102 protein-coding genes and 4 tRNA genes (1 of these 106 only partly in view) are annotated in these 102619 nt (G+C 62.8%); 48 read left to right on the top strand and 58 right to left on the bottom strand.

Annotated elements, in window-relative coordinates; translation table 11 throughout:
• Nucleotides 1-53 precede the first annotated feature (53 nt).
• The 21 genes from IG122_RS03455 to IG122_RS03355 all read right to left on the bottom strand — a co-directional run bounded on the left by IG122_RS03455 (nt 54) and on the right by IG122_RS03355 (nt 19426).
• The gene (locus IG122_RS03455) at nt 54-491 is read right to left on the bottom strand and encodes a hypothetical protein (protein WP_193180390.1); all 438 of its coding nucleotides are present in this window, start codon (nt 489-491) and stop codon (nt 54-56) included.
• Between the two features lie 277 nt (nt 492-768).
• Entirely contained in the window at nt 769-1020 is a 252-nt protein-coding gene (locus IG122_RS03450) for a DUF1467 family protein (RefSeq protein ID WP_193180388.1), read from the bottom strand.
• A 10-nt stretch (nt 1021-1030) separates the two neighbouring features.
• Entirely contained in the window at nt 1031-1435 is a 405-nt protein-coding gene (gene mce / locus IG122_RS03445; protein ID WP_193180386.1) for a methylmalonyl-CoA epimerase, read from the bottom strand.
• 22 nt (nt 1436-1457) lie between these two features.
• Nucleotides 1458-3140 (bottom strand): ribonuclease J, encoded by a 1683-nt coding sequence (locus IG122_RS03440; RefSeq protein WP_193180384.1) that lies wholly within the window; start codon nt 3138-3140, stop codon nt 1458-1460.
• Nucleotides 3137-3940: a type III pantothenate kinase gene (locus IG122_RS03435; protein WP_193180383.1), complete on the bottom strand. Its 804-nt coding sequence runs from the start codon at nt 3938-3940 to the stop codon at nt 3137-3139. Before IG122_RS03435 ends, IG122_RS03440 begins: the two co-directional genes overlap by 4 nt.
• Nucleotides 3940-4692, bottom strand: a complete 753-nt coding sequence (locus tag IG122_RS03430) for a biotin--[acetyl-CoA-carboxylase] ligase (protein ID WP_193180381.1) — start codon at nt 4690-4692, stop codon at nt 3940-3942. The genes IG122_RS03435 and IG122_RS03430 overlap by 1 nt, the downstream gene beginning before the upstream one ends.
• Before the next feature lie 46 nt (nt 4693-4738).
• On the bottom strand, nt 4739-6199 hold the full coding sequence (gene nuoN, locus IG122_RS03425) for an NADH-quinone oxidoreductase subunit NuoN (protein WP_193180380.1): 1461 nt from the start codon (nt 6197-6199) through the stop codon (nt 4739-4741).
• A 16-nt stretch (nt 6200-6215) separates the two neighbouring features.
• Nucleotides 6216-7727 (bottom strand): NADH-quinone oxidoreductase subunit M, encoded by a 1512-nt coding sequence (locus IG122_RS03420; protein WP_193180379.1) that lies wholly within the window; start codon nt 7725-7727, stop codon nt 6216-6218.
• Between the two features lie 4 nt (nt 7728-7731).
• Nucleotides 7732-9663 (bottom strand): NADH-quinone oxidoreductase subunit L, encoded by a 1932-nt coding sequence (gene nuoL, locus IG122_RS03415; protein WP_193180378.1) that lies wholly within the window; start codon nt 9661-9663, stop codon nt 7732-7734.
• 6 nt (nt 9664-9669) lie between these two features.
• Nucleotides 9670-9978 (bottom strand): NADH-quinone oxidoreductase subunit NuoK, encoded by a 309-nt coding sequence (nuoK, locus tag IG122_RS03410; protein WP_193180509.1) that lies wholly within the window; start codon nt 9976-9978, stop codon nt 9670-9672.
• A gap of 5 nt (nt 9979-9983) precedes the next feature.
• The gene (locus IG122_RS03405) at nt 9984-10589 is read right to left on the bottom strand and encodes an NADH-quinone oxidoreductase subunit J (protein ID WP_193180377.1); all 606 of its coding nucleotides are present in this window, start codon (nt 10587-10589) and stop codon (nt 9984-9986) included.
• 98 nt (nt 10590-10687) lie between these two features.
• Nucleotides 10688-11176, bottom strand: a complete 489-nt coding sequence (nuoI, locus tag IG122_RS03400) for an NADH-quinone oxidoreductase subunit NuoI (RefSeq protein WP_193180376.1) — start codon at nt 11174-11176, stop codon at nt 10688-10690.
• Between the two features lie 62 nt (nt 11177-11238).
• Nucleotides 11239-12261 (bottom strand): NADH-quinone oxidoreductase subunit NuoH, encoded by a 1023-nt coding sequence (gene nuoH / locus IG122_RS03395; protein ID WP_193180508.1) that lies wholly within the window; start codon nt 12259-12261, stop codon nt 11239-11241.
• 13 nt (nt 12262-12274) lie between these two features.
• Complete coding sequence (nuoG, locus tag IG122_RS03390) at nt 12275-14371, bottom strand: NADH-quinone oxidoreductase subunit NuoG (RefSeq protein WP_193180373.1); 2097 nt, start codon at nt 14369-14371, stop codon at nt 12275-12277.
• Nucleotides 14372-14407: 36 nt separating this feature from the next.
• Nucleotides 14408-15703: an NADH-quinone oxidoreductase subunit NuoF gene (gene nuoF, locus IG122_RS03385; RefSeq protein WP_193180371.1), complete on the bottom strand. Its 1296-nt coding sequence runs from the start codon at nt 15701-15703 to the stop codon at nt 14408-14410.
• Nucleotides 15703-16365: an NADH-quinone oxidoreductase subunit NuoE gene (nuoE, locus tag IG122_RS03380; protein WP_193180369.1), complete on the bottom strand. Its 663-nt coding sequence runs from the start codon at nt 16363-16365 to the stop codon at nt 15703-15705. The genes nuoF and nuoE overlap by 1 nt, the downstream gene beginning before the upstream one ends.
• Nucleotides 16362-17540: an NADH-quinone oxidoreductase subunit D gene (locus tag IG122_RS03375; RefSeq protein WP_193180367.1), complete on the bottom strand. Its 1179-nt coding sequence runs from the start codon at nt 17538-17540 to the stop codon at nt 16362-16364. The genes nuoE and IG122_RS03375 overlap by 4 nt, the downstream gene beginning before the upstream one ends.
• Nucleotides 17540-18172, bottom strand: coding sequence for an NADH-quinone oxidoreductase subunit C (locus IG122_RS03370; RefSeq protein WP_193180366.1), 633 nt, complete (start codon nt 18170-18172; stop codon nt 17540-17542). The genes IG122_RS03375 and IG122_RS03370 overlap by 1 nt, the downstream gene beginning before the upstream one ends.
• A gap of 38 nt (nt 18173-18210) precedes the next feature.
• Nucleotides 18211-18768: a NuoB/complex I 20 kDa subunit family protein gene (locus IG122_RS03365; RefSeq protein ID WP_193180365.1), complete on the bottom strand. Its 558-nt coding sequence runs from the start codon at nt 18766-18768 to the stop codon at nt 18211-18213.
• Nucleotides 18759-19124: an NADH-quinone oxidoreductase subunit A gene (locus IG122_RS03360; protein WP_193180364.1), complete on the bottom strand. Its 366-nt coding sequence runs from the start codon at nt 19122-19124 to the stop codon at nt 18759-18761. Before IG122_RS03360 ends, IG122_RS03365 begins: the two co-directional genes overlap by 10 nt.
• A 225-nt stretch (nt 19125-19349) precedes the next feature.
• Nucleotides 19350-19426: transfer RNA gene (locus IG122_RS03355), tRNA-Asp, on the bottom strand.
• Between the two features lie 239 nt (nt 19427-19665).
• On the opposite strand from IG122_RS03355, the gene IG122_RS03350 reads away from it, so the two are divergent.
• Complete coding sequence (locus tag IG122_RS03350) at nt 19666-20073, top strand: hypothetical protein (protein ID WP_193180363.1); 408 nt, start codon at nt 19666-19668, stop codon at nt 20071-20073.
• Nucleotides 20074-20092: 19 nt separating this feature from the next.
• On the opposite strand, the gene IG122_RS03345 is transcribed toward IG122_RS03350, so the two are convergent.
• The 9 genes from IG122_RS03345 to IG122_RS03305 all read right to left on the bottom strand — a co-directional run bounded on the left by IG122_RS03345 (nt 20093) and on the right by IG122_RS03305 (nt 30183).
• Nucleotides 20093-20168: transfer RNA gene (locus IG122_RS03345), tRNA-Val, on the bottom strand.
• Between the two features lie 86 nt (nt 20169-20254).
• Nucleotides 20255-20527 (bottom strand): HU family DNA-binding protein, encoded by a 273-nt coding sequence (locus IG122_RS03340; RefSeq protein ID WP_193180362.1) that lies wholly within the window; start codon nt 20525-20527, stop codon nt 20255-20257.
• 267 nt (nt 20528-20794) lie between these two features.
• Nucleotides 20795-23194, bottom strand: a complete 2400-nt coding sequence (gene lon / locus IG122_RS03335; RefSeq protein ID WP_193180361.1) for an endopeptidase La — start codon at nt 23192-23194, stop codon at nt 20795-20797.
• 113 nt (nt 23195-23307) lie between these two features.
• Nucleotides 23308-24585, bottom strand: a complete 1278-nt coding sequence (clpX, locus tag IG122_RS03330) for an ATP-dependent Clp protease ATP-binding subunit ClpX (RefSeq protein ID WP_193180359.1) — start codon at nt 24583-24585, stop codon at nt 23308-23310.
• A 176-nt stretch (nt 24586-24761) separates the two neighbouring features.
• A complete protein-coding gene (gene clpP, locus IG122_RS03325; RefSeq protein ID WP_319024801.1) occupies nt 24762-25403 on the bottom strand; it encodes an ATP-dependent Clp endopeptidase proteolytic subunit ClpP in 642 nt (213 codons plus the stop codon).
• A gap of 79 nt (nt 25404-25482) precedes the next feature.
• A complete protein-coding gene (gene tig, locus IG122_RS03320) occupies nt 25483-26994 on the bottom strand; it encodes a trigger factor (RefSeq protein ID WP_193180357.1) in 1512 nt (503 codons plus the stop codon).
• A gap of 61 nt (nt 26995-27055) precedes the next feature.
• Nucleotides 27056-27140 (bottom strand) — tRNA-Leu (locus tag IG122_RS03315).
• An 86-nt stretch (nt 27141-27226) separates the two neighbouring features.
• Entirely contained in the window at nt 27227-28645 is a 1419-nt protein-coding gene (locus IG122_RS03310; protein ID WP_193180355.1) for a malonyl-CoA decarboxylase, read from the bottom strand.
• Nucleotides 28646-28704: 59 nt separating this feature from the next.
• Nucleotides 28705-30183: an NAD(P)H-hydrate dehydratase gene (locus IG122_RS03305; RefSeq protein WP_319024800.1), complete on the bottom strand. Its 1479-nt coding sequence runs from the start codon at nt 30181-30183 to the stop codon at nt 28705-28707.
• A 137-nt stretch (nt 30184-30320) separates the two neighbouring features.
• On the opposite strand from IG122_RS03305, the gene IG122_RS03300 reads away from it, so the two are divergent.
• Complete coding sequence (locus tag IG122_RS03300; RefSeq protein WP_226893279.1) at nt 30321-30701, top strand: DUF423 domain-containing protein; 381 nt, start codon at nt 30321-30323, stop codon at nt 30699-30701.
• Between the two features lie 14 nt (nt 30702-30715).
• Here IG122_RS03300 and IG122_RS03295 read toward each other — a convergent pair.
• Together IG122_RS03295 and IG122_RS03290 are read right to left on the bottom strand one after the other, a co-directional pair.
• A tRNA-His gene (locus IG122_RS03295) sits at nt 30716-30792 on the bottom strand.
• Nucleotides 30793-30885: 93 nt separating this feature from the next.
• Nucleotides 30886-32049: an aminotransferase gene (locus tag IG122_RS03290; RefSeq protein WP_193180351.1), complete on the bottom strand. Its 1164-nt coding sequence runs from the start codon at nt 32047-32049 to the stop codon at nt 30886-30888.
• Nucleotides 32050-32231: 182 nt separating this feature from the next.
• On the opposite strand from IG122_RS03290, the gene IG122_RS03285 reads away from it, so the two are divergent.
• The 4 genes from IG122_RS03285 to glnA all read left to right on the top strand — a co-directional run bounded on the left by IG122_RS03285 (nt 32232) and on the right by glnA (nt 36356).
• The gene (locus tag IG122_RS03285; RefSeq protein ID WP_193180348.1) at nt 32232-33398 is read left to right on the top strand and encodes a pyridoxal phosphate-dependent aminotransferase; all 1167 of its coding nucleotides are present in this window, start codon (nt 32232-32234) and stop codon (nt 33396-33398) included.
• Nucleotides 33399-33420: 22 nt separating this feature from the next.
• On the top strand, nt 33421-34176 hold the full coding sequence (locus IG122_RS03280; protein ID WP_226893278.1) for an MBL fold metallo-hydrolase: 756 nt from the start codon (nt 33421-33423) through the stop codon (nt 34174-34176).
• A 227-nt stretch (nt 34177-34403) separates the two neighbouring features.
• Entirely contained in the window at nt 34404-34742 is a 339-nt protein-coding gene (locus IG122_RS03275) for a P-II family nitrogen regulator (RefSeq protein WP_193180346.1), read from the top strand.
• Nucleotides 34743-34946: 204 nt separating this feature from the next.
• Nucleotides 34947-36356, top strand: a complete 1410-nt coding sequence (gene glnA / locus IG122_RS03270; RefSeq protein ID WP_193180344.1) for a type I glutamate--ammonia ligase — start codon at nt 34947-34949, stop codon at nt 36354-36356.
• Between the two features lie 133 nt (nt 36357-36489).
• On the opposite strand, the gene IG122_RS03265 is transcribed toward glnA, so the two are convergent.
• The 4 genes from IG122_RS03265 to IG122_RS03250 form a co-directional block, all read right to left on the bottom strand.
• Nucleotides 36490-37362, bottom strand: coding sequence for a DMT family transporter (locus IG122_RS03265; RefSeq protein ID WP_193180342.1), 873 nt, complete (start codon nt 37360-37362; stop codon nt 36490-36492).
• A gap of 108 nt (nt 37363-37470) precedes the next feature.
• Complete coding sequence (locus IG122_RS03260; protein ID WP_193180340.1) at nt 37471-38106, bottom strand: ParA family protein; 636 nt, start codon at nt 38104-38106, stop codon at nt 37471-37473.
• 54 nt (nt 38107-38160) lie between these two features.
• Nucleotides 38161-38562, bottom strand: a complete 402-nt coding sequence (locus tag IG122_RS03255; protein ID WP_193180338.1) for a hypothetical protein — start codon at nt 38560-38562, stop codon at nt 38161-38163.
• A 54-nt stretch (nt 38563-38616) separates the two neighbouring features.
• Nucleotides 38617-39012 (bottom strand): acyl-CoA thioesterase, encoded by a 396-nt coding sequence (locus IG122_RS03250; RefSeq protein WP_193180336.1) that lies wholly within the window; start codon nt 39010-39012, stop codon nt 38617-38619.
• Nucleotides 39013-39116: 104 nt separating this feature from the next.
• Between IG122_RS03250 and parE the strand changes: the two genes are divergently transcribed.
• The 3 genes from parE (at nt 39117) to IG122_RS03235 (ending at nt 43105) form a co-directional block, all read left to right on the top strand.
• Nucleotides 39117-41123, top strand: coding sequence for a DNA topoisomerase IV subunit B (parE, locus tag IG122_RS03245; protein WP_193180334.1), 2007 nt, complete (start codon nt 39117-39119; stop codon nt 41121-41123).
• Nucleotides 41124-41356: 233 nt separating this feature from the next.
• The gene (locus tag IG122_RS03240; RefSeq protein WP_193180332.1) at nt 41357-42772 is read left to right on the top strand and encodes a DEAD/DEAH box helicase; all 1416 of its coding nucleotides are present in this window, start codon (nt 41357-41359) and stop codon (nt 42770-42772) included.
• Nucleotides 42773-42862: 90 nt separating this feature from the next.
• Entirely contained in the window at nt 42863-43105 is a 243-nt protein-coding gene (locus IG122_RS03235) for an Lrp/AsnC ligand binding domain-containing protein (protein ID WP_193180330.1), read from the top strand.
• A gap of 8 nt (nt 43106-43113) precedes the next feature.
• Here IG122_RS03235 and IG122_RS03230 read toward each other — a convergent pair whose 3' ends face one another.
• The 5 genes from IG122_RS03230 to IG122_RS03210 form a co-directional block, all read right to left on the bottom strand.
• Nucleotides 43114-44352: a pentapeptide repeat-containing protein gene (locus IG122_RS03230; protein ID WP_226893277.1), complete on the bottom strand. Its 1239-nt coding sequence runs from the start codon at nt 44350-44352 to the stop codon at nt 43114-43116.
• Between the two features lie 126 nt (nt 44353-44478).
• Complete coding sequence (locus tag IG122_RS03225; RefSeq protein WP_193180326.1) at nt 44479-45141, bottom strand: aspartate/glutamate racemase family protein; 663 nt, start codon at nt 45139-45141, stop codon at nt 44479-44481.
• 4 nt (nt 45142-45145) lie between these two features.
• A complete protein-coding gene (gene pepN / locus IG122_RS03220; RefSeq protein WP_193180324.1) occupies nt 45146-47815 on the bottom strand; it encodes an aminopeptidase N in 2670 nt (889 codons plus the stop codon).
• A gap of 37 nt (nt 47816-47852) precedes the next feature.
• Nucleotides 47853-48623: an SDR family NAD(P)-dependent oxidoreductase gene (locus IG122_RS03215; protein WP_193180321.1), complete on the bottom strand. Its 771-nt coding sequence runs from the start codon at nt 48621-48623 to the stop codon at nt 47853-47855.
• A 216-nt stretch (nt 48624-48839) separates the two neighbouring features.
• On the bottom strand, nt 48840-49223 hold the full coding sequence (locus tag IG122_RS03210; RefSeq protein ID WP_193180319.1) for a GcrA family cell cycle regulator: 384 nt from the start codon (nt 49221-49223) through the stop codon (nt 48840-48842).
• A 309-nt stretch (nt 49224-49532) separates the two neighbouring features.
• On the opposite strand from IG122_RS03210, the gene IG122_RS03205 reads away from it, so the two are divergent.
• On the top strand, nt 49533-50477 hold the full coding sequence (locus IG122_RS03205) for a UDP-glucuronic acid decarboxylase family protein (RefSeq protein WP_193180318.1): 945 nt from the start codon (nt 49533-49535) through the stop codon (nt 50475-50477).
• A 17-nt stretch (nt 50478-50494) separates the two neighbouring features.
• Here the strand turns inward: IG122_RS03205 and IG122_RS03200 are convergent, their stop codons facing one another.
• From IG122_RS03200 to IG122_RS03190, 3 genes are all read right to left on the bottom strand, one after another.
• Nucleotides 50495-52207, bottom strand: coding sequence for an AAA family ATPase (locus IG122_RS03200; protein WP_193180316.1), 1713 nt, complete (start codon nt 52205-52207; stop codon nt 50495-50497).
• A gap of 100 nt (nt 52208-52307) precedes the next feature.
• A complete protein-coding gene (locus tag IG122_RS03195; protein WP_193180314.1) occupies nt 52308-53468 on the bottom strand; it encodes an acyl-CoA dehydrogenase family protein in 1161 nt (386 codons plus the stop codon).
• Between the two features lie 42 nt (nt 53469-53510).
• On the bottom strand, nt 53511-54221 hold the full coding sequence (locus IG122_RS03190) for a nitroreductase (protein WP_319024799.1): 711 nt from the start codon (nt 54219-54221) through the stop codon (nt 53511-53513).
• 28 nt (nt 54222-54249) lie between these two features.
• On the opposite strand from IG122_RS03190, the gene IG122_RS03185 reads away from it, so the two are divergent.
• The 7 genes from IG122_RS03185 to IG122_RS03155 all read left to right on the top strand — a co-directional run bounded on the left by IG122_RS03185 (nt 54250) and on the right by IG122_RS03155 (nt 60960).
• Complete coding sequence (locus IG122_RS03185; RefSeq protein WP_193180312.1) at nt 54250-55461, top strand: CaiB/BaiF CoA transferase family protein; 1212 nt, start codon at nt 54250-54252, stop codon at nt 55459-55461.
• Nucleotides 55462-55538: 77 nt separating this feature from the next.
• Entirely contained in the window at nt 55539-56456 is a 918-nt protein-coding gene (locus IG122_RS03180) for an AAA family ATPase (protein ID WP_193180310.1), read from the top strand.
• A 5-nt stretch (nt 56457-56461) separates the two neighbouring features.
• Nucleotides 56462-57781 carry a vWA domain-containing protein gene (locus tag IG122_RS03175; RefSeq protein WP_193180308.1) on the top strand — a complete coding sequence of 440 codons (1320 nt, stop codon included), beginning with the start codon at nt 56462-56464 and terminating at the stop codon, nt 57779-57781.
• A 36-nt stretch (nt 57782-57817) separates the two neighbouring features.
• A complete protein-coding gene (locus IG122_RS03170) occupies nt 57818-58159 on the top strand; it encodes an XdhC family protein (RefSeq protein ID WP_193180306.1) in 342 nt (113 codons plus the stop codon).
• 1 nt (nt 58160) lies between these two features.
• Entirely contained in the window at nt 58161-58868 is a 708-nt protein-coding gene (locus IG122_RS03165; RefSeq protein ID WP_193180304.1) for an XdhC family protein, read from the top strand.
• 9 nt (nt 58869-58877) lie between these two features.
• Nucleotides 58878-60524 (top strand): NTP transferase domain-containing protein, encoded by a 1647-nt coding sequence (locus IG122_RS03160; protein WP_193180302.1) that lies wholly within the window; start codon nt 58878-58880, stop codon nt 60522-60524.
• A gap of 1 nt (nt 60525) precedes the next feature.
• On the top strand, nt 60526-60960 hold the full coding sequence (locus IG122_RS03155; RefSeq protein WP_193180300.1) for an iron-sulfur cluster assembly scaffold protein: 435 nt from the start codon (nt 60526-60528) through the stop codon (nt 60958-60960).
• Nucleotides 60961-60968: 8 nt separating this feature from the next.
• Here IG122_RS03155 and IG122_RS03150 read toward each other — a convergent pair whose 3' ends face one another.
• Nucleotides 60969-61406 (bottom strand): flagellar basal body rod protein FlgC, encoded by a 438-nt coding sequence (locus tag IG122_RS03150; protein WP_193180298.1) that lies wholly within the window; start codon nt 61404-61406, stop codon nt 60969-60971.
• A 215-nt stretch (nt 61407-61621) separates the two neighbouring features.
• Between IG122_RS03150 and IG122_RS03145 the strand changes: the two genes are divergently transcribed.
• On the top strand, nt 61622-62341 hold the full coding sequence (locus tag IG122_RS03145) for a hypothetical protein (RefSeq protein ID WP_193180296.1): 720 nt from the start codon (nt 61622-61624) through the stop codon (nt 62339-62341).
• An 8-nt stretch (nt 62342-62349) separates the two neighbouring features.
• On the opposite strand, the gene IG122_RS03140 is transcribed toward IG122_RS03145, so the two are convergent.
• Nucleotides 62350-63453 carry a putative metalloprotease CJM1_0395 family protein gene (locus IG122_RS03140; protein WP_193180294.1) on the bottom strand — a complete coding sequence of 368 codons (1104 nt, stop codon included), beginning with the start codon at nt 63451-63453 and terminating at the stop codon, nt 62350-62352.
• 217 nt (nt 63454-63670) lie between these two features.
• Between IG122_RS03140 and IG122_RS03135 the strand changes: the two genes are divergently transcribed.
• Nucleotides 63671-64894: a multidrug effflux MFS transporter gene (locus IG122_RS03135; RefSeq protein ID WP_193180293.1), complete on the top strand. Its 1224-nt coding sequence runs from the start codon at nt 63671-63673 to the stop codon at nt 64892-64894.
• On the top strand, nt 64887-65471 hold the full coding sequence (locus IG122_RS03130; RefSeq protein WP_193180292.1) for a pyridoxamine 5'-phosphate oxidase family protein: 585 nt from the start codon (nt 64887-64889) through the stop codon (nt 65469-65471). Before IG122_RS03135 ends, IG122_RS03130 begins: the two co-directional genes overlap by 8 nt.
• Before the next feature lie 16 nt (nt 65472-65487).
• On the opposite strand, the gene IG122_RS03125 is transcribed toward IG122_RS03130, so the two are convergent.
• Nucleotides 65488-65832: a DOPA 4,5-dioxygenase family protein gene (locus IG122_RS03125; RefSeq protein ID WP_193180291.1), complete on the bottom strand. Its 345-nt coding sequence runs from the start codon at nt 65830-65832 to the stop codon at nt 65488-65490.
• 36 nt (nt 65833-65868) lie between these two features.
• Here IG122_RS03125 and IG122_RS03120 point away from each other — a divergent pair, with 36 nt between their 5' ends.
• Nucleotides 65869-66054 (top strand): hypothetical protein, encoded by a 186-nt coding sequence (locus IG122_RS03120; RefSeq protein ID WP_193180290.1) that lies wholly within the window; start codon nt 65869-65871, stop codon nt 66052-66054.
• A gap of 10 nt (nt 66055-66064) precedes the next feature.
• Nucleotides 66065-66619, top strand: coding sequence for a PAS domain-containing protein (locus IG122_RS03115; RefSeq protein ID WP_193180289.1), 555 nt, complete (start codon nt 66065-66067; stop codon nt 66617-66619).
• Between the two features lie 5 nt (nt 66620-66624).
• Here the strand turns inward: IG122_RS03115 and IG122_RS03110 are convergent, their stop codons facing one another.
• Nucleotides 66625-67959, bottom strand: coding sequence for a sodium-dependent transporter (locus IG122_RS03110; RefSeq protein WP_193180288.1), 1335 nt, complete (start codon nt 67957-67959; stop codon nt 66625-66627).
• Nucleotides 67959-68873 (bottom strand): transcriptional regulator GcvA, encoded by a 915-nt coding sequence (locus IG122_RS03105; RefSeq protein WP_193180287.1) that lies wholly within the window; start codon nt 68871-68873, stop codon nt 67959-67961. Before IG122_RS03105 ends, IG122_RS03110 begins: the two co-directional genes overlap by 1 nt.
• Nucleotides 68874-68998: 125 nt before the next feature.
• On the opposite strand from IG122_RS03105, the gene IG122_RS03100 reads away from it, so the two are divergent.
• Nucleotides 68999-69247 (top strand): DUF1127 domain-containing protein, encoded by a 249-nt coding sequence (locus IG122_RS03100; protein ID WP_193180285.1) that lies wholly within the window; start codon nt 68999-69001, stop codon nt 69245-69247.
• Nucleotides 69248-69287: 40 nt separating this feature from the next.
• Here the strand turns inward: IG122_RS03100 and paaE are convergent, their stop codons facing one another.
• The 5 genes from paaE to paaA are packed head-to-tail and all read right to left on the bottom strand — an operon-like array spanning nt 69288 to nt 73000.
• The gene (gene paaE, locus IG122_RS03095; RefSeq protein WP_193180283.1) at nt 69288-70385 is read right to left on the bottom strand and encodes a 1,2-phenylacetyl-CoA epoxidase subunit PaaE; all 1098 of its coding nucleotides are present in this window, start codon (nt 70383-70385) and stop codon (nt 69288-69290) included.
• Nucleotides 70386-70398: 13 nt separating this feature from the next.
• Nucleotides 70399-70905, bottom strand: coding sequence for a 1,2-phenylacetyl-CoA epoxidase subunit PaaD (gene paaD / locus IG122_RS03090; protein WP_193180281.1), 507 nt, complete (start codon nt 70903-70905; stop codon nt 70399-70401).
• A gap of 9 nt (nt 70906-70914) precedes the next feature.
• Entirely contained in the window at nt 70915-71682 is a 768-nt protein-coding gene (gene paaC / locus IG122_RS03085; protein WP_193180279.1) for a 1,2-phenylacetyl-CoA epoxidase subunit PaaC, read from the bottom strand.
• A 24-nt stretch (nt 71683-71706) separates the two neighbouring features.
• Nucleotides 71707-71997 (bottom strand): 1,2-phenylacetyl-CoA epoxidase subunit PaaB, encoded by a 291-nt coding sequence (paaB, locus tag IG122_RS03080; RefSeq protein ID WP_193180277.1) that lies wholly within the window; start codon nt 71995-71997, stop codon nt 71707-71709.
• Between the two features lie 19 nt (nt 71998-72016).
• On the bottom strand, nt 72017-73000 hold the full coding sequence (gene paaA / locus IG122_RS03075; protein WP_193180276.1) for a 1,2-phenylacetyl-CoA epoxidase subunit PaaA: 984 nt from the start codon (nt 72998-73000) through the stop codon (nt 72017-72019).
• Between the two features lie 110 nt (nt 73001-73110).
• On the opposite strand from paaA, the gene paaI reads away from it, so the two are divergent.
• The 7 genes from paaI to IG122_RS03040 all read left to right on the top strand — a co-directional run bounded on the left by paaI (nt 73111) and on the right by IG122_RS03040 (nt 80498).
• Nucleotides 73111-73581 (top strand): hydroxyphenylacetyl-CoA thioesterase PaaI, encoded by a 471-nt coding sequence (paaI, locus tag IG122_RS03070; protein WP_193180274.1) that lies wholly within the window; start codon nt 73111-73113, stop codon nt 73579-73581.
• On the top strand, nt 73578-74528 hold the full coding sequence (locus IG122_RS03065; RefSeq protein WP_193180272.1) for a PaaX family transcriptional regulator: 951 nt from the start codon (nt 73578-73580) through the stop codon (nt 74526-74528). Before paaI ends, IG122_RS03065 begins: the two co-directional genes overlap by 4 nt.
• A 205-nt stretch (nt 74529-74733) precedes the next feature.
• Nucleotides 74734-74931 carry a hypothetical protein gene (locus tag IG122_RS03060; RefSeq protein WP_193180270.1) on the top strand — a complete coding sequence of 66 codons (198 nt, stop codon included), beginning with the start codon at nt 74734-74736 and terminating at the stop codon, nt 74929-74931.
• 93 nt (nt 74932-75024) lie between these two features.
• On the top strand, nt 75025-77115 hold the full coding sequence (locus IG122_RS03055; protein WP_193180268.1) for a hydantoinase/oxoprolinase family protein: 2091 nt from the start codon (nt 75025-75027) through the stop codon (nt 77113-77115).
• Between the two features lie 12 nt (nt 77116-77127).
• Nucleotides 77128-78852, top strand: a complete 1725-nt coding sequence (locus IG122_RS03050; protein ID WP_193180266.1) for a hydantoinase B/oxoprolinase family protein — start codon at nt 77128-77130, stop codon at nt 78850-78852.
• Nucleotides 78853-78866: 14 nt separating this feature from the next.
• Nucleotides 78867-79652 carry an ABC transporter ATP-binding protein gene (locus tag IG122_RS03045; protein ID WP_193180264.1) on the top strand — a complete coding sequence of 262 codons (786 nt, stop codon included), beginning with the start codon at nt 78867-78869 and terminating at the stop codon, nt 79650-79652.
• A gap of 324 nt (nt 79653-79976) precedes the next feature.
• A complete protein-coding gene (locus tag IG122_RS03040; protein ID WP_193180262.1) occupies nt 79977-80498 on the top strand; it encodes a Crp/Fnr family transcriptional regulator in 522 nt (173 codons plus the stop codon).
• Nucleotides 80499-80504: 6 nt separating this feature from the next.
• On the opposite strand, the gene IG122_RS03035 is transcribed toward IG122_RS03040, so the two are convergent.
• Nucleotides 80505-81884: an MmgE/PrpD family protein gene (locus tag IG122_RS03035; protein WP_193180260.1), complete on the bottom strand. Its 1380-nt coding sequence runs from the start codon at nt 81882-81884 to the stop codon at nt 80505-80507.
• 115 nt (nt 81885-81999) lie between these two features.
• Here IG122_RS03035 and IG122_RS03030 point away from each other — a divergent pair, with 115 nt between their 5' ends.
• From IG122_RS03030 to IG122_RS02975, 12 genes are all read left to right on the top strand, one after another.
• The gene (locus IG122_RS03030) at nt 82000-83559 is read left to right on the top strand and encodes a bifunctional aminoglycoside phosphotransferase/ATP-binding protein (protein ID WP_193180258.1); all 1560 of its coding nucleotides are present in this window, start codon (nt 82000-82002) and stop codon (nt 83557-83559) included.
• Nucleotides 83560-83631: 72 nt separating this feature from the next.
• Nucleotides 83632-84231 (top strand): hemerythrin domain-containing protein, encoded by a 600-nt coding sequence (locus tag IG122_RS03025; RefSeq protein ID WP_193180256.1) that lies wholly within the window; start codon nt 83632-83634, stop codon nt 84229-84231.
• Between the two features lie 36 nt (nt 84232-84267).
• Entirely contained in the window at nt 84268-85656 is a 1389-nt protein-coding gene (gene hemN / locus IG122_RS03020; RefSeq protein ID WP_226893276.1) for an oxygen-independent coproporphyrinogen III oxidase, read from the top strand.
• A gap of 466 nt (nt 85657-86122) precedes the next feature.
• Complete coding sequence (ccoN, locus tag IG122_RS03015) at nt 86123-87559, top strand: cytochrome-c oxidase, cbb3-type subunit I (RefSeq protein ID WP_226893307.1); 1437 nt, start codon at nt 86123-86125, stop codon at nt 87557-87559.
• A gap of 3 nt (nt 87560-87562) precedes the next feature.
• Nucleotides 87563-88297 (top strand): cytochrome-c oxidase, cbb3-type subunit II, encoded by a 735-nt coding sequence (gene ccoO, locus IG122_RS03010; RefSeq protein ID WP_193180247.1) that lies wholly within the window; start codon nt 87563-87565, stop codon nt 88295-88297.
• A 9-nt stretch (nt 88298-88306) separates the two neighbouring features.
• Entirely contained in the window at nt 88307-88456 is a 150-nt protein-coding gene (locus IG122_RS03005) for a cbb3-type cytochrome c oxidase subunit 3 (protein ID WP_193180245.1), read from the top strand.
• A 2-nt stretch (nt 88457-88458) separates the two neighbouring features.
• Complete coding sequence (gene ccoP, locus IG122_RS03000) at nt 88459-89328, top strand: cytochrome-c oxidase, cbb3-type subunit III (protein WP_193180243.1); 870 nt, start codon at nt 88459-88461, stop codon at nt 89326-89328.
• Nucleotides 89329-89428: 100 nt separating this feature from the next.
• Nucleotides 89429-90919 (top strand): cytochrome c oxidase accessory protein CcoG, encoded by a 1491-nt coding sequence (gene ccoG / locus IG122_RS02995; protein ID WP_193180241.1) that lies wholly within the window; start codon nt 89429-89431, stop codon nt 90917-90919.
• The gene (locus tag IG122_RS02990) at nt 90916-91431 is read left to right on the top strand and encodes a FixH family protein (RefSeq protein WP_193180240.1); all 516 of its coding nucleotides are present in this window, start codon (nt 90916-90918) and stop codon (nt 91429-91431) included. Before ccoG ends, IG122_RS02990 begins: the two co-directional genes overlap by 4 nt.
• An 8-nt stretch (nt 91432-91439) precedes the next feature.
• Nucleotides 91440-93734, top strand: a complete 2295-nt coding sequence (locus IG122_RS02985) for a heavy metal translocating P-type ATPase (protein WP_226893275.1) — start codon at nt 91440-91442, stop codon at nt 93732-93734.
• The gene (gene ccoS / locus IG122_RS02980) at nt 93731-93868 is read left to right on the top strand and encodes a cbb3-type cytochrome oxidase assembly protein CcoS (protein ID WP_193180239.1); all 138 of its coding nucleotides are present in this window, start codon (nt 93731-93733) and stop codon (nt 93866-93868) included. Before IG122_RS02985 ends, ccoS begins: the two co-directional genes overlap by 4 nt.
• Before the next feature lie 74 nt (nt 93869-93942).
• On the top strand, nt 93943-94785 hold the full coding sequence (locus IG122_RS02975) for an alpha/beta hydrolase family esterase (RefSeq protein ID WP_193180238.1): 843 nt from the start codon (nt 93943-93945) through the stop codon (nt 94783-94785).
• Between the two features lie 13 nt (nt 94786-94798).
• Here the strand turns inward: IG122_RS02975 and IG122_RS02970 are convergent, their stop codons facing one another.
• The gene (locus IG122_RS02970) at nt 94799-95578 is read right to left on the bottom strand and encodes a DUF2189 domain-containing protein (RefSeq protein WP_226893274.1); all 780 of its coding nucleotides are present in this window, start codon (nt 95576-95578) and stop codon (nt 94799-94801) included.
• Nucleotides 95579-95776: 198 nt separating this feature from the next.
• On the opposite strand from IG122_RS02970, the gene IG122_RS02965 reads away from it, so the two are divergent.
• The 5 genes from IG122_RS02965 to IG122_RS02945 all read left to right on the top strand — a co-directional run bounded on the left by IG122_RS02965 (nt 95777) and on the right by IG122_RS02945 (nt 100281).
• Nucleotides 95777-96076: a hypothetical protein gene (locus IG122_RS02965; RefSeq protein WP_193180235.1), complete on the top strand. Its 300-nt coding sequence runs from the start codon at nt 95777-95779 to the stop codon at nt 96074-96076.
• Between the two features lie 112 nt (nt 96077-96188).
• Nucleotides 96189-97664, top strand: coding sequence for an ABC transporter substrate-binding protein (locus tag IG122_RS02960; RefSeq protein WP_193180234.1), 1476 nt, complete (start codon nt 96189-96191; stop codon nt 97662-97664).
• A gap of 25 nt (nt 97665-97689) precedes the next feature.
• Entirely contained in the window at nt 97690-98646 is a 957-nt protein-coding gene (locus IG122_RS02955; RefSeq protein ID WP_193180233.1) for an ABC transporter permease, read from the top strand.
• Nucleotides 98639-99532 (top strand): ABC transporter permease, encoded by an 894-nt coding sequence (locus tag IG122_RS02950; RefSeq protein WP_193180232.1) that lies wholly within the window; start codon nt 98639-98641, stop codon nt 99530-99532. Before IG122_RS02955 ends, IG122_RS02950 begins: the two co-directional genes overlap by 8 nt.
• 122 nt (nt 99533-99654) lie before the next feature.
• Nucleotides 99655-100281 (top strand): class I SAM-dependent methyltransferase, encoded by a 627-nt coding sequence (locus IG122_RS02945; protein WP_193180231.1) that lies wholly within the window; start codon nt 99655-99657, stop codon nt 100279-100281.
• 15 nt (nt 100282-100296) lie between these two features.
• Here IG122_RS02945 and hspQ read toward each other — a convergent pair whose 3' ends face one another.
• Entirely contained in the window at nt 100297-100626 is a 330-nt protein-coding gene (gene hspQ / locus IG122_RS02940; protein ID WP_292879494.1) for a heat shock protein HspQ, read from the bottom strand.
• 213 nt (nt 100627-100839) lie between these two features.
• On the opposite strand from hspQ, the gene IG122_RS02935 reads away from it, so the two are divergent.
• On the top strand, nt 100840-102135 hold the full coding sequence (locus IG122_RS02935) for an MFS transporter (RefSeq protein WP_193180230.1): 1296 nt from the start codon (nt 100840-100842) through the stop codon (nt 102133-102135).
• 10 nt (nt 102136-102145) lie between these two features.
• On the opposite strand, the gene IG122_RS02930 is transcribed toward IG122_RS02935, so the two are convergent.
• On the bottom strand, nt 102146-102619 hold the 3' portion of the coding sequence (locus tag IG122_RS02930; RefSeq protein ID WP_193180229.1) for a sensor histidine kinase. It continues 1098 nt past the right edge of the window; 474 of the gene's 1572 nt are visible here — the last part of the coding sequence; the start codon falls outside the window, past its right edge; it ends in the stop codon at nt 102146-102148.

Genomic DNA, 102619 nt, shown 5'->3' with positions numbered 1-102619 from the left:
CGCCCCAAAAAAAGGACCGCGGGGGGGGCGGCCCCAGGGGGCCGCCTCCGTTTTTATTTCTTCATCTTGGCGCAGGCCGCAGCGATGGCGGCCATCTGCGGGTCGGTCAGCGGCTGGCCGTTGTACTCAAGGCGTCCGGAACCGATATCGTATTTCACGGTGCCAATTCCGGCCTCCGCCGAGGTGCCGCCGGGCAGCGCGAACAGCTCCGCCAGCTCGAGCGTCAGGGGAATGGTGATTGATTTCGGCGCCTCGATGATCACCGAGCCCGGAAGATCGGCGCCCGCGACCGCATTACCCCGCGCATCGACCCCAGGCTTGTACTCGACGTCGGCCGAGGGCTGGTAGGCAATCACCCGCTGACAGTCGCGCTTGGAGACCTTTATTCCGGCAGGATCGTCCTCCGCTGCCGGAGCGATTCCGGGAAGCGAGACCAGAAGCGTCGCCAATCCGGCGATGCCTACGAGCTTCAATTTCTTGGAAAAGTTCATTTCATGTCTCCCGACGCCCCGGAGCGGACTTTTGATAACAAAATCCGTATGAGAATCGTTATCATTTAACCTTACTGCAAAAAAATGGATGACGCCCCGGACAACATGTCATATGGTCGCATCCTAATAATTAAAAACAAGTCCGAGCCGCGAATTTGGCCCGAGTTTAGGGAGGAAGCGAACCCTGCCGATTTGTCGTCAGGGTCGAATCATAAAAAAAATTCGCCGGCAAGATCCCTGGGGTCTTGCCGTTTTTTCTTTGGTTCAGACGCTTCCGCTACCAGTTCTTGATCGCATCGCGAAACGAGAACAGATCCGCCCCGATGACATAATCGACCAGAAGCGTGCCGAGGATCGCCGCCACGGTAGCACCAGCTGCCTTCTTCCAAAGATGCGGGCGCCGCGGCGCACTCGCCGCATGTCCCTCCTCGGCTTCGTCCGGGACGCGCACGCCGATCGGCAAGGCCATCAGAAAGAACCACCACCAGAGCAGCAGAAAGACGACGACGACGGAAACCGGGTCCTGCATGCTGTGGTACTCAGGCCTGCTCGAGTTCGACGAGAGTGCCTGCGAAATCCTTCGGATGCAGGAACAACACCGGTTTGCCGTGTGCGCCGATCTTCGGCTCCCCGTCTCCGAGCACCCGAGCGCCTTCCGACTTCAAACGGTCCCGCGCAGCGAGTATATCCTCGACCTCATAGCAGACATGATGCATGCCGCCGGACGGATTCTTCTCGAGAAAAGCCGTAATCGGCGACGCGTCACCGAACGGATGCAACAGTTCGATCTTGGTATTCGGAAGCTCGACAAAGACGACCGTCACGCCGTGCTCCGGCAAGTCCTCCGGTGCGCTGACCTTGGCGCCAAGCGCACCGCGATAGGTCGAACAGGCGGCATCGAGATCCGGCACCGCAATCGCGACATGGTTCAAACGGCCGATCATCGCACCCTTCCCTTCTCTGTTCTCAAACTCTCAGCACATGCACCGTGGTCACCGGGCGCTTGCCGTATTCCGCTTTCACGACCCGACGGACAGCCCGCCGCACCGCTTCACCGACCTCGTCGTCATTGCCTCGCGCCTTCTTCCCCAGCGCCTCGACCGCTTCCCATATGAGGTCCTTCGCGGTCTCGCTCAATGCGGCAATTTCGCCCTCGTCCGCGATCCCGTTGAAGGTCACGACCGGATCGCCGTGCAGATGGCCCTTGCCTTCAAGCAGGACCGTGACTGAGACGGCCCCGTTGAAGAGCATCTTCTTCCGGTCGCCGAACACGCTCGACTCAAGCGGCCTCAGCCGGCCGCCATCCATGGTGAAGGCCCCCGTCGGCACCCAGCCGACAATCTCCGCCGCGCCTTCCTTGAGTCGGATCATGCTTCCGTTCCCGGGCACGACAGCCTCCGGAACCTGGCACTGACGGGCAAGCCGCGCATGGGCCTCGAGGTGCCGCGGGGTACCGTGAACCGGAACCGCGATTTTGGGCCGGATGTACTGGTACATCTCGACCAGCTCCTCCCGCGCCGGATGACCCGAGACGTGGACATGATGTTCGCGTTCGGTCACGACCTCGATGCCGCGGGAGACGAGCTTGCTCTGGATCCGGCCGATCGCCGCTTCGTTGCCCGGGATCTCACGGGAGGAGAAGATCACGACGTCACCGCGCTCAAGAACGATCTCCTGGTGCGCATTGTCGGCGATCCGCGCAAGAGCGGCGCGCGGCTCTCCCTGCGAGCCGGTGCAGATCAGCACCAGCTTGTCGCGCGGGATGAACCCCGCATCCTTCTCCGAGACGAATTCGGGAATGTCCCGCAGGTAACCGTTCTGCAGCGCCGCCTCGTACATTTTCCAGAGGGAACGCCCGACCAGCGCAACGTTACGTCCCGCAGCCTTTGCCGCCGCCGAGATCGTCGCCAGACGGCCGACATTGGAGGCGAAGCAGGTGATGGCGATCCGGTGCTTGTCGTATTTCCGGAACAGCACGGCGAGCGAGTCCGTCAGGCTCGCCTCGGAGCCTGAGCGGCCGGGATCGAGGACGTTGGTCGAATCCCCGATCATCGCCAGCACGCCCTCGTCGCCGAGCGCACGGAGCGCCTTGATGTCGCTGACCTCGCCGATGACCGGTTCCGGATCGAACTTCCAGTCGCCCGAATGCATCACCGTCCCGCCGCCACAGCGGATTACCAGAGCATTCGGCTCCGGGATCGAGTGCGTCAGGGTGATGAGCTCGATCTCGAACGGACCGATCACGAAATTCGCCGAGAGATCGATCTCGATCAGTTCGACCTGCTCCAGGATCCCCTCGTCCGCCAGCTTCCGCCGCACCAGCGTGGCGGTGAACGGCGTCGCATAGATCGGGCAGCGCAGCTTGGGCCAGAGATAGGGGATCGCCCCGATATGATCCTCGTGCCCGTGCGTGACCACGAGCCCGACCAGATCATGCCGCCGCTGCTCGATGAATTCCGGGTCCGGAAGGATGATGTCGATCCCCGGCATGGTATCGTCGCCGAAGGAGATCCCGAGATCGACCATCAGCCACTTACCGCCATAGTGGTAGAGGTTGAGGTTCATGCCGATCTCGTCGCTCCCGCCGAGCGGCAGGAAGATGAAATCGTCCTCGTCTATGTTCAGGTCGGCCTTCTTCTTGGCGCTCATCGCGCTTTGTTCCGTTCGTGTATCAGAAGCAGGCCGCGCAATGTAATCTCCTCGTCCACATGTTCAATGGCGGGCGTGCAATTGGCGAAGATCGCCGCCAACCCGCCGGTGCCGATAACCGTCATGTCGGTTCCGTATTCCTGCTTGATCCGCGAGACGAGCCCTTCGATCAGCCCGATATAGCCCCAGAATATTCCGGAATGCATGGCGCTGACGGTCGATTTCCCGATGACCTTGACCGGGCTGTTGGTCCCCTCTTCCGGCATCTCGGGCGGCCGGATCGCGATCCGTGGCAATTGCGCCGCGGCCCGGTAGAGCGCATCGAGCGAGAGATTGATGCCCGGCGCGATGATGCCGCCGGCATAGCCGCCGTCCGGTTCCACCACGTCGAAGGTCGTCGCGGTGCCGAAATCGATCACGATGAGCGCACCGTCATAGACCGCATGCGCCGCGACGGCGTTCACTAGCCGGTCAGCCCCGACCTGTTCCGGACGGTCGATCCGGATGTCGAGGCCGAGGTCGACGCCTTTCCTGCCGACCACCATCGGCTCGATCTTGAAATATTTCCGGCACAGCGTCTCGAGATTGAACATGACCTCCGGGACAACGGTCGCGATGATCACGTCCGTCACGTCGCTGAGGGTCATGCTCTCGAGCGCCATCAGCTGCGTCAGCCAGACCGCATATTCGTCCGCGGTCCGCGCGACGTTCGTCGAGGTCCGCCAGGAGCCCTGCTTTTCCTTTCCTGCAAAGACGGCGAAGACCGTGTTGGTGTTGCCGCAATCGATCGTCAGAAGCATCAGCTTTCCTCCGCCAGACGCACATCGCCCGCCGCGATTTTCTCCTGCCGGCCGTCGTCGAGACGAAGGAGCATCGTTCCGTCGGCATCGATCCCTTCATAGCATCCGGATTTGCGTTCGGGGCCGTTTTCGACGATCACCTGCCGGCCGATCCATCGTGCCCGCACGATCCAGGCATCCCGGATGGTCTCGAAACCGTCACGCCGCCATTCCCCGTAGCGGACGGACAGAGCCGCCAGATAGCGCTCCAGGAAATTCTCGACCGTCGGAGGCGCCGCAAGATGCTCCCGGATCGATGTCGCCGGATAGCGCGTTTCACCTGGAGCGTGTCCGAGATTGATCCCCACGCCGAGCAGCGCGACATAGCGGCCGTCCCGCGGCAGTGTCTCCGTCAGGATGCCCGAGAGCTTTGCCCCTTCGAGAAGGACGTCGTTCGGCCATTTAAGTTTGAGATCGGCTCCGGGCAACAGTCCGGCGACGGCATCGTGCACGGCCAGCGACGCGACGAAGGAGAGTTCCTGCAGACGGCCGAGGGGCAGCTCCGGATCGAGGATTGCCGTGGTGTAGAGATTGCCTTCCGGAGAGGACCAGGGCCGCCCGAGCCGGCCGCGTCCGGCGGTCTGGCTCCGTGCCCAGACCAGCGTGCGGTCCGGCGCCCCATCCCGGGCAAGCCGTTCCGCCTCGTCGCTGGTACTGGTGACGGCGTCGAAGCGGTGGATGGCGAAGCCGTGACTCTGGCGGTTCTGGTCCAATTGACCCGATCCTTCCGGGGTCAGAGCATCCTGTCAGGCGTTCGGATTAGCCGGCGAACAAAGCGGAGGCGGCGGCCTTGGCGCTGCTCACGAGCGGCGCCGGGACGATGAAGAACAGCAGCGTCACGGCGGCCATCACCGTCATGATTACCTTCAGATCGCCCGGAACGGCACTGTCGAGCGGCTCCTCCGCCTCGTCGAAATACATGATCTTGACGATGCGCAGGTAATAGAAGGCGCCGATCACGCTGGCGAGCACGCCGAGCACCGCGAGGGTGATCAGCCCGGACTCGACCGCAGCCATGAAGACGAACCACTTGCCGAAGAAGCCAGCGAGCGGCGGGATGCCCGCCATCGAGAACATGAAGATCAGGATCATCGCCGCCATGCCCGGATGGGTCTTGGAGAGCCCGGCGAGATCATTGATACCCTCGACCGCCCTTCCCTGCCGGCGCATCGCGAGGATGCAGGCGAAGGTCCCGACATTCATGAAGAGATAGATCGCGAGATAGACGAGGATCCCGGCGACGCCCGCCTCGTTCGCGGCGGCGAGACCGACCAACGCATAGCCCATATGGCCGATCGAGCTGTAGGCCATCAGGCGCTTGATGTTGGTCTGAACCAACGCTCCGACCGCGCCGAGTGCCATGGAGAGCACCGCGATCAGCGAGATGATTTGCTGCCACTCGCCGACGAGCGCACCGAACGGCTCGAGCAGGACGCGGAGGAACAGCGCCAGAGCCGCCACCTTCGGAGCCACGGCGAAAAGCGCGGTGACCGGGGTCGGGGCGCCCTCGTAGACGTCCGGCGTCCACATGTGGAACGGCACGGCGGAAACCTTGAAGGCGAGACCGCAGATCACGAAGACCAGGCCGACAATCAGGCCGACGGAGGGTTCGGTTCCGGCGAGACCGGTAAAGACCCGGGCCAGCGCGTCGAATTCGGTGGTGCCGGCGAAGCCGTACACCATCGAGGAACCGTAGAGCAACATCCCGGAGGAGAGCGCGCCGAGCACGAAATACTTCAGGCCGGCTTCGGTTGAGCGGAGCGTGTCGCGCCGGATCGAAGCGATGACATAGAGCGCGAGGCTCTGGGTCTCGAGGCCGACATAGAGCGCGATCATGTCGTTGGCCGAGACCATCATCAGCATGCCGACGGTCGAGAGCACGATCAGCACGGGGAATTCGAAACGCTCGAAACTGTCGCGGCGGAAGGTGCTGCGCGACATGATGATCGCGAGGATCGAGCCCGCGAGGATCAGGATCTTGGCGAACTGGGCGAAAGGTCCGGAGGAGAACATGCCGAAGAAGGCGGGAGTCGTGTCCCCGCCGTAAGTGACGACCAGGCCGCCGGCGATCACCATGACGGCAACCGCGAGCCAGGAGGTCGCCTCCTGTGCCTTGCCGCCCTTGAAGACGCCGAACATGAGCAGCGCCATGGCCGCGGCCGCGAGGAAGATCTCGGCGGCCGCCGGGCTCATCACGGGAAGCGTTGTGATCGCATCCATGGGTCTAACTCCTGCCTTACCGGGCGGCCACGGCCACGCTCGCATCGCCGAGCGCAACCTTGTAATTGCTGATCAGGTGATCGACCGACACCGACATCATGTCGAGGAAAGTCGAGGGATAGATCCCCATCCAGAACACCAGAATGATGAGCGGGGCGAAGACGGCGATCTCGCGCGGCGAGAGGTCGAGCATCTTCTTCAGCGCCTCCTTGTCGAGCGTGCCGAAGATGATCCGACGGTAGAGATAGAGCATGTAGGCCGCGCCCAGGATGAGTCCGGTGGCGGCGAGCGCCGCGAGCCAGGTGCTCTTCTCGAAGGCGCCCATCAGGATCAGGAACTCGCCGACGAAACCGCTCGTCGCCGGAAGGCCGACCGAGCCCATGGTGAAGATCATGAAGACCAGCGCGTAGCGCGGCATCCGTTCGACCAGACCGCCATAGGCCGAGATCTCGCGGGTATGCATCCGGTCATAGACCACCCCGACGCAAAGGAAGAGCGCGCCGGACACAATGCCGTGACTCAGCATCTGGAAGATCGAGCCTTCGACACCCTGCGTCGTCATGGTGAACATGCCAATGGTCACGAAGCCCATATGCGCGATCGAGGAATAGGCGATCAGCTTCTTCATGTCCTCCTGCACCAGCGCGACCAGCGAGGTGTAGATCACCGCGACGATGCTGAGCGCATAGACCAGCGGCGTGAAGAACTCGGTCGCTTCCGGGAACATCGGGATCGAGAAACGGAGGAAACCGTAGCCGCCCATCTTCAGGAGCACACCGGCCAGAATCACCGAGCCCGCGGTCGGCGCCTCGACGTGCGCGTCAGGCAGCCAGGTATGAACCGGCCACATAGGTACCTTCACCGCGAAGGAGGCGAAGAAGGCGAGCCAGAGCCAGGTCTGCAGCTCGGCCGGGAAGCCGGCCTGCATCAGCGCCGGAATGTCGGTCGTGCCGGCCTGCAGATACATCGCCAGGATGGCGATCAGCATCAGAACGGAGCCGAGCAGCGTGTAGAGGAAGAACTTGAACGCCGCATAGACCCGACGCGCGCCGCCCCAGACGCCGATGATCAGGAACATCGGGATCAGCACGCCTTCGAAGAAGATGTAGAAGACGAGGATGTCGAGCGCGCAGAACATGCCGACCATGAGGGTCTCGAGCACGAGGAAGGCGATCATGTATTCCTTCACGCGCTTCTGCACCGCCTCCCAGCTCGCCAGGATGCAGATCGGCGTCAGCAGGGTCGAGAGCAGAACGAACCACATGGAGATGCCGTCGACACCCATGTGATAGCCGATGCCCCAGTCGGGCAGCCAGTCGCGCTTCTCGACGAACTGGAAGTCCGCCGTGGTCGGATCGAACCCGGCCCAGATCAGCAGCGAGATGACGAAGGTGATCAGCGAGGTCCAGAGCGCCACGTAGCGTGCGTTCCGCGCGACCTGTGCCTCCTCGCCGCGGGTCAGCGCCACGAAGAGCGCGCCCGCGAGCGGCAGGAACGTAACCAGTGAGAGTAGCGGCCAATCGCTCATGGTCTTAGTTCCCGCTCGTCAGCATGTACCAGGAGATGATGGCGACGACGCCGATCATCATCACGAAGGCGTAGTGGTAGACGTAGCCCGACTGCATCTTGCCGGCCCGGACCGCCGCGAGGCGCGTCACCAGGCTGACGCCGTCCGGCCCGAAGCCGTCGATGATCGCCCCGTCGCCGTTCTTCCAGAAGATGCGGCCGATCTTCATTGCCGGACGCACGAAGAGGAAGTCGTAGAGCTCGTCGAAGTACCACTTGTTCAGGAGGAACAGGTAGACCGGACGGAAGCTGCTGGCGAGTTTGGCCGGCAGGCCGGGCATGAACATGTACATCAGGTAGGCGAGCCCGATGCCGCCGACCGTGACGACGATCGGGATGATCTTCACCCAGGCCGGGACGTGATGCGCCGCCTCGATCGTGTCGTTGCCCTCGGCAACGAAGAGCGCCGCGCCCCAGAACTCCGCACGCATCTCGCCGCCGAAATACTGGTAGCCGAGCCAGCCGGAGAGCACCGCGCCGGCCGCGAGCACCATCAGCGGAATGGTCATCACGCTCGGAGATTCGTGGATGTGGCTCATCACCTCCTGGCTCGCCCGCGGCTTGCCGTGGAAGGTCATGATTAGCAGGCGCCAGCTGTAGAAGGCGGTCATGAAGGCGGCGCCGACACCGAGCCAGAAGGCGTAATCGCCGACCCCGGTGTGTTTCGCATAGGCCACCTCAATGATCAGGTCCTTGGAGAAGAACCCGGCGAAGGGCGGGAGGCCGACCAGCGCCCAGCTGCCGATCCACATCATGATGTAGGTGAGTTTGATGTGCTTCCAGATGCCGCCCATGTTGCGCATGTCCTGCTCGTCCGACATGGCGTGGATCACGGAACCCGCGCCGAGGAACAACAGCGCCTTGAAGAAGGCATGCGTCATCAGGTGGAAGATGGCGGCGGAATAGGCCGACACACCGCAGGCGAAGAACATGTAGCCGAGCTGGCTACAGGTCGAATAGGCGATCACCCGCTTGATGTCGTTCTGGCAGAGGCCGACGGTCGCGGCGAAGAAGGCCGTGGTCGCCCCGACGATGGTGATCACCATCAGCGCGGTCTCGGAGAATTCCATCATCGGCGACAGGCGCGCGACCATGAATACGCCGGCCGTCACCATGGTGGCGGCATGGATGAGGGCGGAGACCGGGGTCGGACCTTCCATCGCGTCCGGGAGCCAGGTGTGCAGGCCGAGCTGCGCCGACTTGCCCATGGCGCCGATGAAGAGCAGCAGGCAGAGCACCGTCATGGCATGCCACTCGTAGCCGAGGAACTCCATGGTCACGGCGGCTTTTTCCGGCACGGCGGCGAAGATGTCGTCCAGCACGACGGTATCGAACAGCAGGTAGGTGCCGAAGATGCCGAGCGCGAAGCCGAAATCGCCGACGCGGTTGACGATGAAGGCCTTCATCGCGGCGGCGTTGGCGGACGGCTTGTGGAACCAGAACCCGATCAGCAGATAGGAAGCGAGACCGACGCCCTCCCAGCCGAAGAAGAGCTGCACCAGGTTGTCGGCCGTCACCAGCATCAGCATCGCGAAGGTGAAGAGGCTGAGATACGACATGAAGCGCGGCTTCGAATGGTCGTGGCTCATGTAGCCGACGGAATAGACGTGCACCATGGTCGAGACGCCGGTGACCACGATCAGCATGACCGCCGTCAGGGTATCGAACTTGAGCGACCAGGCCGCTTCCATGGAGCCGGACGCGATCCAGGTGAAGAGCTCGATCGTGACCGGGTTGCCGCCCAGCGCGACGTCGAAAAAGGCGATGATCGAAAGGGCGAGCGAGCCGAACATGGCTCCGCAGGTGACCAGCTGGGCCGGGCGGTCGCCGATGGCCCGGTTTCCGAGGCCCGCGACGAGACTGCCGAGCAGCGGCAGGAAGACGATTGCGGCGTACATCCGGCCTTACCCTTTCATCAGGTTGATGTCTTCGACAGCGATGCTGCCGCGGTTGCGGAAGTACACAACCAGGATGGCGAGGCCGATGGCCGCCTCCGCGGCGGCGACGGTCAGCACGAAGAGCGCAAAGACCTGGCCGACGAGATCGTTCAGGAAGACCGAGAACGAGACCAGGTTGATGTTCACCGAGAGCAGGATCAGCTCGATCGACATCAGGATGATGATCACGTTCTTCCGGTTGAGGAAGATCCCGAACATGCCGAGCGTGAAGAGCACGGCGGCGACGGTCAGGTAATGGGCGAGACCGATTTCCAGCATGATCAGGCTCCTCCCCCGCGGGGGACTTCGACGACTTCGACGGTCTCTTCCGTGGTCCGGGCGAGCTGCGCGGAAATCCGCTGGCGCTTGACACCCGGGCGGCTGCGCAGCGTCAGCACGATGGCGCCGATCATGGCGATCAGCAGGATCAGGCCGGCCGCCTGGAAGAGATAGACATAGCGGGTGTAGAGCAGAGCGCCGAGTGCATGGGTGTTGCTCACCTGCGCGGCATCGGGTGCCGGTGCCGCAGTGATCAGATCAGGCGCAATGACCCAGCTTGTCACAACGAAGAACAGCTCGACGAAGATCACCAGGCCGATCAGCATTCCGATCGGCAGATACTTCATGAAACCCTGCCGCAGCTCGACGAAGTTGATGTCGAGCATCATGACGACGAAGAGGAAGAGCACCGCGACCGCGCCGACATAGACGACGACAAGGATCATGGCGATGAACTCGGCACCGAGCAGGACGAAGAGCCCTGCGGCATTGAAGAAGGCCAGGATCAGGAACAGGACCGAATGGACCGGGTTCCGGGAAGAGACCACCATGACGCCGGAGGCGATGGTGATCGCGGCAAAAACATAGAAAATGAGTGCCTGGATCATCGGCGCCCCCCTCCCGCCGCCGTGACGGCGGGCGATTTCTGAGTCAACTCAGCCATTTCGCCGGCTTTCTTCATGTTCCCCTCGCCCCCCGAGCGCCATCAACGATACGGCGCTTCGACGGTCAGATTGTGCGCGATCTCGCGCTCCCAGCGGTCCCCGTTCGCGAGCAGCTTGTCCTTGTTGTAGAACAGCTCCTCGCGGGTTTCCGTGGCGAATTCGAAGTTCGGTCCCTCGACGATCGCATCGACCGGGCAGGCTTCCTGGCAGAAGCCGCAATAGATGCATTTCGTCATGTCGATGTCGTAGCGCGTGGTCCGGCGGCTGCCATCCTCGCGCGGTTCGGCCTCGATGGTGATCGCCTGAGCCGGGCAGATGGCCTCGCAGAGCTTGCAGGCGATGCAGCGCTCCTCGCCGTTCGGATAGCGGCGCAGCGCGTGCTCGCCGCGGAAGCGGCTGCTGATCGGCCCCTTCTCGAAGGGATAGTTGATCGTGACCTTCGGCTTGAAGAAATACTTCAGCGTCAGATACATCCCGGACAGCAGCTCGGTCAGCAGAAGCCCGCGTGCACTCTGTTGCAGCATGCTCATGGCTCAGCCTCTCTCCGTCGTGCGTTTGTGGGTCGCGTTCGGCGTCATTATCGTGTCAATCCTCATCCCAGCACCGGATCCGGCACCCAGCCGAAGGCGACGAGCACGCCGGCGGTGATGACGACCCAGAGCAGCGAGAACGGCAGGAAGACCTTCCACCCGAGGCGCATCAGCTGGTCGTAGCGGTAGCGCGGGAAGGTCGCCCGGACCCAGAGGAAGAAGAACAGGACGAAACAGATCTTCAGCGCGAGCCAGATCGGCCCCGGGATCCAGTTGAACGGCGCGATGTCGAAGATCGGCAGCCAGCCGCCGAGGAACAGGATCGAGGTGATCCCGCTCATCAGGATCATGTTCGCGTATTCGCCGAGGAAGAACAGGGCGAAGGTCATTGAGGAATACTCGACGAAATAACCCGCGACCAGTTCCGACTCGCCTTCCGGAAGGTCGAACGGCGCGCGGTTGGTTTCCGCCAGTGCCGAGACGAAGAAGATCACGAACATCGGCAGCAGCGGAATGGCGAACCAGACCGTCTTCTGCGCCTCGACGATCGCCGAGAGGTTCAGCGAGCCGACGCAGAGCAGCACGGTGATCATCACGAAGCCGATGGAGACCTCGTAGGACACCATCTGCGCGGCGGAACGCAGCGCACCGAGAAAGGCGTATTTCGAGTTCGAGGCCCAGCCGGCCATGATCACGCCATAAACGCCGAGCGAGGAGATCGCGAAGAGATAAAGCACCCCGACATTGATGTCGGCCAGCACCATGCCCTCGTCGAACGGGATCACCGCCCAGGCGATCATCGCCAGGATGAAGGTCAGCATCGGCGCCATCGCGAACATCAGCTTGTTCGCACCGGCCGGCAGGATGGTTTCCTTGGCAAAGAGCTTCACGCCGTCCGCGAGCGGCTGCAGCAGACCGAACGGGCCGACCACATTCGGGCCCTTCCGCATCTGCATCGCGCCGATCACCTTGCGCTCGAAATAGGTCAGATACGCGACGGCCACAAGCAGCGGCACCACGATGGCGAGGATCTGCGCCAGGATAATCGCGGTCGGGATCACGTAGGTGTCGAGGATCGCATTCATATCCATCGGACTCTTACCCCTCGGTCCCGGTCCGGCCCTGCTTCGGCAGGACGAACACCTCGGTACATTCGGCCATGGTCTTGGAGGCCCGGCTGATCGGATCGGTCATATAGAAATTCTCGACCGTGGTGCCGAAACCGGTATCGCTCATCGCGCCTTCGGTTCCGAACGGTCCCCATTCGGCGACCGGCGCGACGTCGATCTCGGTGAAGATCTCGTTCTCGCTGCGCAGCTTGGCGCGGAGCTGGTCGAGGCTGTCATAGGGCAGCGCCTGACCGAGATGGCCCGACAGCGCCCTCAGGATCGCCCAGTCCTCGCGGGCTTCGCCAGGCGGGAAGCTGGCGCGGAGGCCCATCTGGACCCGGCCCTCGGTATTCACGTAGAGGGCGTCCTTCTCCGTATAGGCCGCGCCCGGCAGGATCACGTCGGCGCGATGCGCGCCGCGGTCGCCGTGATGGCCTTGGTAGATCACGAAGGCGTCGCCCAACCGCTGGGTGTCGATCTCGTCGGCCCCGAGCAGGTAGACCGCCTTGATCTTGCCTTTCGAGGCGCCCTCGAGAATGCCCGAGACATCCGCGCCGCCCTTGCCCGGCAGGAAGCCGAGATCGAGGCCGCCGACGCGGGCGGCCGCGGTGTGCAGCACGTTGAAGCCGTTCCAGGCCGGGGTCTCGTTGCCGTCCGCGTCCTTCGAGGCCGCGACCAGCATGCCGGTGCTCTCCGCGATCTTGCGCGCTGTCGCGAGAACGGCGGCGCCATCCTCACGGGCAAGCGCGCCCATGCCGAGGATGATCATCGGCCGCTTGGCGTCCTTCAGCACGGAGGCGAAGGCGTTTTTCCCGTCGGCAACCTCGGTCAGGGTCTGCGGACCCGCGCCGAGATGCTCGTATTCGTAGGTCAGCTCGACCGGCGCGCCAATCAGGCCGACCTTCAGGCCGCCTGCGAGCCAGCGCTTGCGGATCCGCGCGTTCAGCACGGCGGCGTCCCAGCGCGGGTTCGCGCCGACGATCAGAATCGCGTCCGCGTCCTCGATCCCGGCAATGGTCGAATTGAAGAGATAGCCGGCACGTGTGGTCGCATCGAGCTTGGCACCGTCCTGGCGGCAGTCGAGGTTCGGCGAGCCGAGCGCGGTCATCAGCCCTTTCAAGGCATACATGGACTCGACGTCGACGGTATCGCCCGCGACAGCGGCAATCTCCGCCCCCTTCAGGCCCTTCAGCTTCGCCGCGATGGCCGCGAAAGCCTCGTCCCAGGAGACCGGAGAAAGCTTACCGTTCTTGCGCAGATAGGGACGGTCGAGACGCTGGCGCTTCAGCCCGTCGCAGGCATAACGCGTCTTGTCGGAGATCCACTCCTCGTTCACGTCCTCATGCAGGCGCGGCAGCACCCGCATGACCTCGGAGCCGCGCGCGTCGACACGGATGTTGGAACCGACCGCGTCCATCACGTCGATGCTCTCGGTCTTGCGCAGCTCCCAGGGGCGCGCAACGAAGGCATAGGGCTTCGAAGTCAGCGCACCGACCGGGCAGAGGTCGATGACGTTGGCCGACATCTCGCTGTCGATGGCTTTCTCGAGATAGGTCGTGATCTCCGCGTTCTCTCCGCGGCCGAGCAGTCCCATGTCGGTCACACCGGCGACTTCGGTCGAGAAGCGGACGCAGCGGGTGCAGTGGATGCAGCGGGTCATGATGGTCTTGACCAGCGGGCCCATATACTTGTCTTCGACCGCGCGCTTGTTCTCGTCGTAGCGGCTGTCGTTCTGACCGAAGGCCATTGCCTGATCCTGCAGGTCGCATTCGCCGCCCTGGTCGCAGATCGGGCAGTCGAGCGGGTGGTTGATGAGCAGGAACTCCATCACCCCTTCCCGCGCCTTCTTCACCAGATCGGTGTCGGTGCGGATCACCATGCCGTCGCCGGCCGGCATCGCGCAGGATGCGACAGGCTTCGGAGAACGTTCCATCTCCACAAGGCACATACGGCAGTTGCCGGCAATCGACAGACGCTCGTGATAGCAGAAGCGCGGCACTTCGACGCCGGCTTCCTCGCAGGCCTGGAGCACGGACGCGCCGGCGGGTACTTCGACCTCGACCCCGTTGACCGTCAATTTAGGCATTGCGCTCTCCCCCGAGGCACTTCGTCGTCACGCGCATCATTCCGCGGCCTCCATGATCGGCTGTCCGGCCTTGCGGGCGGCGATCCGGCGCTCGACCTCCGGCCGGAAATGCCGGAGCAGACCCTGGATCGGCCAGGCCGCCGCATCGCCGAGGGCGCAGATCGTATGGCCCTCGACCTGTTTGGTGACCTCGTAGAGGGCGTCGATCTCCTCGACCTCGGCCTCGCCGCGCACCAGACGGTCCATGACCCGGTACATCCAGCCGGTGCCCTCGCGGCACGGCGTGCACTGGCCGCAGCTCTCGTGCTTGTAGAAATAGGAGAGACGCGCAATGGCCCGGACGATGTCCGTCTGCTTGTTCATGACGATGACCGCGGCGGTGCCGAGACCGGAGCCGACGCCGCGCAGGGTATCGAAATCCATGATCACGTCGTCGCAGACCGATTTCGGCATCATCGGCACGGAAGATCCGCCCGGGATGACGGCCAGCAGGTTGTCCCAGCCGCCGATCACGCCGCCACAATGCTTCTCGAGGAGTTCCTTGAGCGGAATGCCCATCTCTTCCTCGACATTGCACGGGTTCTCGACATGGCCGGAGATGCAGAACAGCTTGGTGCCTGAATTCTTCGGCGTGCCGAGATCGGCGAACCAGCTCGCGCCGCGGCGCAGGATTTCCGGAACGACGGCGATGCTCTCGACATTGTTCACCGTGGTCGGGCAGCCATAGAGGCCAACACCCGCCGGGAACGGCGGCTTGAGGCGCGGCTGGCCCTTCTTGCCCTCCAGGCTTTCGAGCAGCGCGGTTTCTTCACCGCAGATATAGGCGCCAGCGCCGCGATGCAGGATGACGTCGAAATCGTACCCTGTACCGCACGCGTTATTGCCGATCAGACCGGCCTCGTAGGCCTGGTCGATTGCCGCCTGAAGGCGCATCGCCTCGTTGTAGAATTCGCCGCGGATGTAGATGAAGGCCGCTTTCGCCCGCATCGCATAGCCGCCGATAAGACACCCTTCGACGAGCTTGTGCGGGTCGTTGCGGATGATCTCGCGGTCCTTGCAGGTGCCGGGCTCGGACTCGTCCGCATTGACCACCAGATAATGCGGCTTGTCCTTCACTTCCTTCGGCATGAAGGACCACTTAACACCGGTCGGGAAGCCTGCGCCTCCGCGGCCGCGCAGGCCGGACGCCTTCACGTCCTCGACAATGTCTTCCGGGCTGCGGCTCAGGATCTGCTTCGTGGTGCTCCAGTCGCCGCGCTTGCGGGCGCCCTCAAGACCCCAGTCATGCCAACCGTAGAGGTTCGTGAAGATGCGGTCCTCGTCCCTCAACATCACTTCTCTCCCGTTTCGCCGGCACTGATCTTCGGATCGTAAGTCCGGGCCGCGCCGTTGTCCTTGTAAGACAGCAGCGTCTTCGCACCCGCCTCCGGCTCCGAGACGTTCCGTCCGGAAAGCGAGCCCGGTGCCGGAACCTCGCCCTTCTTCAGGGCATCCAGCAGCTTGGCCGTGCTCTCGTAATCGGCGTCCTCGTAGAAATCGTCGTTCACCTGCAGGATCGGCGCGTTGGCGCAGGCGCCAAGGCACTCGACCTCAAGCAGCGTGAACATGCCGTCCTCGCTGGTCTGGTGGTTCTCCAGGCCCAGCTTGTCCTTGATGCATTTCATGACCTGATCGGAACCGCGCAGCCAGCACGGCGTCGTGGTGCAGGCCTGCAGGAAGTACTTCCCGACCGGCTTCAGGTTGTACATCGTGTAGAAGGTCGCGACCTCAAGCACCCGCATCTTCGGCATCTTCAGCTTCTCGGAGATGACGTCGATCGCGGCGAGCGGGATCCAGTTGTCATGCTGACGCTGGGCCAGATCGAGCAGCGGCATCACCGCGCTGGCCTGCCGGCCTTCCGGATACTTGGAGATAATCGCTTCCGCCTTCGCCTCGTTCTCGGGCGTGAAGGCAAAACTCTCCGGCTGATTTTCGGCGATGTCGATACCGCTCACCGGTCAATCTCCCCGAACACGATGTCAAGCGAGCCGATGATGGCGACGGTGTCGGCCAGCATGTGCCCCTTGGACAGGAAATCCATAGCCGCCAGGAAGGAGAATCCGGGCGCCCTGATCTTGCAGCGATAAGGTTTGTTGGTGCCGTCGGACACCAGGAAGACGGCGAACTCGCCCTTCGGCGCCTCAACCGCGGTGTAGGTCTCGCCCGCGGGAACATGATAGCCCTCGGTATAGAGCTTGAAGTGATGGATCAGCGCTTCCATCGAATGCTTCATCTCTCCGCGGCTCGGCGGTGCGACCTTGCGGTCCTCGGTCTTGACCGGACCTTCCGGCATGTTTTCAGCAGCTTGCCGGATGATCTTCAAGCTTTCCCTGATCTCCTTGATGCGCACCAGATAGCGCGCATAGCAGTCGCCGGTCTTGCCGATCGGGATGTTGAAGTCCATCTCGTTATAGGCGTCGTAAGGCTGCGACTTGCGCAGGTCCCATGCGAGCCCCGAAGCCCGGATGCACGGACCGCTGAACCCGATCGCCTGCGCTTCCTCGGCCGAAACGACGCCGATATCGACGGTGCGCTGCTTGAAGATCCGGTTTTCGGTCAGCAGGCTCTCGATATCGTCCATCAGCGCCGGGAAAGTCTCGGTCCAGGCCAGGATGTCGTCTAGGATGCCGGCCGGCAGATCCATCGCGACCCCGCCCGGCCGGAAATAGGCCGCATGCAGGCGCGCGCCGCAGGCCCGCTCGTAGAACTCCATGAGCTTTTCGCGCTCTTCGAAGCCCCAGAGAAGCGGCGTCATGGCGCCAACGTCGATGGCGAAGGTCGTGATATTCAGAAGGTGGTTCAGGATCCGCGAGATCTCGGCATACATCACCCGGATATACTGGGCACGCTTCGGGACCTCGATCCCGAGCAGCTTCTCGACCGCGAGCGCGTAGGCATGTTCCTGCGACATCGGCGCGACATAATCGAGCCGGTCGAAATACGGCACCGCCTGCAGGTAGGTCTTGTACTCGATCAGCTTCTCGGTGCCGCGATGCAACAGGCCGATATGCGGATCGGCACGCTCGACGATCTCGCCGTCCATCTCCAGCACAAGGCGCAACACGCCGTGGGCGGCCGGGTGCTGCGGGCCGAAATTCAGCGTAAGCGGCTTGATCTGCGCTTCAGCCATCAGGAGGCTCCCTCTTCGGCCTGATCGGCGGCCTTTTCGTCACCCGGAAGCAGCGAACGGGCGCCTTCCCACGGGCTCAGGAAGTCGAAGCTGCGGAAGTCCTGCACGAGCTTCACCGGCTCATAGACCACGCGCTTCTGTTCGTCGTCGTAGCGCACCTCGACATGTCCCGTTAGCGGAAAGTCCTTGCGCAGCGGATGGCCTTCGAAACCGTAATCGGTCAGGAGACGGCGCAGATCGGGGTGATCGGAGAAGAACACGCCATACATGTCCCAGGTTTCCCGCTCGAACCAGTTGGCCGATGGGAACACCGCCGTCGCGGATGGAACAGGCGTCTGCTCGTCGGTCGCGACCTTGACGCGGATCCGGTTGTTCTGCTGCACGCTGAGCAGGTTGTAGACCACGTCGAAACGCAGCTCGCGTTCGGGATAGTCGGTGCCGCAGATATCGACCAGAATACGAAACTGGCACTGCGAATCGTCGCGAAGGAAGGTCAGGACCTTGCTGATATGCTGCGGACGGGTCCGAAGCACCAGCTCGTCAAGCACGAAGCCGGCCTCGACCAGTTCGGTCGAGAGCTGGTTCCTCAGATAGTCCGCCAGCTCTTTCTGCGTTTCAGTTGGTGATGCCATGCTGTCGTCTGCCTTTGCCTGGCGTTAACTCGCGTCCCTTAGCGGGCGATGGTCGAAGTGCGCTTGATCTTCTTCTGCAGCTGGAGGAGCCCGTAGAGAAGCGCTTCGGCCGTCGGCGGGCACCCGGGGACGTAGACATCGACCGGAACGATCCGGTCGCAGCCGCGGACCACGGAATAGGAATAGTGATAGTAGCCGCCGCCATTGGCGCAGGAGCCCATGGAAAGCACCCAGCGCGGCTCGGCCATCTGGTCGTAAACCTTACGCAGCGCCGGTGCCATCTTGTTGGTCAGCGTGCCGGCAACGATCATGACGTCGGATTGACGCGGGCTCGGCCGGAACACCATTCCGAAGCGGTCCATGTCGTAGCGGCTGGCCGCGGTGTGCATCATCTCGACGGCACAGCAGGCGAGACCGAAGGTCATCGGCCAGAGCGAGCCACTGCGGGCCCAGTTGAACAGCTTGTCAGCCTGGGCGACCACGAAGCCCTTTTCGTTCAGCTCGTCCCCGACTGCCTTCAGGATCGCATCCTGGTCGGCGCCGGGAGGAATCGGGCGGAGATCCTGCGAGGTCTGCATGGTGGCTCTTACTCCCATTCCAGGGCGCCTTTGCGCCACTCGTAGACGAAGCCGATGGTCAGCACGCCGAGGAAGACGATCATCGACCAGAAGCCGAACAGTCCGATTCCGCCGAGCGAGATCGCCCATGGGAAAAGGAAGGCTACTTCGAGATCGAAGATGATGAAGAGGATGGCAACGAGATAGAAGCGGACATCGAACTGGCCGCGAGAATCGTTGAAGGCCTCGAAGCCGCACTCATAGGCAGATACCTTCTCTGAGTCCGGACGCTGCTTCACAACCAGCAGCGAGCCGATCACCATCGCGAGGCACAGGCCGATCGCGACCACGAGAAATATCAGGATAGGCAAATATTCCCGGAGAATATCGCTCATATCGTCAGCTCTCTCTCATTCCCGGCGTTTTCTGGGGACTCCGACGGAGCGCCCGACACCTTGTCAACGGGCGCACTATAGTTCCATCGGACGGCCAAGAAAAGCCTGTGTCGTGACTAGATTTCCGAAAGAAGCCTTTAAATTCCGGCGCTTGCAACGCGTTTTTCGGCGCCGGTCAAAGACCGCGCCGTTATGGTGCAAGAACGGGGATTAAAAAGAGGTAGGTGGCGGGAGTGACGGGACTCGAACCCGCGGCCTCCGGCGTGACAGGCCGGCGCTCTAACCAACTGAGCTACACCCCCATATCCGGGCCGCGGTGCCGTTTGTTTGGCGGCGCCCCCGACGAGGAGGCGCTTATGTACTTTGGGCCCTATGGAGTGTCAAGCGCGATGGGTCGGAAAAATGACTCTTTTTTTGACCGCCCTCTCCCAACCCTCTGAAACGCCCGAATTTCGGAAGAAAATTCTTTGTTCAACCGTGCTTGGGGCCGCGCGTATGCTGTCGGCCAAGGCGAATTCTAACCGAGTGGAACCGTCCGCCCATGATGACCGAACGCGATTATCAGCGACTCAGCAAACTGGTCGCGATGCTTGCCAGCGACAATGATGGCGAAGTCCTGAACGCAGTCGATGCTATCAGCAACATCCTGAACGAATATGGCCTCGTCTGGACCGATCTCCTGCTGCCGCGCAAGTTCCTCAAAGTCCGCAACGCGCAGGTGGACGACCTTAAGGCGGAGCCGGCGGAAAGCGGCCCCTTGGACCCGACACAGGCGACTCCGAAGCAGATGTATGACGCGTTGATGCAGAGCCCGCGGGTCTCGATCGAAACCAAGCGCGACATCCGCGACTACACGAAGGAGATATCGGAGAATCGGGTCAGCCCGAAGACCCGCGCGGACCTGCAGGCCATGTATCGCTACGCGATCATGCAGGGACGGCATATCTAAGGAGATTTACGGGTCGGGATGGTGGGCGCTGACGGGATCGAACCGCCGACCCTCTCGGTGTAAACGAGATGCTCTCCCAGCTGAGCTAAGCGCCCGACCGATGCCAGGAACAGGCCCTGACGAAAACGCCGCCCCTTCTAACAGGGACGGCGTGTCGCGAAAAGAAAAGAAATCTATTCGATCAATTCAGTGCGTCTTTGAGGCCTTTGCCAGCCTTGAACTTCGGCTGCTTGGACGCGGCGATCTTGATCTTCTCGCCGGTCCGGGGATTGCGGCCTTCGCTCGCGGCACGGGATGCCACGCTGAAAGTGCCGAAACCGACAAGCCGAACCTCTCCGCCAGACTTGAGCGCGGATGTAATGGAGTCGAGGACAGCGTCGACGGCCGAAGCCGCATCGGCCTTGGTCAGATCCGCAGACTCGGCAACTGCCGCGACGAGCTCATTCTTATTCACGTTATAGCCCCCCTATAAGAAGAAAAATCACCCAGAAATTGGCCGAATCTTCGGCCCAATCAGTGCGTCACTGTAAATCGCGGGAAATGCGGGCGTCAATCACGCAACCGGCGGATTTCCGCAGATCTGCGGGGATTCTCACTATTAACCAATCGTTTACGAATAAAATCAAGATAAATCATAAGAATATAAGAAGAGAAACCCCGGCACGATGACCGGGGTTTCAACAGGCAAATCAAGCGCGAAAGCGCGGTTTTCGTATAGATATCAGTGAGTCGTCAGCGACTTCTCACCTTTGTCGTCAGCTTTCGCGACGGGCTCGATGACGATGTCCTCCGGATCGATCGGAACCAGCGGCTTTGTCAGCGCCGTCGCCAGCACTTCGTCGACCGAGGACACCGGAATGATCTCGAGACCTTCCTTCACATTGTCCGGAATCTCCGTCAGGTCCTTCTCGTTGTCCTTCGGGATGAGCACGACTTTGAGACCGCCCCGGAGCGCCGCGAGAAGCTTCTCCTTGAGGCCGCCGATCGGCAGAACGCGACCGCGCAGCGTCACCTCTCCGGTCATCGCGACGTCGCGCCGGACCGGAATGCCGGTCAGCACCGACACGATCGAGGTGACCATGCCGACGCCCGCCGACGGGCCGTCCTTCGGCGTCGCGCCTTCCGGAACGTGGACGTGGATATCCTTGTTCTCGAGGCTCTTCGGCGAGATCCCGTAAATCAGGGAGCGGGATTTCACGAAGCTTTCCGCCGCCTGGATCGATTCGCGCATCACGTCGCCGAGCTTGCCGGTGGAAATCACCTTGCCCTTGCCCGGAACGGTCACGGATTCGATGGACAGCAGCTCGCCGCCGACCTCGGTCCAGGCGAGACCCGTGGTGACGCCGACCAGATCGGATTCCTCGACCTCGCCGTAGCGATACTTCCGGACGCCCGCGAACTTCTCGAGATTCTCCGGCGTGACCTCGACCTTCTTGAGACCCTCCATGAGGATCTCCTTGACCGCCTTGCGCGCCAGGTTGGCGAGTTCTCGCTCCAGATTCCGCACTCCCGCCTCGCGGGTATAATAGCGGATCAGGTCACGCAATCCGTGGTCGGTGATCGACCATTCGCCCTTTTTCAGGCCGTGCTGCTCGACCTGCTTGCTGATCAGATGGCGTTTGCAGATCTCGATCTTCTCGTCCTCAGTGTAACCGGAGATCCTGAGAACCTCCATACGGTCCAGCAGCGGCTGCGGCATCCGCAGGGTGTTCGCCGTGGTGACGAACATGACGTCGGAAAGATCGTAATCGACCTCGAGATAGTGATCCTGGAAAGTCGAGTTCTGCTCCGGGTCCAGCACTTCGAGAAGCGCCGAAGACGGATCGCCCCGGTAGTCGTTCCCCAGCTTGTCGATCTCGTCGAGCAGGAACAGCGGGTTTGAAGATTTCGCCTTCTTCATCCCCTGGATCACCTTGCCTGGCAGGGAGCCGATATAGGTCCGCCGGTGGCCCCGGATTTCCGCCTCGTCGCGCACGCCGCCAAGCGAGATGCGGACGAAATTGCGGCCGGTAGCCTCGGCGATCGACTTGCCGAGCGAGGTCTTGCCGACACCCGGAGGGCCGACGAGGCAGAGAATCGGGCCCTTCACCTTGCCTGTGCGCTGCTGCACGGCGAGATATTCGAGGATCCGTTCCTTCACCTTCTCAAGCCCGTAGTGATCCCGATCGAGAACCGATTCCGCGAGCTTGATGTCTTTCTTGATCCGCGAGCGCTTCTTCCACGGAATCGACAGCATCCAGTCGAGATAATTGCGCACGACCGTGGCTTCCGCCGACATCTGGCTCATGTTGCGGAGCTTCTTCAGTTCCGCATCGGCCTTCTCGCGCGCTTCCTTGCTGAGTTTCGTCTTGCGGATCCGCTCCTCAAGCTCGACCAGTTCGTCGCGGCTGTCGTCGGTCTCGCCGAGTTCCTTCTGAATGGCCTTCATCTGCTCGTTCAGATAGTACTCGCGCTGGGTCTTCTCCATCTGCCGCTTGACGCGGTTGCGGATGCGCTTCTCGACCTGCAGAACGCCGATCTCGCCTTCCATGAAGCCGTAGACCCGCTCCAGCCGGTCGATCACGGTCTCGCTCTCGAGCAGTTCCTGCTTCTCGGCGATCTTGAGCGCCAGGTGGGAGGCGATCGTGTCGGTCAGCTTCGCCGGATCCTCGATCTGGTTCACCGAAACCAGGACTTCCGGCGGGATCTTTTTGTTGAGCTTGATGTATTGCTCGAACTGCGAGACCACGGCGCGGGCAAGCGCCTCCTTCTCGGGTTCGTCGCTGTCCGCGTCGGTCATGACCTCGGCATAGGCTTCGAAGAAGTCCTCGTTGTCCTTGAAATCGGTGATGCGCGCGCGCTGCACACCCTCGACCAGGACCTTCACGGTCCCGTCGGGGAGCTTGAGCAGCTGCAGCACGGTACCGATGGTGCCGACAGTGTAGATTTCATCCGGCGAGGGATCGTCGTCGGCCGCATTCTTCTGCGTCACCAGGAGGATCTGCTTGTCATCCTTCATGACGTCTTCGAGGGCGCGCACGGATTTGTCGCGGCCGACGAAGAGCGGCACGATCATATGCGGAAAGACAACGATGTCGCGCAGCGGAAGGACGGGATAGCTCGCGGTGCCTGTCTCTTTCATCAGTCTTTCAACTCGCTCCCCTTTTCAGAGCGGCTGACCGGATGGGGAAAGAGTCCGGGCCAGCCCTTGCAGTTAAGTGGCGCTAGCTTCGGCCCGGTTCAAGGCTGGTCGGCTCAAGCACTCGATCCGACATCTCCGCGCCGGTCCGCATGGACCATGATCGGCAGCGCGCCGTTCTCGACGACCTCGCCGTTGATGATGATCTCCTCGACATCTTCCATGCCGGGCAGATCGAACATCGGGTCGAGCAGGATACCTTCCATGATCGAACGCAGACCGCGAGCGCCGGTCTTGCGCTCGATCGCCTTCTGGGCGATCGCCTGCAGAGCCTCCTCGCGGAACTCGAGATTGACGTTCTCCATCTCGAACAGCCGCTGATACTGCTTCACCAGCGCGTTCTTCGGTTTGGTCAGGATATCGACCAGAGCGTCGTTATCGAGATCCTCAAGCGTCGCGACGACCGGCAGACGGCCGACGAATTCCGGAATCAGGCCGAATTTCAGCAGATCCTCCGGCTCGACTTCGCGCAGAATCTCGCCGGTCCGGCGATCGTCCGGCGATTTCACGTCGGCGCCGAAGCCGATGGAGGAGCCTTTCGAGCGATTCGAGATGATCTTTTCGAGCCCCGCAAACGCACCGCCGCAGATGAACAAGATATTGGTCGTGTCCACCTGCAGGAATTCCTGCTGCGGGTGCTTGCGGCCGCCCTGCGGCGGAACCGAGGCGACCGTGCCTTCCATGATCTTTAGCAGTGCCTGCTGCACCCCCTCACCCGAGACGTCGCGGGTGATCGACGGGTTGTCGGACTTGCGGCTGATCTTGTCGACCTCGTCGATATAGACGATGCCGCGCTGCGCGCGCTCGACATTGTAGTCGGCGGCCTGCAGCAGCTTCAGAATGATGTTCTCGACATCCTCGCCGACATAGCCGGCCTCGGTCAGGGTCGTCGCATCCGCCATGGTGAAGGGGACGTCGATGATCCGCGCCAGGGTCTGCGCCAGCAGCGTCTTGCCGCAACCGGTCGGACCGACAAGCAGAATGTTGGATTTCGCCAGCTCGACATCGTTGTTCTTGCTGGAGTGCGAGAGCCGCTTGTAGTGGTTATGCACAGCAACGGAGAGAATCCGCTTCGCATACGGCTGGCCGATCACATAGTCGTTCAGCACTTCCATGATATCGCGCGGCGTCGGAACCCCGTCGCGCGATTTGACCAGCGTGGTCTTATGCTCTTCACGGATGATGTCCATGCAGAGCTCGACGCACTCGTCGCAGATGAAGACCGTGGGGCCTGCAATCAGTTTGCGGACCTCGTGCTGGCTCTTGCCGCAGAACGAGCAGTACAAGGTGTTCTTCGAATCACCACCGTTCGTGCTTCCGCCGGATTTGCTCATCTTACCCACATTCGTTACGGGACGGCTGATTGGTCATGTTAGCCAAAGGCGGCGAAGCGGCACAATGCGAAAAAATCACATAGCAACTGGCGACGCGGCACTCCTCTGGCGGATGCGGACCGCAGGACGTCCCCGTCAGCCGTCATCGACGGGGACCGATCCACACTCCAGAATGCTTAGCTCTTGCCGGACTCGTCTTTGCTGTCGACCGGCCGCTTGTAGACGACTTCGTCGATCAGGCCGAACTTCTTGGCATCTTCCGGCACCATGAAATTGTCGCGTTCCATCGCGGTTTCAATCTCATCCAACTTGCGGCCGGTATGCTTCACGTAGATTTCGTTCAGGCGCGCACGGGTCGCCAGGATTTCGCGGGCGTGAATCTCGATATCCGTCGCCTGTCCCTGGAAACCGCCGGACGGCTGGTGAATCATCACTTTCGCGTGCGGCAGGCAATAGCGTTTGCCCTTTGCGCCGGCGGTAAGCAGCAGCGAGCCCATCGACGCGGCCTGTCCGATACACACGGTGGAGACATCCGGGCGGATGTATTCCATCGTGTCGTACATCGCGAGACCGGACGAAACGACTCCGCCCGGAGAGTTGATGTACATCGAGATGTCCTTGGTCGGATTCTCGGCTTCGAGGAACAGCAACTGCGCGCAGACGACGCTGGAGATCGCGTCGTTGATCGGGCCGACCACAAAGATGATCCGCTCCTTCAGCAGGCGGGAGTAGATATCATAGGCCCGCTCCCCGCGGTTGGTCTGCTCGACCACCATGGGGACCAAGGAGTTCATATAGATCTCTGCGGGATCATGCATTTCAGTCGGCCTTCTTGGGTTACGTCGCGTTCAGGTCAGTGAAGATCATATGGGGCTTTTCGCCCCATACAACACCCCCTTATGCGTCGTCGGAGTCCTTCTTCGCGGCGGTCTTCTTCGCGGGAGCCTTTTTTGCCGGCGCTTTCTTCTTCTCGGCAGGCTTCTTGGCAGCCGCTTTCTTGGCCGGCTTCTTCTCCGCGCTCTCGTCCTCTTCCTCTTCCTTGAAGAGGTCTTCCGCGCTCACCGTCTTGTCGGTGACCTTGGCCATCTCGACGATGAAGTCGACGATCTTGTCCTCAAGCAGCGGCGCGCGGATGTTGGCCTGGGCCTGCGCGTTCTGCTGGTAGAACTGCACCACCTGCTGTTCCTGCCCCGGGTATTTCGTGGCTTCCTGATAGATCGCCCGCGCCACTTCCTCGTCGGTGATGGCAATGTTGTTCAAGCGGCCGACTTCCTGCAGCAGCAGACCGAGACGGACCCGGCGCTCGGCGATGCCGCGATATTCGGCCTTCTCCTCGTCGCTCAGCCCTTCATCGACCGCATGCTCGTGGTGGTGATGATCATGGTCGTGATCATGGTCATGGTCATGGTCATGGTCGTGGTCGTGATCATGGTCGTGATCGTGCGCCTGCGGCTTCACCGCGTTGCAGATCGCCTGGTATTCGGCATCGACCATGCCTTCCGGCACGCCGAAATCATGGCTGCTCTCGAGGGCGTCGAGCAGCGTCCGCTTCAACTTCGCGCGCGCGGCACCGGCGTATTCCTGCGACAGCTGGCCCTTGATCGCTTCCTTGAGCGTGTCGAGATCGTCCATGCCGAACAGCTTCGCGAACTCGTCGTCGATCACCGGGTCGGTGGTCTCGCGGATCTCGGTGACCTCGGTCTCGAACACCGCGTCCTTGCCGGCGAGCGTTTCCTGGCCGTAATTCTCCGGGAAGGTCACTTTCACGTCGACCTTGTCGCCCGCATTCACGCCGACGAGCTGGTCCTCGAAGCCCGGAATGAAGCTGCCGGAGCCGAGTTCCAGATGATGCCCTTCGGCCGCTCCGCCGTCGAACGCGACGCCGTCGACGGTGCCCTTGAAGTTGATGACGACGATATCGCCTTCCTTGGACTTCCGCTTGCGCGTCAGCGGCTCGGAGGTCTTGTGCTGCGAGGCCAGCTTGCCGATCGCCTCGTCGAGCTCCTTGTCGCTCGGCTCGGCAGTCAGCCGTTCGATCTCAAGGGTCGAGAAATCGACCGGGGTGATCTCCGGCATGATGTCGACGCTGAGATTGAACTCCAGATCGCCACCTTCCTCGAAAGAGGTGATTTCGATCTGCGGTTGCGTGGCGGCGCGCAGCTCACGCTCTTCCAGAGTCTTCTGGGAGGTCTCGTTGACCGTTTTTTCCAGGACTTCGCCCATCACGGACGGGCCATAACGCTTCTTGAGAAGCGCGACCGGCACCTTGCCCGGACGGAAGCCCGGCATGCGGATGGTCGGGGCGAGCTGCGTCAGGCGCGCATCGACCTCGCCATTGATCGTCTCGGCGGGAATCACGACCTTGAATTCGCGCTTCAGGCCTTCGGAGGAAGTTTCGGTAACCTGCATTGGTTTTGCTCAATCTGCTTCGTCTGCGTACGCCCACGATCTCGCGCCATTGCCAGCCCGGTGGTGCGGGTGAAGGGACTTGAACCCCCACGGCTTTCGCCACCAGAACCTAAATCTGGCGTGTCTACCAATTCCACCACACCCGCGGACCGCTGACGTCCATATAGGCGCCATGTCGTATTGGACCGGCATGGCTATCCGAACCGGGGGAGCGCGTCAACACTTATGGGTTTCAGTCGCGAACGAGCGGTTTCACCGACGAAGAAACAGCGATTTTCCCGGATGCGGAATAGGCCCCGCTGTTGGTCTCTATATCGGACAGGCGGTAGAGATAATTGATCATCATCCCGTGGGCCTGCGCGAGCCCCTTCTTCGAGGTGTCGCCGAGCCAGTTCAGACGCTCCATGCGAGCCCCGTTCGAGAGATGGAAATGGGCCACCGGGTCCTTCGCCTTGCCGTCCGGACGGCGATCGCCATAGAGATACCGCGCCGCCAGCCTGGTAACGGGCCCCTTCAGCGCCGCCGCCAGATGCTCGTCCTCGAACCATTTCGTCCGGCCGAGTGCTTCGCTGAGCATCGCTCCATCGGTCTCGCCTTCGACGATCTGCGCGAGCGCCTTGCGTTCCGCGTTGGTCAGCTCGAAACCGTCTTCCTCGAAGGTCTTCGCGCTCCATCTCGAGAGCCCTGGAATCGGCGAGAGCGTGGCGAATTTCTTCAGGTTCGGGAAATCGTGCTGCAGCACCTCGACCACCCGCTTGATCAGGAAATTTCCGAAGCTGATCCCGACCAGCCCCTTCTGCGCGTTGGAGATCGAGTAGAAGATCGCCGTCGTGGCGGCCGATACGTCGCCTTTCGGCGCATCCGCGTCCAGAATGTCGTGCACATTCGCCGCCATTTCCGGCAACAGCGCCACTTCGACGAAAATCAGCGGCTCGTCCGGCATCGCCGGGTGGAAATAGGCGAAACACCGCCGGTCGGAATCCAAGCGGTTCTTCAGGTCGTCCCAGGAGCGGATCTCGTGCACGGCCTCGTAGGCGATCAGCTTTTCAAGGATCGCCGCCGGGCTTTCCCACGTGATCTGCTTCAGCTCGAGCAGCCCGACATCGAACCAGGCCGAGAGCATGTCCTGAAGATCGTCCGAAAGCGCCCTGATCGCGGGCTCGCTGCGCGCATGTTCCAGCATGACGACGCGCATATCGACGAGGAACTTCACGCCTTCCGGAAGCGTGGTGAAGCGCTTCAACAGGCGGCGCCAGCGCGGTTCCAGCGTCCGGCGGAGCTTCGCTTCGGCCTTTCGGCGCGCATCATCGTCCTTTGCCGAGCGGACCGCGTCCATCGCCTGGTCGACCGCCTCGCGGTCGACACTGTAATTCTCTGCCAGAAGCTTCAGGAAACGGAGTTGTCCCGTGGGATCGAGGGCGAGATAGGTCCGTCCGAGACCCGCGGCGCGCGCCCGCGCGGAAACCTCGTCCGAACGGACCGTAAGGCAATCCTCCATCTGCTGGTGGACGCGCTCAAGATCCTCCTCGGGGAGTTCCGGGCGCGGCAGCCCGGTGATCATGTAACGGGTAGAATCAGACAATCCCGACCACGCCTGGCGCAGGTTGGAGAGGGTCCGGTCGATAAAGCTGGTCGGTTGATCGTTTGGCATGACTTAAAGATGGCCCAGCTCTGCAATGCCTTCAATGATCTCTTGATGACTCCTTGGTGTCATCTCGTCGCAGAAAGGAGTGAAGCCAGGATCGAGGGGAACTTTTCCGGCAGATCCTCAGCGATCAGGCCGGGCCCGAAACGCTCCGCTGCGGCACCGTTGATCCAGACCGCCGCAGCAGCCGCCTCGAACGGTGGCATGCCCTGGGCCAGCAATCCGAGAATCGTGCCGGCAAGAACGTCGCCCGTGCCTCCCGTCGCAAGCCAGGGCGGCGCGTTTCCGTTGATCGCGCCCCGCCCGTCGGGAGCAGCGATCACCGTATCCGGTCCCTTGAGCACGAGCACGGCACCCGTATGCAGCGCCGCAGCCCTTGCTCTTTCGAGCTTGCTGCCTTCCAGCGCCGGGAAGAGACGCCGGAATTCACCTTCATGCGGCGTCAGCACGACCGGCCCCTTGATCAGAAGGGCCAGCCCTGCCGCGTTCTCCGACCAGACAGTCAAAGCGTCGGCGTCGAGGACGACCGCCTTTCCCGCTCTCAGCGCGGCGGCGGAAAACGCCCGCGTCCGTCCTGTCACGCCATGCCCGGGTCCGACCAAAACGGCATTCTTCCGTGGGTCAGAGAGCATCGCCTCGAATTCCGGCAGCCCCTCGGCAGACAGCACAATGGCACCGGGGGCATCCGCGGCGAAAAGACCGCACTGCTCCGGCTCGGCGACGACACTCAGCAGCCCCGCTCCAACCCTTCGGGCCGCGCGCGCCGCGAGGCGCCCTGCCCCGGTCATCGGCCCGCCGCTGACGACGGCATGGCCGCGGGTGTATTTGTGGCTGTCGGCATCTGGCATCGGGAACCGGCCCTGCCAGAGTGACGGGGCGTTCTCGACGCATTTCGGCGCGATCGCCGTCAGCACCTGCGGCGCGATCCCGATATCGGTCACCAGAAGCTCCCTCGAGAGCGACCGGCCCGGCTGAAGAAGATGGCCCGGCTTCTTTCGGAAAAACGTCACCGTCAGGGCGGCGGGCACGGCGATGCCTCTGACCGCGCCGGTATCGCCGTCTACGCCGCTCGGCATGTCGACGGCGACAGACGCAAGCTTTCCGGCAGCGACGCGGTCCCTCGCTGCTGTCAAAAAGCGCAGGGCGACACCTTCGATATCGCGCGCAAGTCCGGCGCCGAAAAGAGCGTCCACAAGCAGTTCGGCTTTTTCGAGAAGAGAGATTTCGAGATCCGCCACGGCGCCGTCCCAGGCGGCGCCCGCCTGGGCGGCGTCGCCCTTGAGGTCCGCCGGCCGACCGAGCTGAGCGAGATCGACCTCCCAGCCCGCCGCGCGCAGCAATCGCGCGACGACGAAACCGTCGCCGCCGTTATTTCCCGGGCCGCAGGCGACCAGAGTCCGCCGGGGCGAAAACCGGGCCATGATTGCATCCGCAACGGACTTGCCGGCCGCCTCCATCAGATCGATGCCGGGTACCCCGCCCTCGATCGTTCCCCGGTCCGCCTCTGCCATTTCAGAGACGGTGAGCAGCGCCAGCTCGTCCACGTCAGCTCTCCCCATCCAGTCCCGGCCCGGCAATTCGCCGCAGCCGCAAACTCTTGTCATCACCGAAGGATATGTCGAGAGTTCGCCCCTTGGAATGCGCTTATCCGCCTCAACCGCGACCGGCACCGGACCTGTAGATGTTTATTCTGACAAGATTTCTCTGGCTCACCCTCGGCCTGCTCGGTCTTTCGGCGGTAGCGCTCGGGGCCTACGGGGCGCATGCAGCGGGTTTCGATCAGGTCGCCCATGACCGCTTCGAGGCCGCCCTGCTCTATCACCTGGTCCATCTCGCGGGTCTGGCGGCGTCACTGCTGCTCGCCGGGTGTGCACCAGCACGGCTGCCGCTCGGCGCCGCTGTGCTTTTCATTGCCGGAACCGCGTTCTTTTCCGGATCGCTCTATGCAAGCGCCTTCAGCGGCGGCGCAACGACGACTGCGCTCGCACCGTTCGGAGGCGCCTGCTTCATGGCCGGATGGCTCGCCCTCGGCATTGCCGGCGCGCGTTCTGTCGGAAAATGATCCTGAGGAGAAAATGGGGCGAGTGATGGGTCTTGAACCCACGACCTCCAGATCCACAATCTGGCGCTCTAACCAGCTGAGCTACACCCGCCACATGTTCGCTCGCGTCACCGCGAGGGCCGATTACCTACTGTAACACGGTTGGCCCGTCAACCGATTTACCGAGCGATTTGACCTCTATTTTCTAGCCGCCGAAATGGGCCGCGAGCCGTGCGACCGCGTCGTCCAGAATGACGTCCTTCTTGGCGAAACAGAAACGAATGAAGTTCTTCGGCGCTTCACCGTGGAAGAAGGCGCTGACCGGCACGGCCGTCACCCCCGCCTCGGTGGTGATGTGGCGGCAGAAGGCGACATCGTCGCCGTCGAAGCCGAGCCCAGAAATGTCGACGAACTGGAAGTAAGTGCCTTCGCATTCAACGCAGTCGATGCCGCTGATCTTGCTGAGGCCTTCCGCGAGCCGGTCCCTCTTCGCCTGCATGGAGTCGCGCAACCCGTTAAAATAACTGTCATCCTGTTCGAGCCCGAAGGCGACAGCGCGCTGCAGGTTAGGCGCGGTGGTGAAGACGAGGAACTGATGCGCCTTGGCTATCGGCTGCAACAGTTCCGCCGGCGCGGTCAGGTAGCCGACCTTCCAGCCCGTCAGCGAGAAGGTCTTGCCGGCCGAGCCAATCCGCACGGTACGCTCGCGCATGCCCGGAAGCGCCATCAGCGGATGGTGGCGGCGGCCGTCAAAGGCCATGTGCTCGTAGACCTCGTCACAGACCGCGTAGCAATCATGCGCGATCACGGTCTCGGCGATCGCTTTCAACTCTTCCCCGGTGAAGACCTTCGAGGCCGGGTTCATCGGCGAGTTCAGCACCAGCAGCTTGGTTTTCTCGCTGAACGCCGCCTTCAACGCGGCGACATCGAGTTTCCATTCCGGAGGACGCAGGGTGACGACGCGCGGAATACCGCCCGCACGGCGGATAATCGGCAGATAGCAGTCATAGGTCGGCTCGATCAGCACGACCTCGTCGCCGGGCTCGATCAGGCCGAAGAAACAGGCCGCGAGACCTTCTGTCGCACCCGTGCTGACCATGACTTCCGTCTGCCAGTCCACATCCAGCCCGTAGAACCGCTTGTTATGCTTGGCGACGGCCTGACGGAGCTCGGGAACACCGAGCATCGGCGGATACTGGTTCGGGCGGTCGAAGAGGAAGTCGGAGGCCTTCTTCAGCACCGGATCCGGGCCGAGATCGTCCGGAAAACCCTGCCCCAGGTTGATCGATCCGTGCTCGATCGCCAACCGCGACATGACCTCGAATACGGTGGTTCCGTAAGAGGAAAGCAGACTGTTGGCAGGCTTCATCGGGGTCACTCCGGCAAGGGCCCAGGCAAAAGAGAGCGATGGCGATTAGCCCAAGGCCAAGCCCTTGGCAAGGTTTCCCGCTTCCACGCGGCGAAACGGCAGATTGTGAGTGTCCGGACTCGCCGTTATAAGGTCGCCGGAGAAAACAATAATTCGCCGATAAATTCGGAAGGAACAGGGATATGACGAAGCTGGCGGAACGGCTCAACCATCTCGGGACGGAAACGGCCTTCTCAGTGCTGGCGCGCGCCAACCAGCTCGCGGCTGAGGGCAAGAGCATCATCAATCTCGGCATCGGCCAGCCCGATTTCCGGACGCCCGACAATATCGTCGAGGCCGCGGTCAAGGCGCTGCATGACGGTCATCACGGCTATACCCCAGCCAACGGTATCCCGGCCCTGCGGGAAGCGGTCGCCGCCAATCTCGAGCGGCGGCACGGCGTCGCGGTCGATCCGGGGCGCGTGCTGGTGGTTCCCGGCGGCAAGGTCACCATGTTCCTCGCGATGATGATCTTCGGCGAGGAAGGCGCGGAAATCATGTTCCCGGATCCCGGCTTCCCGATCTACAAGTCGGCGATCGAATTCTCCGGCGCGAAGGCGGTCTCGATCCCGCTGCGCGAAGAGAACGGCTTCGCATTCTCCGCCGAAGAAGTGCTCGCCGGGATCACCAGCCGGACCCGGCTGATCATCGTCAACAGCCCGGCCAACCCGACCGGCGGCGTCGTCCCGCGGGAAGAGTTCGACAAACTGGTCGCCGGCCTGCAGGCCTGGCCCGACGTCGCGATCATGAGCGACGAGATCTACAGCGAGATGCTCTACGACGACCGCGAGCATGTCAGCCTCCTGCAATATCCCGAGATCGCAGACCGTCTGATCCTGCTCGACGGCTGGTCAAAGACCTATGCCATGACCGGGTGGCGGCTCGGCTACAGCGTCTGGCCGAAGGACGTCTTCCCCCACGCCGAGAAGCTCTGCGTAAACATTCACTCCTGCGTCAACGCGGCCGCTCAATATGCCGGCCTTGAGGCCCTCACCGGCCCGCAGGACCCGGTCGGAGAGATGCTCAAGGCGTTCGACGAGCGGCGCAAGGTCATCGTCCGCGAACTGAACCAGGTGCCGGGTTTCCGTTGCATCGAGCCGGGCGGCGCTTTCTATGCATTCCCGAACATCGAAGGCACCGGCATGAAGGCGCAGGCGCTGCAGGAGAAGCTGCTCGAGCAGGCTGGCGTCGCCGTCATCGCAGGCACCAGCTTCGGCGGCCACGGCGAGGGCTATCTGCGCTTCTCCTACGCGAATTCGACGGAGAATATCATCGAAGCGATCAAGCGCATCAAAGCCTGCCTCGCCTGACCTGCGCCTGAGGGACCCTGGAATGGACGCAGCTGGCGACATCTTGCTCACGTTTGTCGGCTGCGGCGACGCGTTCGGCAGTGGCGGGTGTTTCAATACCTGCTTTCATGTCGAAACACCCAAGACCCGGTTTCTGATCGATTGCGGGGCGAGTTCGTTGATCGCGATGAAAGCACTCGGGATCGACCGCAACCGGATCCAGACGATCCTGATCACCCATTTCCACGGCGATCATTTCGGCGGCATCCCCTTCTTCATGCTGGATGCCCAATTCTTCTCGAAGCGGACCGATCCACTGACCATTGTCGGCCCGAAAGGGCTGCAGGAGTGGATCGGACGAGCAATGGAAACCGCCTTTCCCGGCTCCTCCCGGACACGTCAGAAATTCCCTCTGGAACTGTTCGAAATAGAAGCGGAAGACAGCGTGACTGTCGGCGATCTGGAAATTCTGGCGCAGCAGGTTGTGCACGGCCCGCCCGACGGCCCTTTCCTCGCCTATCGCGTCTCCACATCCGGCAAGGTGATCGCCTATACCGGCGACACCGAATGGACCGAGAGTCTAATTCCGATCGGACGCGAAGCGGACCTCTTGATTGCCGAAGCCTATTTCTACGACAAGAAGGTCCCGTTCCATCTGGATCTTGCAACGTTGCGGGAAAAGCTTCCGGAAATCGAACCGAAGCGTCTGATATTGACGCATATGAACGACGATATGCTGTCCCGGAAGAAGACACTGGAATTCGAAACCGCCGAGGACGGATTGGTGGTGAAGGTCTGAGATGAACGTCGCCGGGCGGGACGAAATCCGATACGCACAAAACTTGGCGCCCAAAAAATAGGCAGGCGCTCAGAAAATACGCAGGAGAACAACTTGAAACTCGAAGCCCGGTTCAACTAGCGTTGTTTTTTCAATGAGTTACGGAATCGAAAACGCTTGGCACAGAGTGTGCTATTACGGGTTCCGTGACCCGTGCGACGGGACATCAACAGAAGAGCACTGAAGCAATGAAAAAAGTCGAAGCCATCATCAAGCCCTTCAAGCTCGACGAAGTGAAGGAAGCGCTGCATGAGGTTGGCATCCAGGGAATCACGGTAACCGAAGCCAAGGGGTTCGGACGCCAAAAGGGGCATACCGAACTTTACCGAGGAGCCGAGTACGTCGTCGATTTTCTCCCGAAGGTGAAAATCGAGGTCGTGATGGAGGACTCCCTGGTCGAGCGTGCGGTGGACGCTATCCAGTCCGCAGCCCGCACCGGCCGCATCGGCGACGGAAAGATCTTCGTTTCCGGGGTCGATGATGTCATCCGTATCCGAACCGGAGAATCCGGGGGCGATGCCCTTTAATTAGGGCTATGAACCCGTTCCGCCTTTACCGGAGGAACGAAACGCCCGCTCTGACGTCAGGCGGGTAAACAAATGGCTGGACCGCCCGGGGAGAGGGCACCGCCGAAACAGGGAAGCGATGCCGGCGGCATTCGGTCAACCAGGCACAGGTTGTCCAAGCGCCGACAAGGCAACGGCCCGTTTAAGTAGTCAGGAAGGAAGACTATGTCTGATGTGAATGCCGTTATGAGCATGATCAAGGAACATGATTGCAAGTTCGTTGACCTGCGCTTCACAGATCCGCGCGGCAAGATGCAGCACGTGACCCAGGCCATTGAGACGATCGACGAGGAAAGCCTCACCGAAGGCTTCATGTTCGACGGCTCCTCCATCGCCGGCTGGAAGGCGATCAACGAGTCCGACATGGGCCTGAAGCCGGACCTCTCGACCGCTCGCGTCGATCCGTTCTTCGCGCAGCCGACCCTGATGCTGTTCTGCGACATCCTGGATCCGATCACCGGCCAGCCCTACGAGCGCGACCCGCGTTCGACCGCCAAGGCCGCGATCAACTACCTGAACAGCCTCGGCATCGGCGACACCGCCTTCTTCGGCCCGGAAGCCGAGTTCTTCGTGTTCGAGGACGTGAAGATCAAAACCAGCAGCAACGTCGGGTACTACGAACTCGATCACCCGGAACTCCCGGCCAACTCCGCCCGCGCCTACGAAGAGGGCAACATGGGTCACCGTCCGGGCGTCAAGGGCGGCTACTTCCCGGTCCCGCCGGTTGACAGCGAACAGGACCTGCGCAGCGAAATGCTGGCGGTCATGGGCGAAATGGGCGTGCCGATCGAAAAGCACCACCACGAAGTCGCCCCGGGCCAGCACGAGCTCGGCATGAAGTTCGGCACCCTGCTGGAAACCGCCGACGCCCTGCAGCTCTACAAGTACGTCGTGCACAATGTCGCGCACGCCTATGGCAAGACCGCGACCTTCATGCCGAAGCCGATCGCCGGCGACAACGGCTCGGGCATGCACGTGCACCAGTCGATCTGGAAGGACGGCAAGCCGCTCTTCGCGGGTAACGGCTATGCCGATCTCTCCGAGATGTGCCTCTACTATATCGGCGGCATCATCAAGCACGCCAAGGCCATCAACGCGTTCGCGAACTCCACGACCAACAGCTACAAGCGTCTGGTCCCGGGCTTCGAGGCGCCGGTGCTGCTGGCCTACTCCTCGCGTAACCGTTCGGCCTCCTGCCGTATCCCGTTCGTGAACAGCCCGAAGGGCAAGCGCGTCGAGGTCCGGTTCCCGGATGCCGCCGGCAACCCGTACCTGATCTTCTCCGCCATGCTGATGGCCGGTCTCGACGGTATCCAGAACAAGATCCATCCGGGCGACCCGATGGACAAGGACCTCTATGACCTGCCGCCGGAGGAACTCGCCGAAGTTCCGACGGTCGCCGGCAGCCTCCGCGAGGCTCTGGAATGCCTCGATGCGGACCGTTCGTTCCTGACCCAGGGCGATGTCTTCACCGACGACCAGATCGATGCCTATATCGAGCTGAAGATGGAAGAAGTCATCAAGTTCGAACAGACCCCGCATCCGATCGAGTTCCAGATGTACTATTCCTCCTAAGACGGCCCGGGGCCGGTTCGCCGGCCCCATCGTCTCAGGTGACTGCAAGTCCTCCCGCCGGTGCGCTTATGGCCGGCGGGCGGCTTCCTCCCAAAACTCGGGCCGCCTCGCGCGGCCCGTTCTTTTTTTGGGGTCAGGGTGACCGGGGACGAACAAGCGCGATCGCGAGACCGCTCGCGACGATCATTCCGCCGCCTGTCAGGAGATGCAGCCCCGGCACCTCGCCGAAGAAAAGCAAGCCGAACAGCGCGGCATAGAGCAGCGTGCTGTAATAGAACGGCGCGATGAAATTCGCCTCGCCGACCGCGGCCGCCTTCAGAAAAAGCAGCTGGCCGCAGACCATGATGGAGCCGACTCCGACGAGGTACGGCATTTGCTCCGATGTCGGTATCTGGAGAAATGGCAGAGCCGCCAGCCCCGAAATAATCAGGCCTGCCAGATTGTTGATCGCCAGGATGGTTAGCGGTCGATCCGTCTGCGCCAGGATGCGGATCGTCACCACTTCTGCGCCGACGAGAACGGCGGACAGAAGTGCGATCAGGGCGCCCGGCTGAAGCACGCCTGCCCCCGGCCGGGTCATCACGACAACGCCCGCGAGCCCGACGGCCGCACCCAGCCAGCGCAGCGGGACGAGTTTCTCTTTCAGCACCAGAATAGCGAATCCCATCGCAAAGATCGGGCTCGTCCAGGCGATGGCGAGGGCATCGGCAAGCGGCATCATGCCGACAGCGGCGAACGACGCGGCGACGCCGGCAGCACCGAACGCAACCCGTATGCCGTGCTTCACCGGAATACGCGTTCGGAACACACTTCTGCCTCGTCCGAAAACGAAGGGCAACAGGGTGAGAAACCCGAACAGGAAGCGCGAGAAGGCAATCTGGACCGGATGCAGGGCGGGTCCGCCTTCCAGCAACTGGACGCCCTTCGCGCAGGCATTGGCCGCGGCGAAGAAGGCGCAGGAGACGACGACAAGAAACGCCGTCTTCAGTGCAGATCCGGTGTTCATGTTCCCGTCCCGGTCACTCCTGAAATCCGGCGGATAATCCGCATTCCCAAGAGACCGGGCAACGAACAACGCGGATGCGGACACGTGCAAAAATGTTCAGCGTCCGGTTCAGCCGCCGAGACGTGTTTCCTCAATGAAGTCGATCAATGGCTGCAGGTCCATGACATGCTCGTAGGCCCGGCGGCTGGGCAGTTCCATGATCGATTTTCCTTCCGCCGCCGCCTGGGCAAAGAGTTGCGTGTCCCGCAAGGTCGCGACTTTCGGAAATCCAAGGTCCTCAAGGAACGCCTCGAGGCGATCCGCAGCCTTCGTCCGCAGCCGGACGCGGTTCCCGACAAAGGCCACGGCGCGCTTGTTCTTCCGGATCGGTTTGAGGCCTGCGAGCTGATCCATGAAATGCCGGGTGCCATCCTCGTCGAAAGCGGAGGGAAGAACAGGGATCACGATCACGTCGGCCTGTTTCACGACGTCCTTCACTACGTCCCTACTCATGGCCGCGACGCAGTCCACCACAAGAATCTCGGTTTTCTTACGCGGCTTGGCACCCTCCGCCTCGAGATCGACTCCGCGGATCTTCGGCAAGTCCGCCGGCCGGCGCCGCAGCCAGGAGAGCGAACTCTGCTGTGTATCGAGATCTCCAAGCGCGGTGTCCAGGCCGCGTGCGGCATAGTGCGCGGCCAAGGTCGTCGCGAGCGTCGTCTTTCCGGCTCCGCCCTTGGTATTCGCGACGGCAATGGTGAACATCGTTCCTCCGTACTTTCGTCCCGGCGCAGAGCCGGGAACCTGCTTCGGCAGAGATTACGGAAGATCGACTTCGAAATCCCGGCCGCCCTCGCCATGCTGACTGTCACGTGCCTTGACCAACACCCGGGTCACTCCGGATGGAATGGAAACGCCGGAGAGCGACCGTGTGAACGGTTGTTCGTCGACATGCGGGTGATAAAGCACCCGCTCGCCGAGCAAAGTCCCGTCCGGTGCATGCACCGTCCAGGCATTGGCATAGTGGTCCCATCCGGTATCGGCGTGACGCACGGTCACATGGAACGTGTAGGTCCCGCCCGAGGCACGCTCGACACGGACATCTTCGACATCCGCCTCGCCGGCGCGAACGACACCCGCTCCAGGGAGCAGAAACAGCAACAGGACTAAGGCGGCAATCCGGAACGGACCGCACCGACGCAACGTAAACTCAGCGATCATCTCGCCCTCATGTGCGCACAAAGTACGCCTTTGAAAGGCCGGATGCAACCGGCCTCAGGCGCTTTCCAGCTTCCGCTTCCGGCCATTCGCGTCAAGGGCGACGAAGGTGAAATGTCCCTCGGTCACGAGAACTTCATCGAGATGATATTCCCCGGAGCGGATCGCCCAGGCCTCGATCTTGTAGGTCAGCGAGGTCGTCCCCTGCTTTTCGAAACTGGCGTAGCAGCAAAGGATGTCGCCAACTTTCACCGGCTTGTGGAAGGTCATCGCCTCGACGCCGACCGTGGCGACCCGTCCCTTTGCACGTTGCGCCGCGGCCGTACCCCCGGCTATATCCATCTGGCTGAGCACCCAGCCGCCGAAGATATCGCCGCTCGGGTTCGTGTCCGCGGGCATGGCGATGGTACGGACCTGCAGAGTCCCGACCGGCTGTCTCTCGTCTTGCGCCATGACCACTCCTGATTGCTTGGCGAGCACGGACCATATCTTGTAGTATTTGTCCGAGCGACTACAGGATAAATGCATTATCTGACCTTCAAGGACCTATTCGCCACATGTCGGACCTGTTCCAGAGCAACGCTGCCCGTAGCGACGACGACTATTCCGCCAAGGATATCGAGGTTCTCGAGGGCCTCGAGCCGGTACGGCGGCGGCCGGGCATGTATATCGGCGGCACGGACGAACGGGCGATGCACCATCTGGTCGCGGAAGTGCTCGACAACTCGATGGACGAAGCCGTCGCCGGATTCGCCAGCAGGATCGAGATCGACCTGTCGTCCGACATGACCGTGACGATCCGGGACAATGGCCGCGGCATCCCGGTGGACCCGCACCCCAAATTCAAGGACAAGTCGGCTCTGGAAGTGATCCTGACCACACTGCATGCCGGCGGGAAATTCTCAGATAAGGTCTACAGCACCTCGGGCGGCCTGCATGGCGTCGGCATCTCCGTCGTCAACGCGCTTTCCGACGACATGGAAGTCGAGGTCGCACGCGACAAGCAGCTCTTCGCACAGCGCTTCAGCCGCGGCTTTCCGCAAGGCGGGCTTGAGAGCCGCGGTGCGGTGCAGAACCGGCGCGGCACCGCGGTCCGCTTCCATCCCGACGCGGAGATCTTCGGGCGCGCCCGTTTCCGGCCGGCGCAGCTCTACCGGATGGCCCGTTCCAAGGCCTATCTGTTCAAGGGCGTGGAAATCCGCTGGTCCTGCGACACCGCCCTGATCGGCGAGGGCGACGACACGCCGGCAGCGGCCACTCTGCATTATCCGGGCGGTCTTTCCGACTTCCTCACCAGCACGCTCGGCGACCGCGCTTTGATCGGCGAGGCCTTCGCCGGCGACAAGGACGACAGCGAAACGCGCGAGCGGGTCGAATGGGCGGTGACCTGGCCGGATGACAATGACGACGGCTTCATGCACGCCTATTGCAACACCATCCCGACACCGAGCGGCGGAACGCACGAGGCCGGCCTCCGGACCGCCCTGCTCCGCGGGATCCGCGCCTATGCCGAGATGGTCGGCGGACAGAAAAAGGCGGCACAGATCACCGCCGAGGATGTCATGAGCGGTGCCTGCATCATGCTCTCCGTCTTCGTGAGGGACCCCCAGTTTCAGGGACAGACCAAGGAAAGATTGGTCAGCGCCCACGCGACCAAGCTGGTCGAGCAGTCGGTGAAGGACCGTTTCGACCATTGGCTCTCCGCCACTCCCGAGACCTCCAACCAGCTGCTCGAGCGCATTCTCGAACGTGCCGAGGACCGTCAGCGACGGCGCCAGCAGAAGGAAGTCTCGCGCAAGACGGCGACCCGCAAACTCCGCCTGCCGGGCAAGCTTGCGGACTGCTCCAGCTCCGATACCGAAACGACCGAAATCTTCCTGGTCGAGGGCGACAGCGCCGGTGGCTCCGCCAAGCAGGCGCGCAACCGCAAGACTCAGGCGATCTTACCGCTGCGCGGCAAGATCCTGAACGTGGCCAGCGCGTCGTCCGAGAAGCTGCGCGCGAACCAGGAGCTTTCCGATATCTCGCTCGCACTCGGCTGCGGTTCGGGCAGCAGCTACAGCTCGGAGAACCTGCGCTACGGCAAGGTCATCATCATGACCGACGCCGACGTCGACGGCGCCCATATCGCCTCTCTGCTGATGACCTACTTCTTCCGCGAGATGCCGAAACTGGTGGAGGAAGGTCATCTCTATCTGGCCCTGCCGCCGCTCTACCGCCTGACCCAGGGCACGAAGTCGGTCTATGCCCGCGACGATGCGCACCGCGAGGAGCTGATCCGGACCGAACTGACCGGTCGCGCGAAGATCGAGGTCTCCCGCTTCAAGGGTCTGGGCGAAATGCCGCCGGCGCAGCTAAAGGAAACGACGATGGATCCGGAAAAACGCATCCTGCTGCGGGTGTCCGTGCCGCCGTCACTGAAAAATTCAGATCCCGCCAGCGACGATGCGGAGGCACGCCGCGTTCTGGAAGAGACGGTTGAAACGCTGATGGGCCGCAAGCCGGAACTTCGGTTCCAATTTATTCAGGAAAATGCGAAGTTCGTCACCGACCTCGACGTTTGAGGCTGCGGCGCTCTACTTTTTCGGAAAACGAAGTCCCGAAATAGTTTCACAAATATTACCGGGACATTGTTTTGATACTACAGTGGCAGCGAAAACATGGCTGCAATGCGCGTTTTCGGCCATCTCTTTGTTGACAGCGCGCGCCTTGCACCTAATATCCGCGTCATCTTCGCGCCAGGCACGGATACAATGAACAGTGCCTCTTCAGACAACGCGATAAAATAGGCGGTACCTTGACGTTTTCAGACCTTGGACTTAGCGACGCGGTCGTTTCCGCGGTAACCGATGCCGGTTACACCACCCCTACTCCGATCCAGGAACAGGCAATTCCGCACGTCCTCATGGGACGGGACATTCTCGGCTGCGCGCAGACGGGGACCGGAAAGACCGCATCCTTCACCCTGCCGATGATCGATATTCTCGCGGCCGGCCGAGCGAAGGCGCGTATGCCGCGCTCACTGATCCTCTGCCCGACCCGCGAACTTGCGGCGCAGGTTTCTGAAAATTTCGTCAAGTACGGCAAGCACAACCAGCTCAACATGGCGCTGCTGATCGGCGGCGTCGCCTTCTCCGAACAGGAACAGAAGCTCGATCGCGGCGTCGACGTGCTGATCGCCACGCCGGGCCGCCTGCTCGACCATTTCGAGCGCGGCCGCATCCTGCTGACCGACGTCAAGGTGCTGGTGATCGACGAAGCCGACCGGATGCTCGATATGGGCTTCATCCCGGATGTCGAGCGCATCGTCAGTCTGCTGCCCCGGATCCGTCAGACCCTGTTCTTCTCGGCCACGATCTCCAAGGAGATCCGCAAACTCGCCGACGCCTTCCTGATCAATCCGAAGGAAATCACCGTCGCTGCCGCCTCCTCGGCCGCGGAAACCGTGAAACAGGCGCGGGTCAAGGTCGCGGTCAAGGACAAGCGCGCGGCGTTGCGCAGTCTGATCGACAGCGAGAAACCGACCAACGCGATCATCTTCTGCAACCGCAAACGCGATGTCGGCGTCGTGCACCGCTCATTGAAGCGCCACGGATATAATGCCGTCGAACTCCACGGCGACATGTCTCAGCCGGATCGGATGAAGACTCTGCAGCGCTTTAAGGACGGCGACGCGGATCTGCTCTGCGCCAGCGACGTCGCGGCGCGCGGACTGGACATTGCCGGCCTCAGCCATGTCTTTAATTTCGATGTCCCGACCCATGCCGAGGATTACGTGCACCGCATCGGCCGCACCGGCCGGGCCGGGCGCGACGGCCGCGCCTTCACCCTGACCACGTCCGAGGAGGAGAAATACCTCCAGGCGATCATCAAACTGATCGGCAAGGACATCCCGGTCCATGAAATCGCCAATCTGTCGGTCGACGGACACGATGGCGACGCGGACGAGGAACAGCGGGACGAGAAGCGCGACCGGAACGGACGCCGGAGCTCCCGTTCCCGCGGTGGACGGGATCGTGGCGGCCGGGATCGCGGCCCGCGCTCCGAAGAAAAATCACCGGCGCAGACGTCGAAGGAAAAAGACAACGTGACCGAGTTTCCGGCCAAGGAAGCGCGCCCGGCGAAACGTCGCCGCACGCGCGACGAGGATGCCGATCTGGAACCTGTCGTCGGGCTGGGCGATCACGTCCCGGCGTTTCTCCTCCGCAAATAGCACGGCGGCGCTCAATATTGCACGCCGCTTGATTTCTCCGCTCTTTTCGGAAACGATCAGGGCCTATCCGTTCTCAGCTCCGGGCCTCCGATGCAGACGATCTTCGTTCAGGTTAAGTGTGAATTGGGCGAGGCCTACAACGTGGCAGATTCCGCGATCATGGATTTCGAGGAAATCTCCGAAGTCCATTCGACGTCGGGCCAGTATGATCTGATGATGAAATGCTACCTGCAGGACGACACGGACATCGGCCGGTTCGTCACCGAGAAAATTCAGAAGATCAAGGGCGTGAAAGACACCTTCACGATCATCACCTTCAAGGCGTTCAGCTAGAGCCGTCTTCAGGTTCGCTGCGGAACTGCGTCCAGAGCCAACGCGTCCTCGTCGGAGTCGCTATCGCCGGCAGCGAATACGGCGCCATCCGTAATAGAGCTCTCGAACGATACCCCGTCCAGGCGCGCGCCGTCGAAATTGGTATTCGAACAGATCGTCTTCTCGAAAATCGCGCCATTGAGAGTCGCCGGGAAGCGCACGACGCGCCGATCGCCGCGGGTACTGAGCACGTTCACATATCCGAGATCGGCACTCGCGATGTTTGCCATCGACAAGTCGGCGTTCATCAGGATGGCGCCGCGCATGTCGGCATTCATGAAGTTGGTGTTCTTCAGATTGGCACCCGTGAAGTCCGCCATGGTGAGAAACGAGCTGCCGAAATTGCATTTCTCGAGATTTGCTCCGGTGAATTTGGCGACGCTCAGATCCGCGTTGCGGAAATCGAGCCCGACCATGTTGGCACCCGAGAAATCAGCCTGCTCGCCTTCCTTGCCGTCGGTCGCCAGCCACTTCATGTGTTTCTGAACTTTGATCTTGAGGCCGTCTTCCAGATCACGGATCCCGAGGAACACACGACAATTGTCGAGCCGGGCACCTTTCATGTCGCAAACTGAAACATCGACATTGCGCAACACAGCGCCTTCGAGGTCCGCGCCCCTGAGACTGGCCCCCTTCAGGTTGGTGCCAGCCATGACCGCATTCTTCATGCGCGCCAGTTCAAGATTGGCACCTTCGAGATCCGCGCCGGAGAAGTTGACCGCGACGAGTTCCGCCTCGGACATGTTGCTGTTCCGGAGCGACGCGCCTTCCATGTTGGCTTCGGTCAGGTTCGACCGCGAGAAGTTCGACTTGTCGAGTACCGCGTCGGACATGTCGACGCTTTGCGTCCGTTTCATTCCGGCATCGCGGATGTCGCCCGGGCGCATATCGGCTTCTCGGAAGTCGGAACCGCCAAGACGGGCCCCCGTAAACTTGGCGCCGCGGAGATCGGCGCGGAAAAAATTCGAGCCCGCGAGATTGGCCCGGCGCATCACGGCGCCGAACAGATCCGCACCGGAAAAATCGCCGCGCACGAAGGCGGCACCCGTCATGTCGACCCCGGAGAGCAGCGCGTTATGTAACTTGGCGTTAGGCGAGCGCAGTCCTTTCAGACTTGCGTTTCGTAAATCCGCACGCTTGCAACCTGGCACACCATCAAGGTAGCCCCGATGGAGGACGATTATTTCTTTAAGTGCTGCTTCATCCATCGAGTTAAAGTTCCAGCATGGCCCCAAGTAAATCTATACCAGAGGGTTATTGAGCGTTCATTTTCCCAATTTATCAAGCACTAAAGATTACAATAGCGCTCTCATTTAAATCGAATTGTATTGATTTCATGAGGATTTTATCAGCGTATTGGTTAACGCATTGCTAACCGCTGCCTGAGTCGGATCAATAACTGGTATCGAGAGCTCTTCTTCGAGTGCCTGGCGGTAACGCGCCATTCCGGCGCATCCGAGCACCACGGCCTGGGCCCCGTCCTTGTCCCTGAGATCCCTCCCCGTCTCGACGAGGCGCGCATATGCCCTGTCCTCGTCCGAGAGTTCGACGACGCCGAGGCCGAGCGCTCGTTCACCGGCCAACCGGGACTCAAACCCAAGGGCCCGGATGTAACGCATGTGCCTCGGGATCGAACGATCGAGAATGGCGATCACGCCGAACTTCTCGCGGATGCTCATGGCCCGGAGCATCCCGGACTCGGCAATCCCGAATACCGGCTTGTCCGTCGCCTCCCGTGCGGCATGGATCCCAGGATCGGAATAACAGGCAATGACGAAGGCCGAGGCACTGTTCGCCCGGCGAGCGACGATCTCGCGGACCTGGACAGCCGCCAGATCCGCATCCGCCTGGCTTTCGACGCCTGGAGGGCCGTCCGGATTGGTCAGGCATTCGATCTCCGGGCCACCCGGAACACGGAGCCCGTCGAGTGCGTCGCTCATCGATTTGGTGACGGCTTCGGTGCTGTTCGGATTGATGACGACGATCGGATCGCTCATGAAATTACCCTTCTTCCCCAAGGCCTTTGGCTACGAGTTCGGTGACGTCGGGCGACAGGCCCGGATGGCGCCGGATGCGCGCGAGACATTCCCGCATCATGCGCTGGCGCGCTTCGTCATAGCGTTTCCATCGGGTCAGCGGCGCCACGAGCCGTGCCGCGATCTGCGGATTGAGTGCGTCGAGCCGGACGATCTGGTCCGCGAGGAAGCTATAGCCGGAGCCGTCCGCCGCATGGAAATGCACCGGGTTGCCGGTCGCGAAAGCGCCGATGACGGCGCGCACCCTGTTCGGCGTGCCCAAATCGAACTTCGGATGCTCCAGTAGCTCCTTCACGATTTCGAGCGTGCCCGGCAACGCACTCGTCGCAGAGAGCGTGAACCACTTGTCGAGCACGAGGGGCGTGCCGGTCCAACGGTCATGGAAGGCGGCCATCGCCGCCTCGCGCTCGGGGCACTCGACATTGTTCAAGGCCTGCAGCGCGGCCATGGACTCCGTCATCGTCGTGGCCCCGGCGGCCTGTTCTGCGGCGAGCGTGCGCGCGGCACTCTCTCCGCTTGCCACGAGATAGCCGAGCGCAACCGCCTTCAGGGCGCGCCTACCCATGGCTTCGGTCGACATATCGTCCGGGGCATAGGCACCCGAGAGCCGGTCGTAGATCGTCCGGAAGAGTGCCGTGTGACGGAGCCCGATTTCCCGGCGTGCCGCATCGCGCGCCGCGTGAATGGCATCCGGATCCGCCGGAAGCATGGCGTCGGCCAAGACCGTCTCGCCCGGCAGCGTCAGGAGTTCGGCGGCAAAAGCCGGCTCAATCGCGGGATCGTTCAGAATTTCTCCGACCGCATCGAGGAAATCGTCGTCGAGCACCGCTTCGCCGCCGCCGCCGCTCTGCGCCGCAGCGATTATGGCCCGGGTAAGGTAGCTCTGCCCGGCATCCCAGCGCGCGAACGGATCGTCGTCGTGACGGAAAAGAAAGCAGTCCTCGGCGGCATTGCGGCTCGTGCGCAGCCTTACAGGGGCGGAGAACCCGCGCAGCAAAGACGGGACCGACCGCTCGGCGACATTCTCGAAGACAAACTCCTGCTCTTCGGCGCTGACGGAGAGAACGCGCGCAGCCGGCGCCGCAGCGCTATTGTCGCCACGCAGTTCCAGCGGCAGCGCCCTTCCATCCCCCCCGAGCAGAGCCATCGAAAGCGGGATCAGCATCGGTTTTTTGTTCGGCTGGCCCGGCGTCGGCGGCAGAATCTGGCGCACCTTGAGGCGCGCGGTCCTGGTGGCAACGTCATGCTCCAGGTCGACCTCCAGTTCGGGCGTCCCGGACTGGCTGTACCACAGCCGGAACTGGCCGAGATCCACGCCGCTCGCATCTTCCATCGCGGCGACGAAATCCTCGCAGCGGACCGCCTCACCGTCATGACGCTCGAAATAGAGATCCATGCCCTTGCGGAAGGCATCCGACCCAAGCAGTTCGTGGATCATCCGAATGACCTCGGCGCCCTTCTCGTAGATCGTCACCGTGTAGAAGTTGTTGATCTCGAGATAGCTCTCGGGACGGACCGGATGGGCGGTCGGCCCCGCATCCTCGGGGAACTGGACGGTACGCAGCAGACGCGCATCGGCGACGCGCTTCACGCCGCGGGAATGGGTATCGGACGTGAATTCCTGGTCGCGGAAGACCGTCAGGCCTTCCTTCAGGCTGAGCTGGAACCAGTCGCGGCAGGTCACCCGGTTGCCGGTCCAATTGTGGAAATATTCATGCGCGACGATGCCTTCAAGGCGCTCGTAATCGGCATCCGTCGCGGTCTCGGGATCTGCCAGCACGAACTTGCTGTTGAAGATGTTCAGCCCCTTGTTCTCCATCGCCCCCATGTTGAAATGGCTGACGGCGACGATCATGAAGAGGTCCAGATCGTATTCGAGGCCGAACCGTTCCTCGTCCCACTTCATCGAGCGCTTCAGGCTGTCCATCGTATGGCCGGTCAGACGTTCGTTGCCGTGCTCCACATAGATCCGAAGCTCGACATCGCGGCCGGACATGGTCCGGAAACTGTCGCTCACGCAGGCGAGGTCTCCCGCGACAGCGGCGAAAAGGTAGGACGGTTTCGGGAACGGGTCGTTCCAGACCGCGAAATGCCGTCCGCCGTCGAGCGAACCGGCCTCGACGAGATTGCCGTTGGAAAGCAGAACCGGAAAACGCGCCGCATCCGCTTCGAGGCGTGTCGTATAGACCGCCATCACGTCGGGACGGTCCGGGAAATAGGTGATCCGCCGGAACCCCTCGGCCTCACATTGGGTGCAGTACATGCCTTCCGACATATAGAGCCCTTCGAGCGCGGTGTTCTTCTCCGGCTCGATCGCGGTGGTGATTTCGAGCGAGAAGCTGTCGGGAACGCCCGAGAGATAGAGCTTGTCGCCATCGATCCGGTAATCCGCTTCCGAGACAACGTCGCCGTTGAGCACGATGGACAGAACCCGCAACTCCTGACCGTCCAGTTCGAGCACGTCGGACGGATCCTTCGAGGCCGGGTTCCGCCGCCCGACGAGCGTGCTGCTTACCTTTGTTTCGCCGTCGCGCAGATCGAAATCGAGCGCGACCGTGTCGATCAGAAAGATCGGCGGGGCGTAGTCGGAAAGGCGTTTCACTTGAGGTCCGGCGGCGTTCTCGACGCGTGTCATGTCAGCTCCAGGTGCTTCGGATTTTCGGTCGGGCGGATCAGTTGGCCATCCAGCCGCCGTCGACCATCAGGTTCTCTCCGGTAATATAGGTCGCCTCATCGCTCGCGAGAAACAGCACCGCGTTGGCCACGTCGAGCGGCCGTCCGAGGCGCGGCCAGGGCGTGCGGGCCTCGGAATAGGCAAGGATATCGGAATCGACGGCCCGGCCGGTCTTGCCGGTGAGAATCTTGCCCGGAGCGACTGCGTTGCAGACGATCCCCTCGGCGGCGTAATCGCCCGCGATCTGCCGCGTCATGTAGACGACGGCAGCCTTTCCGGTGCCGTAGGCGAGGTCGTTCGGCGACCGGACCATGCCATGCTGCGACGAGATGTTGACGATACGGCCCCTCACCCCATCACGCGCCGGCTGCGTCAGCATCTGTTGTACGGCCCGCTTGCAGCCGAAAAAGACACCCTTCGCATTGACGCTCATCACCCGGTCCCAATCTTCCTCGCTGGTTTCCAGCAGAGGCTTGCCGACGCCGATCGCCGCGTTGTTCACCATGATGTCGAGCGCTCCATAGGTGGAAACCACCGCTCCGACCGTAGCGTCGACGGACGCCCAGTCGGCGACATCCATTTCCGCGAATTCGGCGCTGCCCCCGGCGGCCAGGATGAGATCCAGTGTCTTCTCCCCACCCTCGCGCGGCGCGTCGGTGCGATCGGCCACGATCACGTTCGCGCCTTCTTCCGCGAAACGGATCGCGATCGCCTTGCCGATACCGGACGCGGCACCGGTGACGATGGCGGTTCTGTCTTTCAGTCGCATCTGTTGCTCCGGAAGGTCATGCGCCGGGAACCGGCAGGAGGGGGTGCTGAATTGGGGCGGATGCCCTCCGCCAATCGAACAATAGAGAGGGGGCCGGATTTGGCAATACACGCCCTATGGCCTGTCGCGCGCGGATCCGGGGCGACGCCGGAAACGGCGGAGGGGCGCCGCGGCTTCCCGCGGCACCCCTCCGGAGTTCGAGAGTAGCCGGCCCGATCAGGCGGCCGCGGTATCCCGCATGTTGGTGTAGGCAACCGCACAGTGGGTCGTGCAATAGGGACGGCCCTGCACCACGCTGTCGCCGCAGAACTTGAAATCCGGAGATTTCGGGTCACCGATGGGCCAGGAGCACTTGTTCCGGTCCCATTCCTGCGCCGCGAGCGGCGAAACCTTGCGCTTCTTCGGCTCGACAGGCTTGTCGGAGCGCACGATCGGCGACTGCCGCTTGGGTAACCCCATCCGGTGCACCTTGCCGACGACGGCATTCCGCGAAACCCCGAGCTCGTTCCCGATCTGCGTGATCGACAATCCGTCGGCCCAGAGCTGCTTGAGCTGTTCCAGACGGTCCTCGGTCCACGCGCTGACTGCGCTTTCGGCCATTCTGCCCTCCAAGTCTGACATAATGCCGGCACTCTTCCCGGTTGAACCGGCGCGTCTCCCGGTTGAAAAGAGACGCAATATGTTGTGCCGACTTGAGATGAGCCTACTCCTTGTTGTGGTTTCGATTCAAGCGCCTTGCGAGAAAACTTAACGATTCGCGCCGATTCAAGGGGTTACGGCAAAGCGCTCTCAGCCAACTCCAGCTCAAGCCGGCCGCGCCTCTCCGCACAGCCCCATTTGCACCCGGTTCCGGATGAGGTATGCAGAATTTCGAGAGAATGTTGGCACTGAAGGATCGGCGGCCATCCCATGAAGACAGTTCCAAAACGCGTCCTGGTTACCGGAGGTGCCGGCTTTCTCGGCTCTCACCTCTGCGAGCGGCTGCTGGAGCGCGGCGACGACGTTCTCTGCGTCGACAATTTTTACACCGGCATGCGGCGCAACGTGGCCCACCTGCTCGATCACTCGAATTTCGAGCTGATGCGGCACGACATCACCTTCCCGCTCTATGTCGAGGTCGACGAGATCTACAATCTCGCCTGCCCGGCCTCGCCGATCCATTACCAGCGCGATCCGGTACAGACGACAAAGACCAGCGTGATCGGCGCCATCAACGTCCTCGGGCTCGCCAAGCGGGTGAAGGCGAAGGTGCTGCAGGCCTCGACCTCGGAGGTCTATGGCGACCCGACGGTGCATCCGCAGACCGAGGAATACTGGGGCAACGTCAACACAACCGGCATCCGGGCCTGCTACGACGAAGGCAAGCGCTGCGCCGAGACCCTGTTCTTCGACTATCTGCGCCAGCACCGGCTGCGCATCAAGGTCGCGCGGATCTTCAACACCTACGGCCCGCGCATGCACCCGAACGACGGCCGCGTGGTCTCAAACTTCGTCCTCTCGGCCCTGCGCGGCGAGGACCTGACGCTCTACGGCGACGGCAGCCAGACGCGATCCTTCTGCTTTGTCGACGATCTGGTCGACGGCCTGATGAAGCTGATGGACAGCGAGGACTCCGTGGTCGGCCCGATCAATCTTGGAAACCCGACCGAGATGACGGTGAAGGAACTGGCGGAAAGCGTGACCGAACTGGTCGGAGGGAAGAACGGAATCTCCTACCATCCGCTGCCGCAGGACGACCCGATGCAGCGCCAGCCGAACATCGACAAGGCCAGAAACCTCCTCGGCTGGGAGCCGAAAGTTCCCCTGCGCACCGGCCTCGAGAAAACGATCGCCTATTTCCGCGACTTCGTCTGAGGGGGCGTCCGACCCCGTCAAGGGGTGCCGGACTTCAGAATATCTTTCAGCTTTTCCTCGAAAGGGAATGGCAATGGCGGTTCGACCAGCGAGCCGGTCGCCGGGACCGCGCGGCCGTCGGACCAGCGCCTCAGACCGGTGATCTCTTCCGCCCGTGTGACCGACAGAGGTTTGGTTTCAAGGATCGCAGCCTCGAGGTGTCGCTGCTCGAGGGTCGGAAATTTTTTGGCATCCGTCGCCTCTGAAAAAGCCGAGATCAGCGCTTCCCGCACGACCGCCTCGATTTCGGCGCCGCTGAAACCGCCCTCTCCCGTCGCCTCGTCGGTGCCGGTAATTTCGGTCAGGGCGTCGAGATCGAAACTTTCCGGCACGTGACCGACCCGGCCGATATGAATCCGGAAGATCTCCTTCCGCTCCTCCGCATTGGGGAGATCGATGAAGAAGATCTCGTCGAACCGCCCCTTGCGCAGGATTTCCGGCGGCAGCAGCACCGTCTCGTTGGCCGTGGCAATGACGAAGACCGGCGCCGTCTTCTCCTGCAGCCAGGTCAGGAATGTCGCCAACACCCGCAGGGAAACGCCGCTATCGCCGACATGGCCTTGGTTACGCGGCAGTCCCTTCTCAATCTCGTCGATCCAGAGCACGCAGGGCGCAACTGCCTCGCAGATCGAGATAGCATCACGGATATGCTGCTCCGACGCGCCGACGAGCGAGGCATAGACACGTCCCATGTCCAGCTTGATCAGCGGAATGCCCCAGGAGGTCGATGTGCATTTCGCCGCAAGCGACTTGCCGCAGCCGGGAACGCCCGTGAGGAGAACACCTTTCGGCGGAGTGATCCCGAAGGCGAGCCCCTTATCGGTCGAGGCCAGGGCGCGCTTGCGGAGCCATTCTTTCAGGTTATCGAGCCCCCCGACATCGTCCATCGACCATTCGCTGGTGTCGATATATTCGAGGATCCCGCTCTTCTTCACGACATCCTGCTTGAGCCGGTAGATCTCCCGGACATCCTCCCGCGACAATTGCTTGTCCTCGATCAGGGCATCCGAGAGCGCATTGCGGATCTCGTACATTGTGAGGCCGCTCGCCGCGTTCACAACCGCCTCTTTCAGGAAGTCCACATCCTCGTCGACCTTGACTGCGGAAGTTGCCTTGAGCCGCTCTAGAATGTCGTCCACCCAGCCCTTGATCTCGTCTTTCGTCGGAAGGGGAAACTCGAGCCGCAGGATCTCCTTCTCGAGTTCCGGAGTGAGTTCACCGTCGGACGAGACCAGGAGAATTGCACCGTTCTTGGTCGAGAGCCGGCTCTGCAAGGCGAAATCGCGCAGCCGCCTGCGGTGGGCCGGATTGTTGTGGCGCTCGACGAGAAAGGGCGACGCGTCGAGCAGGACGAGGAAGGTTTTCCGGCGTTCCGAACTCTTCTTCTCGCGCTCTCTTTCAAGTTTGCGCTCGAAGGCTTCGATCGCAGTCATGACGTCCGCGTTCTGGCCGGATTTGACGAGGTTGTCCGGTGCCTTGTCGGCTTGGCTCAGCAGCGAGCCGATCCGCTTCATGTGAATGCCCCGCGTGCAGGACCAGAAAATGATGTCGCATTTCTCCTTGATCGCCACGCGTTCGATGCTGTCGATCACCCGGTTTTCTTCGAACGAGTGAATGGCGATTAACGGATGGAGCGACGATACCGCGAGCGTCAGGGCGCGCTCGAAATCCTTTTGGGTCCTGATCTTCAAGGCACTCTTCCTCCTGCACGCAAAGTGTCACGCCTGGACGAGAGTAAAGCGCACACTTTGCAAATCTAACAGTACAGAATCATGCAGGAATTGACCTGGATCAGGCCCTCTGGTTGAACCGACGCCCCACCAGGGCCGCGGCGATATTCACCTTCTGGATGTCGATCGCCCCGCCTGCGATGCCCCAGCCCCAACCGTCGCGCAGACGCTGTTCCATGCCGTAGGACTTGGAATAGCCATAGGCGCCCATCACCTGCAGCGCGGCACCGGTCACGTCGCGGACGATCTCGTTGGCGAAGCATTTCGCCAGGCTGGAATCCAGCACCGACGGCAGACCGTCCTCGGCATTCTTCGCCGCGCGAAAGATCAGCAGGCGCGAGGCCTCGACCCGCATCGCCATTTCGGCGAGCTTCATCTGCACCGCCTGGAATTCGACCAGTTCCTTGCCGAACGCCTTGCGCTCCTGGGTATAGGCGAGCGCCGTCTCGAAGGCGGCCGATGCGATGCCGAGACACATGGTGGCATTGCCGCAGCGCTCCAGATCGAAAGCCTCCATCAGCTGGCGGAAGCCGCCGGCCGGCACGATCACGTTCTCTTTCGGGATTTCGACATTGTCGAAGAAGATGTCGGCGCTCGGGATACCGCGGAAGCCCATCAGCCGCTCGCGTTCGCCGAAGCTGACACCCTTCATGCCTTTCTCGACATAAACTGCGCCGATCCCCTTGGCGCCCGGTGCGTCCGACATCTTGCTATAGACCACATAGGCCTCGGCATGACCGCCGCCGGAGCACCAGCGCTTCTGTCCGTTCAGGATCAGATTGCCGCCCTCCTCCGTCACCCGGGTCTTGAGATCGGTCAGGGCCGAGCCGGCATCCGGCTCGGACATCGCGACGGCGACCGTCAGCTCGCCGGCACAGACCTGCGGCAAGACCTTCTTCGCCAGCTCGGACGAGGCGAAATGTTCGACCGCGCGGCAGGGGCCGACGGAGGACTCGAAAATCGGAAACGCGATGGCCGGCGAGACCTTGGCGAACTCCTCGAGCACGATCAGCGCCTCGAGGTTGCCGAGACCGAGCCCGCCATATTCCTCCGCCACATTGATCCCGAGGAAGCCCATCTCGGCATAACGCCGTATATGTTCGCGGGACGGCGCCTCGTCCTTTTCCTCCAGCTCGCGCGCGACATCCGCCATCTCCTGGGTCGCGAAAGCGCGCGCCGTTTCCTGCAGGCTGCGCTGCTCTTCGGTCAGCTGGAAGTCCATCTCGTTTCCTCCGGGTATTTTATCGTTTCAATTGAAATGATCTTAGCCGCGATGGAACCGGACGTAATCCTCCAGCGCCATGCGTTCCGTAATAAGAGTGTTCTCGATCTTCGACCAATCGGCCTTGCCGAGCGCCATGCCGGCAACGACCACATCCTCCTCGGCGAGGTCCAGATGGGCTCGGATGATCTTGTGATAGGTCGCGAAAGCGGCCTGCGGGCAGGTCTCCAGTCCGTGGCTGCGGGCCAGCACCATGACGTTTTCCATGAACATGCCGAAATCGAGCCAGCTGCCGATCTCGAGGCCGCGATGGATGGTGAAGATCAGCCCGACCGGCGCGTCGAAGAAGGTGAAGTTCCGCGCATGCTGCGCCTTGGTCTTCTCGAAATCGCCCTTTGTGATCTCGAGCAGGCCGTAGAGCGCCCAGCCGACCGTGCGGCGGCGCGACTTGAAAGGCTCGAAGAACTCTTTCGGGTAATACTGGTACTCGCCGCTGTGGTTCGCGCCTTCGTGGTGCGCTTCAACGATATCGGTGCACAGTCTTTCGCGCGCCGCGCCGGTCACCACATGCACCTTCCAGGGCTGCATGTTGGTTCCGCTCGGCGCCCTGCCGGCGAGATAGAGTATACGGGCAATGGTCTCATCCGGCACCGGGTCCGGCAGGAAGGCCCGGACGGAGCGCCGCTGCGAGACCGCCTCCTCGACAGGGTTCAGGTTTTCGTAGCCGGTCTCTATGATCGGTGCGTCTGTCACGGTTCTTTTCTCGGGATATCTGATCGAAATGGCGGGTGAAGCTGCGACCGGTCCCCTTGCGGGGATCCGGGTACTGGATCTGACCTCGGTTCTGCTCGGACCCTACGCGACCCAGATCATGGGCGACATGGGCGCCGATGTCATCAAGGTCGAATCCCTCGACGGCGATGTCACGCGCAACGTCACACCGTTCAGAAACCCTGGAATGGGCACGGTTTTCCTCAATGTGAACCGCAACAAGCGCTCGCTTTCGATGGACCTGAAAAACACCGGTGCCCGTGACGCACTGTTGTCGCTAGCACGAAGCGCCGACGTCTTCGTGAGCTCCGTCCGACCGGCCGCGATGCGCCGCCTCGGCCTCGGTTACGAGGACCTGAAGGTGATCAATCCGAAGCTGATCTATTGCGGCGCCTACGGGTTCAGCGAGCAGGGTCCCTATGCGGGCCGCCCAGCCTATGACGACATCATCCAGGCCGCCTGCGGCCTCGCCGACTATCACAACCGGGCCGACGGAGCTCCGGCCTACAGCCGCACGGTTATCGCGGACAAGGTGACAGGTCTCATGTGCCTCTCCGCGATCTCCATGGCGCTGGTGGCCCGGGAGCGTTCCGGAATTGGCCAGTTCATCGAAGTGCCGATGTTCGAAAGCCTCGTCGCCTTCCTGCATCCGGAGCATCTCCAGGGCGCCACCTTCCCCGACGGCGACAGCAAGACGGGATACGACCGGGTCCTCGCCCCGCACCGCAAGCCCTACCGGACCAAGGACGGGCATGTCGCCCTGCTGCCCTATACCGCCCGGCAATGGAGCGATTACCTGCGCGCAATCGGTCGCGAGGATATCGCAGCGGCATCCTGGGTGACCGATCCGGCGGAGCGCTCGCGCAATATCGGCCGGCTCTACCAGATCGTCGCGGAGGCGACGCCGGCGCGCACGTCAGCTGAGTGGCTCGCGCTCTTCGCCGAAATCGACGTACCCGCCATGCCGGTCATGGGGACCGAGGACCTGCTGCAAGACCCGCATCTCGACGAGATCGGTTTCTGGCCGCTGTTCCGGCATAGGAGCGAAGGAGAGATCCGGATGGTCGGTCAGCCGATCCGCTACGGCAGCACGCCCGCCTCCTACCGGCTCGGCGCGCCGCGGCTGGGGGAACATAGCCGGGAAATCCTCGCCGAGGGCGGCCTTGCCGGAGCGGAGATCGACGCGCTGCTGGCCGCTGGTGTGGTCTTCCAGGCTCCCTGATCCGGCTCGCTCCCCTTTAAACCGCTCCGCCCGCGTGCTATCTGACCATTGATCCCGCTGGAAATCTGGACGCCCCCATGCCGACTTCGCTTCCCGCTACCGTCGAAGACACGCTCGCCCTGCTCGGCAAAGGCCAGTATGTCGCCGATACGCCGCTCGCGACCGCCCTGCACCTTGCCCTTCAGCTCAAGCGGCCGCTGTTCCTCGAAGGCGAGGCCGGCGTCGGCAAGACCGAGATCGCCAAGGTCCTGTCCGAAACCCTCGGCCGCAAACTGATCCGCCTGCAATGCTACGAGGGGCTCGACGTTTCCTCGGCGGTCTATGAATGGAACTATTCCCGCCAGATGTTGGAGATCCGGATGGCCGAGGCGGCCGGCGGTGCGGACCGCAAGGCGCTCGCGGCGGATCTCTTCTCCGACGAGTTCCTGATCAAGCGCCCGATCCTGCAGGCCCTGGAGCCGACCGAAGGCGGCGCTCCGGTGCTGCTGATCGACGAACTGGACCGCACAGACGAGCCGTTCGAGGCCTTCCTGCTTGAGGTGCTCTCCGACTACCAGGTCACCATTCCGGAAATCGGCCCCTTCAAGGCCGAGGAGCCGCCGATCGTCATCATCACCTCGAACCGGACGCGCGAGATCCACGACGCGCTGAAGCGGCGCTGCTTCTACTACTGGGTCGATTACCCGAGCGCCGAGCGCGAGCTCGAGATCCTCCGTAAAAAGGCACCGACGGCGCCGGAAGATCTCAGCCGGCAGGTCGTCGCCTTCGTGCACCAGCTCCGCAAGATGGACCTCTTCAAGCAGCCGGGTGTCGCCGAGACCATCGACTGGACCCACGCGCTGGTGCAGCTCGACTATCTCGCGCTCGATCCGCGCGCCGTCGACAACACGCTCGGCGTACTGCTGAAGTACCAGGACGACATCCAGAAGATCCAGGGCAGCGAGGCCAACCGCATTCTGACCCAGGTCCGCAGCGAACTGGCGATGGCCGGCTGAGCATCATGACCCCGCTCGACGACCGCACCCCGCCCCCGGGCGAAAAGCCGGAGCTCCCGGCCACGCCGGAGGGCGGTGGCGGACGTCTGGTCGAGAACATCCTGCATTTTGCCCGCGTCCTCCGGGCCGCCGGCCTGCCTGTCGGTCCCGGCAAGGTCATGGACGCCATCGAGGCGGTCAGGACCGTCGGGATCACCGACCGGGAGGTCTTCTACTGGACGCTGCACGCCGTCTTCGTGAACCGGCGCGACCAGCGCGAGATCTTCGACCAGGCATTCCACATCTTCTGGCGCAATCCCCGCATCCTCGAAAAGATGATGCAGATGGTGCTGCCGGAGATGAAGCTCGCCGGAGACGCGGACGAGGAGGACGCCGAGAAGATCAATCGCCGGGTCTCCGAGGCGCTGACGCAGCAGCAGGAACCGGGCCAGGACGCAAACGCGCCCGACCGCGAGCAGGAACAGGAGATCCAGCTCGACGCGGTGATGACCTATTCCGACGAGGAACTGCTGCAGGGGATGGATTTCGAGAAGATGAGCGCGGAGGAAATCCGCGCCGCCCGCAGGGCGATCGATAAGATGCATCTGCCGCTCGCGGACATCCCGACCCGCCGTTTCTCGCCCAGCCCCTACGGCCGCAGGGTCGATCTGCGCAACACGCTGCGCCAGGCGCTCCGCTCCGGCGGCGACATCATTCCGCTGCAGCTGAAGAAGCGCCGGATGCGTCCGCCGCCTCTGGTCGCGCTCTGCGATATCTCAGGCTCGATGACCCGCTATTCGCGCATGCTGCTGCATTTCATGCACACGCTGACCAACGACCGGGACCGGGTCCATACCTTCCTGTTCGGCACGCGCCTCACCAACGTGACGCGCTATCTGCGCCACAAGGACGTGGACGAAGCGCTGGACAAGATCAGCGCCTCCGTGGAGGATTGGTCCGGCGGAACGCGAATCGGCCATTGTCTGCACGATTTCAACCGTCACTGGTCCCGCCGGGTGCTCACCCAGGGAGCGGTCGTCCTGCTGATCACGGACGGTCTCGACCGGGAAGCCGGCAAAGGGCTCGGTGCCGAAATGGAACGACTGCATAAGTCGTGCCGCAGGCTGATCTGGCTCAACCCGCTGTTGCGCTACGACGGCTTCGCCCCCAAATCCTTGGGGGTGCGGGCCTTGTTGCCGCATGTGGACGAGTTCCGTCCGGTGCATTCTCTCGACAGCCTGGATGATTTGGCGAAATTGTTGGGAGAGCCGGCCGGAATACGCCGCAGGGGCATGGGGGACTGGCTCGGCAAACTGGCCGAGATCGAAGCGGCGGAGACAGCCTGAGGCGCTCCCCCGCGGATGGGAAGGGAGACCGGCAGTATGAACAAGTACGATCCCAGGCAGCAGGACGACATTCTCGGACGGATCGCCGAATGGCGCCGCGACGGCCGCCGCATCGCGGTGGCAACGGTTATCAAGACATGGGGCAGCTCGCCCCGACCCGTGGGCAGCCAGCTCGCGATCGACGACAGCGGTGCAATGATCGGCTCCGTCTCCGGTGGATGCATCGAGGGCGCCGTGGTACGCGAGGCGATGCAGTCTATCCAGGATGGCCAGCCGCGCATGCTCGATTTCGGCGTCAGCGACGAGCAGGCCTGGGAAGTCGGGCTCGCCTGCGGCGGCGAAGTGAAGGTCTACGTGGAACGGATCGAAGGACAATAAGATGAAAGCCGAACTGTTCGATGCCCTGATGGCCTACCGGGAGGCGAAGACTCCCGTGGCCATGGTCACGCGCCTGGAGGGCGGAGAACAGGCTCTGGTGACCAAGGACGGCGCCGAGGGCCCGCTTGGCCTTTCGGACGCGCTGGTTTCCGAGGCGCGGACGCGGATGCGGGACGACCGCAGCGGGATCAATGCGGACGGCACCCACTTCATCCATGTGCACAACCCGTCTCTGCGCATGATCATTGTCGGTGCGGTTCATATCAGCCAGCTGCTGGCACCGATGGCCGCACTTGCCGGATATGCCGTGACTATCGTCGATCCGCGCGCCTCCTTCGCGACGGAAGAACGTTTCCCGGGCGTCGAGCTCAGTGACGACTGGCCGGACGAGGCATTGGAAGCGCTACAGCCCGACAGCCGCACGGCGATCGTCACCCTGACCCACGATCCGAAGCTGGACGATCCGGCGCTGCAGGTCGCGCTCCGCAGCGAGGCCTTCTACATCGCCTGTCTCGGTAGCAAGCGCACCCATGCCCGGCGTCTGGACCGGCTGCGCGAGGAAGGTTTCAACGACAAGGATTTCGCCCGCTTGCACGGACCTGCCGGGCTCGATATCGGCGCGGTCTCGCCCGCGGAGATCGCCATCTCCGTGCTGGCTGAAATGACCGCGGTCAAGCACGGGGCAGAGCCGCTCAAGGCCGCGGCCTGAGGTCCTCCCATGTATTTCGGCGAACTGCCGGTGGCAAAGGCGGAAGGCGCGATCCTCGCCCATAGCCGCCGGCTCGACGGACGCAGCCTGAAAAAGGGTCGGGTGCTCGATCACGACGACCTGGAGGCTCTCAAGGCCGCCGGGATCGATCGTATCGTCTGCGCCCGCCTCGATGACGGCGACATCCCCGAAGACCGTGCGGCGGACCGACTGGCCGAGACCTGCCGCGGCGCCGACGTGCGCGCCGGCGCGGCCTTCACCGGCCGCTCGAACCTTTTCGCCGAACGCGACGGAGTGGTGCTGTACGACCCGGCCCGGCTCGACGGGCTCAATCTGGTCGATGAATCCATCACCCTCGGACTGGTTCCGCCCTTCCAGGCGGTTTCGGCCGGCCAGATGATCGGAACGCTGAAGATCATCCCCTTCGCGGTGCCCGACGGCCTCGTCAGGGTCGCCGAGGCGCTGGCAAGTCAGGGCGAACCGCTGCTCCGGGTCAAACCCTACGCGCCGCTCGACACGATCCTCATCCAGTCGAAACTCCCGGGCACCAAGGAAAGCGTGCTCGACAGCACACTGCGCGTGACCTCGGAACGGCTGGAGGCGCTCGGCTCCAGGCTGATCACCGAAGCACGCTGCGAGCACGGGCAGAACGCGCTCGCGGATGCGATCCGCCGCGCCGTCGCGGCCAAACCGGGTCTGATCCTGATCTCGGGCGCCTCGGCGGTCGTCGACCGCCGCGACGTGATCCCGGCCGCGATCGAGCAGGTCGGCGGCGAGATCCTTCATTTCGGCATGCCGGTCGATCCCGGCAACCTGATGCTGATCGGCCGCATCGGCTCCATTCCCGTCATCGGCATGCCCGGCTGCGCCCGCTCGCCGAAGCTCAACGGCTTCGACTGGGCTTTGCAGCGGATCTGCGCCGGTCTGGAGATCCGTCCCGAGGATGTCATGCGCATGGGGGCCGGCGGGCTGCTGAAGGACGTCGCGCACCGTCCCCTGCCCCGCGCCAGCGCGAAGAAGATCGAGAAGCCGGGCAAGGAGACAAGCCGCCCCGGCATTACCGCCATCGTTCTGGCGGCCGGGCAATCGTCCCGCATGGGCGCCGCGAACAAACTACTAAGTATACTGGACGGCAAGACGATGGTGTGCCGGGTCGTCGAAACCGCGCTTGCTTCCACGGCGGGCCGCGTTCTTGTCGTCACCGGGCACGAGCCTGACCGGATCCGGGCGGCGCTTGCCGGTCTCGACGTCACCTATGTGCACAATCCGAATTTCGCCGGAGGCATCAGCACCAGCGTCCGGACAGGTATATCTGCCCTGCCGGAAGGCATAGAGGCCGCGCTCGTCTGCCTCGGCGACATGCCGCAGGTCAGTACGGAGGTTCTGAACCGGATGATCGCCGCCTACGATCCTGTGGAAGGCCGCGCCATCGTCGTTCCCATACATGACGGCCGGCGCGGCAACCCGGTTCTCTGGGACAGCCGGTTTTTCGGCGAGATGCAGGAGCTCGAAGGCGATCGCGGCGCGCGCATGCTGCTGGACGAATTCGCCGATCTGGTCTGCGAGGTCGAGATCTCCGAGGCCGGCGTGCATCTCGATATCGACACGCCGGAAATGCTCAAAGAAGCGGGCGGAACGCTCGAAGAGGTGAAGTGAGATGAGCGACGCGCTCTACCAGGCGGAAATCCTCAGGTTGGCGAAGGAAGGCCGCGGCAACCAGCGCCTCGACGCGCCGGATGCCAGCGCCCGCGTGGACAATCCGCTCTGCGGCGACCGGGTCACGATCGACCTGAAGCTGAAAGGCGGCAAGATCGCCGCGGTCGGACACCGCGTTCAAGGTTGCGCACTTTGCGAAGCCTCGGCCGCGCTGATCCGCGAGAACGCGCCGGGCGCCGGGCTGGACGATCTGGAAGCGGTGCGCCGTCATCTACTTGCCTATCTCGAGGGTAGCGACAGCGTGAAGCTGGATTGGAAGGGACTGGAGAGCTTCGCGCCGGTGCGCGATTTCAAGACGCGGCACGACTGCGTGCGCCTGCCGTTCGACGCGGTGCTGAAAGCGCTGAAAGACGCGAAAGCCGAAATATCGGATTAAACTTGGTCTCAGGCGAGGATGTCGATCGCTTCCTCGAGCAGATCGTCACCGGTGCGGATCACCGCCGCATTGGCTTCCAGCTGGCGCTGGGCCCCGATCAGGTTCACGGTCTCGTTCTCGATAGACACGTTCGGGATCGACGAAATGCCGTCCGCATTCGCGTCCGCCGCGCTCGGATCGTAGATCGGGAAAGAGGCCGGATCGACCAGCGTGGTCTGATTGCGCACGCCCGCGGGACCGGCGGTGGTCGACTGGACCTCGGTCGGACGGAAGATCCGCTCGCCATTGGCGTTCGTTTCGGGGATCGGCTGGCCGGGGCGCAGCACTTCATCCGCCGGCGCCGCGACGCTCCGGAGGTTCGCGAGATTGTTCGCGGCATTGCCGGTACGGTTGCCCGCCGACACAATGCCCGAAACCGCGATATTGAGTGCGCCTGAAATGCTCATGCCTGTTCCCTAGCACCAATTATCTTAAAAAATAGTTTCCGAACCGCCAATTTGCAAGCCGCACGGCACCCGCCGGCCGCGTGACGGCTGCCGTCAATGCATGGTATGTGAGAAAACTCAGTTTGAACCCGATGAATGGATCGCGCCCGCCGATGGATCGATCGCCCTCTCGCCCACGCGGCATTCTCAGCCGCCCTCGGTCCGCGGCGATCCTGTTGTTTGCGGCGTTTCTTCTGGCAAGCCTTGCGCCCCGCGTACAAGCTCAGACAATCCAGTGGTATGTCGAGGTCCTGACCGACCCGATCACCAAGGCACCGGTCCTCGAAGCCCGCATCCTGACGCGCAAGGGCTACCGCTTCCATTTCCAGAAGCGCGACGACAATTCGCTCTGGGCGGAGTTCCGGATGCCGCGCCACATCGAGAAGAACATCAGCCGCAAGCGGCTCCCGACCTACTGGATAGACGGCCGCGATCCGGTCAACCTGGAATCGCTGAAGGAACTTGAGGTTGGCTTCAAGCCGACGCTCTACGATATCACCGAAAAGGGTGTCCATTTCATCATCTGGGGTGCACTCAAGAGAGGTATCGTCCCGCCGCCACTGCGCGATTTCATGCTCGGCGACACACTCCACGTCCGCTACTGGACCGAAACCGGCGAGATGGAACAGGCGGATATCCCGCTGAAGCGCGCCAACGAGGCGATCGCGCAGATGCTGAATGTCACGCCGCTGAACCGCGCACCGGAAGTCGCGGAGCAGCGCCGCAGCGAGACCTTCGAAACCGTGGCCCGGCATTATCTCGATTTTTGCGATGAACTGAGATTTGTCGGCAGCGACAAGGATTTCGATGTCTGCCGGGACAGGTTCGTCACCTGCAGCGAAGCACCGGATCAGTCCGAGGAGAGCTTTAGAGAGTGCTTGAATAAAAGCGAATAATTATTTGATTATACTGATACATCAAGCGTTGCACGACCGACGGATGGCGTGAAGCTGAACGGCGAATTCCCGGCTTCTTCGATGTCGGCCGCGCTACCGGATCCGCTCTGACCGGACCGCTCGATCCCGAAGGGCCCTTCCGAGGATTGCCCACCCAGGTTCGCCACGACCGAGAACGGCGAGCCGTTCGTTCCCTCTGACGTACCGCCCTCCGATACAAACGGGCTGCCCCCATCAATCCCTGCCGACGGCGGCGCGTCCGCACCGGGTTCCGGCGCCGCAGGCGCGCTTGCGGTCTCGGAGGAGGTCTCCGCCCCGTCGTCGCCCTCGGTCAGGTCCCTGAGTTCTTCGGCACTCTGCTGGGCCTGTTCGGCGCGCGCCTGCTGGATGCCCTGCGTGGCCTGCGAGGCCACGGCGCGGTCGGCGCCGGACGGCTCCGCAGGCGCCAGGGCAGCGCTGCGTACCTGTTCCAGCTTACGGATCGTCGCTTCCGGGTCCCCCGGTATCGGGCTCGCATCGATCGGCACCTCGCCGCCGACAGCGTAACGCCGTCCGTCCGGGCCCGCCTGATAGGTATAGGAGATCGAACCCGCATACTGACCGCCGACCGCCTTGTGGGCCTGCTCATGGCGGCGCACTTCGGCATCGCGCTGCTTCAGATCCTGAACCAGCTCTTCCTCTTCCTCTGTCAGCTCTCCAGGCCCAGTCTCTTCCTCTCCGTCCGCAGATGCGGCATCCGGTCCGGCGCCGTCCGCCGGCGCCGAGGGCTGCGCAATTCCGTTCTCGGAACCGGAAACGTCGCCGCTGCCGTTATCACCGGCCGGATCGCGTTCTTCCTGAATGGCGGCGATGCTCGGAGGCGCGAGGAGCCCGTTGAGCCCCCGCGAAAAGAACGGTCCTTCGTCGTCGCCCTCCTTCGGCTCACCATTGCCGAAAGGCCGGATGACGGAAGATTCCGCAGCACCACCCACTCCTGTTACGGATGTGTTTTCGGCCGTAGGGTCGGTGATGGCATTGAACGGAGTCCCGTCGCTCCCGCGCTGGCCAAAAGCCGCGCCGGCGAACGCGCTGTTCACCCGGATGATGAGACCTGTTTCGACGCCAGAGACCATTTCTATCCCTAGTTACCGGAAATTCTGTCCGGAGTTCTGGAAACTGGAAAGTAAGTCAACCGGGGCGATCGGTCAATCTCGTGCCGTTCACGAACGAGTGCCTGCCAAACCGCCGCGAGAATTGCATCCTCGTGAAATGAGCTTATTTATTCGGAACGCCTTTGGACAGACATCGCTCTCCCGCCCGGCGTCGAAAAACAAGAAAAACAGGTGACCCGTGACAGCCAAGCCCAAGGCGCCGCCGATCCTCGTGCTGATCGCCGCGACCGCGACCGGTCCGCTGGCGCTCAATCTCTTCGTCCCGTCGATGCCCGGCCTCGTCGATCTGTTCGCGACCGACTACGGGACCGTCCAGCTGACCCTGACGCTCTATCTCGCCGGCGTCGCCATCGGACAGCTCATTTACGGGCCGATCTCGGACCGGATCGGACGCCGCCCCACTTTGCTGGCCGGCCTTGCGATATTCGCGCTCTCCAGTCTCGCCTGTTCCTTCGCCGGCTCCATCGACATGCTGATTGCCGGACGGATCTTCCAGGCGCTCGGCGGATGCGCCGGCATGGTTCTCGGACGCGCGATCGTGCGCGACGTTTACGAACGCGAGGAAGCCGCGCCGGTGATCGCCTATATCACCATGGCGATGGCGGTCGCGCCGATGATCGGCCCGGCGATCGGAGGCTTCCTCGACAGCGCCTTCGGCTGGTATGCGGGTTTCTACGTCGTCGCCGCCGTCGGCGGAGCGGTCCTGCTCTATGCCATCCCATCCCTGCACGAGACCCACCCTCAGCGCGAGAGCAAGATCGACGTCGTGGCGCTGCTGCGAAGCTACGGAACGTTGCTCGGATCGAAGGCCTTTCTCGGCTACACCCTCAACACCTCCTTCTCGATCGGTTGCTTCTTCGCGTTTCTCTCCTCGGCGCCGTACGTGACGATCAACATCCTCGGGCTGGAGCCGCAGGTCTACGGGTTCTTCTTCATCATCGTGTCCCTGTCCTACATGTCCGGCAATTTCACCGCGACCCGTCTGTCGCGGCGCCTCGGGATCGACCGCATGATCCTGCTCGGCTGCAGCGTCTCGCTGCTTGGGGCGCTCACGCTGACGACCGTCTCGACCATGGGCGTGATCAGCGCGACCGCGATCTTCCTGCCATTCGCGCTTGTCGCTTTCGGCAACGGCATGAGCCAGCCGAACGCGATTGCGGGCGCCGTCAGCGTGAACCCCGCCATCGCCGGCGCCGCGTCAGGCCTCATGGGTTTCCTTCAAATGTGCGCCGGCGGCCTTGCCACAGTGGCGGTCGGCTATTTTCAGGATGACACCGGATACGGCGCGCTCGCCTACGCCCTGATGATCGGATCGGGCGGCGCGCTTCTCAGCCTCCTGCTCGCGATCCGGGCTGCTGCGGAAGCGCGCGCGGCAACCCAGGGGGCCGCCGCCAGTGAATAGCGCGCCGGGCAACATCCCCCCGGCCGCCGGCGTTCTGCTGGCGAAGGCGCAGGCGCTGCTCTCCGATGCGCTTACCGAACGAGACGCCGCCTGCCGTTACCCGGTTCTCGCCACGGCGGACGCAGAGGGTGGCGCCAATGCGCGTATCCTGATCCTGCGCGCCTTCGACGCCGAATGCTGGCGCGTGACGCTCCATACGGACCGGAGGAGCGCAAAGGTCTGCGAAATTGGAGCCTCGAAAGCGGCAAGCCTGGTCTTTTACGACCATGGCGCCGCGCTTCAGATTCGCATGAGGGGCACGGCGGCGATCATACGGGACGAAAAAGCGCTGGCTAACGCCTGGCGGGACCTGCCCGAAGGCAACAAGCCGAACTACCGGAGTGCCGGACCGCCGGGCGCATTTGTCGAAAGCACTGACGCCGCCCCGGCGCGGCCAGGCGAGACCGACGGATACGAGAATTTCGCCATGATCCGTCTCGCACCCGACAGCGTCGATGTCCTGCAACTTTCGCCGCAGGGAAACCGACGCTACCGCTTCGATCCGGTGACGGGTCAGGGGTCGTGGCTGGTACCCTGAGTGGAAAGAATGCTGGTCAGCGGTCGAAGATGCTGAGTTTCAGCGCTTCCGACTCTCCGAGCCAGAGGACGTGGTCTGTATGATCCCGCAGATCTTCGCCGGTATCGGCGTGCACGAAGACCGTGAGCCCCTCCCGGTTGAGGGAGAGCCAGGGAACAAGGGATCCGAACAGCTCCGGTGCGAAAGCGACCTGATAGCTGAAGCGCGGGTGCGGACCGACCGGCTTTTCATGAAACCGTCCCATCTCGATATCGAACCTGCGCTCTATCTCATCGCGCAGGCGCCGCGCCGCGTCGACGGTCCCGGCATCGAAATAGACGTGGGCGTGATAGCCCCGAATCTCTGAAACGTCTCTTGTCATGGGCCATTCCTCTTCCGCTCCCCGAACCGGAGCGGAATGCCAGACTGGATCAACTCTGCCGCCTCCGCCAGTCGACTTTTTGGCCGGACGAAAAAGATGATTTTGACGATCGGCGAAAATGCTGCTCGACTCACCGAAGGATCCAAAGGGCACAGGAACCCGGAGATGGTGGCCGAGCAACCGGCGATTTTCGGTTCCGGCGGGGAGGCATCGGATTCTTGAGGAAGAGCGGATGAGCCATTCCACAGACGCGATCAGGTCCGAGCTGAGCCCTCAGGGAAACGATTTCCTCGATTACTGGCTGTCCTTGCGTGCAGACAGACTGATGCCGGAGCGCTCGAGGTTCTCTCCTGTCGAGGTGAAGCACCTCTTGCCCTTCATCGTCATCCACGAGCTGATCGACCCGGAAACGATCCGCCTAAGGCTTGTTGGCACCGGAGTGGTCAGCCAGTACGGCCAGGAAAGCACCGGGCGGAACTATCTCGATTTCGTCGAGCCGGGGCGCCGGGCCAAGGCATCGGAGGCGATATTCCTGGTCCGGGAACATCCGGCAGGGATGTGCGTGACTCTCCAGTCATCGACGCAAAGCGGCGACTGCATGCTGCGCCAGACCATCGCCCTCCCCCTCGAGGACCTGAAGGAAGGCCGCAAGTTCGTCTATTTTTGCAGCACCCGTCATGAAACGGGTGAACGGCAGCCGACCGCACCGGAGAAACTCGCCATACAGTCGGTCGCGAACCGGCGCTATTTCGATATCGGCGCCGGGATACCGGATTTTTCGGACTGAGCCGGCTAGAAGTCGCCGAGACCTTCGAACAGCACCAGCGCGACGGATACCGGCACGACAATCCGAAGCAGCCAGATCCAGAGCCAACCTAGAGCCCCGTTCAGACCGGCGAAGAGAAAGGCATCGCGGCGCTGCAGGCTCCAGCCGACGAAGAGCGAGATGAAGATCCCGCTCAGGGGCAGAAGAACGGAAGACGCGAGAAGGTCGAACAGCCCGAAGAGATCCTCGCCGGCGACCCGCACCTCCTTCAGCAGGCTGAAGCTCAATCCCGGAGCGAGGCCCACGCCGAGCACCAGCACCCCCATCAACAGCGACGCGGTTCGCCGCCGGAGACCGAACCGGTCCATGCAGATGGCCACATTGACCTCAAGGACGGAGATCATCGAGGTCAGCCCCGCGGCGGCGAGCAGAAAGAAGAATGCCGCCGCGAGCACCGTCCCTCCCTCGATCTCGCTGAAGACGCGCGGCAAGGCGACGAAGGCCAGCTCAGGGCCTGAGGAAGGGTCGAGTCCATAGGCAAATACCGCCGGGAAAATGGCCACGCCCGCGAGGACGGCGAACACCGTGTCCCCCGTCACGATATAGAGGGCCGATCTCAGGATCGGCACCTCGCTTCGCATGTAGCTTCCGTAGGTTACGAAGATCGCCATGCCGATCCCTATCGAGAAGAACGCCTGGCCGAGCGCCGCAAGGTAGACGCTCGGGCGACCGAAGGAGTCACGATCGACCCGGAACAGATAGTCGAGGCCGTCGCCTCCGTCCGGCCGGAAAAAACCGTACAGAGCGAGGCCGACCAATATCCCGGCGAGCACCGGCATCATCCATCGGTTCAGATGCTCAATTCCGCCTTGAACGCCTCGTGCCACCACGATCACAGCCAGCATGATAGAGCAGGCCTGCCAGAACAAAGGCTCGGCCGCGCGCGCGGTGAAGCCGGAAAAATACGGAGCAAATCCCGTCGCTTCGGCGTCCCAGAGCGCACCGCTGAGCGCGACGAAGAAATAGCGGAAGGTCCAACCCGCGACGACCGCATAGAAGCTCAGGATCACCGTTCCGGCAATGGCGGCAACCCAGCCTGAATGCCGGAGGGGACTGCGCGGGGCGAGCGCCGGAAAGGCGGAAACCGTATCGAGCCGCGCCGTCCGGCCGACCGCGAGTTCGGCAATCACCAGGGGAAGCCCGATGAGAAGCACGCAAAGGAGATAGACGAGCAGGAATCCGCCGCCGCCATTCTCCCCGGCGACATAAGGAAAGCGCCAGATATTGCCGATGCCGACGGCGGAACCGATCGTCGCCAGCACGAAGCCGACTTGGGTGGCCCACTGCTCCCGTTCGGCCATCACGCGGGCTCGGCAGGCGAACCGTCCCGGCGTACCTCGTCGAGGACCCAGTCCCGGAAAACCGACACCTTGTTGGAGCCGAGCGACTCTTCCCGGCAAACAAAATAGTAGGCCAGCAGGGCCGGCGTTTCCGCTCCGAAGGGCCGGATCAGACGTCCGGCACGTAGATCGTCCGTCACCAGTTGCGAGCGCGCGAGCGCAACGCCCTGCCCCTCGATCGCGGCCTGCAGCACCATGTCCATCTGTGTGAAGAAGGCTCCGCGCCGTACGTCGACGCCCTCAACGCCGAAATGCTGCAGAAAATGGTCCCAGCTCTCGCCGGCGAAGTTCTTGACGTCATGCAGCAGCGGGTAATGCTTGAGATCCTCCGGCTTGTGCAACCCCGGCGGCCGCGCCGCGACCTCGGGGCTGCAGACCGGATAGATGCATTCGGTCATGATCTTTTCGACGTGAAGACCTTCATAGTTCCCGTCGCCGAGCCGAAGGGCCACATCGACACCGTCGGTGACGAAGTCAGCCTTGCGGTCCTCGGCCGCAATTCGGACATCGATCTCCGGATAGCGCATGCGGAAGCGCGATAGCCTCGGTATCAACCACTTGACCGCGAAGGACGGCAGCACACTCACCGTCAGCGGACGCCCCTCCTCTTGCTCCTTGAGATCGTTCACGGCCGCAAGGAGACGCGAGAACGCATCGCGCACGACCGGCGCGAGCCGTGCGCCCTCGGCGGTCAGCTCAAGCGACCGAGGACGACGCAGGAACAGGGAGCAGCCGAGTTCGGTCTCTAGCGCCTTGATCTGCTGACTGACGGCAGCCGGCGTGACGAACAGCTCGGCGGCGGCCTGCTTGAAGCTCATGTGCCGAGCGGCCGCTTCGAAACATCGAAGACCGTTGAGAGGAAGACGGCTCAACATGGATTAGCCCAACTTACCTATCTCGCAGATTAACTCGTTTGATGAATGACAATTTATAGCCCAAATTCCATTACATCGACAGACACGAATGAGCGTGTGTGACGTTTTGATTAAGGAGAGCTTTCATGTTTAAGAATCAGACCCTGAATGTTGCTCCTGCCGCCGTCATGACTGCAGGAACCAACGGGACCTTCGCGCTGAAGCGCGCCAAGGGCAGCGTACTGCAGACCCTCGTCGCACTTCTGTTCACCTGGGAAGACCGCATCAAGCAGCGCCAGGCGCTGCGCGAGATGGATGCCCGGGCCCTCGCCGACATGGGAATCACCCCGTCCGATGTCGACTACGAAGCGAACAAGCCGTTCTGGGCCGCCTGATCTCTAGCGGAACGCCGCGCCCCTCGGGGTGCGGCCGCCCCTAGCGGGCATCGAAATCCAGCACCACGCGATCGCTCGCGGGGTGGGCCTGACAGGCCAGCACGAATCCCCTCTCAACCTCTTCCTTGGCGAGCGTGTAGTTGAGATCCATCTCCACGCGGCCCTCGATCACTTTTGCCCGACACGTGCAACACATCCCACCCTTGCACGCGTAGGGCATATCCGGTCGCCCCTCAAGGGCCGCGTCGAGAATGGACATGCCGTCCGGCTCCAACGTGAAATCGGTGCGCACCCCATCGAAGATCACGGAAACCTCGGACCCGGCGGCCGGCACCTCGCCCTCTTTCTGCGCCATCCTGGCCCGGCGCGCGGCGGCGGCTTTCGCCGCCGCGTCGCTGGACGGCGTAAAAAGCTCGAAACTGACCTTCTCCGCATCGACGCCATGCTCTCCGAGCACGGCACGCACGTCCTGGATCATACCTTCGGGCCCGCAGAGGAAAAACCGGTCCACGGCATGCACGTTCAGCATCGAGCGGAAGAAGGTCTCGCATTTCTCCCGGTCGATCCGTCCGTTCAGCAGCGCAACTTCCTGCGGTTCGCGGCTGAGGATATGGAGCACGCTGAAGCGCGCGGGAAAGCGGTTCTTCAAGTCCGAAAGCAGATCGCGGAACATGATGTCGCGCACCGTCCGGTTACCGTAGAACAGCGTGAAGCGGCTCTCGGGCTCGGCTTCCAGAACGGACTTTGCGATCGACAGGATCGGCGTGATCCCGCTGCCGGCCGCGAAAGCGACGTAGGTATGCGCCGCGCCCGGCTCGACCGCGGCGGTGAACCGTCCTTCCGGCAGCATCGCCTCGAGGCTGTCGCCCGCCTTCAGCTCGTCATTCGCGAAACCGGAAAAGGCGCCGCCCTCCACGCGCTTGATGGCGACCCGCATCTCGCCGTCACCGAGACCGCTGCAGATCGAATAGGAACGCCGGACGTCGTGCCCGTCGATTTCCTTACGGAGGGTCAGGTACTGGCCGGGAAGATAGGCGAAATCCGCCTTTGCTTCCTCCGGCAAATTGAAGGCGATGGAGACGCTGTCCGCGCTTTCCGGGCGAACCTCGCGTACGGTCAGTGTGGTGAAGCGTGCCATGACCGCTTTCCTCCTAGATGCATTTGAAATAGTCGAAAGGTTCCGCGCAGTCGGTGCAGCGGTAGAGCGCCTTGCAGGCTGTCGAGCCGAACTGGCTGATGATCTCGGTATGTTCCGAACCGCAGCGCGGACAGGCGACCACCGGATCGATGCCGAGCAGGGATTGCTTGGATGTCGAGACCTCGGCCGGTGGCGCGATGCCGATCCCCTTCAGCTTTTCCCGGCCGGCCTCGCTCAGCCAGTCGGTGGTCCATGCCGGCGCGAGAACGGTCCTCACATTCACCTCCGCGAACCCGGCCTTCAGCACCGCGTCGCGCACCATCATCTCGATATAGGACATGGCCGGACAGCCGGAATAAGTCGGAGTGATCGTCACCGTGGCAGCACTCCCGTCGACCTCGACCTCCCGTATCACGCCGAGATCGACGACGGACAGCACCGGGATCTCCGGGTCGGAGACTTCCTCGAGCGCGGTCCAGAGCCTGGCCTCTTCAGCGGAATTGGCGGCGTGTGCCTGCATGACCCGTCCCTACCATTGCGCATCCGGATAGGCGCGCGGGAGGAACTGCATCTCAGCGAGCAGGAAGCCCAGATGCTCGGAATGGATCCCCTTCTTTCCGCCTCCGATGGACCAACTTGCATCCGGAACCTGCAGCGTCGCCTCAGCGAGCACAGCGCCGACGGCAAGCTTCCAGTTTTCCTCGAAATCGCCCGGATCGGGGGCGATACCAGCCTGCATCATCATCTCGTCGATAGCGTCGCCATCGAAGAGCTCGCGGGTATAGCCCCATAGCGCATCGAGCGCGGTCTGCGCCCTTGCATGACTCTCTTCCGTCCCGTCGCCGAGCCGGATCACCCATTGGCCGCTGTGGCGGCGGTGGTAGAGCGCTTCCTTCAGGGCCTTGGACGCGATGCCGGCGATCTCAAGATTGGCCGATTTGCTCAGAGCCTGCAGCTGCTCGACATGAAAGCAGTCGAACAGAAACTGTCGGACGATGGTATGGGCGAAATCACCGTTCGGTTGTTCGACCAGCAGGAAGTTCCGCCAGTCCAGCACGTCGCGCTTGAAGGCGAGCGCATCGGCGTCGCGCACACCGCCTTCCACCGTCGCCGCGAATTCCAGCCAGAGCGTCGACTGACCGACGAGATCGAGGGCGATATTAGAGAGCGCAATATCCTCTTCCAGCACCGGTCCCTTGCCGCACCATTCGGAAAGGCGGTGGCCGAGGATCAGGGCATTGTCACCAAGCCGGAGCAGATATTCGAAGAGGGCTTCGCGCTGCGCTTCAACGATCATGGATCAGCCTCCAGAGGGGACCGGTCAGAGGCATTCGACCTCGTCCGGGACATCGTAAAAGGTCGGGTGACGGTAGATCTTCGAATCCGCCGGATCGAACAGGCTTTCCTTGTCCGCCGGCGCCGAGGCGATGATGTCGGAGGATTGCACCACCCAGATGCTTTCCCCCTCTCGCCGCCGCGTATAGACGTCGCGGGCATGCTGCAGCGCCATCTCGGCGTCGCTCGCATGCAGCGAGCCGACATGCTTGTGGCTGAGCCCCTCGCGGGCCCGGATGAAGACTTCCCAGAGCGGCCAGTCGTGCCCTGCAGTCATAGTCTCTCTCCCAACAGAATTATTCGGCGGCGATCTGCGCCGCCTGCTTGCGCAGACGCTGCTTCTCGCCATATGCGGCTGCCGCGTCGCGGACCCAGGCACCGTCCTCGTGCGCCTTCACACGCGCGGCCATGCGTTCCTTGTTGCAGGGACCGTCACCCGAGACGACGCGTTTCAGTTCGGCCCAGTCGATCTCGCCGAAATCGTAATGGCCGCGCTCCTCGTTCCACTTCAGGTCCGGATCCGGCATCTTGAGGCCGAGATACTCGGCCTGCGGTACCGTCATATCGACGAACTGCTGACGCAGATCGTCGTTCGAAACCCGCTTGATCTTCCATTGCATGGACTGCGAGGAATGCGCCGAATCCCGGTCGCTCGGCCCGAACATCATCAGCGACTGCCACCACCAGCGGTCCAGCGCGCTCTGCGCCATGCGCTTCTGGTCCTTCGTGCCGAAGGCCATCGACATCATGATCTCGTAGCCTTGGCGCTGGTGGAAGCTCTCCTCCCGGCAGATCCGCTCCATGGCGCGGGCATAGGGCCCGTAGGAGCAGCGGCAAAGCGCGATCTGGTTGATGATCGCCGCTCCGTCGACCAGCCAGCCGATCGCGCCGATATCCGCCCAGGACAGCACCGGGTAATTGAAGATGCTGGAATATTTCGCGCGCCCCTCATGCAGCGCGTCGATCATCTCCGCGCGGCTGGTGCCGAGCGTCTCGGCGGCGCTGTAGAGATAGAGACCGTGTCCGCCCTCGTCCTGGATCTTGGCCAGAAGCTGGACCTTGCGGCGCAACGACGGCGCGCGCGTCACCCAGCAACCTTCCGGCAGCATCCCGACGATCTCGGAATGGGCATGCTGTGAGATCTGGCGAACCAGCGTCTTGCGATAGCCCTCCGGCATCCAGTCGCGCGGTTCGATCTTGATTTCACGATCGACCTTGGACTGGAAGTGGGCGGCCTCGTCGGCTTCCGAAGGATTACCCGTAATCTGGCTTTGCACCATTGCGTTTCCCCGCTTAACTCGGACGTTGCCGAACAGCATTCTTTAAATGATACAAAATAGTTCTATCGTCCAGAGAAAATTGTATCATATTGACCGAAAGGCAGGAATTCATGAATGATGAGCAATTGCCCCGAAGCGCGGCCGAGGGCGCCCGGGAGACGGCCAGAAAAGTCGCCGACTGGATGTACGAGAACGACCCGGCCACGCGCGGCTTCGGCATGAGTGTGGAGCAGGTTGGTCCGGGCTTCGCCCGGCTTCGGATGACGGTCCGCCCCGAGATGCTGAACGGCCACAGGACCTGCCATGGCGGCATGATCTTCACACTCGCCGACAGTGCTTTCGCCTTCGCCTGCAATTCTGGCAACGCCCTCACCGTGGCGCAGAGCTGCGACATCGATTTCGTCAATCCGGCCCGCGAGGGCGACGAGTTGATCGCAACCTGCGAGGAACGTTTCCACCGCGGCCGGTCGGGGATCTACGACACGGTGGTCACGCTCTCGGACGGAACCGTCGTCGCCCACTTCCGCGGACGCTCGCGGACCGTAGGCGGCGAACTGGTCTCGTCCGGGGCGACCGCATGAGCGTTGCGGCCGAAAGCATGGCGACCCCTGCCCTCGTCCAGTCTCTGCTCGAGGATCTGAAGCCGCGCGCGAAATCGCTCATCGTCACGGTGTTCGGCGATGCCATCCTGCCCCATGGAGGTGAAGTCTGGCTTGGCGACCTGATCCGGCTGATGGAGGTCTTCGAGATCGGCGAAAGGCTGGTGCGAACGTCGGTCTTCCGCCTGACCCATGACGGCGTGCTCGCGCCGCGGCAGGTCGGGCGCCGAAGCATCTATGCGCTGACGGCAGGCGGCCGCCGGCAATTCGATGCCGCCCAGCGCAAGATCTACGCGCCGCTCGGCGAACGGCGGGAACCGGAAAGCGATAGTCCGTGGACCATCGCGCTACTGACCGCCGCGGTCGATGCCGCCGCGCGCGAATCACTACGGCAGGAACTGGGCTGGGCCGGTTTCGGTGCGCTCGGCACCCACGTACTCATCGGCGCCGGCAACGACCTGAAGCGCGCGAAGCAGACCGTCGCCGCCCTCGGTCTCGATCGGAATGTGGCTCTCTTCGAGGCCACGTCCGGCAGTGCCGCCAACAGTCTGCGCGCGCTTTGCCACGATGCCTGGAAGCTCGACGAGACCGACCGCCAGTACCGCGCCTTCATCGAGAGATTCACGTCCCTGGAGGAGCAGCTCTACTCCCAGGATGTCCCGCCATCGCCTGAGGAAGCATTCGCGCTCAGGACCCTGATGATCCATGCCTATCGCCGCACGCTCCTGAAAGACCCCGGACTCCCGCCCGCTCTGATGCCGGACAATTGGAGCGGCCGGACGGCACGAAAACTGGCGGCACGGATCTATGCCAAGCTGCAATACAGCGCACAGGCCTTTATCGAGACCTCGATCGAGGGAACCGACGGTCCCCTTCCCGCGGCCACAGCGCAATTTTCCGCACGCTTTATGCGGATAATTCCGGATTGACCATACTCGATCCGGGCGACCGAACCGGCGCGGATCATAAATTATCCCATCGGCTCAATCGGATATTCCGGGACCATGACTACACAGGAAAACCGCACTCGCCTTCAGCGGTCGCGGGGTGATTAAATGACCTCAATGGTACGGCATCCGCCTGCCGCCGACGCGTTCGAAGTCCACCCCGGCAACCCGTTCTGGATTCGAAATCATGATCGAGATCTATATCGAGTGTTGGGCAAGCCCCGAAGGGGTCCGCTACCCATGGTCCATCTGGAAAGATGGGCGTCAGGTTGACTCCTCCCATGCGACAGCCCTCTACGAGGATCCCGATCAGGCGGAAGCCGCGGCGCGAAAATACTGCGCCGATGTCCTGAAAGCGTCGCCAGCAAATGTGGTTCGGCTGTGAGGCCGTCTCAAACGTTGACGCTCGCGAAATGATAGGTTCAATTGGGTCCGGTTTCGCTCCGAGACCGCATTCTGCACAAAAGATTGATTAGATATGTCCGAGACCAGCAAGCGTGGCCGCCTCGCGGTTGATGTTGGCGGCACCTTTACCGATGTCGCCCTCGAATTCGGTGCCAAACGATTTACCGCAAAGGTGCTGACGACGCCCTCCATGCCCGAGCGCGGCGTGATGAACGGCATCGAAAAGGCCCTCGAGGTTGCGAACGCCAGCCCGGCCGATATCGGACTGCTGATCCACGGCACCACGCTCGCGACCAACGCACTGATCGAGCGCAAGGGTGCGAAGACAGCGCTGATTACCACCGAAGGGCTCCGCGACTCCGTCGAGATGGCCTTCGAGAACCGCTTCGAGCAGTACGACATCAATATCGACAGGCCGGACCCGCTGGTGCCGCGGAACCTGCGCTGGTCGGTCCGCGAACGGCTGAATTTCAAGGGCGAGGTGCTGATCCCGCTCGACGAGAGCAGCGTCGAAGCCCTGGTGCCGCTGATCGACAAGCACGAGATCGGTTCGATCGCGGTCGGCCTGATCCATTCCTATGCCAACGGCGCCCACGAGCAACGCGTCGGCGAGATCCTGAGCAAGGCGCGCCCCGAGCTCAGCATCACCCTTTCGAGCGAGGTCTGCCCGGAGATCCGTGAATACGAGCGCCAGTCGACCGCATCGGCGAACGCCTATGTGCGGCCAATCATGTCCCGCTATCTCGGCATCCTGCGCGAAGACCTGAAACAGCGCGGTTTCGACTGCCCGGTGCTTCTGATGACCTCCGGCGGCGGCCTCACCACGCTCGATACCGCCATGCGCTTCCCGATCCGCCTGGTCGAATCCGGCCCGGCCGGCGGCGCCATCCTGGCGAGCGAGATCGCCCGCGAGTGCGATCTCGCCAGCGTCGTCTCCTACGATATGGGCGGCACCACGGCGAAGATCTGCCTGCTGGACGACTTCCTGCCGCAGACCACGCGCACCTTCGAGGTCGCGCGCGTCTACCGCAACATGAAGGGCAGCGGCTGGCCTGTGCGCATTCCCGCCATCGAGATGGTGGAGATCGGTGCCGGCGGCGGGTCTCTCGCCAAGATCGACAAGCTCGGCCGCATCGCGGTCGGCCCCGAAAGCGCGGGCGCCGACCCGGGCCCGGCCTGCTACGACCAGGGTGGCACCCAGCCGGCCGTGACCGACGCCGACGTGGTGCTCGGAAAGATCGATCCGGAAAGCTTCGCCGGAGGCTCCGTCACGCTCGACACGTCCAAGGCCGAAGCAGCCTTGAAGAGCGAGATCGGCGAGAAGATGGGCCTGACGCCCGCCCTCTCCGCCTTCGGCGTCTGCGAGATCGTCGACGAGAACATGGCCAATGCGGCCCGCGTCCATGCCATCGAATGGGGCAAGGACATCGCCGCCCGCGCGATGATCGCGTTCGGCGGCGCAGCTCCGCTGCATGCGGCACGTCTCGCCGAGAAACTCGACATCCCGACCATCGTGGTGCCGACAGGCGCCGGCGTCGGTTCGGCCATCGGCTTCCTCCGCGCCCCGATCTCCTACGAGGTCGTCCGCTCGCGCTATATGAAGCTCTCCGCGTTCGACCCCGAAGCCGCGAACGCGCTACTCGGCGAAATGGCGGACGAAGCACGTGCCATCGTCGAGAGCGGCGCCGGCGGGGCCAAGCTCACGGAAAGCCGCACCGCCTTCATGCGGTATGTCGGACAGGGTCACGAAATCGCCGTACAGCTGCCTGCAGGGGCGCTGAATGCGGACCATGCCGACGAGATCCGCGCGGCCTTCGAGACCGAATACAAGCGGCTCTATGGGCGCATCATTCCGGGCCCGGAGCCGGAGATCCTGAGCTGGACCCTGAACATGACGGCACCCAGCCCGGAAATCGAGACCGAGCTTGTGGCGCCGGAAGGCGGCGCGGCGAAGCCGACGGGCAGCCGCAGGCTGTTCGACCCGGCGACGGGCGACTATGTCGACGCTGCGATCTATTGGCGCGACGAATTGCCGGTTGGCGCGAAAGTCTCTGGCCCGGCCCTCATCTCCGAGACCCAGACCACGACCGTGGTGACCTCCGTGTTCGACGCGACGGTGAACGAACTCGGCTATCTCGTCCTGACCCGCAAGAACGCGGCCTGAGGGAGAAGACACATGAGCACAACCTCCGCCCTCGACCAGATCCGCATGCAGATCCAGTGGAACCGCCTTCTCTCCGTCGTGGAGGAACAGGCCCAGACCCTGATCCGCACCGCCTTCAGCACCTCCGCGCGCGAAGCCGGCGACATCTCCGCCGGAGTCTATGACACGCGTGGGCGCATGCTGGCGCAGGCCGTTACCGGCACGCCGGGCCATGTCAACGCGATGGCCGCTTCTGTGGGATTCTTCCTCGAGAAATATCCGCTCGCGAAGATGAAGCCCGGCGACGTCTTTGTGACCAACGATCCCTGGCTCGGAACCGGCCATCTGAACGACTTCACCGTCGTCACCCCGACCTTCCGCGGCAACGAGATCGTCGCTCTCTTCGCCTGCACAACCCACGTGGTCGATGTCGGCGGCAAGGGCTTCGGCCCGGACGGACGGCAGATCTACGAGGAAGGCATCAATATCCCGATCATGCGGCTTGCCGAGAACGGCGAGTTCTCGGAGCCGGTGCTGGAGATCATCCGCACGAACGTGCGCAATCCGATCGAGGTGGAAGGTGATCTCTATTCGCTCGCGGCCTGCAACGACGTCGGCGGCCAGCGCCTGCTCGACATGATGAAGGAATTCGCGCTCGACGATCTCGGCCCGCTCGCCGATTACGTCATCGAGAGCGCCCGCGCCGGCATGGCCGCGGAAATCCGCGAACTGCCGAACGGCACCTACCACAATTCCATGCGGATCGACGGCTATGAGTCGCCGATCGATCTGGTCGCGGCACTGACCATTCGGGACGAGGAGATCGCGGTCGATTTCTCCGGCACCTCCGGCGTCTCGACCTACGGCATCAACGTGCCGCTCACCTATACCCAGGCCTATGCCAGCTTCGGCGTGCGCTGCGTCATCGGCGGCGCTGTCCCGAACAATGCGGGCTCGCTCGCCCCGGTAATCATCACCGCGCCACGGGGCAGCATCCTCAACGCGCCGCATCCCTGCGCCGTCACCGCGCGGCACGTGATCGGACAGATGCTTCCGGACGTCGTGCTCGGCTGCCTCAACCAGGTCATTCCGGACCGGGTGCCGGCCGAAGGCACCTCCTGCCTCTGGAACCCCGTTCTGCTCGGCGGCCACGGCCTGACGGACGAGGATTACGGGGACGCCACGCCCTTCGCGATCAACACCTTCCATGCCGGCGGCACCGGCGCGCGTCCGGACAAGGACGGGCTGAACGCGACCGCTTTCCCCTCGGGCGTCCGCAATACCCCGATCGAGGTGAACGAGACCATCGCCCCGCTGGTGATCTGGCGGAAGGAATACCGTCCCGACAGCGGCGGCGCGGGCAAGTTCCGCGGCGGCGTTGGACAGGTGATGGAAATCTCCCATTCCGAGGACGCGCCTTTCGCCATCAACTGCATGTTCGACCGGGTGACCTATCCCGCCCGCGGCCGCAACGGCGGCGGCGACGGCGAGGCCGGGATCATCGAGCGCAAGGTCAAGGGCGACCGGCTGAACGCCAAGGGCCGGCAGCCGATCGGCAAGGGCGACCGTCTCGTGGTCTCGATGCCCGGAGGTGGCGGCCTCGGCAATGCGTTCGAACGCGATCCGGCGGAGGTTGCGCGCGACGTCGTGCTCGGATTTGTCTCTCCCGATGCCGCCCGCTCGGTCTATGGTGTCGCCGTCGACGAGGACGGGCGCATCGACGAAGACCGGACACGGGACCTTCGTGCCGCCCGCTGAGGGGAGCAGAAGGAATGGCGTCAGGCGCCGCAAAGGCGATCACGATCGAGGGACTCGCGAAAGGGTTCGGTGACAAGGAAGTGTTGCGCTCGGTCTCACTGAGCGTACCGGCCGGCGAGTCCACCGTTCTGATCGGCCCGTCGGCGACCGGCAAGTCGGTCCTTCTGAAGTGCCTCCTCGGACTCATGCCGATCGACCGCGGCAGCATGAAATACGGCGACCAGGAACTGCACGGGCTCGACGCGGACGGATGGGATGATTTCCAGGCGCGGGCCGGCATGCTGTTTCAGCAGAATGCCCTCTTCGACAGCTTGCGCATCTGGGAGAACGTCGCTTTCCGTCTGCTGAACCATGAGAAGGTTCCCCGCAAGGAAGCCCGCGAACGTGCTCTCCACCGCATGGCCGAGGTCGGTCTCGGCGCGGAAATGGCCGACCTCTATCCGGTGGAACTCTCCGGCGGCATGCAGAAGCGGGTCGGTGTGGCGCGGGCGATGATCGGCAATCCGGAACTGCTCATCCTCGACGATCCCACCGCGGGGCTCGATCCGATTCTCACAAACTCGATCCTCTCCCTGATCGAACGGGAAACCGGAGGCAAGGACACCACGGTTCTGGTCGTCACAGGCGACATGAAAGCCGCGCGCAGCCGCTTCGACAATGTCGTCATGCTGTTCGACGGCGAGATCAAATGGGCCGGGAAGCGCGAAGCCATCGCGGACGCCGACAACCCCTTTCTCGAACAGATGATCAACGGCCGCGCCCGCGGTCCGATCAAGATGCGCCTCGCCGCGCGCGATTGAGCCCCCCGCAATCGAATTGACCTAGATCAAGGCGCGCCAGGACCACGGCACGCATCCTTGTTGCGCTTGTCTGCCGAAATGCGATCGCAATGGGAAAGCGAACTGGCGATGAACATGATTGCTGCGTTGAACGATGAGCCGGTGAGCAAATCGCCCTGCGCGGGGTGCGAGGACCGGGACTGTCCGATCAGAAATGCCCTTGGAGACGCGGGCCTTGGTCTGTGCGCGGGCGCTATCCGGCAAATTTCCGCGCGTCCCGGGGAGCGGATCGAGATATCCGGATACCAGCCGGACACCGTCTTCAGGGTCGCTTCCGGAATGCTGATGCAGGAACACGTCCTCGGGGACGGTCGTCGGCACGTATCCGCCTTCAAGACCGATGGCGAGATCGCTTGGCCATTGTCAAATGCCAGCATGGGCGAAATCCGGGAATTCTACGAGGCGGTGAAACCGTCCGATATCTGCATCATATCGGTCGATTCCGTCGTGGAAGCGACCTCCCGTCCGGCGGAACTGATGGAAACGCTCTATAGCGCCGCGAAGGACGAAGTCGCACGCGACCAGGCCCGCATGTTGACGCTTGCCCGCTCTTCCGCGGCAGAGCGCCTCGCCGGTTTTCTGGTCGATCTCGCCGGACGCACCGGTCGGCAGACCAAGCGCGGCGTCGAACTCAAACTCAACATGAGGCGCGAACGGATCGCCGACCACCTCGGCATGCAGCCGGAGACCATCAGCCGGATCATGTCGACCTTTAAGAAAGACGGAGCGATCCAGCTTCCGCGACCGACGGTGGTCATCATCCCGAACATCCGGACACTGGCGAATATCGCCTACGGCGCCGGCTGATCCGCCCTAATCGGGCTGCGCGAGAACCGAAAGCACGCTCGCGTCTTCCAGATCCGCCAGAGTGAAGATCCGGCCGGCAAGCTCGTCCGCCCGCGTCGCTCCCAGCACCGGGGCACCCAGAATTCCGAACTTCTCCAGCAGGCGCGCACGCTGGGCCGGCTGGTCGGCCGCCGGTACCCCGACGTCGCGGGTTTCCTCGACCACCGTCCCGTCCTTCAGTTCCGCCCGGACCCGCCCCATCGTGCGGCTGTCGTCCTCGATGCCGACAACGACCGTCCGCCGCCCGAGGTCCCTCAGGCCTGCATCCTGTGCGATTTCGTCCGTGTAGGCGCCGAGATCGGCCGTATCGAGTCCGTTCAGCGCCATGGCAACGGTGTGCCTGAGGCTGAACTTGACCTGCAGTCCCGTCTCCGGCCGCTCGATATTGCAGACCGTCAACGAGTTCTTGTTCACCTCGATCGTCAGCCGCTCGATGGCCTCCGGCGAGATGCCGCGCTCTCGCCGCAGCTCCCGCGCCGCTTCGATCGGCGAGTGAGTGAGATAGCAGGCGGCGTGATACTTGAAGAGATTTCCCTCGACCGCATAAGAGTTGTTGCCGCCGGGCGAGATCTCGATCGGCGTGAAACCGTCCGACTGGGTTGCCGCCAGCCCTTGCGCGCATTCGAGCGCGTCGGTCCGCGACGTCATCCCTTTCAGGGCGAGGCGCGCCGCCAGCAGGCCGTTGGAGGCCGCCTTGCCGACTTGGAACGGCTTCGACATCGTGCCGAACATGGATTTCAGACCCGCCGCCTGCGCCACGGCGAGGCCCAGCGCATGCGCCGCCTGCTCCGCATCGAGGCCGAGAAGGCGCGCCGACGCCGCCGCAGCGCCCAGAGTGCCGATGGTCGCCGTGGTGTGCCACCCCCGGTCGTAGTGGCTGTAACCGATCATCTCGGCGGCAAGGATCTCTGTCTCGTAGCCAACCACGAAGGCATCGAGAAATTCCGGGCCCGAGACAGGCATCGTATCCGCGATCGCCAGCAGCGCCGGAACGAGCGGCACGGTCGGGTGCCCCATCATCCGGGAATTCACATCGTCATAGTCGAGCGCATGAGACGCGGCACCGTTCACCAGCGCGGCATTCAACGGGCTGAGAGCATCCTTGCGGCCAACAAGACGAGCGGGTCCAGTTCCCTCTTCCCGCGCGGTTTCCGCAAGCATCAGGCTGAGCGGCTCGCGGCTCCCCGCGAGCGTAACCGCGAACCAGTCGAGTATCGCGTCCGCCGCCCAGTCATGCGCGGTGCCGCCGAACGAGCCCGGTCCTGCCGATACCGCCCAAGCCGCCAGATCCTTTGTCGGGGTTCCGAGGCTTTCGGTCCTTTGGCTGTCGATTTCGGCGCGTCCCACCTATTCCTCCAGTTTCCGTCCGGTACGATTGAGGCATGTCATAGTCGTGACCCAAGGCATCGGCATGATCGACCGTGACTTGGAATGAGTGTCCGGATTTGCGAGTTATCGAACCATGGAACAAACCGAGGACCAAAGTGCGGCTTTGGAATTTCTCGCGCGCCGCGACAGCTACGATCCGGCGCCGGAGAGCGAGCCTGCACATCTCGCGACCCATGGCAGCCACGTCTTTCTCGTCGGAGATCGTGCTTACAAATTGAAACGGGCGGTTTCCTTTCCCTACATGGATTACGGCACACTCGAACGCCGCAAGCGCTTCACCGAAGCAGAACTGGAGCTCAACCGGCGAACCGCTCCCGACCTTTATCTCGGTATCCGCCGCTTGACCCGGGCCGCCGACGGAGGCCTTGCCTTCGACGGCGAAGGCGAGACAATCGAGTATGTGCTCGAGATGCGCCGCTTCGCCGAGGAAACGCTGCTTGACCGGATGGCCGAAAGCGGAACGCTCACGCCAGCACTGATCGAACGGGCTGCCGAACGGATCCGCGCCTTTCACGAGAGCGCGGAAAGCCTGTCCCTGGATCGGGCACCCGGGGCGGGATCGGCCGGTTTGCGCACAGTCCTTGAGGAGAATTTCGAGGAGTTCAAGGCACAACCGCACTATTTCGCGCCCGAGGATGTCGCCGCCTATACCCGCGATGTCTGGTCCGCCTTCGAGCGCGTCGCGCCGTTGCTCGACCGCAGGGTAGCCGAGGGACAGGCGAAGCATTGCCATGGCGACCTGCATCTCCGGAACATCTGCCTGATCGACGGCGAGCCGACGCTGTTCGACGGGATCGAGTTCAATCCGCTCTTCGCCTGCATCGACGTCCTTTACGACCTGGCCTATTTCCTCAGCGATCTGATCAATCGGGGCCGTGCCGATCTCGCGAACCTCGCCTTCAACCGGTACTTCGTCGATGGCGGTTTCGAGGGCCTCGCCTGCCTGCCGCTATTTATCTCAACCCGATCGGCCGTAAGGGCCAAGATCATGGTCAGCTCCGCCGAAGTGCAAGATGAGACGTCTGCGCGCGCCGAACTGCTGACGCAGTCGCGTCTCTCGTTCGCGGCTGCGGCGGAGCAGATCGCCGATGTGAGTCCGCGTCTGATCGGGATCGGCGGTTTCTCCGGGTCCGGAAAATCGACCCTCGCACGCGCCCTCGCCGCTCGTCTCCGGCCGGCACCCGGCGCGGTGCATCTGCGCAGCGACATCATCCGTAAACAACTCTTCGGCTATCCGCCGACCACGCCCCTCCCGCCCGAAGCCTACCGTCCCGACATCAGTGCCCAAGTCTATGCCCTGATGCTCGAACGCGCCGGGACCGCCCTCAAGGCTGGCTATCCGGCGATCATGGATGCGGTCAACGACCGCCCGGCGGACCGGGAAGCCATGGAACTGCTCGCCGCTTCGCTGGGAGTCCGATTTGACGGATTTTGGCTCGATTTGCCTCCGGAGATCATGGCGAACCGGATCGCCCGACGCCAAGAGGATGCCTCGGACGCCACCGAAAGCGTGATGCTGGACCAGGTAGCGCACGGCCACGGGCCGCTCGGCTCTTGGGCGGAGATCGATGCGTCAGGCTCTCCGGACTCAGCGCAGGACGCCGTGTTTGCCCTGCTCCCCACCGGCCATTGACATACATCAAGGCTCGAAAATCCCGGCTTTCATAGACTCGACCAAATAAAGACCTGAACAGGGATGGTCGATATGCCGAGAATTCTGGAAATCCTGCAGAAGGACCATCAACAGCACGATCTGTTGCTGTCCATCCTCGAAAAGCAGGTGAAAGACGCACATCTGACAGGCGAGCCGGATTACGACGTGGTCTCCGAGATCGTCGATTATTTCCTTACCTATCCGGCCGAATTCCACCACGCGCGAGAAAACAAGATCTACGAGAAGATTCTTGCGCGCGATGCCTCTGCAGCCGAGGAAATCGGCCATATCGAGGAAGAGCACGAGGCCGGCGAAGCCTACATAAAAGCCTTTGCCGGCGCCTTGGCGAGCGTCCTCGGTACGGGGATCGTGACCCGCAAGCAATTCGCCAACGCTGCGCTTGAGTTTATCGAATCCCAGCGCCGCCACATCCGCATGGAAGAGAGCATGTTCTTCCCGACCGCGCTAAGGGTGCTGACGGCGGAAGACTGGAACGCTCTGGACGAGGAGTTGTCCGACCGGGCGGACCCGATCTTCGGCAGCCAGCGCGAAGCCCAGTTCGAGGCTCTGCGGCAGGAAATCGTCGAATTGCAGAACGCGCGGGAGCCGGCGAACGACCGCCTTCCCGCCGGACAGGAAATGAGCGTCTGAAAGGACGCCCAAGCCCCCGATACCTGGTGAATTCCGATGAATATGTTGCGTAAGGAATCCTCGCGGAAAGTTTGCGAGTTCGGGCTGATGCAGAAATATGGCGGACGCAATGTTCCGCGTTACACGAGCTATCCGACGGCGCCGCATTTCAGCGAAGCGGTGGATGCCGGCAACTACAAGCAATGGCTGACGGAACTTACCTCTGAGGACGCGCTCTCGCTCTATCTGCACGTGCCGTTCTGCGACGTGCTTTGCTGGTATTGCGGTTGCGCGACCCAGGTTGCGCGCAATTACGGTCCTGTTGCCGAATATGCCCGCATTCTCGAGCGCGAGATCGCGACTGTCTCCCGGTACCTCCGATCGCCCGGGCCAGTGCGCCATCTGCATTGGGGCGGCGGCTCTCCCAATCGTCTCAACGCGGCCGATTTCTACTCCCTGATGTCGCTCTTGCAGTGCAACTTCCCCTTCGCGGACGACGCCGAGCTCGCGATCGAGATCGACCCGCGAACCCTCGACGACAGCCAGATCGACGCCTATGTCCGCTCGGGTATCAACCGGGTGAGTCTGGGGCTTCAGGATTTCACCCCGAAAGTCCAGAAAAGCATCAATCGGGAACAGCCGTTCGAGCTGGTCGAGCAGCGCGTCCAGGCTCTCCGGGCGGCCGGGATCGAGAAGCTCAATTTCGACCTCATGTACGGTTTGCCATATCAAAGTGCCCCCGATGCGGAACACAGCGTTGCCTTGGCCCTCAGCCTGGAGCCAAGCCGCATTGCCGTTTTCGGCTATGCGCATGTTCCATGGATGCGCAAGCACCAGAAGCTGATCCCGGAAAGCGCCCTGCCCGGCACCCTTGAGCGGCGCGAACAGGCGGAGTTGATGGCGCGCCGGATTCAGGACGCAGGCTATGTGCGGATCGGCCTCGACCATTTCGCGCGTCCCGACGATCCGATGGCACTCGCCGCCTCCGCCGGAACGCTCCGGCGCAATTTCCAAGGCTATACGACTGACGATGCGAACGCCCTGATCGGGTTCGGCGCGTCCTCGATCGGCGCCCTGCCCCAAGGCTACATCCAGAATATTCCGGACGCCCGGCTCTACGAGAAGAGCGTCCGCGAAACCGGTTTCGCCGTTGCCCGGGGAATTGCCCTCAACGACTCGGACAGACTGCACCGCCGGATCATCGAAAAGCTGATGTGCGACGAGCGTGTCGATCTGGCTGAAACCTGCGCCGAACACGGCGTGGAGTTGAAGGACGTCCGATTCGACTCCGCCGCGCTCGCTGAGATGCGGTCGGAAAGCCTTATCGAGTGGGATGGCCGGCGGATCGAGATGACGCCGGAAGGCCGTCCCTATATTCGCGTCGTCGCCGCTCTGTTCGACGCCTATCTGGCGACCGGGAAAGCCCGTCATTCAGGCGCCGTTTAAGCGTTTCGCAAGTGCAATATCGTCATGTTGCGGCGCAATGTCGCTGTGCGTTCCCGCCACATGCCGGTTTTGCCTTTCATGAGAGATCCTGAGTCTTCAGCTCAGGTGCTGCTAGAATTTGACCTGTATCAATGTGAGTGACGGTCGATACTTCTAGTTTACGGATCAAGGCTGTTCCCGGAGGGGGGATGGTCACTCGAGTGTGTTCAGTATCGCGAGGGAAGACATGAACAGCACACTAACCGCAAACCGCCATACAGGCGGCGCATGGACCATGGGGGTTCTCTTCGCCCTCGGGGCCGTCGTCAGCCTGCTTTGGATGGCAAAAGCGCCGAGCCCTGAGATGGGCTTTCACGCCTTCATCTTTTTCGCCTTTTTCACGCTCGGCTGTTTCGCTCTGGTGAAGCGCCAGTACGACTTGGCCGGCGCTCCCGCAGTTCCGACAGCCGATGACGATGTCGGCTATATGGACGGCGTGATTCGCGCCGGTGCGATCGCCTCCACCTTCTGGGGCGTGATTGGCTTTACCGTTGGTCTCGTGATCGCCCTGCAACTGGCCTTTCCGGTCCTGAACTTCGACCTCCCCTGGACGAATTTCGGCCGCCTGCGCCCGCTGCATACCTCGGCGGTGATCTTCGCCTTCGGCGGTAATATCCTGATCATGACGTCGTTCCACGTTGTGCAGCGGACCTGCAAGGCCCGCCTGGCCGGCGGCCTCGCCCCCTGGTTCGTGTTCTGGGGCTACCAGCTCTTCATCGTGCTGGCGGCGACGGGTTACGTGCTCGGCATCACCCAGAGCAGGGAATATGCGGAACCGGAATGGTATGTGGATCTCTGGCTGACCATCGTCTGGGTGGTCTATCTGCTGGTCTTCCTCGGCACCATCTGGAAGCGGAAAGAGCCGCACATCTACGTCGCGAACTGGTTCTATCTCGCCTTCATCATCACCATCGCGATGCTCCACATCGTGAACAATCTCGCCCTGCCGGTCTCCCTTACCGGTGCGAAGAGCTATTCCGCCTTCGCCGGGGTGCAGGATGCGCTGACGCAATGGTGGTACGGGCATAACGCCGTCGGCTTCTTCCTGACCGCCGGCTTCCTTGCCATCATGTACTACTACATTCCGAAGCGGGCGGAGCGTCCGGTCTATTCCTACCGGCTCTCGATCATCCACTTCTGGGCGCTGATCTTCCTCTACATCTGGGCCGGTCCGCACCACCTGCACTACACGGCGCTGCCGGACTGGGCGCAGACCCTCGGCATGACCTTCTCGATCATGCTCTGGATGCCGTCCTGGGGCGGAATGATCAACGGCCTGATGACGCTATCGGGCGCTTGGGACAAGCTCCGCACGGACCCGGTCCTGCGCATGCTGGTCACCTCCGTGGCCTTCTACGGCATGTCCACCTTCGAGGGCCCGGTCATGTCCATCAAGGCGGTGAACGGCCTCAGCCACTACACCGACTGGACCGTCGGCCACGTGCATTCCGGTGCGCTCGGCTGGGTCGGCATGGTCAGCTTCGGCGCCCTCTACTGCGTGGTTCCGATCCTCTGGAACCGTGAGCGGCTCTATTCGCTGCGCCTCGTCGGCTGGCACTTCTGGATCTCGACCATCGGCATCGTGCTGTACATCACCTCGATGTGGGTCTCGGGCATCCTGCAGGGCCTGATGTGGCGTGCCTACGACACCCTCGGCTTCCTGGAATATTCCTTCGTCGAGACCGTCGAGGCCATGCATCCCTTCTATGTGATCCGGGCTCTCGGTGGCGCCGTCTTCGTCGCCGGTTCCCTGGTCATGGCTTACAACCTCTACCGCACCATGCGGGGCGATCTTCGTGACGAAGCCCCGTTCGTGGGCGCGCCTGTGCGCGCACCCCGGGGCGCGGTCGCGGCGGGAGAATGATCGATGTCGCTGCTCAATAAACACGCCATCTTCGAGAAGAACTCGATCCTGCTCTGTGTCGGGATCCTGATCACCGTCGCCATCGGCGGCCTGGTCGAGATCTCGCCGCTCTTCTACCTGGAAAGCACCATCGAGAAGGTGAAGGGCATGCGTCCCTACACCCCGCTCGAGCTCGCGGGCCGGAACATCTATATCCGCGAGGGTTGCTACAACTGCCACAGCCAGATGGTGCGGCCGTTCCGGGACGAGGCCGAGCGCTATGGCCACTACAGCCTCGCCGCGGAGAGCATGTACGACCACCCGTTTCAGTGGGGCTCGAAGCGGACCGGTCCGGACCTCGCCCGGGTCGGTGGCCGCTATTCCGACAACTGGCACGTGGCGCACCTCAACAATCCGCGCTCCGTGGTCCCGGAATCGATCATGCCGGGCTATCCGTTCCTCGCGAAGAAAGAGCTGAAGATTGACGACATGGCAGGTCACCTCGCAGCCAATCGCGGCGTCGGCGTGCCCTACACGGACGAAATGATCGAGAGTGCCGTTCTCGACGCGCAAGTCCAGACCAATCCGGACGCCGACGAGGTGGATGCGTTCATGGCCCGATATCCAAAGGCGCAAGTGCGCGACTTCGACGGCAATCCGGAAAAACTCACCGAGATGGACGCGGTTATCGCCTATCTCCAGATGCTGGGCACGCTGGTCGATTTCGACCTCTACGCCCAGGATCCGGCCCTGCGTTAGGAGGCAGCGATGGATTATCACACAGTCTCTGCCTTCGCGCAGACCTGGGGCCTCGTGTTCCTGGTCGTCATGTTCCTCACCGCAGTCACCTACGCACTGTGGCCGAGCAACCGGGGCAAGTTCAAAAAAGCCGCGCACATGCCGCTTGAGGAGGATTGACCGTGGCTCACAATGTCGAAAAGGACGCGGTGACCGGCGTCGACACAACGGGTCACGAGTGGGACGGTATCAAGGAACTGAACAACCCGCTTCCGCGCTGGTGGCTCTGGACCTTCTACATCACTATCGTCTGGTCGATCGGATACTGGGTCGTCTATCCGGCCTGGCCGCTGGTTTCCAGCTACACCGAAGGCATGTTCGGCTATTCCTCCCGTCAGGAGGTCATGGACCGGATCGCCGAGGCGAAGGAAGCCCAGTCGGCCTATCTTGGAAAGATCGAGTCCGCCTCGCTTGACGAGATCCGGAACGACGGCGAATTGCTGAACTTCGCCCTCGCGGGCGGCCGTTCGGCCTTCGCGGTCAACTGCTCCCAGTGTCACGGTCAGGGCGCTCAGGGGTTTGTCGGTTATCCGAACCTGAACGACGACGACTGGATCTGGGGCGGCAAACCGGAAGAGATCATGCAAACGATCAATTTCGGTATCCGGTCCGCGCATGACGACACCCGCTTCAGCCAGATGCCGGCATTCGGCACGGATGAAATCCTAGAGCGTCCGCAGATCAACGCGGTCGTCGAATATGTCCTGAAACTTTCCGGTCAGGAGCACGATGCTGCTCTCGCCGGGACCGGGCAGGAGATCTTCGTCGAGCAATGTGCCGCATGCCACGGCGAGAACGGCAAAGGCATGCGTGAGTTGGGCGCGCCTAATCTGTCCGACTCGATCTGGCTCTATGGCGGCGATCGCGAAACTCTTCGTGCAACGGTCACCAACGCCCGCTACGGCGTGATGCCGGCCTGGACCGGACGTCTCGACGAGGCGACGATCAAGCAGCTTGCCGTGTATGTGCATTCTCTCGGCGGCGGCGAGTAAACCTTCTCACTCCCGCCGGTTCGCCGGCGGGAGTGCCCCTTTCTTCCGGGCCAGGACCGACCCGGAACAGTGACAGCAAACCCACTTAAACAGGTCACCCATGGATCAGGCCAGCCAGGTTTCGAGCCCAGCCACCGCCCCTCAGGCCGCAGTCGAGAAGATCGACGTCGATGCGGTCAACAAGAAAGAGGAGCGGTCCCTCTACAAGGCCCGGGTCAAGATCTACCCGAAGCGGGCCACGGGCACGTTTCGCAAGCTTAAATGGCTTGTCATGGCCGCCACGCTGGCGGTCTATTACCTCGCCCCCTGGATCCGCTGGGACCGCGGCCCGAACGCGCCCGACCAGGCCATCCTGATCGATTTTCCGGCGCGGCGTTTCTACTTCTTCTTCATCGAGATCTGGCCGGAGGAGGTCTATTACCTGACCGGGCTGCTTATCATTGCCGCCCTCGCCCTCTTCCTCGTGACCAGTCTCGCCGGCCGTGTCTGGTGCGGCTATACCTGCCCGCAGACCGTCTGGACGGACCTCTTCATCTGGGTCGAGCGTCTGGTCGAAGGCGACCGCAGTGCCCGCATCCGGCTCGACAAATCGCCGCTTTCTCTGAACAAGGTCGTGCGCAAGGCAACCAAGCACGTGCTCTGGCTGCTGATCGGAGCTGCGACCGGCGGCGCGTGGATCTTCTATTTCGCCGACGCACCAACTCTGTTCGTGGACGTGTTCACCCTTCAGGCTCCGCTGGTCGCCTACAGTACGATCGCGGTCCTGACAGCCACGACCTACACTTTCGGCGGGATGATGCGCGAGCAGGTCTGCACCTTCATGTGCCCCTGGCCCCGCATTCAGGGCGCTCTGGTCGACGAAGACTCGCTCATCGTCTCCTACAAGGACGACCGGGGCGAACCGCGGGCGCCGTTCCGCAAGAACCAGGACTGGTCGGCCCGCGGCGACTGTATCGACTGCAACCAGTGTGTCGCCGTCTGCCCGATGGGCATCGACATCAGGGACGGCCAGCAGCTCGAGTGCATTCACTGTGCGCTCTGCATCGATGCCTGCAACGAGGTAATGACGCGGATCGACCGGCCACTGAACCTGATTTCCTACGACACCTACGTGAACCACGAGCGCAGGGCAGCCAACCAGCCGACGCAGAAACCGCGCCTGATCCGGGCACGGACCGTCATCTATTCCGCGCTGATCTCCGTCGTCGGCCTGATCATGCTGGCGACCCTGCTGACCCGTTCCACGCTCGACATCAACATCCTGCATGACCGCAATCCGCTGTTCGTGACGCTTTCCGACGGCAGCATCAGAAACGGCTACACGATCAAGATCCTGAACAAGCAGCACGACGTGCGTCGGTTCGAGGTCGCGGTCGAGGGCCTGGAGAACGCGGTGATCTCGGTGGTCGGCCACGAGGGTACCAGCGGGCTCGAAGTACCGGCCGACCGGCTCGCCCAGTTCCGTGTCTTCGTCGCGGTGCCCGCGAGCTCTCTCGCGGACGAACAGCAGGATTTCGACTTCGTCGTCACCGATCTCGTTGACGGAAACCGCGCGGTCAACGACACCATATTCAGAGGTCCCGACAAATGAGCGATCTGACCATGAACGCACCGACGAAGCTCACCGGAAAGCACGTGCTCTTCGCCCTGATCGGCTTCTTTGCCGTGGTGATCGGCGTGAATGTGGTCTTCATCGTCGTCGCGCTCGACAGCTGGACGGGCCTGACCACGCCGACCTCCTATCAGGAGGGATTGCACTACAACAATGTCATCCAGGATGCCGAAGAGCAGCGCGCGCGCGGATGGTCCGCCGATATCACGGTCACCCGCGACGCGGCGAAACCCGACATCTATGCGGTCACGGTCTCGGCCCTGCTGACGAACAAGGGCGGGGCACCGGTCGCGGTGGACAGCGCAACCTTGAGCTTCCGGCATCCGATCAACGAGAAGTACGATCAGACGCTTGCCCTTACTCCGGGCGCCGACGGCCGCTACGAAGGCAGCGCCGAACTGCCGGTGGCCGGCAATTGGGATACCCGTTTGAGCGTACGAACCGCTGACGGCACGAGTTTCCGCCAGGACGGAAGCATCTGGATCAAGTAGGCCCGGCCATGAGCATCGCGACAGAGACTCCGACAGAGGCAGGCAAGACGGAAGCGGCGCCGCTCGCGAGTTGCTGCGAAATCGCCGCCGCCATGGATCTGGCCGAAGACGTTATCCGCCCGGCGGACGTCGCGAGTTATGTCAGCGCCGGTCCCGACGGCGTATCCGATCTTCACCTGATCGTCCGCAATATGCACTGCCCCTCCTGTGTGCGGCAGATCGAAGGCAGCCTCGGCGCCGAATCCGGAGTCCTGGTGGCGCGCCTCAACGCGACGACACGGCGCCTCCATCTGCGTTGGAAAGAGCCCGAGACGAGCGCCGCCGCGCTGGTCGAGAAACTCGCGGATCTCGGTTACGAGGTCAGTCCCTACGACCCCGTGAAGCTGGCGGCATCCGCCAATACGGACGACAGGGAACTGCTCAAGGCCATGGCCGTCGCCGGCTTCGCCGCCGCGAACGTGATGCTGATCTCGGTCGCCGTCTGGGCCGGTCTCGCCCAGGACATGGGCGAAGCGACCCGCGCGCTGATGCATTGGGTCGCCGCCCTGATTGCGCTGCCGACGGTCGCCTATGCCGGACGTCCCTTCTTCCGCTCCGCGCTCTCCGCCGTCAGCCACGGGCGCACCAACATGGACGTGCCGATCTCGCTCGCCGTGCTGCTGGCCGCCGGCATGAGCCTCTTCGAGACCACGCGCGGCGGCGAGCATGTGTATTTCGACGCCTCCGTCAGCCTGCTCTTCTTCCTGCTGATCGGCCGCTTTCTCGACCGCTCGCTCCGGCGCAAAGTGGAATCCGCCGCGCAAAACCTGCTCGCGCTGAAAGCAGTTTCCGCGACTGTGATCGGCCCCGACGGGGGATATGTCTCACAGCCTATCGATATGATCAGGCCGGGCATGAAGGTCGCGGTCGCCGCCGGTGAGCGCTTCCCGGTCGATGGCGTCGTGACGTCGGGACGGACCGAGGTGGATACCTCCATGGTCACCGGCGAATCCGTTCCGCGCGCCGCCGGTCCCGGGGAAAAGGTGTTCGCCGGAACGGTCAATCTCGGCGCCCCGGTAACCGTCACCGTGACCGCGACCGACGAAGGTACCCTGCTCTCCGAGATCGTCGGCCTGATGGAAGCCGCCGAACAGGGCCGCGCCCGCTATGTCCGTCTCGCCGACCGCATGGCGCGCTGGTACGCGCCCGTGGTTCATTCGCTGGCTCTGGCGACCTTCGCCGGCTGGATGCTGTTCGGCGGGATGAGCTGGCAGGCCGCCCTGCTTGTCTCCATCACCGTTCTGATCGTCACCTGCCCCTGCGCTCTCGGCCTCGCCGTGCCCGCGGTGCAGGCCGGTGCCGTCGGCCGCTTGCTGAAGGCCGGCATCCTCGCCAAGTCGGGCGACGGGCTGGAACGGCTCGCCGCGATCGACACCGTGGTCTTCGACAAGACCGGCACCCTGACGCTCGGCCGTCCGGAGCTGCTGGACCGTCACGACATTCCCCTCGCGGACCTGAAACGCGCCGCCGCGCTCGCCGCTGCCAGCCGTCATCCGCTGTCGCTCGCCATCCGCCGCGCCGCCGGGCCGACCGGCGCGATGAACGGTGTCGAGGAGATCCCCGGACAGGGGCTTCGCGCCATGGATGGCACGACGGAGATCCGACTCGGCCGCCGGGAGTTCGTCGGCGTACAGCCGGAGGACGGCATGTTGCATGACGGCCCCGAGCTCTGGCTTGCCGTCGGCGCGCACCGGGTGCAGTTCCGCTTCCGCGACACACCGCGGGCTGATGCCGCTGCGACCGTTTCCGCACTCAGGGCACTCGGTCTCTCTGTCGAGCTTCTGTCGGGCGACCGGCCTGCCGCCGTGGCCCGACTGGCCGAAGACCTGAACATCGGCCTGTGGCGCGACAGCTGCAGCCCGCAGGACAAGATCGCCCGGCTGGAGGAGCTGGCAGCCGAAGGCCGCAAGGTGTGCATGGTGGGCGATGGCCTGAACGATGCGCCTGCCCTCGCAGCGGCCTTTGCTTCCATCTCCCCCGGCAGCGCGGCCGATGCCAGCCAGACCGCGGCCGATTTCATCTTCCAGGGCGATCGCCTCGCGCCGGTCCTGGAAGCGGTGAAAACCGCGCGCTCGGCGCGCGTGCTGGTCCTGCAGAACTTCACCCTTGCGCTCGCCTATAACCTGATCGCCGTGCCCATCGCGGCGGCCGGTTTCGCCACGCCGCTGATCGCCGCCATCGCGATGTCGGCCTCGTCCCTCGTGGTGACCCTGAATGCACTCAGGATCAAGCTGGGCCAAGTTGCACCCGGAGTCGAAAGATGACCGCTCTCGGTTTCCTCATCCCCGCCGCCCTTTTGCTCGGTCTGATCGGTCTGGTGGCATTCCTCTGGGCCCTCAAGAATGGCCAGTTCGAGGATCTCGACGGCGCCGCGCACCGGATGCTCGACGAGGACTGAAAGCTCCATCACGTCAGCGTGACAGGCGAAGATGGCGGATGAGTTGATCCGCGAGATGAGCCACTCTCCGGTTCATGAGAAGGATAAGACGACCACTTGCGGCGATATTTCTCGCACTCATTTTCCAAGGTACCGCCGGCGCCGATGACGGCACCCAGCAGTGCGGAACCGAAGAGCCCTGCCATATCGCCAGCGGCAGCTACTACGCCAAGCCGCCATCCGGCTGGGACGGCACGAGCGCCCTTCCCGCGGTGATCTATTTCCATGGTTACAAACAAAGCGGGCGCACTGTCCTCGGCATGAAAGCCCTCATGCGAGCAGCAGACGAGTCCGGGATCCTGGTTGTGGCTCCGAACGGGACGGAGGGGCGCTGGGCCGTCAGGGGCGCGCCGTCAGCGCTGCGGGACGACATCGCATTCGCCCGCGATCTGGTGCGGGACGTCTCCACCAAATGGCCGCTCGACCCGAAGCGGCTCTGGGTTTCCGGCTTCTCGCTCGGTGGCTCCATGGCCTGGGACGTCGCCTGCCTCACGGGAGATCTTTTCGCCGGCTTCATGCCCGTCTCCGGCGCCTTCTGGCGCCCTCACCCGAGCGACTGCCCGAGCGGGCCGGTGACCATGCTGCATGTACACGGCCGCGGCGACAAGGTGGTCCCGCTCGCAGGCCGGACAATCCGGGACCGCTGGCGGCAGGGCAATGTACTGGAGGGCTTCGAGTTCTGGCGGGAGCATGACCGATGCGGCACCGACGAGATCCAGAGCACCGGCGACAAGGGATTGCATTGCCGGGAATGGCGCGGCTGCTCCGGCGGAAAGCGTCTCGCGCTCTGCCTCTATGACGGCGGCCATGCCGCGCCGAAGGACTGGTACCCCAAAGCCTTCAGGTGGTTGCAGGAAGCGGTCCCGCCGCGCGGCTGAGGCAGATCCCGTCTTATTCCGGCCGGACACCGTCGAACGCCCTGCGGTAGGCATGCCAAGTGGCATGCCCGATCAGCGGGAAGGTCACCGCGAGACCGATAAAACAGGTGACGATACCGACCGCCGTCAGCATCACGATGAGCCAGGCCCAGACCATGAGCGGCCAGAAGTTGCGCCGGATCATCTGCACGCTTTCCACGACCGCGGTAACGGCATCGACATCGCGCACCATCAGCATCGGCACGGAGAAAACCGTCACGGCGAACACCGCCGCCGCGAGCACACCGCCGAACGCGGTCCCGAGCACAAGCAGGCCGAGGCCGTCATAGGTGAAGAACAGGATGCTGATCGACTCTTCCAGCCCCGGAAACGGCTGGGTCCCGAGAAACAGCGCGTAAAGCAGCGTCGCGACGCGGATCCAGATCAGGTGCACGACCATCAGGATCACGCCGAGATAGGCAAGCTGGGTCGGGTTCTTCACCGGGACGAAGAGCGCGGTCCGGAGTGAAACCGGCTCGCCCGCCTCCCGGCGCCGGCTGGTCTCGTAGAGCCCGACCGCCAGCATCGGTCCCATCAGCATGAAGCCGGCGGAGAGCGGCAGGAGAAGATGCGGAACGTTCAGGAGGAACAGCGTGCTCGCCAGACCGAGGCTGACAAGGGTGAAGCCGATGCCATAGGTGAGACTGATTCCCGGCACAGCCAACATGTCGCGCCATCCGGCAGCGAGCCATTCCCACGGCTCGTCCGGTTCCATTCCAGCGCCGCTCATATGTACCGTATCCGCAGACACCATAGGGATCCTCCAATTCCACCGCTCTTTATCTTCGACGTCCCGAGAGGGATCGTTTGGCGGCGGCATGTTCGACACCAGTGTCACCTTCAATTTCCTCTGGAAACAAGTCAAAAACATTGATCCAGATCAATGTTTGCGTTGGCTTTTTGCCGAAAATCGCGAATGGCCAGCGGGCTGCAGCGGCGACAGGATCAGGTCATGAAGAAACCAATAAACGACGGCGCGGAAGTTTCGATCGAGTTCCCGGACAAGGCCTATCTCGGCTATTTCCGCAGCGACAGCTCGTTCGAGGTCGAACGGGAACGGGACAGCATCGCGCTCAAGCTTGTCCATCCCGGAGACGACAAACGGATCGCCTCCTTCCATCTGCACGATTATCTGCTTGCCGATGTGCTCGCCGCCACGGCCGATTGCCTCGCCGAAGCCGAGATTGCCCCTCCCCAGCGCACGGCCCTCCTGGAGGCGGCGGAAAAACTGGCCGTGGCGCTAAAGCGGTAAAACCTCCGGCCCGATCGAAGACCGAGCCCATTGCGGAGCATTGGCGAGCGTGTAACGCTGCCTTATCGGACGGAGACCGCATCGCGGTCCGCCCCGAGGAGGGAGACTCAAGATGAAATCGAAGCTCGTTGCCGCCGCATTTCTGGCCGCTACGTTCGGTATCGCGGGCACCGCCGCCGCCAAGGACAGCCTGACGCTCGGGATCGGCCTCGAGCCTCCGCATCTCGATCCGACCGCCGGCGCCGCCGCGGCGATCGACGAGGTGGTCTATGCCAACGTTTTCGAGGGCCTGACGCGGATCGGCCCCGACGGCGCCGTGCTTCCCGCCCTCGCCAGTTCCTGGACCGTTTCGGACGATGGGCTCATCTACCGATTCGTCCTTCGGGACGGCGTGAAATTTCATGACGGCACGGATTTCGATTCCGCCGACGTCCGGTTCTCCCTCGACCGCGCCATGGCCGAGGGCAGCACCAATGCACAAAAAGGCCTGTTCGATCCGATAGACAAAGTCGAGACACCGGACGCGAAGACGGTCGTCATCACCCTGAAACGTCCGACCGGCCACTTCCTCTTCAATCTCGGCTGGGGCGATGCCGTCATGGTCGCCCCCGAGAGCGCGGAGAGCAACAAATCGAACCCGGTCGGCACCGGCCCGTTCACCTTCAAGCGCTGGGCGAAAGGTGCGGAGATCAGACTTTCCCGGAACGATACCTATTGGGGCTCGAAGGCGAAGCTCGCCAGCGTCAGTTTCAAGATCATGCCGGATGCCGCCGCGTCAGCCGCAGCGCTGATGTCCGGAGATGTCGATGTGTTCCCGAATTTCGGCGCCCCCGAACTTCTGGAACAGTTCCGTGCGGATCCCCGTTTCGAGGTCACTGTCGGAACCACCGAAGGCGAGACCATCCTCTCGATGAACCACGCCAACGAGGCTCTGAGCGATATCCGCGTGCGGCGGGCGATTTCCCACGCGATTGACCGTCAGGCGATCATTGACGGCGCGATGTTCGGATCCGGCACGCCCATCGGCAGCCATTTCGCCCCGCACCACCCGGCTTATGTCGACCTGACGGGCCTGTATCCGCACGACCCGACGAAGGCAAAGGCCCTGCTGGCCGAAGCGGGCTATGCGAGCGGGCTCAAACTGCGCCTGACCCTGCCGCCGCCCAGCTATGCGCGGCGCGGCGGAGAGATAGTCGCGGCCCAGCTCGCCGCGGTAGGCATCCAGACGGAGATCATCCCGGTCGAATGGGCACAATGGTTGAAACAGGTGTTCAAGTCGACGGACTACGACCTGACCATTGTCTCCCATACCGAACCGTTCGACATCGGGATCTATGCCCGCGACAGCTATTACTTCAATTACAAGAGCGACCGCTTCAACGAGGTCTATGCAGACCTGACCGAAGCCGTGGATCCGGAAAAGCGCAATGCCCTGATCGGCGAAGCGCAGAAGATCCTGGCCGAGGACGCGGTGAACGGTTTCCTCTTCGAGCTGGCGCAGAACGGCGTATGGCGCAAGGACATCAAGGGCCTCTGGGCGAACCGTCCGGTCCAGGCGAACGACCTGACCGGCGCCTACTGGGAGTAACCCGCAGCCGGACGGACACTCTGCAATGCTCGGTTATGCCGCTCGGCGGCTGACGGCTCTGGCGGCGACCCTCTCGGTCGCCGCCCTCGTTATCTTCCTGGTCATGGAGATCCTGCCCGGCGACCCGGCGGAGGTCATGCTTGGCCTCAACGCGCAGCCTGACACGCTTGCGGCATTACGTGCCCAAATGGGCCTCGACCGCCCGGCGCCGGAGCGGTTTTTCACCTGGGTGACGGCCTTCCTCTCCGGCGATCTCGGCATCAGCTATACCTACGACGTCCCCGTCTCGGAACTCATCGCCGAGCGCATGATCGTCACCCTGCCACTCGCCCTGATGGCGATCCTGATTTCCACCGCTATCGCCCTGCCTTGCGGCGTACTCGCCGCCCGGTCCCGCGGTCGCTTCACCGACAGCTTCATCATGGGGGTCGCGCAACTCGGTGTCGCAGTGCCGAATTTCTGGTTCGCGATCCTTCTGATCCTGCTCTTTGCCGTGACCCTCGGCTGGACCAGCGCCGGCGGCTTCCCAGGCTTCGAGGACGGCATCCTCCCGGCGCTCGGCGCTTTGCTGCTGCCGGCGATCGCGCTCGCCCTCCCCCAAGCTGCGATCCTCGCCCGGGTGACACGTTCGGCGGTCGTCGAGGTGCTGGGCGAGGATTATATCCGAACCGCCCGCGCCAAGGGCCTGTCCGGCGGCGCCGTACTCTGGCGCCATGCGGTGCGCAACGCGCTGGCGGCACCACTCACGATCATGGGGCTGCAGTTCAGCTTCCTGCTCGCCGGCACGGTGATCATCGAGAACGTCTTCTATCTCCCGGGGCTCGGTCGGCTGATCTTCCAGGCCATCGCCCAGCGCGACCTGATCGTGGTCAAGGACGTCGTCGTTCTGCTCGTCGCCCTCGTCATCACGGTGAACTTCATCGTCGACCTGCTCTACGCCTGGACCGACCCGCGGCTGCGGAAGGCCGGCAGCGATGTCTGAGCCCCGGATCCCCGCATCTGTCCCCACGCGTACCCCGTTCAGGCGCCGCGCCATCCGGCATCCGGGCTTCGTCCTCGGCGGAGCGATAAGTCTTCTGGTGCTGCTGACCGCCGCCCTCGCCCTTGTCTGGACCCCACACTCCGTCACCGAGCTCAACATCGCCGGAAAGCTCCGCCCGTTCTCCGCAGCACACCCGCTCGGTACCGATCATTTCGGTCGGGACATTCTCTCCATGCTCATGGTCGGCGCCGGCAACTCGGTCCTGGTCGGCAGCGTCGCCGTCGGGCTCGGCGTCGGAGTGGGCGCGCCGCTCGGCCTGCTGGCGGCGATGCGGCCCGGCCTGATCAGCGAGGCGGTCATGCGGGCAAGCGATCTGGCTTTCGCCTTCCCGGCTCTGCTGACCGCCGTGATGATCACCGCGATCTACGGACCGGGAACCGTGAACTCGATCATCGCGATCGGGATCTTCAACGTCCCCGTCTTCGCCCGTCTGACCCGCGGCGTCTCGCTCTCTATCTGGCAGATGGAATATGTCTCGGCCGCGCGCGCGACCGGTGTGCCGCCGCTGCAGATCGCGCTCAGGCACATGCTGCCGAACATTGCCAGCCCCCTGATCGTGCAGGCCACGATCCAGTTCGCCCTCGCCATTCTCGCAGAGGCCGGGCTCAGCTATCTCGGTCTCGGCACCCAGCCGCCACAACCGAGCTGGGGCAAGATGCTGCATGAAGCGCAAACCATGCTCTATTTCGCCCCGATGCTCGCGATTCTGCCGGGAGCGAGCATCGCCGTGACGGTCCTCGGGCTCAATCTGCTCGGGGACGGATTGCGCGATCTGCTCGACCCGAAGCTGCGGAGAGGCTCGAACCGGCGGCTTTCGAGGACCTGACCCCCAGGATTGCCTGTTGGCGCGCGCCCGCGCAGAAATTATGCTTTTGACGCCCGGGGATACTGCCTATCTATGACCGGGTATGAACATTGCCCGGGCCGGGCTTTCGGGAGCGCTGCAAGATGGGTCTTCGATCCGCCAGGGAGGAAATCTTCTTCCTCTCGAGATGGCTACGCGCACCGCTCAAGACCGGAGCGGTGCGGCCGAGCGGCCGAGATCTGACGAGGCTCATCGCGCACGCTGTAGCGGATACCGCTCAGGATGAATGGGTTGTCGAACTCGGCGGCGGCACCGGCGCAGTGACACGGGCGCTTCTCGGAGCCGGCATCTCGCCCCAGCGTCTCGTCGTTCTGGAACGGGACCCGGCACTCTCCGCCTGGCTGCGCCGCGATTTTCCCGGAACCACCATCATCGCCGGCGATGCGGAACATCTCCGGCGCCATCTCGCACGGCGCGAGATCAGCGGCGTGCGCCGGATCGTCTCGAGCCTCCCCCTGCTTTCCCTGCCTCGGGCACAACGCAAGGCCATCCTCGCAGAGGCGTTCCAGGTCCTCGGGAGCGAGGGCTCTCTGATCCAGTACAGCTACGGGCCATCCTGCCCGGTTTCACGCGCCCTCAGAGCCGAACTCGGAATCGAAGCCCGCTCGCTCGGCTTCGCCTGGCGCAACCTGCCGCCTGCCCGCGTCTGGGAGTTGCGGAAGACGATGCGCGGATCCGCACAACAGGAAAAGTCCCAGGCGGCTGCGTAACGCCCGACGAAGGGCTCAGGCTTCGTGATGACGGACGATGTAGCGCCCGTCATCAAAACCCGTGAACTGTTCTGAAATGGACGGGTGATTCACCGGACCGTTATCGCTGTCGTCGAGCAGGTTCTGCTCAGAGACATAGGCGACGTAGTAGGTCTCCGGGTTTTCCGCGAAAAGGTGATAGAACGGCTGATCGCGGCGCGGCCGGCGGTCTTCCGGAATGGCTTCGTACCATTCCTCCGTATTCGCGAATTCGGGATCCACGTCGAACACGACGCCCCGAAAATCGAACATCCTGTGCCGAACAACTGCGCCGATACCGAATTTGGCTTCGACTACCTTAACCACGGCCTATCACTCCGTTGTTTTTGCTCGTGTCTTGTGGAACTTGTCCGGATTACCCGTCAGCGTCAACCGTCGCGAGGCGTAGGCCTGCGCGGAAAGACACTGTCTCGTTCCGTTCTCGACGCGACAACTTTCTTGTTCAGACGCAACTTTGCATACAATGTGATGGAAAGCGAACGGTTCCGTTCGAAATCAAATAAAGTCGGGGAGGTACGAATGTCCGTTGCGGCCGTGCGCGATCAGCTTTTCGGATACCTGAACGGCCGGTTCTATTACGGCTGGGTGATCCTCTCCATCGCCGGTCTCGGGCTCTTTACCAGCGGCCCCGGACAATCCCATACCTTCAGTGTCTTCGTCGACCCGATCAGCGCCGATCTCGGGATTTCGAGTACCGAGATCGCGTCCGCCTACGGGACCGCCACCCTCTTCGCCGCACTCTGCCTGCCGTTTGCCGGGCGCCTGGTGGATCGTTTCGGCCCGCGCCGGATGGCGGGTGCAATCGTCTTCTGCCTTGGCCTTGCCTGCCTTTTTTTCGGCGCCGCCGCGAATGTCATCTGGCTTGCTTTCGGATACGGTTTCCTTCGCTTTTTTGGCCAAGGCGCCTTGATGCTCACCTCCGCCAACCTGACCTCCCGCTGGTTCGCGAAGAAGCGTGGCACAGCAATGGGACTAATGGCTCTCGGCTTCGGAGCCTCTATCGCCGTGCACCCACCGTTGGCTCAGTTTCTCATCGACACTGTCGGTTGGCGGGAGGCCTGGACCTTTCTCGGCTTGCTCACCTGGGTCCAGATGCTGCCTGCCATATGGCTGCTCGTCATAGACAGTCCGGAAGAAAAGGGATTGAGACCGGATGGCGAAAGTCGACCAAGACCAGTCGCGGGCTCAACCGAGACAAAGGAAGACGACATTCCTGGTCTTACGCTTTCTGAAGCACTGAGGACATCGACTTTCCACCTGATCTGGTTCAGCATGGCCTCCATCGCCATGCTGGTGACCTCCCTGCATTTCTACCAGGTGAAGATCTTTACCGCGCAGGGCCTCGACCCGAAGGTCGCCGCCTGGGTATTCCCGATCACCGCCTGCACGATGGTCGCGATGATGCCGCTCGTCGGCCGCTTGCTCGATCGCCTCAAGACCCGCTATGCCCTGTCGCTGGCCCTGCTGGTGCAGGCAAGTGCGCTTCTCATGGTGACCCAGGTCAGCGACGTGCCTACGGCCATTTTCCATGCCGCTCTCTTCGGTCTCAACAATGCCTGCAGCATGACCCTGTTCGGCTATATCTGGCCGCGCTTTTTCGGCCGGCGCCATCTCGGCAGCATTCAGGGCACAGGACAGATGATCATGGTGGTCGGCGCCTCGATCGGCCCGCTGCCGATCGGGTATGCCTTCGATACCTTCGGCTCGCCGACCCTGATGATCCAGGGACTGGCGCTCTATCCGGCGGCCTGCGCCGTGCTGGCGCTCTTCATCAGGACCCCGGCAGGCGTTCCCGTCGAAGACCATCTCGAATAGCGACGGGCCATCACTCGAGGGACTGAAGCCGTTCCGCAGGCAAGGTGACGGTGACGGTCGTTCCCCGATTGAGCTGGCTTTCGATCTTCAGAGCCCCACCGTGCGCCTGGGCAATCGCCTGGGTGAGATAGAGACCGAGCCCGGCACCTTCGATCGAGCGACTGTAAGTCTCGTCGGTCGCCTGTTCGAACGGATTGAGCACGCGTTCGAGATCGGTCTCTCGAATTCCGATTCCGTTATCCTTCACCGAGAGTGAGATACCCGTTTCCGCATCGACCATGAGCTTGAGCTCGATCTCGCCTCTCGGATCGGTGAATTTCACAGCATTGGTCAAAAGGTTCATCAGAACCTGGCGCACCTGGCGTTCATCGCCCCGGAACCCGATCGGGCCCCGCGGAAGTTCCGCGGTGAACTTGTGCCCCTTCTCGACCAGCTTCGGGCGGATCATGGCGATCGTCGCGGAAACCGACCTGCCGATATCGAA

Origin of the sequence: Nisaea sediminum, assembly GCF_014904705.1 — a bacterium.
Taxonomy (GTDB): domain Bacteria; phylum Pseudomonadota; class Alphaproteobacteria; order Thalassobaculales; family Thalassobaculaceae; genus Nisaea; species Nisaea sediminum.
Note: the sequence above shows the minus strand (reverse complement) of the source record. Positions and strands in the feature narration are given on the sequence as shown.

Coding starts and splice junctions, on each gene's coding strand:
- IG122_RS03455 (WP_193180390.1), bottom strand. CDS start 491: ATGAACTTTTCCAAGAAATTGAAGCTCGTAGGCATCGCCGGATTGGCG.
- IG122_RS03450 (WP_193180388.1), bottom strand. CDS start 1,020: ATGCAGGACCCGGTTTCCGTCGTCGTCGTCTTTCTGCTGCTCTGGTGG.
- mce (WP_193180386.1), bottom strand. CDS start 1,435: ATGATCGGCCGTTTGAACCATGTCGCGATTGCGGTGCCGGATCTCGAT.
- IG122_RS03440 (WP_193180384.1), bottom strand. CDS start 3,140: ATGAGCGCCAAGAAGAAGGCCGACCTGAACATAGACGAGGACGATTTC.
- IG122_RS03435 (WP_193180383.1), bottom strand. CDS start 3,940: ATGCTTCTGACGATCGATTGCGGCAACACCAACACGGTCTTCGCCGTC.
- nuoN (WP_193180380.1), bottom strand. CDS start 6,199: ATGGATGCGATCACAACGCTTCCCGTGATGAGCCCGGCGGCCGCCGAG.
- IG122_RS03420 (WP_193180379.1), bottom strand. CDS start 7,727: ATGAGCGATTGGCCGCTACTCTCACTGGTTACGTTCCTGCCGCTCGCG.
- nuoL (WP_193180378.1), bottom strand. CDS start 9,663: ATGTACGCCGCAATCGTCTTCCTGCCGCTGCTCGGCAGTCTCGTCGCG.
- IG122_RS03405 (WP_193180377.1), bottom strand. CDS start 10,589: ATGATCCAGGCACTCATTTTCTATGTTTTTGCCGCGATCACCATCGCC.
- nuoI (WP_193180376.1), bottom strand. CDS start 11,176: ATGAGCATGCTGCAACAGAGTGCACGCGGGCTTCTGCTGACCGAGCTG.
- nuoH (WP_193180508.1), bottom strand. CDS start 12,261: ATGAATGCGATCCTCGACACCTACGTGATCCCGACCGCGATTATCCTG.
- nuoG (WP_193180373.1), bottom strand. CDS start 14,371: ATGCCTAAATTGACGGTCAACGGGGTCGAGGTCGAAGTACCCGCCGGC.
- nuoF (WP_193180371.1), bottom strand. CDS start 15,703: ATGTTGAGGGACGAGGACCGCATCTTCACGAACCTCTACGGTTGGCAT.
- IG122_RS03375 (WP_193180367.1), bottom strand. CDS start 17,540: ATGGCTGAAGCGCAGATCAAGCCGCTTACGCTGAATTTCGGCCCGCAG.
- IG122_RS03370 (WP_193180366.1), bottom strand. CDS start 18,172: ATGGCATCACCAACTGAAACGCAGAAAGAGCTGGCGGACTATCTGAGG.
- IG122_RS03365 (WP_193180365.1), bottom strand. CDS start 18,768: ATGGGAGTAAGAGCCACCATGCAGACCTCGCAGGATCTCCGCCCGATT.
- IG122_RS03360 (WP_193180364.1), bottom strand. CDS start 19,124: ATGAGCGATATTCTCCGGGAATATTTGCCTATCCTGATATTTCTCGTG.
- IG122_RS03350 (WP_193180363.1), top strand. CDS start 19,666: ATGATGACCGAACGCGATTATCAGCGACTCAGCAAACTGGTCGCGATG.
- lon (WP_193180361.1), bottom strand. CDS start 23,194: ATGAAAGAGACAGGCACCGCGAGCTATCCCGTCCTTCCGCTGCGCGAC.
- clpX (WP_193180359.1), bottom strand. CDS start 24,585: ATGAGCAAATCCGGCGGAAGCACGAACGGTGGTGATTCGAAGAACACC.
- clpP (WP_319024801.1), bottom strand. CDS start 25,403: ATGCATGATCCCGCAGAGATCTATATGAACTCCTTGGTCCCCATGGTG.
- tig (WP_193180357.1), bottom strand. CDS start 26,994: ATGCAGGTTACCGAAACTTCCTCCGAAGGCCTGAAGCGCGAATTCAAG.
- IG122_RS03310 (WP_193180355.1), bottom strand. CDS start 28,645: ATGCCAAACGATCAACCGACCAGCTTTATCGACCGGACCCTCTCCAAC.
- IG122_RS03300 (WP_226893279.1), top strand. CDS start 30,321: ATGTTTATTCTGACAAGATTTCTCTGGCTCACCCTCGGCCTGCTCGGT.
- IG122_RS03290 (WP_193180351.1), bottom strand. CDS start 32,049: ATGAAGCCTGCCAACAGTCTGCTTTCCTCTTACGGAACCACCGTATTC.
- IG122_RS03285 (WP_193180348.1), top strand. CDS start 32,232: ATGACGAAGCTGGCGGAACGGCTCAACCATCTCGGGACGGAAACGGCC.
- IG122_RS03280 (WP_226893278.1), top strand. CDS start 33,421: ATGGACGCAGCTGGCGACATCTTGCTCACGTTTGTCGGCTGCGGCGAC.
- IG122_RS03275 (WP_193180346.1), top strand. CDS start 34,404: ATGAAAAAAGTCGAAGCCATCATCAAGCCCTTCAAGCTCGACGAAGTG.
- glnA (WP_193180344.1), top strand. CDS start 34,947: ATGTCTGATGTGAATGCCGTTATGAGCATGATCAAGGAACATGATTGC.
- IG122_RS03265 (WP_193180342.1), bottom strand. CDS start 37,362: ATGAACACCGGATCTGCACTGAAGACGGCGTTTCTTGTCGTCGTCTCC.
- IG122_RS03260 (WP_193180340.1), bottom strand. CDS start 38,106: ATGTTCACCATTGCCGTCGCGAATACCAAGGGCGGAGCCGGAAAGACG.
- IG122_RS03255 (WP_193180338.1), bottom strand. CDS start 38,562: ATGATCGCTGAGTTTACGTTGCGTCGGTGCGGTCCGTTCCGGATTGCC.
- IG122_RS03250 (WP_193180336.1), bottom strand. CDS start 39,012: ATGGCGCAAGACGAGAGACAGCCGGTCGGGACTCTGCAGGTCCGTACC.
- parE (WP_193180334.1), top strand. CDS start 39,117: ATGTCGGACCTGTTCCAGAGCAACGCTGCCCGTAGCGACGACGACTAT.
- IG122_RS03235 (WP_193180330.1), top strand. CDS start 42,863: ATGCAGACGATCTTCGTTCAGGTTAAGTGTGAATTGGGCGAGGCCTAC.
- IG122_RS03230 (WP_226893277.1), bottom strand. CDS start 44,352: ATGGATGAAGCAGCACTTAAAGAAATAATCGTCCTCCATCGGGGCTAC.
- IG122_RS03225 (WP_193180326.1), bottom strand. CDS start 45,141: ATGAGCGATCCGATCGTCGTCATCAATCCGAACAGCACCGAAGCCGTC.
- pepN (WP_193180324.1), bottom strand. CDS start 47,815: ATGACACGCGTCGAGAACGCCGCCGGACCTCAAGTGAAACGCCTTTCC.
- IG122_RS03215 (WP_193180321.1), bottom strand. CDS start 48,623: ATGCGACTGAAAGACAGAACCGCCATCGTCACCGGTGCCGCGTCCGGT.
- IG122_RS03210 (WP_193180319.1), bottom strand. CDS start 49,223: ATGGCCGAAAGCGCAGTCAGCGCGTGGACCGAGGACCGTCTGGAACAG.
- IG122_RS03205 (WP_193180318.1), top strand. CDS start 49,533: ATGAAGACAGTTCCAAAACGCGTCCTGGTTACCGGAGGTGCCGGCTTT.
- IG122_RS03195 (WP_193180314.1), bottom strand. CDS start 53,468: ATGGACTTCCAGCTGACCGAAGAGCAGCGCAGCCTGCAGGAAACGGCG.
- IG122_RS03185 (WP_193180312.1), top strand. CDS start 54,250: ATGGCGGGTGAAGCTGCGACCGGTCCCCTTGCGGGGATCCGGGTACTG.
- IG122_RS03180 (WP_193180310.1), top strand. CDS start 55,539: ATGCCGACTTCGCTTCCCGCTACCGTCGAAGACACGCTCGCCCTGCTC.
- IG122_RS03175 (WP_193180308.1), top strand. CDS start 56,462: ATGACCCCGCTCGACGACCGCACCCCGCCCCCGGGCGAAAAGCCGGAG.
- IG122_RS03170 (WP_193180306.1), top strand. CDS start 57,818: ATGAACAAGTACGATCCCAGGCAGCAGGACGACATTCTCGGACGGATC.
- IG122_RS03165 (WP_193180304.1), top strand. CDS start 58,161: ATGAAAGCCGAACTGTTCGATGCCCTGATGGCCTACCGGGAGGCGAAG.
- IG122_RS03160 (WP_193180302.1), top strand. CDS start 58,878: ATGTATTTCGGCGAACTGCCGGTGGCAAAGGCGGAAGGCGCGATCCTC.
- IG122_RS03155 (WP_193180300.1), top strand. CDS start 60,526: ATGAGCGACGCGCTCTACCAGGCGGAAATCCTCAGGTTGGCGAAGGAA.
- IG122_RS03150 (WP_193180298.1), bottom strand. CDS start 61,406: ATGAGCATTTCAGGCGCACTCAATATCGCGGTTTCGGGCATTGTGTCG.
- IG122_RS03140 (WP_193180294.1), bottom strand. CDS start 63,453: ATGGTCTCTGGCGTCGAAACAGGTCTCATCATCCGGGTGAACAGCGCG.
- IG122_RS03125 (WP_193180291.1), bottom strand. CDS start 65,832: ATGACAAGAGACGTTTCAGAGATTCGGGGCTATCACGCCCACGTCTAT.
- IG122_RS03120 (WP_193180290.1), top strand. CDS start 65,869: ATGCCAGACTGGATCAACTCTGCCGCCTCCGCCAGTCGACTTTTTGGC.
- IG122_RS03115 (WP_193180289.1), top strand. CDS start 66,065: ATGAGCCATTCCACAGACGCGATCAGGTCCGAGCTGAGCCCTCAGGGA.
- IG122_RS03110 (WP_193180288.1), bottom strand. CDS start 67,959: ATGGCCGAACGGGAGCAGTGGGCCACCCAAGTCGGCTTCGTGCTGGCG.
- IG122_RS03105 (WP_193180287.1), bottom strand. CDS start 68,873: ATGTTGAGCCGTCTTCCTCTCAACGGTCTTCGATGTTTCGAAGCGGCC.
- IG122_RS03100 (WP_193180285.1), top strand. CDS start 68,999: ATGTTTAAGAATCAGACCCTGAATGTTGCTCCTGCCGCCGTCATGACT.
- paaE (WP_193180283.1), bottom strand. CDS start 70,385: ATGGCACGCTTCACCACACTGACCGTACGCGAGGTTCGCCCGGAAAGC.
- paaD (WP_193180281.1), bottom strand. CDS start 70,905: ATGCAGGCACACGCCGCCAATTCCGCTGAAGAGGCCAGGCTCTGGACC.
- paaC (WP_193180279.1), bottom strand. CDS start 71,682: ATGATCGTTGAAGCGCAGCGCGAAGCCCTCTTCGAATATCTGCTCCGG.
- paaB (WP_193180277.1), bottom strand. CDS start 71,997: ATGACTGCAGGGCACGACTGGCCGCTCTGGGAAGTCTTCATCCGGGCC.
- paaA (WP_193180276.1), bottom strand. CDS start 73,000: ATGGTGCAAAGCCAGATTACGGGTAATCCTTCGGAAGCCGACGAGGCC.
- paaI (WP_193180274.1), top strand. CDS start 73,111: ATGAATGATGAGCAATTGCCCCGAAGCGCGGCCGAGGGCGCCCGGGAG.
- IG122_RS03065 (WP_193180272.1), top strand. CDS start 73,578: ATGAGCGTTGCGGCCGAAAGCATGGCGACCCCTGCCCTCGTCCAGTCT.
- IG122_RS03060 (WP_193180270.1), top strand. CDS start 74,734: ATGATCGAGATCTATATCGAGTGTTGGGCAAGCCCCGAAGGGGTCCGC.
- IG122_RS03055 (WP_193180268.1), top strand. CDS start 75,025: ATGTCCGAGACCAGCAAGCGTGGCCGCCTCGCGGTTGATGTTGGCGGC.
- IG122_RS03050 (WP_193180266.1), top strand. CDS start 77,128: ATGAGCACAACCTCCGCCCTCGACCAGATCCGCATGCAGATCCAGTGG.
- IG122_RS03045 (WP_193180264.1), top strand. CDS start 78,867: ATGGCGTCAGGCGCCGCAAAGGCGATCACGATCGAGGGACTCGCGAAA.
- IG122_RS03040 (WP_193180262.1), top strand. CDS start 79,977: ATGCAGGAACACGTCCTCGGGGACGGTCGTCGGCACGTATCCGCCTTC.
- IG122_RS03030 (WP_193180258.1), top strand. CDS start 82,000: ATGGAACAAACCGAGGACCAAAGTGCGGCTTTGGAATTTCTCGCGCGC.
- IG122_RS03025 (WP_193180256.1), top strand. CDS start 83,632: ATGCCGAGAATTCTGGAAATCCTGCAGAAGGACCATCAACAGCACGAT.
- hemN (WP_226893276.1), top strand. CDS start 84,268: ATGAATATGTTGCGTAAGGAATCCTCGCGGAAAGTTTGCGAGTTCGGG.
- ccoN (WP_226893307.1), top strand. CDS start 86,123: ATGGACGGCGTGATTCGCGCCGGTGCGATCGCCTCCACCTTCTGGGGC.
- ccoO (WP_193180247.1), top strand. CDS start 87,563: ATGTCGCTGCTCAATAAACACGCCATCTTCGAGAAGAACTCGATCCTG.
- IG122_RS03005 (WP_193180245.1), top strand. CDS start 88,307: ATGGATTATCACACAGTCTCTGCCTTCGCGCAGACCTGGGGCCTCGTG.
- ccoG (WP_193180241.1), top strand. CDS start 89,429: ATGGATCAGGCCAGCCAGGTTTCGAGCCCAGCCACCGCCCCTCAGGCC.
- IG122_RS02990 (WP_193180240.1), top strand. CDS start 90,916: ATGAGCGATCTGACCATGAACGCACCGACGAAGCTCACCGGAAAGCAC.
- IG122_RS02985 (WP_226893275.1), top strand. CDS start 91,440: ATGAGCATCGCGACAGAGACTCCGACAGAGGCAGGCAAGACGGAAGCG.
- ccoS (WP_193180239.1), top strand. CDS start 93,731: ATGACCGCTCTCGGTTTCCTCATCCCCGCCGCCCTTTTGCTCGGTCTG.
- IG122_RS02975 (WP_193180238.1), top strand. CDS start 93,943: ATGAGAAGGATAAGACGACCACTTGCGGCGATATTTCTCGCACTCATT.
- IG122_RS02970 (WP_226893274.1), bottom strand. CDS start 95,578: ATGGTGTCTGCGGATACGGTACATATGAGCGGCGCTGGAATGGAACCG.
- IG122_RS02965 (WP_193180235.1), top strand. CDS start 95,777: ATGAAGAAACCAATAAACGACGGCGCGGAAGTTTCGATCGAGTTCCCG.
- IG122_RS02960 (WP_193180234.1), top strand. CDS start 96,189: ATGAAATCGAAGCTCGTTGCCGCCGCATTTCTGGCCGCTACGTTCGGT.
- IG122_RS02955 (WP_193180233.1), top strand. CDS start 97,690: ATGCTCGGTTATGCCGCTCGGCGGCTGACGGCTCTGGCGGCGACCCTC.
- IG122_RS02950 (WP_193180232.1), top strand. CDS start 98,639: ATGTCTGAGCCCCGGATCCCCGCATCTGTCCCCACGCGTACCCCGTTC.
- IG122_RS02945 (WP_193180231.1), top strand. CDS start 99,655: ATGGGTCTTCGATCCGCCAGGGAGGAAATCTTCTTCCTCTCGAGATGG.
- IG122_RS02935 (WP_193180230.1), top strand. CDS start 100,840: ATGTCCGTTGCGGCCGTGCGCGATCAGCTTTTCGGATACCTGAACGGC.